99 protein-coding genes (2 of these 99 running past the window's edge) are annotated in these 115,343 nt (G+C 29.9%); 44 read left to right on the forward strand and 55 right to left on the reverse strand.

The window, feature by feature from the left end; genetic code table 11:
- The 3 genes from typA to P161_RS0116410 form a co-directional block, all read right to left on the reverse strand.
- Positions 1 to 173, reverse strand: partial view of a translational GTPase TypA gene (typA, locus tag P161_RS0116400; protein WP_026777979.1) — the start only. 1,600 nt of this gene lie to the left of the window's left edge; only the first 173 of its 1,773 coding nucleotides appear in the window; the start codon lies at positions 171 to 173; its stop codon lies beyond the left edge, outside the window.
- A gap of 291 nt (positions 174 to 464) precedes the next feature.
- Positions 465 to 764: an LETM1 domain-containing protein gene (locus P161_RS0116405; protein ID WP_026777980.1), complete on the reverse strand. Its 300-nt coding sequence runs from the start codon at positions 762 to 764 to the stop codon at positions 465 to 467.
- Positions 761 to 1,927: a proline dehydrogenase family protein gene (locus P161_RS0116410; protein ID WP_026777981.1), complete on the reverse strand. Its 1,167-nt coding sequence runs from the start codon at positions 1,925 to 1,927 to the stop codon at positions 761 to 763. Before P161_RS0116410 ends, P161_RS0116405 begins: the two co-directional genes overlap by 4 nt.
- 89 nt (positions 1,928 to 2,016) lie before the next feature.
- Between P161_RS0116410 and aroB the strand changes: the two genes are divergently transcribed.
- Complete coding sequence (aroB, locus tag P161_RS0116415) at positions 2,017 to 3,075, forward strand: 3-dehydroquinate synthase (protein WP_026777982.1); 1,059 nt, start codon at positions 2,017 to 2,019, stop codon at positions 3,073 to 3,075.
- Positions 3,076 to 3,174: 99 nt separating this feature from the next.
- Here aroB and P161_RS0116420 read toward each other — a convergent pair whose 3' ends face one another.
- Positions 3,175 to 3,627: a cold-shock protein gene (locus P161_RS0116420; protein WP_026777983.1), complete on the reverse strand. Its 453-nt coding sequence runs from the start codon at positions 3,625 to 3,627 to the stop codon at positions 3,175 to 3,177.
- Between the two features lie 291 nt (positions 3,628 to 3,918).
- On the opposite strand from P161_RS0116420, the gene P161_RS0116425 reads away from it, so the two are divergent.
- From P161_RS0116425 to P161_RS0116445, 5 genes are all read left to right on the forward strand, one after another.
- Positions 3,919 to 4,935, forward strand: a complete 1,017-nt coding sequence (locus tag P161_RS0116425; RefSeq protein WP_026777984.1) for a hypothetical protein — start codon at positions 3,919 to 3,921, stop codon at positions 4,933 to 4,935.
- A gap of 142 nt (positions 4,936 to 5,077) precedes the next feature.
- Positions 5,078 to 5,749, forward strand: coding sequence for a TetR/AcrR family transcriptional regulator (locus P161_RS0116430; RefSeq protein WP_026777985.1), 672 nt, complete (start codon positions 5,078 to 5,080; stop codon positions 5,747 to 5,749).
- Positions 5,750 to 5,752: 3 nt separating this feature from the next.
- On the forward strand, positions 5,753 to 7,417 hold the full coding sequence (locus P161_RS0116435) for a peptidase domain-containing ABC transporter (protein ID WP_026777986.1): 1,665 nt from the start codon (positions 5,753 to 5,755) through the stop codon (positions 7,415 to 7,417).
- Positions 7,418 to 7,424: 7 nt separating this feature from the next.
- Entirely contained in the window at positions 7,425 to 8,786 is a 1,362-nt protein-coding gene (locus P161_RS0116440; protein WP_026777987.1) for an HlyD family secretion protein, read from the forward strand.
- Between the two features lie 31 nt (positions 8,787 to 8,817).
- Positions 8,818 to 10,218 carry a TolC family protein gene (locus tag P161_RS0116445; protein ID WP_231494784.1) on the forward strand — a complete coding sequence of 467 codons (1,401 nt, stop codon included), beginning with the start codon at positions 8,818 to 8,820 and terminating at the stop codon, positions 10,216 to 10,218.
- Between the two features lie 82 nt (positions 10,219 to 10,300).
- Here P161_RS0116445 and P161_RS0116450 read toward each other — a convergent pair whose 3' ends face one another.
- Both P161_RS0116450 and P161_RS0116455 read right to left on the reverse strand, forming a co-directional pair.
- Positions 10,301 to 10,501 carry a helix-turn-helix transcriptional regulator gene (locus tag P161_RS0116450; RefSeq protein ID WP_026777989.1) on the reverse strand — a complete coding sequence of 67 codons (201 nt, stop codon included), beginning with the start codon at positions 10,499 to 10,501 and terminating at the stop codon, positions 10,301 to 10,303.
- Position 10,502: 1 nt separating this feature from the next.
- On the reverse strand, positions 10,503 to 10,946 hold the full coding sequence (locus tag P161_RS0116455) for a hypothetical protein (RefSeq protein WP_026777990.1): 444 nt from the start codon (positions 10,944 to 10,946) through the stop codon (positions 10,503 to 10,505).
- 110 nt (positions 10,947 to 11,056) lie between these two features.
- Between P161_RS0116455 and P161_RS0116460 the strand changes: the two genes are divergently transcribed.
- Complete coding sequence (locus tag P161_RS0116460) at positions 11,057 to 11,488, forward strand: hypothetical protein (RefSeq protein ID WP_155810488.1); 432 nt, start codon at positions 11,057 to 11,059, stop codon at positions 11,486 to 11,488.
- Positions 11,489 to 11,554: 66 nt separating this feature from the next.
- On the opposite strand, the gene P161_RS0116465 is transcribed toward P161_RS0116460, so the two are convergent.
- Positions 11,555 to 12,019: a MaoC family dehydratase gene (locus P161_RS0116465; protein ID WP_026777992.1), complete on the reverse strand. Its 465-nt coding sequence runs from the start codon at positions 12,017 to 12,019 to the stop codon at positions 11,555 to 11,557.
- Positions 12,020 to 12,084: 65 nt separating this feature from the next.
- Between P161_RS0116465 and P161_RS0116470 the strand changes: the two genes are divergently transcribed.
- Entirely contained in the window at positions 12,085 to 15,330 is a 3,246-nt protein-coding gene (locus P161_RS0116470; protein WP_026777993.1) for a S41 family peptidase, read from the forward strand.
- Between the two features lie 52 nt (positions 15,331 to 15,382).
- Here P161_RS0116470 and P161_RS0116475 read toward each other — a convergent pair whose 3' ends face one another.
- The 3 genes from P161_RS0116475 to P161_RS0116485 form a co-directional block, all read right to left on the reverse strand.
- Positions 15,383 to 16,006: a trimeric intracellular cation channel family protein gene (locus tag P161_RS0116475; RefSeq protein WP_026777994.1), complete on the reverse strand. Its 624-nt coding sequence runs from the start codon at positions 16,004 to 16,006 to the stop codon at positions 15,383 to 15,385.
- Positions 16,007 to 17,128 carry a DEAD/DEAH box helicase gene (locus tag P161_RS0116480; RefSeq protein WP_026777995.1) on the reverse strand — a complete coding sequence of 374 codons (1,122 nt, stop codon included), beginning with the start codon at positions 17,126 to 17,128 and terminating at the stop codon, positions 16,007 to 16,009. It abuts the gene before it with no gap.
- Between the two features lie 161 nt (positions 17,129 to 17,289).
- Entirely contained in the window at positions 17,290 to 17,685 is a 396-nt protein-coding gene (locus P161_RS0116485; protein WP_026777996.1) for a thioesterase family protein, read from the reverse strand.
- 103 nt (positions 17,686 to 17,788) lie between these two features.
- Here P161_RS0116485 and P161_RS0116490 point away from each other — a divergent pair, with 103 nt between their 5' ends.
- Entirely contained in the window at positions 17,789 to 19,132 is a 1,344-nt protein-coding gene (locus P161_RS0116490) for an MATE family efflux transporter (protein WP_026777997.1), read from the forward strand.
- 200 nt (positions 19,133 to 19,332) lie between these two features.
- Here P161_RS0116490 and P161_RS0116495 read toward each other — a convergent pair whose 3' ends face one another.
- Positions 19,333 to 20,007, reverse strand: coding sequence for a DUF2461 domain-containing protein (locus tag P161_RS0116495; RefSeq protein ID WP_026777998.1), 675 nt, complete (start codon positions 20,005 to 20,007; stop codon positions 19,333 to 19,335).
- 1,040 nt (positions 20,008 to 21,047) lie between these two features.
- On the opposite strand from P161_RS0116495, the gene P161_RS0116500 reads away from it, so the two are divergent.
- Positions 21,048 to 21,896: a DUF1853 family protein gene (locus tag P161_RS0116500; RefSeq protein ID WP_231494756.1), complete on the forward strand. Its 849-nt coding sequence runs from the start codon at positions 21,048 to 21,050 to the stop codon at positions 21,894 to 21,896.
- Positions 21,897 to 22,115: 219 nt separating this feature from the next.
- On the opposite strand, the gene P161_RS0116505 is transcribed toward P161_RS0116500, so the two are convergent.
- Genes P161_RS0116505 through P161_RS0116520 form a run of 4 tightly spaced genes read right to left on the reverse strand, consistent with a single transcriptional unit; the run spans position 22,116 to position 26,427 of the window.
- Complete coding sequence (locus P161_RS0116505; RefSeq protein WP_026778000.1) at positions 22,116 to 23,225, reverse strand: efflux RND transporter periplasmic adaptor subunit; 1,110 nt, start codon at positions 23,223 to 23,225, stop codon at positions 22,116 to 22,118.
- A 23-nt stretch (positions 23,226 to 23,248) separates the two neighbouring features.
- Complete coding sequence (locus P161_RS0116510) at positions 23,249 to 24,493, reverse strand: ABC transporter permease (RefSeq protein ID WP_026778001.1); 1,245 nt, start codon at positions 24,491 to 24,493, stop codon at positions 23,249 to 23,251.
- A gap of 2 nt (positions 24,494 to 24,495) precedes the next feature.
- Positions 24,496 to 25,731 carry an ABC transporter permease gene (locus P161_RS0116515; protein ID WP_026778002.1) on the reverse strand — a complete coding sequence of 412 codons (1,236 nt, stop codon included), beginning with the start codon at positions 25,729 to 25,731 and terminating at the stop codon, positions 24,496 to 24,498.
- A gap of 3 nt (positions 25,732 to 25,734) precedes the next feature.
- Positions 25,735 to 26,427 carry an ABC transporter ATP-binding protein gene (locus P161_RS0116520; protein ID WP_026778003.1) on the reverse strand — a complete coding sequence of 231 codons (693 nt, stop codon included), beginning with the start codon at positions 26,425 to 26,427 and terminating at the stop codon, positions 25,735 to 25,737.
- Positions 26,428 to 26,603: 176 nt separating this feature from the next.
- On the opposite strand from P161_RS0116520, the gene P161_RS0116525 reads away from it, so the two are divergent.
- From P161_RS0116525 to P161_RS0116535, 3 genes are read left to right on the forward strand one after another with little or no spacing between them, the layout of a single operon-like run.
- Positions 26,604 to 27,020 (forward strand): thiol-disulfide oxidoreductase DCC family protein, encoded by a 417-nt coding sequence (locus tag P161_RS0116525; RefSeq protein WP_026778004.1) that lies wholly within the window; start codon positions 26,604 to 26,606, stop codon positions 27,018 to 27,020.
- Positions 27,021 to 27,026: 6 nt separating this feature from the next.
- The gene (locus P161_RS0116530) at positions 27,027 to 27,308 is read left to right on the forward strand and encodes a hypothetical protein (protein ID WP_026778005.1); all 282 of its coding nucleotides are present in this window, start codon (positions 27,027 to 27,029) and stop codon (positions 27,306 to 27,308) included.
- Between the two features lie 3 nt (positions 27,309 to 27,311).
- Positions 27,312 to 27,968 (forward strand): HAD family phosphatase, encoded by a 657-nt coding sequence (locus P161_RS0116535; RefSeq protein ID WP_026778006.1) that lies wholly within the window; start codon positions 27,312 to 27,314, stop codon positions 27,966 to 27,968.
- A 74-nt stretch (positions 27,969 to 28,042) separates the two neighbouring features.
- Here the strand turns inward: P161_RS0116535 and P161_RS0116540 are convergent, their stop codons facing one another.
- Together P161_RS0116540 and P161_RS0116545 are read right to left on the reverse strand one after the other, a co-directional pair.
- Entirely contained in the window at positions 28,043 to 28,861 is an 819-nt protein-coding gene (locus tag P161_RS0116540) for a 1-acyl-sn-glycerol-3-phosphate acyltransferase (RefSeq protein ID WP_026778007.1), read from the reverse strand.
- Between the two features lie 56 nt (positions 28,862 to 28,917).
- Positions 28,918 to 29,544, reverse strand: coding sequence for a CoA pyrophosphatase (locus P161_RS0116545; RefSeq protein ID WP_026778008.1), 627 nt, complete (start codon positions 29,542 to 29,544; stop codon positions 28,918 to 28,920).
- Between the two features lie 83 nt (positions 29,545 to 29,627).
- Here P161_RS0116545 and P161_RS0116550 point away from each other — a divergent pair, with 83 nt between their 5' ends.
- Positions 29,628 to 29,909, forward strand: coding sequence for a hypothetical protein (locus tag P161_RS0116550; protein WP_026778009.1), 282 nt, complete (start codon positions 29,628 to 29,630; stop codon positions 29,907 to 29,909).
- On the opposite strand, the gene P161_RS0116555 is transcribed toward P161_RS0116550, so the two are convergent.
- The 4 genes from P161_RS0116555 to cysS all read right to left on the reverse strand — a co-directional run bounded on the left by P161_RS0116555 (position 29,906) and on the right by cysS (position 33,024).
- Positions 29,906 to 30,217, reverse strand: coding sequence for a DUF6787 family protein (locus P161_RS0116555; protein ID WP_026778010.1), 312 nt, complete (start codon positions 30,215 to 30,217; stop codon positions 29,906 to 29,908). The two genes, P161_RS0116550 and P161_RS0116555, sit on opposite strands and share 4 nt — an antisense overlap.
- Positions 30,217 to 31,083, reverse strand: coding sequence for a prolipoprotein diacylglyceryl transferase (gene lgt / locus P161_RS0116560; RefSeq protein ID WP_026778011.1), 867 nt, complete (start codon positions 31,081 to 31,083; stop codon positions 30,217 to 30,219). The genes P161_RS0116555 and lgt overlap by 1 nt, the downstream gene beginning before the upstream one ends.
- Positions 31,084 to 31,160: 77 nt before the next feature.
- Positions 31,161 to 31,394, reverse strand: a complete 234-nt coding sequence (gene yidD, locus P161_RS0116565) for a membrane protein insertion efficiency factor YidD (RefSeq protein WP_026778012.1) — start codon at positions 31,392 to 31,394, stop codon at positions 31,161 to 31,163.
- 151 nt (positions 31,395 to 31,545) lie between these two features.
- The gene (gene cysS, locus P161_RS0116570; protein WP_026778013.1) at positions 31,546 to 33,024 is read right to left on the reverse strand and encodes a cysteine--tRNA ligase; all 1,479 of its coding nucleotides are present in this window, start codon (positions 33,022 to 33,024) and stop codon (positions 31,546 to 31,548) included.
- Positions 33,025 to 33,248: 224 nt separating this feature from the next.
- Between cysS and P161_RS19595 the strand changes: the two genes are divergently transcribed.
- Together P161_RS19595 and P161_RS0116580 are read left to right on the forward strand one after the other, a co-directional pair.
- Positions 33,249 to 33,392: a hypothetical protein gene (locus tag P161_RS19595; RefSeq protein ID WP_155810489.1), complete on the forward strand. Its 144-nt coding sequence runs from the start codon at positions 33,249 to 33,251 to the stop codon at positions 33,390 to 33,392.
- Between the two features lie 294 nt (positions 33,393 to 33,686).
- Entirely contained in the window at positions 33,687 to 33,983 is a 297-nt protein-coding gene (locus tag P161_RS0116580; protein ID WP_155810490.1) for a hypothetical protein, read from the forward strand.
- 3 nt (positions 33,984 to 33,986) lie between these two features.
- Here P161_RS0116580 and P161_RS0116585 read toward each other — a convergent pair whose 3' ends face one another.
- Genes P161_RS0116585 through P161_RS0116595 form a run of 3 tightly spaced genes read right to left on the reverse strand, consistent with a single transcriptional unit; the run spans position 33,987 to position 36,442 of the window.
- Positions 33,987 to 35,336, reverse strand: a complete 1,350-nt coding sequence (locus P161_RS0116585; protein ID WP_026778015.1) for a hypothetical protein — start codon at positions 35,334 to 35,336, stop codon at positions 33,987 to 33,989.
- Positions 35,317 to 35,901, reverse strand: a complete 585-nt coding sequence (locus P161_RS0116590; protein WP_026778016.1) for a hypothetical protein — start codon at positions 35,899 to 35,901, stop codon at positions 35,317 to 35,319. The genes P161_RS0116585 and P161_RS0116590 overlap by 20 nt, the downstream gene beginning before the upstream one ends.
- Positions 35,885 to 36,442, reverse strand: a complete 558-nt coding sequence (locus tag P161_RS0116595; RefSeq protein ID WP_026778017.1) for an RNA polymerase sigma factor — start codon at positions 36,440 to 36,442, stop codon at positions 35,885 to 35,887. The genes P161_RS0116590 and P161_RS0116595 overlap by 17 nt, the downstream gene beginning before the upstream one ends.
- Before the next feature lie 216 nt (positions 36,443 to 36,658).
- On the opposite strand from P161_RS0116595, the gene meaB reads away from it, so the two are divergent.
- The 3 genes from meaB (at position 36,659) to P161_RS0116610 (ending at position 39,023) form a co-directional block, all read left to right on the forward strand.
- A complete protein-coding gene (meaB, locus tag P161_RS0116600; protein WP_026778018.1) occupies positions 36,659 to 37,726 on the forward strand; it encodes a methylmalonyl Co-A mutase-associated GTPase MeaB in 1,068 nt (355 codons plus the stop codon).
- 11 nt (positions 37,727 to 37,737) lie between these two features.
- Positions 37,738 to 38,160 (forward strand): hypothetical protein, encoded by a 423-nt coding sequence (locus P161_RS0116605; protein ID WP_026778019.1) that lies wholly within the window; start codon positions 37,738 to 37,740, stop codon positions 38,158 to 38,160.
- A 149-nt stretch (positions 38,161 to 38,309) separates the two neighbouring features.
- Entirely contained in the window at positions 38,310 to 39,023 is a 714-nt protein-coding gene (locus P161_RS0116610) for a class I SAM-dependent methyltransferase (RefSeq protein WP_026778020.1), read from the forward strand.
- 13 nt (positions 39,024 to 39,036) lie between these two features.
- Here the strand turns inward: P161_RS0116610 and P161_RS0116615 are convergent, their stop codons facing one another.
- The 3 genes from P161_RS0116615 to P161_RS0116625 form a co-directional block, all read right to left on the reverse strand.
- Positions 39,037 to 40,230 (reverse strand): serine hydrolase, encoded by a 1,194-nt coding sequence (locus tag P161_RS0116615; RefSeq protein WP_155810491.1) that lies wholly within the window; start codon positions 40,228 to 40,230, stop codon positions 39,037 to 39,039.
- 10 nt (positions 40,231 to 40,240) lie between these two features.
- Positions 40,241 to 42,790 carry a DUF559 domain-containing protein gene (locus tag P161_RS0116620; RefSeq protein WP_026778022.1) on the reverse strand — a complete coding sequence of 850 codons (2,550 nt, stop codon included), beginning with the start codon at positions 42,788 to 42,790 and terminating at the stop codon, positions 40,241 to 40,243.
- Between the two features lie 159 nt (positions 42,791 to 42,949).
- Positions 42,950 to 51,427 carry an SdrD B-like domain-containing protein gene (locus tag P161_RS0116625; protein ID WP_081817055.1) on the reverse strand — a complete coding sequence of 2,826 codons (8,478 nt, stop codon included), beginning with the start codon at positions 51,425 to 51,427 and terminating at the stop codon, positions 42,950 to 42,952.
- Positions 51,428 to 52,095: 668 nt separating this feature from the next.
- Here P161_RS0116625 and P161_RS0116630 point away from each other — a divergent pair.
- The 8 genes from P161_RS0116630 to P161_RS0116665 all read left to right on the forward strand — a co-directional run bounded on the left by P161_RS0116630 (position 52,096) and on the right by P161_RS0116665 (position 67,171).
- On the forward strand, positions 52,096 to 53,307 hold the full coding sequence (locus P161_RS0116630; protein ID WP_026778024.1) for an RsmB/NOP family class I SAM-dependent RNA methyltransferase: 1,212 nt from the start codon (positions 52,096 to 52,098) through the stop codon (positions 53,305 to 53,307).
- Between the two features lie 73 nt (positions 53,308 to 53,380).
- Positions 53,381 to 55,555 carry an endonuclease gene (locus P161_RS19205; protein WP_155810492.1) on the forward strand — a complete coding sequence of 725 codons (2,175 nt, stop codon included), beginning with the start codon at positions 53,381 to 53,383 and terminating at the stop codon, positions 55,553 to 55,555.
- Positions 55,556 to 55,558: 3 nt separating this feature from the next.
- Positions 55,559 to 57,751 (forward strand): endonuclease, encoded by a 2,193-nt coding sequence (locus P161_RS19210; RefSeq protein WP_081817056.1) that lies wholly within the window; start codon positions 55,559 to 55,561, stop codon positions 57,749 to 57,751.
- A 63-nt stretch (positions 57,752 to 57,814) separates the two neighbouring features.
- The gene (locus P161_RS19215; RefSeq protein WP_051605788.1) at positions 57,815 to 59,899 is read left to right on the forward strand and encodes an endonuclease; all 2,085 of its coding nucleotides are present in this window, start codon (positions 57,815 to 57,817) and stop codon (positions 59,897 to 59,899) included.
- 166 nt (positions 59,900 to 60,065) lie between these two features.
- Positions 60,066 to 63,758, forward strand: a complete 3,693-nt coding sequence (gene purL / locus P161_RS0116650) for a phosphoribosylformylglycinamidine synthase (RefSeq protein ID WP_026778025.1) — start codon at positions 60,066 to 60,068, stop codon at positions 63,756 to 63,758.
- A 124-nt stretch (positions 63,759 to 63,882) separates the two neighbouring features.
- Positions 63,883 to 64,686 (forward strand): AraC family transcriptional regulator, encoded by an 804-nt coding sequence (locus tag P161_RS0116655; RefSeq protein WP_026778026.1) that lies wholly within the window; start codon positions 63,883 to 63,885, stop codon positions 64,684 to 64,686.
- Between the two features lie 571 nt (positions 64,687 to 65,257).
- The gene (locus P161_RS0116660) at positions 65,258 to 66,139 is read left to right on the forward strand and encodes a hypothetical protein (RefSeq protein ID WP_051605789.1); all 882 of its coding nucleotides are present in this window, start codon (positions 65,258 to 65,260) and stop codon (positions 66,137 to 66,139) included.
- A gap of 27 nt (positions 66,140 to 66,166) precedes the next feature.
- Positions 66,167 to 67,171 carry a fasciclin domain-containing protein gene (locus tag P161_RS0116665; RefSeq protein WP_026778028.1) on the forward strand — a complete coding sequence of 335 codons (1,005 nt, stop codon included), beginning with the start codon at positions 66,167 to 66,169 and terminating at the stop codon, positions 67,169 to 67,171.
- Positions 67,172 to 67,312: 141 nt separating this feature from the next.
- Here P161_RS0116665 and P161_RS0116670 read toward each other — a convergent pair whose 3' ends face one another.
- Positions 67,313 to 68,263, reverse strand: coding sequence for an alpha-E domain-containing protein (locus P161_RS0116670; protein WP_026778029.1), 951 nt, complete (start codon positions 68,261 to 68,263; stop codon positions 67,313 to 67,315).
- A gap of 9 nt (positions 68,264 to 68,272) precedes the next feature.
- Positions 68,273 to 69,739 (reverse strand): circularly permuted type 2 ATP-grasp protein, encoded by a 1,467-nt coding sequence (locus P161_RS0116675; protein WP_026778030.1) that lies wholly within the window; start codon positions 69,737 to 69,739, stop codon positions 68,273 to 68,275.
- A gap of 245 nt (positions 69,740 to 69,984) precedes the next feature.
- Here P161_RS0116675 and P161_RS0116680 point away from each other — a divergent pair, with 245 nt between their 5' ends.
- From P161_RS0116680 to P161_RS0116690, 3 genes are read left to right on the forward strand one after another with little or no spacing between them, the layout of a single operon-like run.
- Positions 69,985 to 73,353, forward strand: a complete 3,369-nt coding sequence (locus tag P161_RS0116680) for a DUF2126 domain-containing protein (RefSeq protein ID WP_026778031.1) — start codon at positions 69,985 to 69,987, stop codon at positions 73,351 to 73,353.
- Between the two features lie 6 nt (positions 73,354 to 73,359).
- Positions 73,360 to 75,924 (forward strand): circularly permuted type 2 ATP-grasp protein, encoded by a 2,565-nt coding sequence (locus P161_RS0116685; protein WP_231494757.1) that lies wholly within the window; start codon positions 73,360 to 73,362, stop codon positions 75,922 to 75,924.
- A gap of 1 nt (position 75,925) precedes the next feature.
- Complete coding sequence (locus P161_RS0116690; protein WP_026778033.1) at positions 75,926 to 76,819, forward strand: transglutaminase family protein; 894 nt, start codon at positions 75,926 to 75,928, stop codon at positions 76,817 to 76,819.
- 66 nt (positions 76,820 to 76,885) lie between these two features.
- Here the strand turns inward: P161_RS0116690 and P161_RS0116695 are convergent, their stop codons facing one another.
- The 7 genes from P161_RS0116695 to P161_RS0116725 all read right to left on the reverse strand — a co-directional run bounded on the left by P161_RS0116695 (position 76,886) and on the right by P161_RS0116725 (position 81,621).
- On the reverse strand, positions 76,886 to 77,089 hold the full coding sequence (locus P161_RS0116695) for a hypothetical protein (protein ID WP_026778034.1): 204 nt from the start codon (positions 77,087 to 77,089) through the stop codon (positions 76,886 to 76,888).
- Positions 77,090 to 77,291: 202 nt separating this feature from the next.
- The gene (locus tag P161_RS0116700) at positions 77,292 to 77,495 is read right to left on the reverse strand and encodes a hypothetical protein (protein WP_026778035.1); all 204 of its coding nucleotides are present in this window, start codon (positions 77,493 to 77,495) and stop codon (positions 77,292 to 77,294) included.
- A 198-nt stretch (positions 77,496 to 77,693) separates the two neighbouring features.
- Complete coding sequence (locus P161_RS0116705; protein ID WP_026778036.1) at positions 77,694 to 78,563, reverse strand: YihY/virulence factor BrkB family protein; 870 nt, start codon at positions 78,561 to 78,563, stop codon at positions 77,694 to 77,696.
- Positions 78,564 to 78,628: 65 nt separating this feature from the next.
- Entirely contained in the window at positions 78,629 to 79,138 is a 510-nt protein-coding gene (locus P161_RS0116710; protein ID WP_026778037.1) for a peroxiredoxin-like family protein, read from the reverse strand.
- A gap of 11 nt (positions 79,139 to 79,149) precedes the next feature.
- On the reverse strand, positions 79,150 to 80,268 hold the full coding sequence (locus P161_RS0116715) for an alkene reductase (RefSeq protein WP_026778038.1): 1,119 nt from the start codon (positions 80,266 to 80,268) through the stop codon (positions 79,150 to 79,152).
- Between the two features lie 49 nt (positions 80,269 to 80,317).
- Entirely contained in the window at positions 80,318 to 80,620 is a 303-nt protein-coding gene (gene raiA / locus P161_RS0116720; protein ID WP_026778039.1) for a ribosome-associated translation inhibitor RaiA, read from the reverse strand.
- A 113-nt stretch (positions 80,621 to 80,733) separates the two neighbouring features.
- Entirely contained in the window at positions 80,734 to 81,621 is an 888-nt protein-coding gene (locus tag P161_RS0116725) for an EamA family transporter (protein ID WP_026778040.1), read from the reverse strand.
- Positions 81,622 to 81,747: 126 nt separating this feature from the next.
- Here P161_RS0116725 and P161_RS0116730 point away from each other — a divergent pair, with 126 nt between their 5' ends.
- Both P161_RS0116730 and P161_RS0116735 read left to right on the forward strand, forming a co-directional pair.
- Positions 81,748 to 82,545, forward strand: a complete 798-nt coding sequence (locus P161_RS0116730; protein ID WP_026778041.1) for a LytTR family DNA-binding domain-containing protein — start codon at positions 81,748 to 81,750, stop codon at positions 82,543 to 82,545.
- Positions 82,546 to 82,638: 93 nt separating this feature from the next.
- Positions 82,639 to 83,586, forward strand: a complete 948-nt coding sequence (locus P161_RS0116735) for a hypothetical protein (RefSeq protein WP_026778042.1) — start codon at positions 82,639 to 82,641, stop codon at positions 83,584 to 83,586.
- Positions 83,587 to 83,659: 73 nt separating this feature from the next.
- Here P161_RS0116735 and P161_RS19600 read toward each other — a convergent pair whose 3' ends face one another.
- Entirely contained in the window at positions 83,660 to 83,800 is a 141-nt protein-coding gene (locus tag P161_RS19600) for a hypothetical protein (RefSeq protein WP_155810493.1), read from the reverse strand.
- A gap of 180 nt (positions 83,801 to 83,980) precedes the next feature.
- Here P161_RS19600 and P161_RS0116745 point away from each other — a divergent pair, with 180 nt between their 5' ends.
- The 3 genes from P161_RS0116745 to P161_RS19605 are packed head-to-tail and all read left to right on the forward strand — an operon-like array spanning position 83,981 to position 84,580.
- Positions 83,981 to 84,136: a YqaE/Pmp3 family membrane protein gene (locus tag P161_RS0116745; protein ID WP_026778043.1), complete on the forward strand. Its 156-nt coding sequence runs from the start codon at positions 83,981 to 83,983 to the stop codon at positions 84,134 to 84,136.
- Between the two features lie 2 nt (positions 84,137 to 84,138).
- On the forward strand, positions 84,139 to 84,423 hold the full coding sequence (locus P161_RS0116750) for a hypothetical protein (protein WP_036841617.1): 285 nt from the start codon (positions 84,139 to 84,141) through the stop codon (positions 84,421 to 84,423).
- Position 84,424: 1 nt separating this feature from the next.
- A complete protein-coding gene (locus P161_RS19605; protein ID WP_155810494.1) occupies positions 84,425 to 84,580 on the forward strand; it encodes a hypothetical protein in 156 nt (51 codons plus the stop codon).
- Between the two features lie 65 nt (positions 84,581 to 84,645).
- On the opposite strand, the gene yiaA is transcribed toward P161_RS19605, so the two are convergent.
- Positions 84,646 to 85,128 (reverse strand): inner membrane protein YiaA, encoded by a 483-nt coding sequence (yiaA, locus tag P161_RS0116760; RefSeq protein WP_026778045.1) that lies wholly within the window; start codon positions 85,126 to 85,128, stop codon positions 84,646 to 84,648.
- A 151-nt stretch (positions 85,129 to 85,279) separates the two neighbouring features.
- Between yiaA and P161_RS0116765 the strand changes: the two genes are divergently transcribed.
- Positions 85,280 to 86,776 (forward strand): hypothetical protein, encoded by a 1,497-nt coding sequence (locus P161_RS0116765; RefSeq protein ID WP_026778046.1) that lies wholly within the window; start codon positions 85,280 to 85,282, stop codon positions 86,774 to 86,776.
- A gap of 101 nt (positions 86,777 to 86,877) precedes the next feature.
- Entirely contained in the window at positions 86,878 to 88,560 is a 1,683-nt protein-coding gene (locus P161_RS0116770; RefSeq protein WP_026778047.1) for a carboxypeptidase-like regulatory domain-containing protein, read from the forward strand.
- Positions 88,561 to 88,631: 71 nt separating this feature from the next.
- Here the strand turns inward: P161_RS0116770 and hisIE are convergent, their stop codons facing one another.
- The 8 genes from hisIE to hisG all read right to left on the reverse strand — a co-directional run bounded on the left by hisIE (position 88,632) and on the right by hisG (position 96,794).
- Complete coding sequence (gene hisIE, locus P161_RS0116775; RefSeq protein ID WP_231494758.1) at positions 88,632 to 89,261, reverse strand: bifunctional phosphoribosyl-AMP cyclohydrolase/phosphoribosyl-ATP diphosphatase HisIE; 630 nt, start codon at positions 89,259 to 89,261, stop codon at positions 88,632 to 88,634.
- A 120-nt stretch (positions 89,262 to 89,381) separates the two neighbouring features.
- Complete coding sequence (gene hisF / locus P161_RS0116780) at positions 89,382 to 90,137, reverse strand: imidazole glycerol phosphate synthase subunit HisF (protein ID WP_026778049.1); 756 nt, start codon at positions 90,135 to 90,137, stop codon at positions 89,382 to 89,384.
- 193 nt (positions 90,138 to 90,330) lie between these two features.
- Positions 90,331 to 91,068, reverse strand: a complete 738-nt coding sequence (gene hisA, locus P161_RS0116785) for a 1-(5-phosphoribosyl)-5-[(5-phosphoribosylamino)methylideneamino]imidazole-4-carboxamide isomerase (RefSeq protein ID WP_026778050.1) — start codon at positions 91,066 to 91,068, stop codon at positions 90,331 to 90,333.
- Between the two features lie 27 nt (positions 91,069 to 91,095).
- Positions 91,096 to 91,746: an imidazole glycerol phosphate synthase subunit HisH gene (gene hisH / locus P161_RS0116790; protein ID WP_231494759.1), complete on the reverse strand. Its 651-nt coding sequence runs from the start codon at positions 91,744 to 91,746 to the stop codon at positions 91,096 to 91,098.
- A gap of 63 nt (positions 91,747 to 91,809) precedes the next feature.
- Entirely contained in the window at positions 91,810 to 92,946 is a 1,137-nt protein-coding gene (hisB, locus tag P161_RS0116795; RefSeq protein ID WP_026778052.1) for a bifunctional histidinol-phosphatase/imidazoleglycerol-phosphate dehydratase HisB, read from the reverse strand.
- A gap of 168 nt (positions 92,947 to 93,114) precedes the next feature.
- A complete protein-coding gene (gene hisC / locus P161_RS0116800; protein ID WP_026778053.1) occupies positions 93,115 to 94,164 on the reverse strand; it encodes a histidinol-phosphate transaminase in 1,050 nt (349 codons plus the stop codon).
- 130 nt (positions 94,165 to 94,294) lie between these two features.
- Positions 94,295 to 95,578 carry a histidinol dehydrogenase gene (gene hisD, locus P161_RS0116805; protein ID WP_026778054.1) on the reverse strand — a complete coding sequence of 428 codons (1,284 nt, stop codon included), beginning with the start codon at positions 95,576 to 95,578 and terminating at the stop codon, positions 94,295 to 94,297.
- 358 nt (positions 95,579 to 95,936) lie between these two features.
- The gene (gene hisG / locus P161_RS0116810) at positions 95,937 to 96,794 is read right to left on the reverse strand and encodes an ATP phosphoribosyltransferase (RefSeq protein ID WP_026778055.1); all 858 of its coding nucleotides are present in this window, start codon (positions 96,792 to 96,794) and stop codon (positions 95,937 to 95,939) included.
- 452 nt (positions 96,795 to 97,246) lie between these two features.
- Between hisG and P161_RS0116815 the strand changes: the two genes are divergently transcribed.
- Both P161_RS0116815 and ttcA read left to right on the forward strand, forming a co-directional pair.
- Positions 97,247 to 97,636 carry a hypothetical protein gene (locus P161_RS0116815; protein WP_026778056.1) on the forward strand — a complete coding sequence of 130 codons (390 nt, stop codon included), beginning with the start codon at positions 97,247 to 97,249 and terminating at the stop codon, positions 97,634 to 97,636.
- 265 nt (positions 97,637 to 97,901) lie between these two features.
- The gene (gene ttcA, locus P161_RS18830; RefSeq protein ID WP_036841621.1) at positions 97,902 to 98,699 is read left to right on the forward strand and encodes a tRNA 2-thiocytidine(32) synthetase TtcA; all 798 of its coding nucleotides are present in this window, start codon (positions 97,902 to 97,904) and stop codon (positions 98,697 to 98,699) included.
- 24 nt (positions 98,700 to 98,723) lie between these two features.
- On the opposite strand, the gene P161_RS0116825 is transcribed toward ttcA, so the two are convergent.
- The 4 genes from P161_RS0116825 to pheT all read right to left on the reverse strand — a co-directional run bounded on the left by P161_RS0116825 (position 98,724) and on the right by pheT (position 104,073).
- The gene (locus P161_RS0116825) at positions 98,724 to 99,338 is read right to left on the reverse strand and encodes a LysE family translocator (protein ID WP_026778057.1); all 615 of its coding nucleotides are present in this window, start codon (positions 99,336 to 99,338) and stop codon (positions 98,724 to 98,726) included.
- 107 nt (positions 99,339 to 99,445) lie between these two features.
- A complete protein-coding gene (locus P161_RS0116830; protein ID WP_026778058.1) occupies positions 99,446 to 100,495 on the reverse strand; it encodes a quinone-dependent dihydroorotate dehydrogenase in 1,050 nt (349 codons plus the stop codon).
- Positions 100,496 to 100,500: 5 nt separating this feature from the next.
- Positions 100,501 to 101,643, reverse strand: coding sequence for a lipopolysaccharide assembly protein LapB (locus P161_RS19220; RefSeq protein ID WP_051605790.1), 1,143 nt, complete (start codon positions 101,641 to 101,643; stop codon positions 100,501 to 100,503).
- A gap of 3 nt (positions 101,644 to 101,646) precedes the next feature.
- Positions 101,647 to 104,073, reverse strand: coding sequence for a phenylalanine--tRNA ligase subunit beta (gene pheT, locus P161_RS0116840; protein ID WP_026778059.1), 2,427 nt, complete (start codon positions 104,071 to 104,073; stop codon positions 101,647 to 101,649).
- Positions 104,074 to 104,182: 109 nt separating this feature from the next.
- Between pheT and P161_RS0116845 the strand changes: the two genes are divergently transcribed.
- The gene (locus P161_RS0116845) at positions 104,183 to 105,397 is read left to right on the forward strand and encodes a TlpA disulfide reductase family protein (RefSeq protein ID WP_026778060.1); all 1,215 of its coding nucleotides are present in this window, start codon (positions 104,183 to 104,185) and stop codon (positions 105,395 to 105,397) included.
- 556 nt (positions 105,398 to 105,953) lie between these two features.
- Entirely contained in the window at positions 105,954 to 107,957 is a 2,004-nt protein-coding gene (locus P161_RS0116850) for an LTA synthase family protein (RefSeq protein WP_026778061.1), read from the forward strand.
- Here the strand turns inward: P161_RS0116850 and P161_RS0116855 are convergent.
- The 5 genes from P161_RS0116855 to P161_RS0116875 are packed head-to-tail and all read right to left on the reverse strand — an operon-like array spanning position 107,946 to position 111,964.
- Positions 107,946 to 108,518: a phosphatase PAP2 family protein gene (locus P161_RS0116855; RefSeq protein WP_026778062.1), complete on the reverse strand. Its 573-nt coding sequence runs from the start codon at positions 108,516 to 108,518 to the stop codon at positions 107,946 to 107,948. The genes P161_RS0116850 and P161_RS0116855 overlap by 12 nt on opposite strands.
- Before the next feature lies 1 nt (position 108,519).
- On the reverse strand, positions 108,520 to 109,677 hold the full coding sequence (locus tag P161_RS0116860) for a peptidylprolyl isomerase (protein WP_026778063.1): 1,158 nt from the start codon (positions 109,675 to 109,677) through the stop codon (positions 108,520 to 108,522).
- Positions 109,678 to 110,406: an FKBP-type peptidyl-prolyl cis-trans isomerase gene (locus P161_RS0116865; RefSeq protein ID WP_026778064.1), complete on the reverse strand. Its 729-nt coding sequence runs from the start codon at positions 110,404 to 110,406 to the stop codon at positions 109,678 to 109,680.
- A 9-nt stretch (positions 110,407 to 110,415) separates the two neighbouring features.
- Positions 110,416 to 110,946: a gliding motility-associated peptidyl-prolyl isomerase GldI gene (gene gldI / locus P161_RS0116870; protein ID WP_026778065.1), complete on the reverse strand. Its 531-nt coding sequence runs from the start codon at positions 110,944 to 110,946 to the stop codon at positions 110,416 to 110,418.
- Complete coding sequence (locus P161_RS0116875) at positions 110,936 to 111,964, reverse strand: bifunctional oligoribonuclease/PAP phosphatase NrnA (protein WP_026778066.1); 1,029 nt, start codon at positions 111,962 to 111,964, stop codon at positions 110,936 to 110,938. Before P161_RS0116875 ends, gldI begins: the two co-directional genes overlap by 11 nt.
- A 112-nt stretch (positions 111,965 to 112,076) precedes the next feature.
- On the opposite strand from P161_RS0116875, the gene P161_RS0116880 reads away from it, so the two are divergent.
- The 3 genes from P161_RS0116880 to P161_RS0116890 all read left to right on the forward strand — a co-directional run.
- Positions 112,077 to 112,496 carry a nucleoside-diphosphate kinase gene (locus P161_RS0116880; protein WP_026778067.1) on the forward strand — a complete coding sequence of 140 codons (420 nt, stop codon included), beginning with the start codon at positions 112,077 to 112,079 and terminating at the stop codon, positions 112,494 to 112,496.
- Positions 112,497 to 112,594: 98 nt separating this feature from the next.
- On the forward strand, positions 112,595 to 113,899 hold the full coding sequence (locus P161_RS0116885) for an Ig-like domain-containing protein (RefSeq protein WP_026778068.1): 1,305 nt from the start codon (positions 112,595 to 112,597) through the stop codon (positions 113,897 to 113,899).
- Between the two features lie 164 nt (positions 113,900 to 114,063).
- Positions 114,064 to 115,343, forward strand: partial view of a DUF4435 domain-containing protein gene (locus P161_RS0116890; protein WP_026778069.1) — the 5' portion only. Its footprint extends 331 nt past the window's final position; the window shows 1,280 of its 1,611 coding nt (coding positions 1-1,280); its start codon is at positions 114,064 to 114,066; its stop codon lies beyond the right edge, outside the window.

Here is a 115,343-nt window from a genome sequence, read left to right on the forward strand (position 1 = left end):
TTAGAAAGAATGGTAATTCCTCTTTCACGTTCTAAATCGTTATTATCTAACAATAAATCTGTACGCTCTTTACGTTCGTCTAAGATTTTTGCTTGGTCTATTATCTTGTCTACTAACGTTGTTTTTCCATGATCAACGTGAGCAATAATTGCGATGTTTCTAATTTCGTGCATTTGTACTTTCTTAAATTTCGTGCAAAAGTAGTTGTTTAGAAGTGAATTACACGATTTATAATGAATTATTTTATGTTCTAATTTTTCTTTTATTTGAAGGAAAAAACAGCTTAATCTCTATTTTTTTAAAAATTATTTTTGCTTTTAAGTGTAAAAAAAGCTCTTAAAAAAGTGCGTTAGCGATTGAATGGCATGTTTGAGCTCTTTTTGTTTTTCACAAAAAAGCGAGTAATGAAAGCGCGACTTGGTCCTGAATGTTTTCAGGATAAAGGAACGCCCAATAAAATATACTTATTTATTTTCTGGTTTTGGAAAATCTTCTCGAAATGCAGAAGGCAAAATATCTGGAATTAGCTTGATTAAAAGTGGTAATAATAATGCACCTCCAGGTAATAAAAAAACGGCTAATGCTGGGATAGATTTACAAATATCTAACAGCTGTAACTTTATTTTTATTTTTTCTTCTGGAGATAATTTTGAGTGTGTAGATTTTTTGATTAAATACATTGCCTCTTTACTTTCAGACAATTCTTTATATAATCTTAGTTTATTTCTTTGCAGTAAAATTTTAATTTCGTCTACAGTTTTCATGATAGTTTTCTGCGTTTACGTTCCGCTTTTAAAAGATTTAATTCCCTACTTGTTTGTCCAGCTACAGAGGTATTTTCTTCTGCTCTTCTAATTAAATAAGGCATTACATCTCTAACAGGACCAAAAGGTAAATATTTGGCAACATTATAACCTTCGTTTGCTAGGTTGTAACTAATATGATCGCTCATACCAAATAATTGACCAAACCAAAGTCTACGATCATCTTTTTGAACGTTATTTTGTTTTGCCAATTCCATAACTAAATAAGAACTATCTTCATTATGTGTGCCTACAAATAAAGTCATTTTTGGATTTTCCATCATGTATTTTGTGGCTGCATCATAATTTTCATCTGTGGCTTTTTTGTTGATGCAAATTGGTGATGGGTAGCCTTTCTCTTCTGCTCTTTCTCTTTCTTTTTCCATATAAGCACCTCTTACCACTTTCATACCCACATGAAAATCTTTTTCTTGTGCTTTTTTGTGCAAGTCTTTTAAATACTCAAATCTATCATGTCTATACATTTGTAATGTATTAAAAACAATGGCTTTTTTGGTGTTATAAGCTTCCATTAATTCTTCAATTAACTCATCTGCTGCTTTTTGCATCCAACTTTCTTCTGCATCAATTAACAAAGGTACATCTTTATCTAAAGCAGCTTTACACACTTTATGAAAACGTGCTTCTATTCTACTCCACTCATCTTGCTCTTTTTGAGTTAATTCTTTTCCTTCAGATTTTTTTTGATACAAAGCAAAGCGTCCAAAACCTGTTGGTTTAAAAACTGCAAAAGGAATCGATTTTTTCTCTTCACAAAAATTAAGAATTTTAAGAATTTTTTCTAAAGCGCCATCAAAACTTTGTTCTTGATCTTTCCCTTCTACAGAATAATCTAATACACTATGCACATTTCCGTTTTTGTGCATATTATCTATAATTGGTAAACAATCTTCCTCTGTTACTCCACCACAAAAATGATCAAATACAGTAGAACGAATTAAACCCTCAATAGGCAAGTGTGCTTTTAATGCAAAATTGGTTACAGCACTTCCAATTCTAACCATTGGCTGATTTTGTATCATTCTAAACAAAAAATAAGCGCGTTCTAATTGAGAATCTGTTTTTAAAGCAAAAGCAACTTGAGTATTGTCAAAAAGTTTCATACTATAACGTTTTAGTGGAAACAAAGATAGTTGATGAGGCTAGATATTTCAATAAATTCTATTTAATTTGCACTATTAATAATAATTCCATGAAAACAATTCAAGCAGTTTCTTATCCTGTTCATTTTCAAGAAGAAAGCTATAGAGAACTAAATACTCTAATTCATAAAAATAACTACTCTACTATTTTTATTTTAGTTGATGAGAATACAATGGAGCATTGTTACCCTAAATTCATTACTTTTTTAGACACCAAAAAAACAATTGAATTGATTGAAATTGAGTCTGGAGAAATTCATAAAAACCTAGAAACTTGTATTGGTGTTTGGAATGCCATTACAGAACTAGGTGGAGACCGTAAAAGTTTATTGATAACTTTAGGTGGTGGGGTTATTACAGATTTGGGTGGTTTTGTGGCTTCTTGTTTTAAACGTGGAATCGATTTTGTAAACATTCCAACTACTTTACTTTCTATGGTTGATGCTTCTGTTGGTGGAAAAACGGGTGTTGATTTGGGCGTTTTAAAAAACCAAATTGGGTTGTTTGCAAATCCGCAAATGGTACTTGTTGATCATGAATATTTAGAAACAGTTACAAAAAGAGAAATAAAATCTGGAACTGCAGAAATTTTGAAATATGGTTTAACGTATGATGTGAACTTATTTCATCAAATAAAAAATAATAAAGATTTAAAAATTAGTGATTTAATTTTTAGATCTGTAGAAATTAAAAACGAAGTTGTTTTGCAAGATCCAAAAGAGCAAAACTTACGTAAGATTTTAAATTTCGGCCATACTTTGGGGCATGCAATTGAGTCTTTTTATTTAGAATCTGAAGATAAAGAAAACTTAACGCATGGAGAAGCTATTGCTATTGGGATGGTTTGTGAGTGTTATATATCTCAAAAACTATTAAATTTTCCTGTTGATAAATTAAACGAAGTTAAAGAAGTTGTTTTATCAATTTATACTAAAACTAAACTTTTAAAAGAAGATTTTTCTGCGATTATCAATTTATTAAAACACGATAAGAAAAACGTAAACGGACAAGTAAATTTTGTGCTTTTAAATGATTTTGAAAATTTCAAAATCGATTGTAAAGTTGATGAAGATTTAATTGTGGGGAGTATGGAGTTTTATAATGATTAAAAAAAACGAAGATTTAAAAAATACAAAAGACAATATTAAAAAAATCCTATCATTTACATAACGATAGGATTTTTTTATAATTTAGAAAAGTGAGATTTTTTAAATTTTCTTCACTTTTACTGCGTTCATTCCACGCATTCCTTTTTCTAATTCAAAAGAAACTTTGTCGTTTTCTGCAATTTCATCGATTAAACCACTAACGTGAGTAAAATATTTTTCGCCATTATCAGAATCAATAATAAAACCAAAACCTTTTGAAGTATCAAAAAAGTTTACTTTTCCTTTTCTTACTGGGTCTTCTTCTGGTAAATCTTCTTTTTTAGTTACAGATATTTGAATATCTTCTAACTCATATTCTACTTTTAATTCTGGATCTGGTGGAGTATCAGTTAAATTTCCATTATGATCTACATAAGCAAACTGAATTCCTGTTGTTCCATTTTCTTCTTTTTCGGCTTTTCTAGCCTCCATTTTCTTCTTTTTATCCAAACGCTTTTTCATGCGTTTTTTTTCTTTTTCACTCTTACTAAATGTTTGTTGCGATTTTGCCATTAACTATATAAATGTATTTATTATGATTGTATTTGTTTGTACCAAAAGAATATACTGATTTTTATTATCAATAACAAATTAAAATCAATTTTTTAAAAGATGTGCAAAAAATTGACTTATAATTAAAATTTTAGTAAGCACAAAGATATTATAAAAAAAAATGTTTACAAAATCCAATCAAAAAATAATAACGATAGCAAAAGTCTCAAAAAAATGTTAAAATCAAAATTTTAAAAAACCAAACTTTTAGTTATCTCGTATATATTATGGAAAACTAAAAATAATATAATTATGAAAACAATTAAAACAATAGTATTTACGTGCGCAATCGCAATCGGTTTAATATCTTGTTCTGACGACAATAATTCGATAGCTCAAGTTGAAACAAAAATTTTATTCACATCTAATAATGCAGATGGAAATGTTAATATTTATAATGTTACCAATATTAATAGTGTATCAAAATCTACATTAACTACTACTGCAACTGCTGCAGATGGTGTTTATTATGATGGAGATGAAAATTTAGTTGTACAAGCATCAAGATCTAGTCTTGGTTTAGAAGGATATGCAGGGGTTTCTATTGCAACTTCTGCAATTAATGCAACAGTAACAGCAAACGTAATGAGTGGTTTAAATATGACAAGCCCAAGAGAAGTTGCTGTAAATGGAGATTTTTATGTTGTGGCCGATAACGCAGATGCAGATGGAAACAGTGCTACAAGTGATGGAAGATTATTTATTTACACAAAAAGTGGAAATAATTTTACATTAAGAAATACCATTACAACTGATATTAAATTATGGGGAATTATCTTTATTGGAAATGATTTATATGCTGTTGCTGACACAACTAATGAGTTAGCAGTATATTCTAATTTTTTAAATAACACCTCAACTACTACTTTAGCTGCAACAAAACAAATTGCTGTAGAGGGAATTGTAAGAACTCATGGTTTAACTTATGATGCTATGACAGATACTATGATTTTAACTGACATTGGTGATGCTGGTAGTGGAACTGATGGTGGATTCCATGTAATAGAAAACTTTAACTCTAAATTTAGTGGTACTGCAAATGGAGCAACTTTAGCTGTAAACCAGCAAACTAGAGTGGCTGGTTCTAATACTGTTTTAGGAAACCCAGTAGATGTTGCTTATGATGGTGCTACAAAAACTGTATTTATTGCAGAAGCAAAAAATGGAAAAATTTTAGCTTTTAACAATATAAGTAATGGAGGTAATATTGCCCCTGTTTATAGTACAGATTTAGCCTCTGCATCTGCTGTGTACTTTTACAGCGAATAATGAACTAGTGGGGGCTAGTTTAATTTTTGAAAGTCTTTCGTTAATTCGAAAGACTTTTTTATTTGTTAAAATATTATTAAAAAAATTGAAAATTGTTTTTTATAATAGTAACGCTATTATATTTGCAAATTAATCTAAGAGTATGAAAAGTTTATTATCAATCTTAAAAATATCTGTTCCAGATAAAATATACATAAAAGATCCTGAAACCTCAGACTTAGGAAAAAGAATCATAGAAAATAGTATTTTGTTAATTTACGAGATAGGTTTTGAAAGTTTTACTTTTAAAAAACTAGGTACTAAAATTGGCTCAAATGAAAGTTCTATATATAGGTATTTTGAAAGTAAACACAAGCTTTTATTATATTTATCTTCATGGTATTGGGCATGGTTGGAGTATCAATTAGTGATTGAAACTTTTAGTATTTCTGACAAAAATGAAAAATTAGACAAAGCCATAACTATTGTTACAAGAACTGTTGAAGAGGATAGTAATTTTTCTCATATTAACGAAACCTTATTATATAGAATAATTGTAAACGAGAGTTCTAAATCTTTTTTAACCAAAGAAGTAGATAAAGATAATAAAGAAGGCTATTTTGAAATTTATAAACGATTAATCTCTAGATTAGAGGTTATGATTAAAGAGGTAAATTCCACTTATCCATATCCTTTAAGTTTAGCCAGCACAATTTTAGAAGGAGGTTTGCATCAGCATTTTTTAAATGAGCATTTTCCATCAATTACCAACTGTTTAAACAAAACATCACCAACAGAGTTTCTTAAAAATATAGTAACTAAAACATTAAGTTAATTTATGGAACAACAAGAATTAACACCTTGGATGCGTTTTGTAAAAGCATTACAAATCGAAAGAAAAGATATTGTTCAAATTTTATATTACTCCGTATTTGGAGGATTTGTATCGTTAACTTTACCATTAGGTATTCAAGCAATTATCAATCTAATACAAGGAGCTCAAGTTTCTACTTCTTGGATTATTTTAGTAATTTTTGTAACAGTTGGTGTAATTTTTTCTGGTGCTTTACAAATTATGCAATTAAGAATCGTAGAAACTATACAACAACGTATTTTTACCAGAGCTGCCTTTGAACTTTGTTTTCGGTTTCCAAAAATAAAAATGACGGAATTAAGAAATTATTATCCACCAGAATTGGCAAATCGTTTTTTTGATACGCTAACCTTTCAAAAAGGAATTTCAAAAATTTTAATTGATGTACCTGCTGCAATTTTACAAATACTTTTTGCATTAATTTTACTATCATTTTATCATCCATTCTTTATTGTTTTTGGTATTTTCTTGTTGCTATTAATTTACATCGTTTTTAAATTTACCATTCAAAAAGGTTTACAAACCAGTTTATTAGAGTCTAAAATAAAATATAAAGTTGCACACTGGATTCAAGAAGTTGCAAGAACTATCATTAGTTTTAAACTTTCTGGAAAAACTAATTTAGCAATGACTAAAAATGATTATTTAGTTGATAAATATCTACAAGCAAGAGAAAATCACTTTAAAATATTAATTTTGCAGTTTACGCAAATGATTGGTTTTAAAGTTATTGTAACAGCTAGTTTATTGTTAATTGGTGGTATTTTAGTTTTAAATCAACAAATGAATATTGGGCAATTTGTTGCAGCAGAAATTGTAATTTTATTAGTAATTACGTCTGTAGAAAAATTAATTGTTGGTTTAGAATCTTTTTATGACGTTTTAACATCAATAGAAAAAATTGGGCAAGTTGTAGACAAAGAATTAGAATCTCAAGTGGGTGAAAGCCCTGTTTTTAAAGATGGATTATCTATAGAATTTGATAAAGTTTCTTATAGTGTAGAAAATAGAAACACACCAATAATAAATAATCTTTCTCTAAAGATTGAAGCAAAAAGTAGAATTTTAATTTCAGGTGAAAGTGGTTCAGGAAAGTCGAGTTTACTACGTTTAATTGCTGGAATTATAGAGCCTACAGATGGTAATGTTTACGTGAACAACCTATCTTTAAGAAGCTTACACTTAAATCATTACAGATCTCAATTAGGTTTATTATTATCTGAAGAAACTCCGTTTGAAGGTACTTTAAGAGAAAATCTTATTTTTAATAATGATAAATCTAAAGATGATATTATATTTAATGTATTAAGAGCTATTGGATTAACACAATTTTTACGAGAACAATCTAAAGGTTTAGACACTGTTTTATATCCTGAAGGAAAACAAATGTCTTACACAATCTCCAAAAAAATAATTTTAGCTAGAGCGATTATTAAAGAACCTAAAGTTTTAATTTTAGAAGATCCTTTAGATCAATTTAATCAAGATGAATCTAATAGAATCGTGGATTATTTAACAGATAATGAAAGACCTTGGGCACTTGTTGTTGTAAGTAACAAAGAATGTTGGATCAAAAAATGTAGCCAAATAGTTACTTTAGAAGAAGGAGAAATTAAATCCATAAATTAGAAATATCATGCTAAATATATCTAAAAACCCAGTAAGTAAAGAAATTGATTTAACTACTTACGCATCTGGAAAAAAAATATTTAATATTGAATATTACAAATACTTCAATAATTTTTTGAAAATTTTTGCAATCACTTTATTTGTAGCATTATTTTTACCTTGGACACAAAATATTACTGGTAATGGTTTAGTAACCACCTTAACTCCAGAACAAAGACCACAAACTATACAATCTCAAATTCCTGGTAGAATTGAACAGTGGTATGTAAGAGAAGGAGATTATATTCAAAAAGGAGATACAATTTTAAGAATATCCGAAATAAAAAGTGAGTATTTTGATGATCAATTAATTGAAAGAACAAACGATCAAATTAATGCAAAAATATCTTCTGTAGATAATTATCAATTTAAAGTTAATGCTTTAGGAAGGCAAATTACTGCATTAAAACAAGATAGAGCTTTAAAATTAGAAATTGCAAGAAATAAACTTTTACAAGCTAAACTAAAAGTAAAAAGCGATAGCATAAAGTTTGAAGCTGCCAAAACAAACATCAAAATTGCAGAAAGCCAATTTAATCGAATTGATATGCTACAGAATGAGGGCATTATGGCTGTAAAAGATGTAGAAGAAAAACGCTTAAAATTGCAAGAAACGCAAGCTAAATTGGTAGAACAAGAAAATAATTTACTGGCAGCCAAAAACGAAATTTTAAATGCTAAAGCAGAAATTGCTAGAGTAAATGCAACCTATGCAGACAAAATATCGAAAGCTCAAAGTGACCAATTTACGGCTGAATCTAGTGGTTTAGATGCACAAGTAGAAGTTTCTAAACTAGAAAATACAAACAGTAATTATAGAGTTAGAAATAGTCTATTATTTATAACTGCACCACAAAATGGCTATATAAATTTAGCTTTAAAAGGTGGAATTGGAGAAACTTTTAAAGAAGGAGAACAATTAGTAAGTATTATGCCTGCTCAAGTAGATTTAGCTGTAGAAACTTTTGTAAGACCTATAGATTTGCCTTTAATACACATAGGCGAAGAAGTTCGTGTAGAGTTTGATGGCTGGCCAGCAATTGTTTTTAGTGGTTGGCCAAATGTTTCTTACGGAACTTATGGTGCAAAAGTTGTTGCCATACAAAGAATAAATAGTGATAATGGAAAATACCGAGTTTTATTAGCGCCAGATGAAACTGACCACGAATGGCCAAGTGAAATAAGAGTAGGTTCTGGTGCAAGAACAATTGCTTTGTTAGAAGATGTACCTATTTGGTTCGAACTTTGGAGACAATTAAACAGTTTTCCACCTAATTACTATCAACCTGAACCAGGCTCTAAAGAAGGTTCAGATTCAAAAAAGAAATAAAATACTAGTCCATTTTTAGTTTTTTAAAATGATAAAAAAATCCATTTTTATAATATTTTTATTGATATGTACACAGCTTTTTTCGCAAGAAAAAGTAACATCTATTATGACTTTATCAGAATATTTGGGCTATGTAAAAACATATCACCCTATTGTAAAACAGGCAAATCTTGTCATTAACGATAGTGAAGCTAAGTTGTTAAAAGCAAGAGGTGCTTTCGACCCAAAAATTGAGGTAGATTTTGATAAAAAACAATTCAAAGAAAAAGAATATTACAACAAATTAAATGGAGCTTTTAAAATACCTACCTATTATGGTTTAGAGTTTAAAGCCAATTTTGAAAACAATGATGGCCTTTTTTTAAACCCAGAAAATAATGTACCAACAGATGGTTTGTATGCAGCTGGTGTTTCTGCTTCTTTATTAAAAGGTTTGCTAATTAATAAGAGAATGGCATCTTTAAAACAAGCCAAGTTTTTCTTAAATCAAGCAAAGGAAGACCAACAAATTTTAGTAAACGAAATTTTATATGAAGCCTCTTTGTCTTACTTTAATTGGCTAAAAACCTATAATGAAAAACTAATTTATGATTCCTTTTTAGAAAACGCTGTTATTCGTTTTGATGTTACTAAAAGAGCTTTTTTAGCTGGTGATAAACCTTCTATAGATACCTTAGAGGCTGGCATCACCCTAAAAAACAGAAAATTAAATTTAGAAAAAGCTCGCATTAAATTAGTAAAATCTTCTTTAGAATTGTCTAATTTTTTATGGTTGAATGATAATACACCTGTTGAATTACAAGACAATATTATTCCAGATACTACAACTATAACAAATGTTGATACAACCTTTAATATAGCTTTGTTTAACAATGCAAATTTTGACATTGAAAATCATCCAAAAATTAGATCTTTAGAATTTAAAATAAAAAGTTTAAATGTAGACAGGCAGTTAAAACTAAATAATTTACTACCTCAATTAGATGTGCAATATAACTTTTTAACAGAAACTCCAAGACAATCAAACTCTTTAACTGTAGATAATTATAAAGCAGGAATCACGTTTAAAGTTCCTATTTTTTTACGAAAAGAAAGAGCCGATTTAAGAATGGCTAAAATTAAATTACAAGATGCTGAATTAGAAAATGAAGCAACTAAAGTGGTGATTTCAAACAAAGTGAATGCCATACAACAAGAATTAGCTTCTTTTAGAGTTCAAAGTGATTTTATTACTAGCATCGTAAAAGATTATGGCACTCTTTTAAAAGCCGAAGAACGTAAGTTTTTCTTGGGAGAAAGTTCTTTGTTTTTGGTGAATTACAGAGAATCTAAATTAATAGAAACAAGATTAAAAGCAGTAGAATTAGAAAATAAATTCTTTGAAACAAAAGCAAACTTGTTTAAAACAGCTGTAATTAGAATTGCTGAATAAAAGAGTTGAAAGCAAAATTTGCAAAGCTTAATTTTAAAAATTTGCGAACTTTTCGAAAACTTATGTGTCTCTGCGTTTAAATTTAATCCTCTTCTTCCAAAGTAAAAAAATCGTTTACAGTAATATTAAAAACTGCCGATAATTTTAAGGCCAAAACTGTAGAAGGTACATACCTGTTTTTTTCAATGGAATTAATAGTTTGCCTAGAAACACCGATTTTTTTAGCTAAATCATCTTGTGTTAAATCTAAAATTGCACGTTGAACTTTTAATGTGTTTTTCATTTTATCTATTCATTCTTTTTAACTGCCAAAACATCATCAACTGAACTATCAACATAAAAAATAATACTTGAAAATAACTAAATCCCTTCAATTCATTATCTTGATTCAATAAAACTGCTACAGCATAATTTACTATTGGCTGCACTAAAGAATACACAATTGCCATAATAAAAGCCAATCTATAAGATTGAGAACGCAAACTATCTATAAATTCATCTTCTATTTTTTCTTTAGATAAAGAAATCACTAACAAACCAATAAGCAAAACTCCGTGTAAAATTGGTTTGATCCATTCCGAATTTTCAATAAATTTTCTTCCAAGCATCAATATAAATGCAGCAATAGCAATACTATACCCTACTTTTTTAAATTGATTCCCCAATTGAAATTTATTCATTTTTGATAACTGACTTCTTTCTCTTTCACAAATTGATTCTTTTGACATCTTTATTTACTTTACAATTAGACAAGTTTATTTTATATAATGACAAATATACTTTACATTTTGTTGTTATCCAATTTTTTTCAGTAATTTTAAAAAAAATTAAAAAATTTATGGCAACAAAAATAAAACCTAAAAGAAATTACTGGATTATTGGGGCATTTTCTTTTTTATGGTATTTCGTAGGAATTATTGTTTTATTCAGAGAAAATATAGTACCTGAATTTGTAATCAACGAAATTGCAGATATTCAGTTAGATTTTATAATCAATAAACCAGCTTGGGTAGTTTTTGCTTATGGGCTTTATGCTATTTTTGGTTTGTTAGGTTCTATAACACTTTTAGCACAAAGAAAAATCGCTTACTTTTTGTTTTTAATTTCCTTTATAGCCTCTATGGTTAGACTTGCCTATAATATTATCACCATAAATATTATTGATGTTTATGGTAAAGTTGGAGTTGCCTTAGTAATTGTAACTTTATTTATTAGTATTTTCTTGCTAATTTTCTCAAGAAGCGCAAAAAAAGTAGGTATTTTAAAATAACACCAAGGTAAAAATACCAAAAGGGTTTTGCTAAACTTATTATTTTAGCAAAACCTTTTATATGTTTTACTCATATAAAGCTGCCAAAAAATCTGCAACACAGGCAGGTTTTTCTTGTCCTTTAATCTCTATTGTACAAGCAAATGTAACTTTAATTCCATTATTTGCTAAATCCTCTATCTCTTTAACAATAGTATGCATTCTTAATTCGCTATCAACAGGAACTGGATTTGGAAAACGTACTTTGTTCAAACCATAATTCAAACCCATTTTTACAGATTTTATGGTAAATGCTTCTTCTAGTAATTTAGAAATCATAGCCACAGACATAAAACCATGAGCAACCGTTTTTTTAAACGGAGATTCTTTTGCAGCTCTTTGTTCATCAACATGAATCCATTGTTTATCTAAAGTTGCGTTGGCAAAATCGTTAATCATTTGTTGGGTAATTGTGTACCAATTTCCTGTTGGCAACTCCTTCCCCTTCGTCGTTTTAAATTCCAAAAAATCTTTAAAAACTATTGGTTTCATATTTTTATATTTAGTTGGTATTGTGTTATTATTTATTTGATTAAATTAGACAAAAAATTTAAACCATGAAACAACTAACCATCCTTTTTACATTATTTTCTATTGCATTGTTCTCACAAAACAATCCTCAATGGATGAGACATTCCTCAATTTCTCCTGATGGAACTCAAATTGCATTTACCTATAAAGGCGATTTATACAAAGTAAATACAAATGGAGGAACTGCAACACAACTTACCTATCATTCAGCTCACGATTACAAAGCCATTTGGAGTAAAGATGGTTCTAAAATCGCGTTTGCATCAAACAGATTTGGTAATTTCGATATTTATGTGATGAGCTGCAAAGGTGGAGCAGCAACTAGAGTAACCTTTCATTCTAATGATGAAACTCCCTATTCTTTTTCTGCTGATGACAAAAATATTGTATTTGGAGCATTAAGACAAGATGATGTAAATCACAGACAATATCCACATAGATCACAATCAGAATTGTATAGTGTTCCTGTAAATTCAGGAAGAATTTCTCAAATATTTACATTTCCTGCAGAAGATGTTCAGTTTTCCAAAGATGGAAAATCGATGTTATATCATGATAAAAAAGGAGGCGAAAATAAATGGAGAAAACACCATACATCTGCAATTGCTAGAGATATTTGGCATTACAATGCTACCACAAACACGCATAAAATGATAACTTCACACAAAGCTGAAGACAGACAACCTTATTTTAGTGAAGATGAAAAAAGCATGTATTTTTTAAGTGAAAGAAGTGGTTCTTTCAACATTCATAAAATGAATTTAGAAAACAATGCAACTGAAAAACTAACCAATTTTAATTTGCATCCTGTTCGTTTTTTAAGTGTTGCAAATGGCGTTATTTCTTTTGGTTATGATGGAGAATTGTACACTATGAAAGAAGGAGAATCTCCTAAAAAAATCAACGTAAACATTATTACACAAGATAAAGAAAACACAGAAAAATTTGTTTCTGTAAATGGTGGCATTAGTGAAATGGCTATTTCACCAAATGGAAAAGAGATTGCTTTTGTTGCAAGAGGCGAAGTTTTTGTAACATCAATCGATAAATCATTTACAAAAAGACTAACCAATACTCCAGAAAACGAACGTTTTGTTTCTTGGGACAATAAAGGTGAAGCCGTTATTTACAGCAGTGAAAGAAATGGAAAGTGGAGCGTTTTTAAAACTGAAAAAACAAGAGAAGAAGAACCTTTTTTCTATGCTGCTACACTTTTAAAAGAAACACCTTTAATCAACAACAAATTTGATAATTATTTAGCTGAATATTCGCCTGATGGAAAAAAAATTGCCTTTATAGAAGGTAGAAGAACGTTGAAAATTTTAGACATTGCTTCTAAAAAAGAAACCACTTTGCTAACACCAGAAGATTTATTCCATATGAGAGATGGAGATCAATATTTTACTTGGAGTCCTGATAGTAAATGGTTATTAGTTGATTGGGGAAAAACATTAAGTAATAGCGAAGTACTATTAATGGCTGCAGATGGTTCTAAAAAAATCAATTTAAACGAAAGTGGGTATTATGATTATAATCCTAAATGGATAAATGATGGAAAACAAATGCTGTGGTTTAGTAACAGAAATGGATTGAAATCGTATGCAACAAGTGGTCAATCTCAAGCTGACGTATATAGTATGTTTTTCACGCAAGATGCTTGGGACGAATTTAATTTAAGTGATGAAGATTACAAATTAATGGAGGCCATTAAAGAAGAAGAAAAAAAGCAGAAAGAAAAAGAAGAAAAGGAGAAAAAAGACGATAAAAAATCATCAAAAAAAGATAAAAAGAAAGCTGAAAAAGATTCTACAAAAAACCTAGAGTTTGATTGGGAAACCATGAAGGATAGAACCAAAAGATTAACTATTCACTCCTCTAACTTAGGAGATGCAGTTGTTTCTAAAAAAGGCGATTATTTATATTACTTATCGAGCTTTGAAGGAAAATCAAATCTTTGGAGTACTAATTTACGTACCAAAGAAACCAAAATGTTAATGCCATTAAACACCAATTCAGGAAGTTTACAATGGGATAAAGAGATGAAAAACTTATACCTTTTAAGTAGTGGAAAAATAACGCAATTAGATCCTGAAGCAAAAAAACAAAAAGGAGTTGCTATAGATGGAGAAATTTTATTAGATGAATATGCAGAAAGACAAGCAATGTTCGATCATGTTTGGATTAGAACAAATGCCGTTTTTTATGAACCAACTTTTCACGGAATTGATTGGAATAAAATGAGAGAAGAATATCAAAAATATTTACCACATATTTCTAACGGTTATGAATTTTCTGAAATGTTATCAGAAATGTTGGGCGAGTTAAATGTTTCTCATGCTGGAGCTGGATTTAGTGCAAGTAGTGTTTCCAATGAGGATGAAACTGCTTCTTTGGGTATTTTTTATGATTTCGATTTTAAAGAAGATGGTATTTTAATTGATGAAATAATAACTGGAGGTCCTTTAGACAAAGCTAAATTTAATATTGAAAAAGGTAATATCATCAAAAAAATAGATGGAATTACCATTGATAAAAATGAGGATTTAGCAAAATACTTCAACAGAAAATCTGGTGATTTTATGTTACTAGAAATTGAAAATCCGAAAACTAAAAAAACACAAACCATTACTGTAAAACCAATTTCTTTAGGAGAAGAAAACCGTTTACTATATGATAGATGGGTTAAAATAAACGAAAAAGAAGTTGAAAAAGAAAGTAATGGACAATTAGGTTATGTACATATTCCTGGTATGGGAGATGGTCCTTACAGAAGTATTTACCAAGATATGATGGGTAAATATGCTGATAAAAAAGCAGTTATTATCGATACTCGATTTAATGGTGGTGGAGATTTAGTAGCAGATTTAGCGATGTTTTTTACAGGTGTCCCTTTTATAACCTATGCAACTGAAGCTAAAGTTGTTGGTGGAGAACCAACAAGTAGATGGACAAAACCAACATTATCTATCTTTAATGAAAGTATGTATTCTGATGGACATTGTTATGCACAAGGTTACACAGATTTAAAAATCGGAAAAACAGTTGGAATGCCAGTTCCTGGGACTTGTAGTTTTGCTGGTTGGGAAGGTTTACAGAATGGTGGTTATTGGGGAGTTGTACCCATAAGTGCCAAAAACAAAGCTGGTGAGTGGATGGAAAACAACCAAACAGAACCAACCATTCAAGTTAAAAATATGCCTGGGCAAGTTGATAATGGAATTGACCAACAATTATTACGTTCTATTAGAGAATTGTTGAAAGATGTTGAGTAAGTAACTCCATAAATTTTATAAAAAAAAGCGAAACTTTTAAGTTTCGCTTTTTTTATGTCTTCCCAAACAAATCATCATTAATTTTAGGCAATTGTAAATGAAATTTTACAGCAATTAAACGAATTACGATAATTACACATGCAGAAATTATAAAGTTCAGATCTTTAGGAACATTAAAATAAGTCAAAGTTAAATAAGAGATTCCACCAGCTAAACAAGCAGAGGCGTAAATTTCTTTTTCAAAAATTAGCGGAACTTTATTAGTTAAAACATCTCTTAAAACACCTCCAAAAACAGCAGAAATCATTCCCATAATTAAAGCAACAATTGGATTCAGATCAAACAACAAACCTTTTTGCAAGCCTAATAGGGTAAAAACGCTCAACCCAACAGTATCAAACAAAAAAAGTGTTTTACTCAAAAAAGCAATTTTACTTTTGAATAAAAAAGTTAAGATAACAGCAGCCAAAATTGTAAACAAATAATTCAAATCGCCAATCCAATTTATTGGATGTGCGTTAATCAAAACATCACGTAACATTCCACCACCAACAGCAGTTACAAATGCAATAATAATCACGCCAAATAAATCAAATTTTTTATCAGAAGCCACTAAAGCACCACTAATGGCAAACGCGAATGTTCCAAGAATATCTAAAACATAAATAAACTCCATTTAAACTGTAACTTCTGTAAATTTTATGTTTAGTTCTTTCTGAATTTCATGCACTCTTTCTAATTCGTATGGCAAAACTAAGGCTAAAGAAATTCCAGTTTTTCCAGCTCTAGCAGTTCTACCACTTCTGTGTGTGTAATATTCTGTTTGTTCTGGTAATTGATGATGAATTACAAATTCTAAATCTCTTACATCAATTCCACGTGCAGAAACATCTGTAGAAATTAAATATTGTAGGCTTTCATTTTTAAAAGCACGCATTACTTTATCACGTTCTTTTTGTTGCATATCCCCTTCTAAAGCAGCTGCAGAAAAGCCTTCTTCTGATAATTGGTGTGCTAAATTTTGTGCACCAGCTTTGGTTCTACAAAATATAATACCTCTTTGTGCACCTCTTTTTTCGATAAATTTGATAATTAAACCTGTTTTTTCTTTAATGGTAGTTTTAATAAATTGATGACGGATGTTTTCATTTACCAAAGATTTTGGATTTATTTCCACTCTTGGAGCATTTGCATCCATATAGGTTTTTACGATTTTCTTGATTTCTTCTGGCATTGTTGCAGAAAATAACCAAGTCTTTCGATCGTTTTTAGTGGTGAATTTTAAAATTCTATTCAAATCTTGTTTAAAACCCATACTCAACATTTCATCAGCTTCATCTAAAATAACTGTATTTACGTGGCTAATATCAATATCTCCACGTTCAATTAAATCGATTAATCTTCCTGGAGTTGCTACAACAATATGTGTTGTTCTTTTTAAATTACTGATTTGTCTATCAATCTTTTCGCCACCAAAAACAGCTTCTAAAAATATTTTTTCATCAACAAACTTAGTAAACTTAAAAAGTTGTTTTTTAATTTGTTGCACCAATTCTCTTGTTGGTGATAAAATCAAAGCCTGAATATGAGGAGAATTTGCATCAATTTGATGCAAAACTGGCAAACCAAAAGCCGCCGTTTTTCCAGTTCCTGTTTGAGCTAAACCAATAAAATCGGTTTTTGAGTTCAATAAAATTGGAATCGCTTTTTCTTGAATTTCTGAGGGTTTAGAAATCCCTATTTCTTTAATTGATTGTATATATTCTTTACGAATTCCTAATGCAGCAAATGTTGACATTGTATTTAATTTTTTGCAAAGATACTTTTATTGATTTTAATAATTGCAAATGTAATTACATAACCAGTAAAAAAATCTGACACAGATTTCACAGATTTTCACGGATGAAAAATTCTCATATTCATCTCTGCAAATCCGTGAAATCTGTGTCAATCTTCAAATCATTTTTCAGGCAATAAAACCTTCAAAACATCTTCTCTAATTCTTGTTGGTTTAAAGGTTTCTGCATGTAACATTGCCCAAACCGTCTTTGCTTTTACTAACAAAATATCATCCTTATAAAATTCCATAAAACGTACAGATGTAATTCCTTTCGTTTCACCAACCCAAGTTTTTACAGTTATTTCATCACCTAATGTTGCTTGTTTTAAATAATCGATTTCATGCCTCATTACCACCCAAACATATTGTGGTAAAGGATTATCTTTCGTTAAAAAATCCCAATGTGTGGTTGCAATTTTATCCATCCACTTTACATACACTAAATTATTTACATGATGTAAAGTATCTATATCATCTGATGAAACTGTGATTTTTAACGTAAAAGCGTTGTTCATTTTTATCAATTTAAACAAATTTAAAAATTTTAATTTCCCTATAACTAATATTGATGGTAGAATTCAATAAAAACTTTATTAATGCTGATATTTGCAACATCTTATGGCAAAATTAGCAAACGAATTAGGCACCGAAAAAATTGGCAAATTATTGATAAAACAAGCAGTTCCTGCAACTATAGGAATTCTTGTAATGTCTTTAAATATGATTGTTGACACCATTTTTGTTGGCCAATGGATTGGTGTTTTGGCAATTGCTGCAATTACTGTGGTTTTACCAATTGCATTTTTAATATCCTCAATAGGAATGGGAATTGGAATTGGAGGAAGTTCCATAATATCTAGAGCTTTAGGTGCAGAAAACTCTGAAAAAGCCTTTTTAACCTTTGGAAACCAGATTTGTTTAACACTAATTTTAGCGATTGTTTTTGTTTTATTGGGCAACTTTTTTAGTGTGCCTATTTTAAATTTATTTGGAGCAAAAGGTGATATTTTACCAATTGCCTCCGATTATTTTGCTGTAGTGATTTATGGAGTTCCGTTTTTGGCATTTGCAATGATGGGAAATCCAGTAATTAGAGCAGAAGGAAAACCCAAATTTGCAATGTATGCAATGATGATTCCTGCTGTTTTAAACATTATTTTAGATGTAATTTTTATTAAATTTTTCGATTGGGGAATGACAGGTGCTGGTTTAGCTACTTCCATTTCCTTCGCAAGTTGTGGGTTATATATTTTATATTTCTTTTTATCGAGTAAAAGTGAACTTAAAATTTTACCAAAAAATTTTAAATTAAACTTTAAAATTGTTCGAGAAATTATTGAATTAGGTGGAGTTACGATTGTAAGACAAGGTGCCATTAGCATTTTAATGATTGTTTTAAATTACTCACTTTTTACCTATGGAGGAGAAATTTCAATTTCTATTTTCGGAATTATAAATCGAGTAATGATGTTTGCATTGTCGCCAGTTTTAGGCGTTTCACAAGGATTTTTACCTGTTGCTGGTTTTAATATTGGAGCAAATAAAAACGACCGAGTTAAAGAAACGATTAAGAAATCGATTTATTTTGGATCTATTTTAGGAACTATTATTTTTATAGGAATTGTAATTTTTAAAGAACAAATTATTTGGATTTTCACCAATGATGCAACTTTGTTAAACGAAACTCCAAACGCCATGCTAATTGTTTTTTTAGTAACACCCATTGTTACCATGCAATTAATTGGTTCTGCTTATTTTCAAGCAGCAGGAAAAGCATTTCCTGCTTTGATTTTAACGCTCTTAAAACAAGGGATTTTCTTGATTCCTCTGGCATATTTTTTACCTAAATACTATGGAGTTGCTGGAGTTTGGTGGTCTTTTCCTATTGCAGATACTTTGTCTACAATTGTTACAGTTATTGTTTTAAAACGTGAGGTTGATAAGAATTTAAAGCCCCTTTAATTCCCCAAAGGGGAAAATACTCATGCTTTTTAATAAACTACTATAACTAACACTAAAAGCATAAAAAATATGATTTTAACTAAATTTTGAAACCAAAAATTGATAATTTTTTTAAAAAAAAATCCTAATATTTAAATTTTTCTGAATCTAATAAACATATCCATCAGTGAAAATCCGTGAAATCCGTGTCAAAAAAAATCTTAAACCAGTTTCTCCCCATTTAAATTCGTCGTTAAAATATCACTGAATAAGTTGAAAAAAGGTCTTAAAACTTTGTAACTTTCATTAACTTGATCTACAAAATCTTCGGATAAAACTTCTTCATCTGTAAAGTTTTTTGTGGCGATAAATCCTTTTTTACGCAACAAATCTACATCTGGATGTTCTTTATCAAAACCTCTTGGTGCTGTTTTTAATTCGCTAAAACTTTCAAAAGTGCCTCCAAAATGTTTTTTATAATTTTTGTCTTTTAAAATTGATCGTATTTCTGATGCGTCTTGTTCAATTTCTTTTCTAATTCTGAATAAATCGTCTTTACTTGGTTCCCAAAATCCGCCAGCTAAAAAAGATTCTCCTGGTCTTATTCTTAAAAAATAACCTCCTCTTAATTCTTTTCCCAATCTCGAATATGAATTTGCAAAATGTGCTTTATAAGGAGTTTTATCATTCGAAAAACGGACGTCTCTATAAATTCTCATCATTTTAGATTTCTCTATTTCATCGTGATTTTGCAATTTATGATGAATAGCCGTAAACACTTCTTTTGCGTTTTTCTTTGCTTTTTCATAAGTTGATTTATGTTCTGCAAACCAATCTCTGTTGTTGTTTTCTTGTAAATCTTTTAGAAATTGAAATGTGGTTTTTTCGAATTGCATCTTGAATTATTTTAATGGTTCAATTTACGAATTATTGGGGAATAAAGGTTGCCACGAATTCACGAATTTTATAATAAAGTTGTCGGGGATTTCACGGATTTTCACAGATGTTTGTGATTGAGATTTTCACGGAGATTCACAGAGTTATATTTTTGGTGTGTGGAGGAGATTCTCAGAGAAATTTCATAATTCGAATTACATTTTGAGATATTTTAATAGTTCAATTTACGAATTATTGGGGAATAAAGGTTGCCACGAATTCACGAATTTTATAATAAAGTTGTCGGGGATTTCACGGATTTTCACGGAGATTCACAGAGTTATATTTTTGGTGTATGGAGGAGATTCTCAGAGAAATTTCATAATTCGAATTACATTTTGAGATATTTTAATGGTTCAATTTACGAATTATTGGGGAATAAAGGTTGCCACGAATTCACGGATTTTATTATAAAGTTGACACGGATTTTCACAGATGTTTGTGGTTGAGATTTTCACGGAGATTCACAGAATAATATTTTTGGTGTGTGGAGGAGATTCACAGAGAAATTTCTTAATTCGAATTGCCTCTTGAATTATTTTAATGGTTAAATTTACGAATTATTGGGGAATAAAGGTTGCCACGAATTCACGAATTTTATTTTAAAGTTGACGAGGATTTCACGGATGTTTGTGGTTGTGATTTTCACGGATATTCACATAGTTATATTTTAAATGTTTTGTTGAGATTCACAGAGGGTTTTCTTATTATTCGATACTTATAAATTCTAAATTACTTTTTCTGATTAAATTTCGCTCCTATGGAGCTTTATAACATTTTTGTGTTTTTTTATTAATATTACGCTCTTACAGAGCTAAAATTCCAGAGGGATGAAATATTAATAGAAAATTATTTCAAAATTTTGTTAAGCCCTAGAAGGGCGACATATTAAATATTTGGCTATTTAGTAAGCGTTTTGAAAGTTTATAAAGTTTTTTATCGGGCAACAATAATTCTAAATATTAAAACGATATTTTATTCGATAAAATAAATACGAAATATGTTAGATTATTTATGGAAATTAGTGCCTTTAAATATGCACCAAAAAACAAAAGATATTCAAAAAAGATATAATGGTTTTTTACAAACGAATTGTTTGTGGAAAAACGATGCTGTTTTTGATTTACATCAATTTGAAATTGCGCAGAAATCATCAAAAATAAATATTGATATTGATGAAAAGTTAAGACTAGGAAAATATATTGAACGTTTTGTTTCTTATCAATTAAAGGAAGAAAATGATACTGCTATTGTATGTGAAAATGTTCAAATTCAACAAGAAAAAATTACTTTGGGTGAGTTGGATTGCATTATTCTAAAAGATAAAAAACCAATTCATTTAGAAATCATTTATAAGTTTTATCTCTATGATGCATACATAGGTAATAATGAGATCGAACATTTTATTGGGCCTAATAGAAAGGATTCTTTACTTGAAAAACTCACAAAACTTAAAGAAAAACAGTTACCTCTTCTCTACACTAGTGAATGTAAAACTTATTTAAAAACCATCAATTTAGATATTAACAACATTGAGCAACAAGTATATTTTAAAGCACAATTATTTGTTCCATTTTCTAATTTAAGTATTGAATTATTAACTTTAAATCAAGATTGTATTGTTGGCTTTTTCATCAACAAAAAAGAATTAGAAAATTTAAGCAATTGTAAATTTTTTATTCCAATTAAGAAAGATTGGCTTATAATTCCGCATCAAAATGTAGATTGGTTGAATTATGTTGAATTTAAACAAAAATCTAACGAATCTTTAACCAGACAATTTTCTCCTCTTTGCTGGCTAAAAAAACCAAATGGACAAATTGAAAAGTTCTTTTTGGTTTGGTGGTAGAAAGTTCTAGGTTTGAGATTTAAAATTTTACTTTCTGTCCTTTTACCAACATTCTATTCAATTTGTAATTCTGGGTAAATCTTTTTTGGTTTGAATGGATCACAAGCTTTAAAATATTTATGTAAAATAAAAAAAAAGGAACTCAAAATTAATTGAATTCCCTTTCTTTTCTATAAAAACTACAAAATTTTTATTATTTTGTAAGATAATGCTTATGGATTATTCCACTTTAACATCTGTTTTTGATGCCTTATTCCAAATTTTAATTTGATCATCTTTTGTAATTCCTTCTAAAACTTCAACATTTACGCCATCTGAAGTTCCTAATTTTAGAGTTTTCTTTTCGAAAGTTCCATCTGCTTGTTTTACTTCTACATAAGGCTCTTCTGTATCTTTATCGAATCTTAAAACAGCTTCTTTTACAGATAATACACTATCTCTTTTTTCTAAAACGATATCTGCATTTGCACTATAACCAGCTCTAATAAAAAACTTATCATCTAAAGAAACATCTGCTTTTATTTTGAATTGTACTGCTCCTCCTTCTTCTGTTCCTTTTGGTGCAATAAAATTCAATTTTGCAGGAAATTTAACACCTTCAATAGCTCCAATTGAAACCTCGATATCTGAACCATTTACTAATCTACCAACTTCAGATTCATCTACTTTTCCTTCAAAAATCATTTTGCTCATATCTGCAATAGATGCAATTGTGGTTCCTGCATTAAAATTATTAGCCTGTATAACTTGATCTCCTTCTTTTACAGGAATCTCTAAAATAGTTCCAGACATTTGAGCCATAATATTGGTGTTGGCAGCACCTCCAGATGCAGCAGAACCTCTTTTAATAATTACGTAATCGTTTTGAGCGTTTTTTAAATCTTGCAAAGCAGAATTATATGTTAATTCAAAACGTTCAAATTCTTGTCTAGATATTACACCTTTATCAAGTAAGTTTTTATTTCTTTTGTAAGCAATTTCTGCGTTGTCTACATTCAATCTAATATTATCAACTCTACCTTTTGCGCTGATTAAAGATTGTTCATTTGGCACAACTCTTACCATTGCAATTAAATCTCCTTTGGTAACTTTAGCACCTTCAGTTAATAAAATTTTATCAATTATACCTGTTATTTGCGGCTTAATTTCAATTTCTTCTAAAGGTGTTACTTTACCAGTTGCCACTGTTTTTTTAACAATTGTGGTTTTAAAAGGTGTTTCAGTTTCGTATTCTACAATACTTTTTTTGTTCTTTTTTCCGAACCAAATTAATGCAACAAAAAATAATATTGCAATTATAATTAAAATAATTTTTGATCTTTTACTCATGATTTAGTTAATTGTGATTGATTTTATTCTTCTCTTAATGCTTCTATTGGTCTTACTACTGTTGCCATATGTGCAGGAATTAGTCCTATTAATGTTCCTAACACAATTAAAGTGGCAAATGCTATTATTATAATGGGTATATCTACAGTTGGGTTTATTAAAACTGCATCTTCACCAGAACCTAAAAAGGAATCAATTAACGCTAAAATAGAAGCCCCAAAGATAATTCCGATCATACCTGCTATGGTTGTTAAAAAAACAGATTCTAATATAATTTGTTGACGTACACTTTTTGGAGTTGCTCCTAAAGCTCTTCTTATTCCTATTTCTTGTGTTCTTTCTTTTACTGTAATTAATAAGATATTACCTATTGCAAAAACTCCTGCAATTAATGTTGCAATACCTACAAACCAAGTTAAAAATTGCATTCCTGTTAAAAATCCTGTAACCTTCCCTATTTCTTTTCCTAAATTAACGCTTCCAAAAGCTCTTTCATCATCTGGGTGAACTTTATGCAAACCTTTTAACGTTTGCAATACATCTGCTTCCATCTGCTCAATATCAGTACCTTCGTTTGCAGTTATCATCATCCAATCTACATTATTGGCTGTATTGTATACTTTTTTAAAAGTTGTAAAAGGTATGTATGCACAATCGCCATCAAAATCTATGGTGTTAGAGGGTTTATAAACACCAATTACCTGATAACCAATACTATTTATTTTAATATATTGCCCAATTGGCATTTCATCAATTTCAAATAATTGCTTGTACATATCTTCTGATATTACTGCAACTTTTGCTGTATTCATAATGTCATTTTCATTTAAAAAACGACCATATAATAATTGTTTTTTCTGAATTTGATCTAGTACAGGATAATCGCCACTAACTTGAAAGTTACCAGATTTAAAATCTTTTACAATTAAATTATTTGTTTGGTTTCTTGGTGCTAATAATTTAATTTCTTTCGTGTATTCTGATTTTAAAACCTCAATATCATTCATGTTTAAACGAAAACGTCTTCCTTCTTGAAAACCTTTAAAAGGTGTATCTGTAGATTGTGTCCAAACAAAAACACTATTTGTTGCAAAGTTTCCAAATAACTTATTAAAACTATTCTCTAAACCTCTTGCTGAGCCTAATAAAACGACCAACAAGAAAATTCCCCAAAGAACACCAATAATGGTAATTGCTGTTCTTACTTTATTTTTACGAATGCTTCCGTAAATTTCTTGCCAAGTATCTGAATCGAATAAAAACTTCATAATTAATCTGCTCTTAAGGCTTCTATAGGTTTAATGTTTGCTGCTCTTTTTGCGGGTAAATACCCTGCAATTAATCCAGACACAATTAAAACAATAGTTGCTCCAATTACTAGCCCAGAACTTACGCTTGGATCTTTAATAAAATAGTCTTCTAACAGTTCTCTCAACCATTCAATCTTTAAAATAAAAGTTCCTAAAGTTAAACCTGCATAGCCTGCAATTGTGGTTATTAAAACTGATTCTTGCACAACCATACTAACTATTGATGACGGTTTTGCTCCCAATGCTTTTCTAATTCCAAACTCTTTAGTTCTTTCTTTTATTACAAAAATCATAATATTAGAAATACCTATAATACCCGCTATTAAAGTTCCAGAACCAATAAAAACAATAATAAAAAATAATGCTAAAGATACTGTGCTTACAAATTTATTAGCTTCTGCCATGTTTCTTACAGAAAGTGCACTTTGGTCATCTGGATGTATATTTAATTTATTACGTAAATCACGTTCCAATTTATTTCCAAAAGCAATAGCTTCATCCGTATTTAAATTTGGATTATAACCTAAAGCTATTTGACTTATATAATCATTATTGCCATACATTGTTTGTGCTGTGCTTAATGGCATAAATGCTTTTCTTTCTTCATTATCTCCTCCATCATCAGAAAAAATTCCTATAATTAAAAAAGAACTTCCATTTAAAGTAACTCTTTTATTTAGCGCAGGTTTTTCTCCAAATAAATCTTTTTTTATAAGCCTACCAATAACAATTACTTTCGATTTTTCACGAATATCTCTTTCATTTAAATATCTACCTTCATCAATTATGGTTTTTTCTAAAAATTGATGATCTGGGTTTACAGCCATTACACTATACGAACTGGCTTCATTTTTATGTTTAATTATAAAATTCTTGTAGATTCTTGCAGATCGATATTCAATTTTATTTTCATATTCATCTGATACATAGTTATAATCTTCATTTTTTAGCTGAACATTTCTACCAGATTGTAAACCTTTATAAGGTATTGTAGTTCTCCATACCCTAACAAACATAGAGTTTTGAGCATCATCTGCAAAAGCGGTTTTAAAAAAGTTACCAAGTCCGTTAGAAATTCCAAACAATAAAGTGAAAAGTAAAATAGCAAAAGCCACAGTAAAACCAGACATTACAGAACGTAACCTGTTTTTATTAATACTTTGAAAAATTTCTCGCCAACGATCTATATCAAACATAATTTATACTGCTTTAGATGCTTTTGTGAATTCATCACTTATAATAACACCATCTTTTAAGCGCACAATTCGTTTGGTTTGTTCTGCTACTTCTTCTTCGTGTGTAATTACAAAAACAGTCATCCCTTCATCATTAATGTCTTTTAATAAATCCATTACATTATCTGTTGTTGTTGAATCTAAAGCCCCAGTTGGTTCATCTGCTAATACTACTTTTGGGTTGGTAACTAATGCTCTTGCAATTGCAACACGTTGTTTTTGTCCTCCAGAAAGTTCGTTTGGTAAATGGTGTGCCCATTCCTTTAAACCAACTTTTTCTAAGTAATCTAAAGCAACTTCCAAACGCTCTTTTCTAGCCATTCCTTTATAATACAAAGGAAGTGCAACATTTTCTACAGCTGTTTTGTAAGATATTAAATTAAAAGATTGAAAAATAAAGCCTAAAAATTTGTTTCTCAACAAAGCAGCTTTCTTCTCATTCATGTCTTTTATAAGTTGCCCATCTAAGAAATAATCACCTTCATCATGAATATCTAACAAGCCAACAATGTTTAATAAAGTAGATTTTCCTGATCCAGAAGAACCCATAATAGAAACAAATTCGCCTTCTTTTATGTGTAAATCAATTCCTTTTAATACGTGCAAAGAATCTTTCCCTATAGGATAAGATTTGTGAAGTTTTTCTATTCTAATCATTCGTTTGGTTAATTTTACTATAAAAGTATTGAATGCTACTGATAGCGATTATTAATTTTTTGTTAAAAGGAATTAATAAACCCAATTACAAACATAAGACGACCAAAAATTATATTTGTTACATCAATTTTAAAAAAAGATACATTAATTTTGTTTTTTATTGTTTAAGCCATAATATGATTGAGATTCCTGAAAATAAAAAATTAATTCTTTTTGATGGTGTTTGTAATTTATGCAATAATGCTGTTTTAAAAGTGATAAAATACGATCGAAAAAACACCTTTGTTTTTGCAGCATTACAATCTGAATCTGGTAAAAAAATTACAGACTATTTGCATATAAATACTGCTAAAGTAGACTCTATAATTTTGTACGAACCTGGAGTTGCGTACGATCTTAAATCAACTGCTGCTTTAAAAGTGATGAAAGATTTTGGTGGATTTTGGAATATTACTCAAATTGGCTTCTTGTTTCCAGAAAGTTTTAGAGATTTTGTCTACGATTTTATTGCAAAAAACAGGTATACATGGTTTGGTAAAAAAGAAAATTGTGTAATCCCTACTCCAGAATTAAAAGCTAAATTTTTAGATTGATATTTTATGAATAATTTTTCTTTTACACCTCTAAAACTTGCCTTTATTTCTTTTATTTTAACGATAATAATAGCTGTATTATCATTTAAAGTTGATGATGAAAATTCTTATCTATTACATACTTTAATTGGTATGATTCCTTTAATAATTATTATTTTATCAATTATGGGTATAATTAAATCTGCAAAAAAAATAAATAATATTAAAAAGATTAAAACAGTTGTTGAAATCACTACAAACATCTTATTTTTAAAACTTTATACTTATTTAATTATAATCAATATTTAAAACATGAAAATACCAAAAAATATAAAATGCGTAATTTTTGATATGGATGGTGTTATTATAGACTCTGAAGAAATCCATAAAAAAGCATATTACGAAACTTTTATTTCCATTGGTGTAGATGTTTCTGATGAACTCTACAAATCACTCACAGGTTCATCAACAATTAATGCTTTTCAGAAGTTAGTTTCACATTTTAGGTTGAATTTAGATCCTGAAGAACTTGTTTTAAATAAAAGAAAACGATACGTAAATTTCTTTGAAAACGACCCAACTTTACATTTGGTAGAAGGTGTTGAAGATTTGATAAAACATTGCTATCATAAAGGATTCACCTTAGTATTAGCTTCTTCTTCAGCGATGGTAAATATCAATAGAGTTTTTAATCGCTTTGATTTAAATCAATATTTTACAGCTAAAATTTCTGGCGCAGATTTAAAAGCTTCAAAACCACATCCTGAAATTTTTGAAAAAGCAGCATTGTTAGGAAAAACACCCAAAGAAAATTGTATCGTTATTGAAGATTCAGACAATGGAATTAAAGCTGCAAACGATGCTGGAATTTTTGTTTTCGGTTATAAAAACCCGATGGCTGCAGATCAAACTTTAGAAAATGCCAACCTTATTATTTATAATTTTAGTGAATTACAAAAAATAATATAACGCTTTTAATTTTGGTATTTTACATAAAAAAACATCCAAATTTGGATGTTTTTTTTGTTATTTATAAAGAGTATTTAAGAACTCCAAAACTCTCTTTTTTTGTTTAGTTCTTCTTCTTCTTTCAGATATTCTTCTGCTTCTTTTGGAGAAAGTACCTTTAAAAAAGATGGATGTTGTTCAATTGCATATTCTATTTTCGTTACAATATCTGCAATTTCTTCATTTTCATAATCAATTTCTAAGGGTTCTTTTATTACCATAGATTGCAAAACATTTTTTCTTTTTATACTTAACCCTTTTTTATCAAAAGAACGTCTAAAACCATCAATAACAATGGGTACAACAATTGGTTTATAGGTTTTAATAATATGCGCAGTTCCTCTTCTAATTGGTTTAAAAGGTGTTGTTGTTCCTTGAGGAAATGTTATAACCCAACCATCATTTATGGCTTTACCAATGTTAGATATATCAGAATTTTTAACCTGCCTTTTTACATCTTGACCAGCACTTCTCCAAGTTCTATCAATAGAAACAGCACCTGCATAAGCGAATATTTTTGGCAAAAGTCCAGAACGCATAGTTTCTCCTGCAGCAACAAAATAAAAATTTAATTTTGGTTGCCAGATATACCCTATATTTTTAATACTATCATCCCTGCCTTTTAAAGCTGCGTTAAATACGTGAAACATGGCTGCTACATCTGCAAAATACGTTTGGTGATTAGATATAAAAAGTACATTTCTTTCGGGTAAATTTCTTAATATTTGAGAACCTTCAATTTTAAGATTATTAAAATTCTGGTATCTACCATGAGAAACTACACCAAAAAAACGAATAATCCATTTTTTTAAAAATAAGTAATGGCCAAAAGGATTTTTCTTAAATAAAGGCATTAATAAATTATATTAATTAGTTGATTAACAAAATTACAAAACAATTTACGAACTTGCTATTTTAACAGTTCTTTAATTTCTGAAAGCATCATACCTGTTGCCCCCCAAATTATATGATCATCAATTTTAAAACAAGGTACATCTGCATTTTGCATGTATGAAGTTGTTAAATTGACTGTGGTCATATTATGTTCGTTTAATAAGTCGCTCACTAAAATTTCAATTGTATTTGCAACTTCATGATTTAAAATAAACGCTGGTTGTTTATCAACAAAACCTAAAAAAGGAGTTGCTAAAAAATTACTTGGAGGAATGTAAACATCGGTTAATTCTCTTATTATTTTTATGGATGCTGTTTGTACACCAACTTCTTCAAAAGTTTCTCTTAAAGCAGTTTCTTTTAAGTTTTTATCTGCTTTTTCTGCTTTACCTCCAGGAAAACTTATTTGAGCAGAGTGTGTGCCTTTATAACTTGGTCTTTGCGTTAAAAGTAACGTAGTTTCATTTTTTTTATTCGGATAAAATAATGCTAAAACTGCTGCTTTTCTTGGGTTACTTGCTGCAATTTTATCTTTATTGTATTGAAGTCGCAGTTTTGGTGCCATTTTAAATTGAGCATCCAATCCTCCTAATTCAACATTTTTAAAATCTTCTATTTTATCAGTAAAACTTTTAAAATTCATTTTTGATTTGTTACTTTTAACAAACTTACCATTTTCTGTGGTACAAAATTATTTTTTGGCAAGAATTTTGAACACCTAAAACCATGAATAAAAAATATAAAAAATTAGCCTTCAGTGTTGTTTTAGATCTTATTGGCTTTTTTACGATGTTCCCAATAGATTTAGCTTGGGCTCCAATTTCTGGTTATTTAATGACAAGAATGTACAAAGGTAATTTAGGAAAAGCAGCTGGTATTGTAAGTTTTATAGAAGAAATTGTTCCTTTTTCTGATGTTATACCAACTTTTACAATTATGTGGTTTTACACTTACGTAATTAAAAAAGAGGAAAAAAAGGATAAAGAAATTACAATCATCGATATTTAGGCATCGTTTTTAAATAAAAAACCAAAACCTAATCTACTTAAAAACTTTTTTTCGAAAGCCCAAAAGAATTTGAATTGACCAAAAAGCCAACCCACAATTGGGAGTGTTAATTGGTAAATTGGAAATATTAATATAATCCTTAAAGGGTAATAAAACCAAGGACTTAAAGTTTCTGTTGATAATCCTAAAAAAGCAGTTACAGGTTTTGCAACCCAAGCTGCAAATGATCCGTTAATTGCAAAGACAATAAAAATAGCAACAACAGCCCAATTGCTTTCTATGCCCCATCTTTCTTTTAATTTTTCCATTACCCTACTTTCTCTGTGTTTTTAGTTTTTCTGAACATTAACCACAAACCTATTAAAACTAAGGGAATACTTAAAACTTGACCTGTATTTAAAGGACTAAATAACCATTCTTCTCCTCTTTCTTGGACTTGTGGTTCTTTTAAAAACTCTATAACAAATCTTAAAGACCATAAAACTGCAAAAAACAAACCAAATAAGAAACCTGTTTGTTCTTTTTTATCAGTTTTCCAATACAAATGCCACATTACAAAAAATAAAATTAAGTAACTAATAGCTTCATAGATTTGCGTTGGATGTCTTGCAAAATTTTCTGCATTATTTTTAAAAATTACGCCAAAATCAGAACCTGTTGCCTTTCCAACAATTTCTGAATTCATAAAATTACCTGTTCTAATAAAAAAACCAGCTAAAGCAACCATAATTGCCAATCTATCTAAAATAAAAAGCCAAGGTTTGTGTAAATGTTTTTTTGCATAAAAGTACATGGCAATAGGAATTCCAATAGCTGCTCCATGACTTGCAAAACCAGTAAACCCAGTAAATTTATATCCTTTAATAAAACCAAATAAACTATCGTTTGCACTTTCTTTTATGGGTAAAAATATTTCTAATAAATGATCTTGATAATAATCCCAACTATAAAAGAAAACATCACCAAAACGCATTCCAATTAACATCGAAATAAAAACATACATAAATAATGTATCTAGTTTTTCTGCGGGAATTTTATCTTCTATATATATTTTTTTCATTAGGTGTAAACCCAATAAAAAAGCGGCTACAAACATCAAACTGTACCAACGAACTACAAAAAAACCTAAATCGATTCCTATTGATGGACTCCACTCTATTGCTAAAAAATTCATACTTATATGTTCAATGTTTAAAATTCAAGATTTAAAGTTCTAAGTTTTGCGTCTTTTTTATTTTCTCTTTACTCTATTTACTTATTTTTCTCTGGCACAGGATCATAACCACTTCCTCCCCAAGGATGACAACTAAAAATTCGCTTCAAAGATAACCAACCTCCAGAAAATAAACCGTGTTTTTGCAAAGCTTCTATAGTATAATGTGAACAAGTTGGGCTATATCTGCAAGTTGCTGGTGTATAAGGAGAAATTGCTGCTTGATAAAAACGCACAATTAAAATAAATGGATATGAAAGTATTTTTTTCAAAATTAAATTTTATGTTTTTAATTATGAGATTTCTCCTATCGTCGAAATGACAATTTTATTAAAAATAGAACAAAACATATTTTTGTAATTATTTTTGATAATTTCTATCAATTTTGGAACTCCTTCCCTTTGGGAAGATTGGGATGGGCTTTTAATTTATCGAAAAAGTTGTGCCTTCCTTACCATCTTTTAATTGAATTCCTAGTTCAATTAATTCGTCTCTAATTTGGTCTGACAAAGCCCAATCTTTATTTTCTCTTGCTTCTTTTCTTAGTTTGATAAGCAACTCCACTACTCCATTTACTTTTCCTGAATTGTCTTGAGCATTTTCGTTCATCAACCCTAAAACATCAAAAACAAAAGCGTTTAAAGTTTGTTTTACATCTTCTAAATCGTCTGAAGTTAAACTTGCTTTGCCTTCTTTAATTTGGTTGATGATTTTTACAACATCAAACAAATTCGAAATTAAAATTGGTGTATTAAAATCGTCATTCATTGCTGCATAACAAGCTGCTTTCCATTTTTGGACATCAAAAGTTGATGTTTCACCAGCTTCAATTTTAGCTACAAAAGAAACTGCTTCCATTAATTTAGAGTGTCCTTTTTCTGAGGCTTCTAAAGCTTCACCCGAAAAATCTAAAATGCTTCTGTAATTGGCTTGCATGTTAAAAAAGCGAACTACAGATGCAGAAAATGCTTTTGGTAAAATGTTATTTTCTCCTGATAAAATTTCATTTGGTAAAATAAAATTTCCTGAAGATTTTGCCATTTTTTGGCTATTTAACAACAACATATTAGTGTGCATCCAATAATTTACGGGTTTTACACCAGAGCAAGTTTGCGATTGTGCAATTTCACATTCATGATGTGGAAATTTTAAATCCAATCCTCCTCCATGAATATCAAATTGTTCGCCTAAATATTTTGTACTCATCACAGAACACTCCAAATGCCAACCAGGAAAACCATCACTCCAAGGTGAAGGCCATCTCATAATATGTCTTTCATCAGCTTTTTTCCAAAGTGCAAAATCTTGTGGATTTTTCTTATCAGATTGTCCATCTAAAGCTCTTGTATTATGGATTAAATCTTCCACTTTTCTACCAGAAAGAATTCCGTAATTTCCTTTTTTATTATATTCTAACACATCAAAATAAACAGAACCATTTACTTCATACGCAAAACCTTTTTCTATGATTTCTTTAATCATTTCTATCTGCTCAACAATATGACCTGTTGCAGTTGGCTCTATACTTGGAGGTAAAAAATTGTAGTTTTTTAATACGTTATGAAAATCTACAGTGTATTTTTGAACCACTTCCATAGGTTCAATTTTTTCTAAACGTGCTTTTTTAGCAATTTTATCTTCACTTTCATCATCTTCATTTTCTAGGTGCCCAGCATCTGTAATATTACGCACATAACGCACTTTGTAGCCCAAATGCAACAAATATCTGTACACAACATCAAAGAACATAAATGTTCTTACATTTCCTAAATGTGCATTGCTATATACTGTGGGCCCACAAACGTACATACCTACATATCCGTCTGTTATGGGTTTAAAATCTTCTTTCGTTTTAGAAAGAGAATTGTATATTTTAAGTTGATTTTCTTTATAGAGTTCCATTAAAAAAAGTAACGATTTACAAGCGATAAATATAGGTACTTTATAAGGAATGGCGAAATGGAAATTAAGGGAAGTTTTTAATTAAAATTCGAAAAAATCTATCGAATTTACTTTTTAAATACTTTTATAAAGTAGTGAGTTATTGTGAAAGGTTGTGAATAGTTTTGAATAGTTTTGAAAGGCTGGTACAAATTTTGTACATTTGTATCAACAACAACAAAATTATGGGAAAACTTATCTCAAAATATACTAAAATAAAAAAACAGCAAATTACAAATTCATCTGTAAAAGTTGCTCATACAGTTCGTGTTCTTACTCAAAAAGATATTGATGCAGAACGTTCTTCTGCATATTCTTATGTCTTATAAAAACCTTTTCTATTGGAAAGGCATATTTATAATTACACATACAAAGGTTCTAAAACTTTAGACAATTTAAAAATCGATTTATATACTTTTAAGTGCGAATTTAATCACACCTATATTGTTGAAATAGAAAAATTTGAACCTAATATTTATATTGTTCAATTTTATTTAAAATCTCATTAAAATTCTGATGATAGGCATTCATTAGTTGTTTCCGAAGGTTCTAAAGGGAACAAAAGTGGAGCAACAAATTTTTTAATCATTTTAAATACAATTCAAGATTTGATGTTTTCTTATTTGAGTAGAAACGATAAAGCATCTTTTGGTTTTATTGGAGCAAGATCTATAAACTCTAAAAAAGATAGAGTTCTAAAAACCAAAATTATAGAAAGTGAAAATGAAGATGGTACAATAATTAATAGCCAACGTTTTAGGATTTATAGAAAATATACAAAACGTTATTTTTCTTTAAATCACTTTAGCCATTTAGAAATGAGAAGTATAAGCTGTTATTTATTGTTAAACAAGAAAAATAATTTGACTCCAGATGAATCTCTAAATTTTTTCTTAAAATATATAAATGATGATTTCTAATTTTTATTCAATTAAAATACTACTATAATCACCCTTAAAAATAATTAAATTTTTTGTTGATGAATTTGTGTTCGATATTCCAGCTCGTTTATTTTCCAAATTAACTTTATTTACTTGATATTTTAATTTACTTGACACATCACCTAAATTAATGCTTGCATTAGATTGACTTAAATTCAACAAAAACTCGCCAAAATTAGAATTAAAACCATCAATACTTAATTCTCCAAATTTATCAGAAATCGTTACGTTTTCATTGATTTTATAAATTTTAACTCCAGATGAATTATTGCTCATTGTTGTATTTGTAAGAGATGCTATTTTAGCATCTCTTACGTTGTTTAAAAATAAAGTACAGGCATTTAAATCGTTGATGGTTACTGGTGAATAATCAATAGTTAATTCACCACCATTTAAATTATTCGCATTAAAAGTGCCATATTTTACGTTACCAAAAGCAACTGTGTTTGGTAGTTTTACTTTACAATGACGTGTATTTAAATCGAAAGTTGCCCCTTTTGGAACTTTAATTTCTAGTCTCTTTTTAATTTTAATTTTTTTTCCATTAATGATGATATCATCTGAATTAGAATTAAATTTTAATTTTTTGAGTTCTTCTTTTACTTTTTGTAATTGTTTTTTTATTTTATCGTAATCCACTTTTTTATATTCTTCTTGAGACTCTTTTATTTGCTTTTTCATTTTTTCTTTAGAATCAACAAAATCTTTTCTGAATTTTTCCTTATCAAAATTCATCTTCTTTTTTAATTCTTCGTACTTCTTAGACTTCTTGAATTCTTCCCATTCTTTTTTCGATTTAATATTAATATGAACATCATCATCAGAATATTGAAAAGAATAATTTCCGTTTTTACCAATATTATTCGCTAAATTTTCAAGATTATTAGGCAAATTTGTATAATCAAAATCAAAATTCATATCTGGTAAAACAATAGTTTCAAAACTTGAATAATCAATATCTGGCATTTTAAAATCGAAATTCATATCATCAAAAAAAACAAAATCATTCTTAAAATTAAAGGCATTATTTCCTTTTGATGTGATTTGAACTTTCTTAGAATTGCCCAAAGCTTCAAAATTCCAATCTTTAAAATATTTTTCGGCTTCTTCTTTAGTGATTCCTTCAATTTCTATAAAAGCCTCAACTTGCACTTCATTTTTATCCCAAATAGCAACATTAATATCTGTGTTTGATGCGTTAATAGCAACTTCCACATCTTTTTTTGTGGAGAAATTTTCTGTAAATTTTTTATCGAACTTTTGAGCAAAAACAGTTCCTAAAAAACTGATGGCAATAAAGGTGAAAATGTATTTATATGACTTGTGTTTCATGTTGTTTAGTATTTAAATTATTAAGTTCATTTAGTTGCTTTTTTAAACGTTGAAAAAGCTGTAAGCGTAATTGTAAATTACGAATTAGTGCATCTATAGTTGCATCATTAACCCCATTTGTATTGAGCTCTTTGGTTAACGATTTGTATTCTTTGGTGAGTTCTGCAATTTTTAATAAGTAACTATCCACAAGTTCCTTATTCCCTTCAGATAAATCTAATTGACTAATTTCTAATTTAATACTATTCAAATAATAGGTTTCTATGGTATTAAATTCAGGAGAAATAGTACCTAAAGTAATTTCATCTTGTGTTGAATTTATTTCAGCATCTTTTTTCTCAATGGGTTGTGCTACTATTTGTTCTGTTGGATACAATTTAATTGCTAAACTAACCAACAACACAACTGATGCTGCAACAGACAGCCATTTAAAAGATGTTTTTTTCTTTTTCTTTAAATGCAATTCAGACTTCAATAAGTTCTCAAATTTTGAAGTATGGTTTGCAGATAATTCTATATTTCCTTCTTTAAAATCCTTTAATTTTTCTCTAATATCTTGCTGCATAACTCGTGTCTTTTAACTGTTCTCTCAATAATTTTTTCCCTCTTAGCAAATTTGTTCTAGATGTATTTTCGGTAATGTTTAAAACTTGTGCAATTTCTTGATGATCATAACCTTCTATCAAATACAAACTTAAAACCAAGCGATATTTTTCCTTTAATAATTTAATTTTATCTACAATTTCATCTGCAGAAATTTCACAATCAATTTGCCAATTTTCATCTTCTGTAATAGTTATAATCTCATCATTTATCGAAACTAAATCCAACTTATTTTTCTTTAAATAATCAATACTTTGGTTGATGACAATCCGTTTTAACCAAGCTCCAAAAGCGACTTCATTCTTATAGGTATCAATATTTTTAAATGCCTTTATAAAAGCATCTTGCATTACATCTTCTGCTAAAAAACGATCTTTTACATATCTATAAGCAATTAAAAACATCGCTTTACAATACAAATTATACAATTGCATTTGCGCCTTTGCATCGTTGTTTTTGCATTGGTTAATTATAGTTTGATGTAATTGTTTGGTTGGTTTCATTAAATCATTCTTATCTTATAGACGATACATTTTTCGAGTTGTTGCAAAATTTTAAAAAAAATAATTCCACAGAGAAACACAGCGCATTTTCACAGAGCTTCACAGAGGTATTCTCAACTTTTCTCTGTGGAACTCTGTGAAACTTTGTGAATCTCCATGTAAAAACTCTTAATTTATTTGAAGTTAAATCCTTAAATTTACATATTAACTTTTACAATGGATAAAAATAAATCTGCTTTACAAGAAAATGAAGGTGTTTTAAAACCTAAAACAACCCATTTTTTAAGTGCGGAAAAAATAAAAAGAAATAGAGCAAAACAGCATACTGTTGAACAATTTGTATCCAAAATTTTGGAGGGTAATATTACTTTTTTAAGTAGAGCCATTACTTTGGTTGAAAGCACCAATGTAAATCATCAAAAAAAAGCAAACGAAATTCTAGAACGTTGTTTGCCTTTTGCAAATAAATCTGTTAGAATCGGAATTACTGGAGTTCCTGGCGTTGGCAAAAGTACCTTCATAGAATCTTTTGGAAAATACTTAACAAGTCAACATAAAAAAGTAGCTGTTCTGGCTGTTGATCCTAGTAGTTCTGTACATAAAGGTTCTATTTTAGGTGATAAAACTAGAATGGAAGAATTAGTAACTGATAAAAATGCGTTTATCAGACCTTCACCTTCTGGAACTTCTTTAGGTGGTGTTGCTCAAAAAACACGCGAATCTATAATTCTTTGTGAAGCTGCTGGTTTTGATACCATAATTATTGAAACTGTTGGAGTTGGGCAATCTGAAACTGTGGTGCATTCTATGGTTGATTTCTTTTTGTTGCTAAAACTAGCTGGTGCTGGAGATGAATTGCAAGGGATAAAACGTGGAATTATAGAAATGGCAGATGCAATTGTTATCAACAAAGCAGATGGTGAAAATGAAAAAAACGCAAAAATTGCCAAAGTTGAATTTAACAGAGCATTGCATTTATACCCAATTAAAGAAAGTAATTGGCAACCAAAAGTTTTAACGGCAAGTGCTTTGCATAATTTAGGTATCGAAAAAATCGACAACATGATTGTGGATTATATTACTTTGACAAAAGAGAATAATTATTTTGATAAAAAACGAAATCAGCAAAATAAATATTGGCTGTTATCTACCATTGAACAACAATTAAAGGCTAACTTTTATAATAATCCTTTGATAAAAAATGCGCTAACCCAAGAAATTACAGCTTTAGAAAATGGCAAAACAACGCCTTTTAATGCTGCTAAACGATTGTTGGAATTATAATCTTATAAATTATGAAAAAGCAAATAGTAACTTTTTTACTAATCAGTTTTTCTTACTTTGGTTTTAGTCAAAATTTCAGTTTAATTGAACCAAATATTTCAAAATTAAAAGAAGAAAATTCTAAAGGCAATAATACCGAACCAATTTTAATTTATTTAAAAAATAATTATAACACTAATTCTGAAAAGTTTGAAAAACAATTCTTAGAATGGGATACTACAAAGGAATGTGCCTTCAAACAGGAATTTAAAAACAATATTACTTACTCCGTTTTTAATTGTAAAGAATCTGGTGGCATGACTATAGAACTAGAAATGCCAAAAATAAAACGTAAAGAATTAATGTTATGGATTGAAAAAATCTATGAAGTTGATAAAATGGATGACGAAGAAAATATATGGAAAGAGAACAACTCTAAATTTGAGCCAAAATAGACAATTCCTGGTTGTTATTATAAAATTGATGAAAGAAAGAAAACTACATTTGTTAGTTTATACTGTGGTTGTTAAAGTGTTTTAACTTATTTTAAAATTTTATAATTTCTTTATCACCCTTAAAAACAAATGATTCTTACTTTTAAATTATGAAAAACATCTTCCTTCTATTTCTTATTTTTATTTCAACTTCTTGCATTTCATCCCAAGAAAAAAAACAACAAACAGCAACATATACTTTTAAAAAAGGGGATTACAATGGCATTGGGAAATGGTATTTAGGCAGAGAAATTGCTTATGTAATGGGCTATGAAGGTATTAATTGGTTGGAACGTTCTACTCGTGAAAAAGAGGAAGAAACGTCTAAATTGATTAAAAATATGGCAATAAAGACCACTGATGTTATTGCAGATATTGGTGCAGGTTCTGGCTATCACGTTTTTAAAATGGCACCAATTGCAAACAAAGGTAAAATATATGCTGTAGATATTCAACCAGAGATGCTAAATGCAATTTTAACCAATACTTATTTTGAGACTTATAAAAATGTTGAGTTGGTTCAAGGTGATGAGCAATCTGTAAACCTACCAGAAAATACCTTTGATAAAGTTTTAATGGTTGATGTGTATCACGAATTTAATTTCCCCAAAGAAATGATTTTATCTATCAAAAAATCTTTAAAGAAAAACGGAAAAATTTATTTAATAGAATACAGAATGGAAGATGAAACAGTGCCCATAAAAACAATTCATAAAATGAGCGAAAAACAAGCTGTAAAAGAACTAAAAGCTGCTGGTTTTAAACTTGAAAAAAATATGGATAATTTGCCTTGGCAACATTGTATGGTTTTTGTTAAAATTTAAGTCTTAAAACTACCTAAACATCCAAATTATTATTTACAATTTCTTTTACTTTTCGATTTAAATATCTTAAAGAATTATAACTTGTATGCTCTAAAATAATTACAATTACATCATCATTTATGTAATTTGTTAAAGCTGTACTAAAACCATTCCATTTGCCATAATGATAAACGTAATCTTCCTTTAGCTTATCCATTCTAAAACCAAAACCATAAGGCACTTTTCGTCCGTAAATAGTTTTTCCTGGAGTGTACATTAATGCTATAGATTCCTTATTAAGAAATTCGCCCGAATTTAAAGCCACAGTCCACTTGTATAAATCTTCGGCATTCGAGTATACATTTTTATCCCCAACAATAGCATCATTTACAGTGTTACCAATTTTTATGTGTTTCCAACCTCTGTAAAGTCGATAACCTATTAACTGATTTCTTCTTACAGTATCATTTTGATAACTGTAAACAAAAGAGTTTTGCATATCTAAAGGCTCAAAAATATTTTTGTGGAGATATTCTCCAAAAGATACCCCAGATACTTTTTCTACAATAGAAGCCAATACAAAATAACCCGTATTTGAATAATCGAAATTACGACCTGGCTTAAAAAATCGTTGTGCTTTAGAGAATGGTAAAATCTTCATCAAATCAGCATTTGAAGGCGCATTTTTTTCTTTCCATTCGTGTTCTGCTACCCAAAAATATTTTGGTAAACCTGAAGTATGATTCAATAAGTTTGCGATTGTAATGTTTTTATACGGAAAGTCAGGCAAATAAACATTTATTGTATCCGCAAGTTTAATTTTATGCTGTTCTTTTAACTGCATAATTGCAGCTGCTGTAAATTGTTTACTTACAGAAGCCAGTTGAAATATCGACTCATTTTTAAGTGGTATTTTTTTTCTAAAATCTGCAAAGCCAACTTGATTGGAATACACAATTTTACCTTTTTTTGCAACTAAAACAGCACCATGAAAATCGTGCCTTTTATTAATTCTTTTTAACAAAGAATCTAATTTAGAATTTACTTTTTTTACAACCGTTTCTGGAAAATATTCTAAAGAAATTGGTAGAATACTTTCTTCTTCCGCTATTGGTTTTTCTGGTTGTGGCTGTTCTTCTATTTCAGCATTAAAACTGATAAACGCAAAAAAGAGCGTGCTAAAAACTACTAAAGTTAAAAGTATTATTTTTTTTCGGGAATTAATCATCACTGCAAATTTAACTGATATTACTCCAAATTTTAGAAGATTTACTCATTTTAACAAAAGCTTTGTAAATTGGTTCGTTTTCTTTCTTTGATAAATTAGGATCTTCCTGCAAAACTTGAATAGCTGTATTTCTTGCAGCAGTTAAAATTTTAGAATCTTTTACAACATCCGCAATTTTTAAGTTTAAAACGCCACTTTGCTGTGTACCCATTAAGTTTCCTGGTCCACGTAATTTTAAATCTACTTCTGCAATTTTAAAACCATCAGTGGTTTCAACCATTGTTTTTAATCGTGTTTTTGCTTCCGCAGATAATTTAAAACTCGATAGTAAAATACAATAACTTTGGTCTGCTCCTCTACCAACTCTACCTCTTAATTGATGCAGTTGACTCAAGCCAAAACGCTCTGAACTCTCAATAATCATAACACTTGCATTCGGCACATTTACACCAACTTCAATAACAGTTGTTGCTACCATAATTTGAGTTTCGTGATTTACAAAACGCTGCATTTCATGTTCTTTATCTGCAGGTTTCATTTTTCCATGCACAATACTTATTTGATATTTTGGTAAGGGAAATTCGCGAGAGATACTTTCAAATCCGTCCATTAAATCTTTGTAATCCATGCTTTCAGATTCCTGAATTAACGGATAAACGATGTAAACTTGTCTGCCTTTTGCTATTTCATCTTTCATAAATTTAAAAACCGATAATCTGTTGCTATCAAATCTATGAACGGTTTTTACTTCTTTTCTTCCTGGAGGCAATTCGTCAATTACAGAAATATCTAAATCACCATAAACAGACATTGCCAAAGTTCTAGGAATTGGGGTTGCAGTCATTACTAAAATGTGGGGAGGAAGAATGGCCCCTCCAACCTCCCCAGAAGGGAGGCTTTTATCACTGATGTCTTTTAATTGTTGTGTTATCTTTATTATTGTGTTTTCTATATTTCCTATTACTTCTTCATTTGTAAATCTAATTACTTTGAAACCTAATTCTTGTAGAATTTTTGTTCTTAAATCATCTGCTTCTTGCTGTTCTTTTGTATTGTGATATTTGCCATCAACTTCAATTATTAAGTTTTTTTCGATACAAATAAAATCAACAATAAACTCATCAATAATATGTTGTCTTCTGAATTTAACATCTAACTTTTTCGTCTTTATTTGTTCCCAAAGAATTTGTTCAGCCTCTTTAGTTTTGTTTTTACGTTCCAATTGCAATTCCTTCATCAATTTATACACTGATGGACGAGAAGTCATATATTTTTTACGCAAAGTTTGGGCTCCTTCCCTTTGGGAAGGTTGGGATGGGCCTCCTTTTTTCCAAAGCTTTGCTCTTTGAGCTACTCCAAACCTATGTTGTTCATCGATTATAGCAATTCCCAAATTTTTGAATTTTACTTTATCTTCTAACAAGGCATGTGTACCTATTAAAATGTGTAAAGTTCCATCTTCTAAGTTAGCATGAATTTCTTTTCGTTTTTTAGTTCTTACAGAGCCTGTTAAAATATCAACTTTAATATCCATTCCTTGCAATAGTTCTGAAACAGCAATATAATGTTGATTTGCCAAAATTTCTGTAGGAGCCATTATTGCAGCTTGAAAACCATTGTCAATTGCCAACAACATCGATAATAAAGCCACAATTGTTTTTCCTGAGCCAACATCACCTTGCAAAAGTCGATTCATATGCGCTCCTGAAGCTACATCTTTTCTAATTTCTTTTAAAACTCTTTTTTGTGCATTGGTTAAATCGAAAGGTAACTTCTCACTATAAAACTCATTAAATATAGGACCAACATTTTCAAATACAAATCCTTTTATTTTTGTTTTGTTGATGAGTTTTTTTCGTAATAATTGCAATTGAATAAAAAATAATTCTTCGAACTTTAAGCGATTTTGCGCCTTCGCTAAACTTTCTTGACTTTTAGGAAAATGAACATTTACATAAGCGTCTCTTTTTGGCATCAACTTAAAATCATCAATAATTTCTTTTGATAAAGTTTCTTGAAGTGAATCGTAGATTTGTTGAAGTAATTTCTGAATATAGTTACGAATCAATTTATTTGATACACCTGCATTTGTTAATTTTTCTGTGGATGGATATACAGGTTGCATTTTAGATTGCAACTTTTTTTTGTATTCTGTAACCAGCTCCATTTCTGGATGTGGAATACTAAAAGATCCATTATAATGATTCAGTTTTCCGTAAACCACATAAGGTTCATTTACTTTTAAAGAATCTTTGATCCATTTTTGCCCTCGAAACCAAACCAATTCCATGGTTCCTGTTGCATCTTGAAAAGTAGCTACTAACCTGCTACCTCTTTTTTGTGCCACCGATTTTACATGGGTTATTTTACCTACAATTTGTACTTCAGAAGAATTGGGTTGTAAATCTTTAATGGCATAAAATTGAGTTTTATCAATATATCTAAAAGGAAAAAAATTAAGCAAATCATTACACGTTTTTATACCTAATTCTGTATAAAAAAGTGCAGCTCTTTGCGAACTTATTCCAGAAATATATGTAATGGGTCTGTTTAAAATCAATTTTAAAAATTATAAAGAACGAAAATACATAAATCCTTATAAATTTTGATTTCTAAAATAGTTAAAACAAAAAAAGAGAGCCGATTTACATCAGCTCTCTTGGGATCAATAGTTCTAATTAATACCCCTAAAAATTATTTAAACTATTGATGTACTTTCCTATCTAAATAGAACTTTTGTGGTTCCATAGTTAGTCTCTGGGCTTGTTACATTTAATAACATGACTCCAGTTTTTACTTTAAAGTTAAACTCTAACTCGTTTTTACCTGCGTTTAACGTCGCTTTTTGACTGTAGATAATCTTACCAGTAATATCTGATAAAGTTACTGTAGCTTCTGTAGCTGTTTCACTGAATAATAACAAGTTTACATTTCCTTGAGATGGGTTTGGATAAGCCATAAACTCATTGTTAAACTTCTCTATCTTGTTTACAATCTGCCCTTCTACTGCTGTTTTTGCAAAACGAACATCTGAGATCTTTAAATCTAATTCTGTTGTGTTTGCTTCTACTGGTAAAAACGTAAACGTTAGCGTTGTTAAATCTTCTGCTGTTAATTTATCTTGCGTTGCACTTGATGCAAAGATATCAAAAGGAACATAATATGTTTGCTCTTCTTCAGAAAAATCTACCATAACTCTATACTGTGCTTTCCAATCTTGTACAGATGATTTGATTAAACCTAATTCCATCAATCCTGATCCTTTTGCTGTAAAAGCTACATAGTTATACTCAGAGTAATCTGCTGAAATAGTTCCAGGTAATAATGATTTATATACGGTTAAGTAATCATAATCACTTGTTGCTTGTACTTCAACATCTCTGTTAATAGCATATTCATCATCTTTATACTCTCTATCAAAATTATTCCATACAAAGTAGTTTTTAATTTCTGTATAACGCTTATCAAAGTCTAAGCCCCAGTTTCCATCTGCATGATAAAAAGCATCTTCTACTTCATTTTCTACTTTTACCAATCCATCATATTCATAGCCATCTGCGATATCTAATCGTAAACTTTGTTGAATCTCTGTGCTTAAAGTATTATTTCTGTATTTGATATTGTTTGCTGTTTCAGAATACAATTCTACCATAGATACTTCTGCAGTTTGTCCTTCTTCTGTACTTCTTAACATTACTACTAATTCAGCTTTATCTCTATAGATTTTAGAAGCGTACGTTTCTGGAACTTTCTGAATTTCTGTTTGATTCACAGGAATAAAAGAATTTAAATTCTCTAAAATATCCGCTACTAACTTTTGAGTATCTGCCGGCTTTGTAGACCATACTTGGAAGTTATAAACATCGTTAAACTTGGTATAGTCATTAACATACCAGTTTGTTTGAATCGTATAGTTTGTATCGTTATTGTTTTTGGCTGTTGCAAAAGAAATTGCATATTCTACAACTCCATTTCTTTGTTTAATTCCTTGCATTAAGAAATTATAGCCATTTACTTGTACAGTCTGAATATTTAAAATTTCTGCTCCTCTTAAACGATCACAAGATGCTTTGGTATGGTTGTAAACCTTATCTGAAGTTTTAATACCTAAAACAACTCCTTTTGTTTCGCCATCTAAAGAGAAATCTACTGCTAACACTTCATCTGCTGTGGTGATATCTAAAATATCTGTTGGTGATGTTATATTGGCTACATTTCCTGGAACTAGTTCTGCTGGAAACATATCTAACATTGTTTGTCCTTTTCCTTGATAAGGTTGTACAGACTTCATTTTAGATTTGTTATACAAGTTAGCTGCTGATTTTACAAATTCTGTTGGTACTGAATTTTTCTTTCTACCTACATACAACTTCGTTAAAGCATCTCCTAAAGATTCTGACTCGATTCCTCCATCATTTCCTGTATTTACCCCTACTGAAGAAATACCATAACCAAAATCTTGATTTAAATTATTCATACCAGTTGGTAAAGAAATTGTACTTGTATTTGGTGTACCAACGCCATCTGCATCAAATATTGGAATTAAATCCGCTATTGTTTTTCCTGATGGAATCCCTGAAGTTACAGTACTTAAATCCACTGTAATTGTATAAACTCCTACTGGTAAATCATCAAATAAATAATTTCCATTTGCATCTGTAGTCGTTGTTACATCATCTGCTGGGTTTCCTGGTGTTCCTGGATCTAAAGTTACTGTTGCTCCTCCTAATCCGTTTTCCCCTGCATCTTTAATTCCATCTCCATCTGTATCAAACCAAACTGTATCACCAATACTTCCTAAAACTCTACCTCTATATCCAAAGTCTTGATCTAAATTATTTTCTCCAGATACTAACGTTAAATTACTTGTATTTGAAGTTCCAACTCCATCTGCATCATAAGTTTGCACTAAATCTGCTGGGGTAACACCTGCTGGAATTCCTGCAGTTACTGTACTTACATCTACAGTTATTGTATAGTTACCTGCTGTTAAATTATCGAATAAATACGTTCCATCTGGTGCAGTTATTTGGATGCTATCATCTGCTGGGTTTCCTGGGGTACCTGGGTCTAATGTTACTGTTACTCCTGGTAAACCATTTTCACCTATATCTTGCATTCCATTTCCATTTGTATCATACCAAACAGTATCTCCAATTGAACCTGGTGCATAATAGCTAAAGTCTTGGTCTAAATTATTTTCTCCTGATGCCAAAGTTACATCACTTGTACTTGGTGTACCAACTCCATCTGCATCGTAAGTTTGTTCTAAATCTGCAACTAATACACCTGCTGGCAAACCTCCTGTTACAGTGCTTATGTCTACAGTTACTGTATAGTTTCCAAGTAATAAATCATCAAACAAATAATTACCATTTACATCTGTGGTAGTTGTTATATCATCTGCAGGATTTCCTGGAGTTCCTGGATCTAATGTTACTGTTGCTCCCTCTAAACCAGCTTCTCCTGGGTCTTGAACGCCATCTTTATCAGTATCGTAAAATACTGTATCTCCAATACTTGCTGGTGCATAATAACTAAAGTCTTGAGCTAAATTATCTTCGCCTGAAGCTAATATTACATCACTTGTGTTTGCTGTTCCAACTCCATCTGCATCGTAAGTTTGTTCCAAATCTGTAACAGTAACGCCTGCTGGCAATCCATTTGTTACTGTATTTATATTTACTGTTACTGTGTAATTTCCAGCTGTTAAATTATCGAATAAATAATTACCATTAGCATCTGTTATTATTGTTATATCATCTGCAGGATCTGCTGGAGTTCCTGGATCTAATGTTACAGTTGCTCCTTCTAATCCATCTTCACCTGCATCTTGCACACCATCTTTGTCTGCATCGTAAAATACAGTATCTCCTATTGAACCTGATGCATAATAACTAAAATCTTGGTCTAAATTGTCTTCACCAGCTGCAATAGTTACGTCACTTGTATTTGCTGTTGCAATTCCGTCAGCGTCAAAAGTTTGTGATAAATCTGCGACTGTTACACCTACTGGTAAACCTCCTGTTACTGTAGAAACATCTACTGTTACTGTATAATTTCCTGCTGATAAAAAGTTGAACAAATAATTTCCGTTAACATCTGTGGTGGTTGTAAAATCATCAGAGGCATCTCCTGGAGTTCCTGGATCTAATGTTACTGTTGCTCCTTCTAAGCCATCTTCGTTTATGTCCTGAACACCATCTTTATCAACATCGTAAAACACAGTATCACCTATGGAACCTGTTAAAGGAAGTGGTGTTGATGTTGGAGTATCCTCATCTGGAGTATCATCACTATCTGTTCCATCAGGGTCAATACCATCTGTTGAACTATCTGTAGTTTCATTACCTGAAGGTGATGTTCCTTTTGCTGTAGCAGTATTATCTACATTCGTTATAGCACCAGGAGTAACTGTAAAACTAATTTTTACATTACCAGAAGCTCCAATAGCTAAAGATTGACTTGCAGATAAAATATTACTTACTGCAGTTCCATTCCAACTACTATTAGCAGTTAGAGAGCCATCTGTTGCAGAAAATCCTGTTGGATTTAACCCTGCAAATTGAGTAACGATATCATCAAAAATTTGGATGTTATTTAAGACATCGTCCCCAAAATTTTCTACTGTTAATAAATAGGTTACTGTATAAGTTCCATCATTATTATTCGTAATTGTATCTACATTTTTTGCTAATCCTATAGATGGATTTTCTAGCGTTAATGTTGCTGAACTGATTTCTTCTAAACAAACTTTGTCTAAATGTGTTAGTTTTACAAAATATGTATTACCATTTAATCCATTTGTAGGATTTATAGTTAAGGAAGCTGTATCAGTGCCAGAATATACTCCTGAATCATTTAAAATTGCACCACCATTATTAGGATCACCTAAATACCACTGATAAACTATTCTACTTGAAGCATTACCAGTTGAATCATAAACAGGATTCCCATTTAAATAATTTGTAGCCATTTCTGCTGAACCTACAACCGTAAATGTTGCAGAACCACCAGGTACTGAAACTACATTAGATGGAGGTGTTGTTATAGCCAATTGATGTGCAATTGTTTCTTTACCATCTGTGCCATTATAACCACCTGAACCACCTGTAACTAAACCATCTGAATCGAAACCTGTACCATCTAATATACCATCGAAATTAGCATCTACTCCTCCAGATTCTTCAACATCTAAACAACCATCACCATCAGAATCTAAATCTTGTGAATTTGGAATACCATCTCCATCTGTATCTAAACAAACTTGGTTACCAGATAAATCTACATTTAAAACTTTTGCGCCATCATTTGTACCTGAAGCTGGACCATTAGAAAAAACTGAAGCTGTTAAACCATTTCTTAATTCTAATAAATATAAAACTCCAGAACTATTATTGCCTAAATAAATTTTACCATCTAATGTGCTATAAACTGCGCCATAAACACCAGCAGCTAAATTGGCAACAGAACCTACTAAGCTTGTTTGTTTATTTAAAGTGTCAAATTTATATAAGTTTGTTGTATTATTTTCTATACCATAAAAATTACCATCAGCAGCATTGTAAGCTATATCTGATATATTTACACTAGCAGCAGCAAAACTACTAACTTGTGTTTTGTAAGTTGGTGAGTTAGGATCACCATCTATTACTTGTACAGTAGTTTGCGAATTAATTACATATTGCTTTCTAATAGGATCAAAAGCTCCAGAAAATAATGAACTCGTAATTGGAAGCGTTTCTGTAATATTAAAAGTAACAGGATCTATTAAAACAATTTTATTTGTTGTTCTATTTACAGCCCAAAACAAACCATCTGCTTCGTTAATTGCAACTGCATTTGCTTGAAATGTTAAGTTTTTATGAGGTGTAGCAACTCCAGTATTTAAATCTACTAGAAAAACTGTTGAAGGATTTCCTTGAAATAAATAACCTTTATCGGCATTTGGAAATGTAGAAACTGCGTTTCCACAACCTTCATCTTCATCTAAAATACCATCATTATCGTCATCTAAATCACAAACATTATTTATGCCATCTGCATCTGGATCATTTGCAGTTACTACACCAACTGTTGCACCATCTGTACAAATATCAACTGGGCCATACGCAAAATCTTGTTCTAAATTATCTTCTCCTAAAGCTAAACTTACGTTACTTGTATTTGCTGTTCCAACACCATCATCATCAAAGGTTTGAGTTAATGTAACTCCTGCTGGTACATTAGTAGCTGTAGAAGTATCTACAGTTATAGTATAGTTTCCTGCTGATAAATTATCAAAAAGATAATTTCCATTGGCATCTGTTGTTGTGGGTACATCATCAGAAGCATCTCCTGGAGTTCCTGGATCTAATGTTACTGTTGCTCCTGCTATTCCTCCTTCAGTTCCATCTTTTGTTCCATTTTTATTGATATCATACCAAACTAAATCACCAATACTACCTAAAGAAGGAGTTACAGTTAAAGTAGCAAAACTACTTTCTGATATACAAGTATTTTTAGTATGAGTTAGAACTACATAATATTTATTTCCGTTTAAACCAGTAACATCTGAAATAGACAAGTTAGCAGTATTTGTATTTGAATAAACCCCAGTATCTGTTAATAACGTTCCTCCATTATTTGGATCGCCTAAATACCATTTATAAATAATACTAGCATTTGCATTTCCTGCAGTAGTATATAGTGGTGTTCCATTATTATAGCCTGTAGCTTCTTCTGAAGAGCCAACTACACTAAAAGTAACAGGTAGTCCTTGAGAAACTGTTTGGTTTGCTGGAGCTGTTGTGATAGCCATTTGATGCGCAAATGTTTCTCTTCCATTTGCTCCATTATAGCCACCTGTTCCACCAGTAACTAATCCATCAGAATCAAAACCAGTTCCGTCTAAAACTCCATCATTATTTGCATCAACTCCACCAGATTCTTCAACATCTAGACAGCCATCTCCATCTGAATCTAGGTCTAAATTATTGTCAATTCCATCTCCATCTAAATCACAACTTATAAAAGTTCCATATACTCTACCATCAATATAAGTATTACCATTTACTAGTTGAGACACAATGAAGTTATTAGGTGTATTTGCATTCCAAGTAAAGGCGTTAAAAGAATTTCCATTAAACAACTCTAATTCAAATAAAGGACCATTTGCCACTTTACTACCATACATTTTAACATCTAAATTTTCATCAATTACAAATCTTAAAATTGGGGTAGATGAATTTATAGCATTTCCAAATCCATAAATTTGTGGAATTGAGCCTTGTCCCCACTTTGAACCATCTTTAAAACGAATGTTTTGACCAGTAGGTGTACTTGATTGCTGAAATTGAATCTCTTGTGAAGTTAATGAAGTTCCATTAATGGTTAAATTGAAACTATTATCCAATCTAGTAATATCTAAAACAAAACCATTACCTACAGGTGATAAACTAAAATTAACAGAGTTACCATTTGCTACAGCAAACGGAGTTTCTCCAATTAAAACCTCACATTCTTCCGTATCTAAAATACCATCATTATCATCATCTAAATCACAAACATTATTTATACCATCTGCATCTGGATCATTTGCGGTTACCATACCAACTGTTGCTCCATCTGTACAAACATCAACTGGACCATACGCAAAATCTTGATCTAAATTATCTTCTCCTAATGCTAAGCTTACGCTACTTGTGTTTGCTGTTCCAACACCATCATCATCAAAGGTTTGAGTTAATGTAACTCCTGCTGGTACATTAGTAGCTGTAGAAGTATCTACAGTTATAGTGTAGTTTCCTGCTGGTAAGTTATCAAAAAGATAATTTCCATTGGCATCTGTTGTTGTGGGTACATCATCAGAAGCATCTCCTGGAGTTCCTGGATCTAAAGTTACTGTTGCTCCTGCTATTCCTCCTTCAGTTCCATCTTTTGTTCCATCTTTATTGGTATCATACCAAACTAAATCACCAATAGAACCTGGATTAAATATTCCAAAATTTACATTTGTTTTTAAAGTAGTAGTTATAGAAACCCCTATTTTTCCATTTGTATTTCCATCATTGCCTGAATTTGTTCCGATATTTTCTCCAGTATTTATCCAACCTGTTGGTAAGTTTGCACTTGTGCTTCCTGTAGAAGTAGTGTGCAAAACTACTGTATAATTTGAATTTGGGTCTAAATTTAAAAATTCATAAGAACCATCTATATTTATAGGTTTGGTTGCAATAATAACGTTAGAATTATTAAGCAGACTTGCATAAAGTTGGGTTCCTGAAGGATTTGATATTCCATTACCATCAACAGTATTATCTTGTAAAAGATCTAAATCGTTAAATACATTACCTATAAGACCTGGAACTAGTGGATTGTTTGGGTTATCATCATAAGTATTATCTGAAAGTCCATAAAACTTTACATCTGCATTACCATTATTGTCAATTCTAAAACCATAAATAGGTTGCGTTGTATTAAACAACTCAACATCCACAACTGAAAAGTATTGAGGTTGACTTGCATTTCTACCTGCTGAACCATATCCTAAATTCCAATCATATTTTTTATTTCCATTAGGTGAGTTTACACCATCTTGAAAACCAAATCTTAATTCTCTTGCAGAAGTAATTACATTTCCTTGTGCGTTAAGTGGCACAATAATAAAGTTTGTATTCCCATCTCTTTCACTTACTACTAAATGATCATCATTTGTTAAAGCTTTGGCCCATAAAATATCAAAATCTGCACCTGTAGGAATACCTGAAGAACCATCATAAAATAAATAGTTTAGAGCATTTCTACTTTTTACCATAACCTGCATTGCGTCTTCCCAAGCTGGAATTCCATTTGATGTTAAAGTTTCAGTACCCTCATTATAAACTCCAACCCCATTTGCTGAACTTGTAAAGTTATTATTTGTAACAAACGCCCCAGCTGCATTAAAAAAACTTAACGTTTTAATAGTACCTCCATCATTAATTTTTGTATAATTCATTAATACTGGTAAAGTAGTTTGCCTAGAAGCTGGAGCTCCAGCAGAACCATATCCATTAGTTTGAGTTAAAGTATTACCATTAAACTCAATTTGAACTTCTGTAATTTTTTTGTTATCAGTCCCTAGCTTTACGTTATACAACGTTTGTGCAGAAATAAACCCTGCAAAAAGGGAAAACGCTAAGACTAATAATAGTTTTAAATGTAGTTTTGTTTTCATCGGTGATTCTTTTAGGAGTGGTTTGGTTATTTAGAGATTTTTATTTCAAGATCTAAAATTCAAAAACCATTGGTTAATTTTTTTATAATTGATTTTAAATAAGTATTGTAAAACAATGAACTTAAATACATCAACAAAATCAAATTTTATGTAAAAGATTTTTTTGTTGAAAAGCTCTTTGCATTGGGTTTTTACAAGTACTATTGCTTAAAAGGTTATTTTGTGAAATTCATAAAAAGATATTTAGGGTACTGGTAATTTAGCTATGCTATTGGGTTTTTTAAAATTCTAATTCTTTATTTTGAAATTATTTACGGGTTCAAAATTAGTGTTTTGCCGAGTTAAGAAAACTAATTTTTCGATGACTTGACAACATTTTACGATGTTTAGAATTAATAAATCAACATAGGTTGAAAGATGAACTAAACATAATAGTTAAAATTAAATTAATACAGGGGGTGGGTTTTCTTGGGGAAATCTAAATTATACTAAATAATTGGGGAAAGGTTAATTATACTTTTTTACTAAAAAAACATAATTTACTGAGTGCTAAAGTATAACAATTTTATCTAACTAAAAAAATAAATTTTAAAAAAATACAATTAAAACTTATTTTTCATTTTTAAGAATACCTAATTTGTATCTTTGCACCCCATTATTAAAGAAAAATGAGATTACACAGAAATTTAACATTTGCTGTTATAGACAGTATTAGAGATATATTTAACGAAGGTGTTTATGCTGATAAAGCTGTAGAAAAAGCATTAAAAAGAGATAAGCGTTGGGGAGCAAGAGATCGTAAATTTGTTGCAGAAACAATTTATGATATTGTTCGTTGGAACCGTTTATACGCAGAAATTGCCGAAGTTAAACTACCTTATGATAGAGATAACATTTGGAGACTGTTCTCTGTTTGGTGTATTTTAAGAGGTATAAAATTACCAGATTGGAATCAAATAGGAGATGTGCCAGAAAGACGTATTAAAGGACGTTTTGCAGAATTATCAAAAATTAGAAAATATAGAGAGTCTATTCCTGATTGGATGGACGAATTGTGTGTATCTGAATTAGGAGAAGAAATCTGGACCAAAGAAATTGCTGCTTTAAATGAGCAAGCTAAAGTTATTTTAAGAACAAATACCTTAAATATCTCTAAAGAAATTCTACAAAAGAAATTAAAAACCGAAAATGTAGATACTGAGTTTGTACCTCATCATCCAGATGCTTTACTTTTACCTGAAAGAGCCAATGTTTTTAAAACAGAAGCTTTTCATAATGGTTTTTTTGAAGTGCAAGATGCTTCATCTCAATTAGTTGCTGCATATTTAGATGTTAAACCAGGTATGAAAGTAATAGATACTTGTGCTGGAGCTGGAGGAAAAACCTTGCATTTAACTGCCTTAATGGAAAATAAAGGTCAAATAATTGCGATGGATATTTACGAAAGTAAACTTCGTAAACTAAAAGTAAGAGCTAAAAGAAACAAAGCACATAATATAGATATGCGTGTTATTGATTCTACAAAACCTATCAAAAAACTTTATGGCAAAGCAGATCGTGTTTTAATTGATGCTCCTTGTTCTGGTTTAGGTGTTATTCGCAGAAATCCAGATTCTAAATGGAAATTACAACCTGAGTTTATCGATAATATTAAAAAAGTTCAGCAAGATGTATTACAACAATATTCTAAAATGGTAAAATCAGGAGGAAAAATGGTGTATGCAACGTGTTCTATTTTACCATCAGAAAATCAACATCAAGTTAAAACTTTTTTAGCATCAGAAGCTGGGAAAGATTTTACTTTTGCTAGCGATAAAAAAGTACTTGCTCATGTTTCTGGATTTGATGGTTTTTATATGGCACTTTTAGAAAAGAAGTAAATTTTACATTGTTATTGCGTCTTGTAAAATTAATCTCCTGAAAAAGAAATTGTTTTATGTTAGAAACAATTTTATGATTAAAAAAAATATCCTTTTATTATGTATTTTGAGCTCAACATTTTCGTTTGCGCAACAAACGTACTATAATGATGTTAATTTAAATTTAACTGGTCTTACTTTAAAAGAGGAGTTAGCAACTAAAATTATTAGCACACATTCTCAATTTTTGTTTTACGACCAAATTTGGGGCGCTAGTAAAATTACAGATGTTAACCCAAGCAATAACCAACAAGTTTTATTAATCTATGGTTTTGAAAACGGTTCAGATGCTGATGTAACCAATGATCGAGTACGTGGAATTGATAACAACAGTGGAAATTCAGGAGATTGGAATCGAGAACATGTTTTTTCTCAATCGTTAGGCACGCCTCCATTATCGGATGCTGGTCCAGGTTCTGATGCGCATCATTTAAGACCTGCAGATGCACAAAGAAACTCATCTAGAAATAACAGAAAATTTACAACAGGTTCTGGGTTTTCTGGTATTCAACAAAACGGAGGTTGGTTTCCAGGTGATGAATGGAAAGGTGATGTTGCAAGAATGATGATGTATATGTATGTGCGTTACAATAATAGATGCTTACCAACAAATATCGGCATTGGAGACAACTCTACTACTCCAGATGATATGATAGATTTGTTTTTACAATGGAATGTAGATGATCCTGTTTCAGATTTTGAAAAGAAACGAAATACTTATCATGAAAATACTACAAATCAAAATGCACAAGGAAATAGAAATCCTTTTATAGACAATCCTATTTTAGCAACTAGAATTTGGGGTGGCACAAAAGCAGAAGATTCTTGGGGAATTTATACAAGTAATGATTCTCAAGCCCCTTCTACTCCAACAAATTTAACTATATCAAATAACACTACTTTTTCAATTGATTTATCTTGGGAAGCATCCACAGATAATGTAGCTGTTTCAAGCTATGATGTTTTTCTTGATGGCAATTTATTTATAAATACAACCAATACATCTGTAACAATAAATCAATTAAATTCTGACACAAATTACACGTTTACTGTTTTAGCAAAAGACATCGTTAATAATACATCAGCTCAAAGTGAAGCCATTAGTGAATCAACTTTAAAAGATACAGAAGCACCAAGTATTCCTTCAAATATTACAATTAGTAATGAAACAACAACTTCTTTCGTTGTTTCTTGGGATGCAGCAACAGATAATACTGCAGTCTTAGAATATGAAGTTTTTTTAGATGGAAACATAATCACTTCAGTTTCAGAAACCATGTTTACAGTTACTAATTTAGCAACTGCCACATCCTATTCAGTTCAAATTTTAGCAATAGACAAAGTCGGAAATAAATCTGATTTAAGTGATACAATAATTGCAACAACAAATAGTAACAATACTAATGCTACTGAAATTTTCTTTTCAGAATATCTGGAAGGGTCATCAAACAATAAAGCTTTAGAACTAGTAAATTTAACAGATGCTGATATTGATCTAAGTCCTTATAGTATAAAAAGACAAAGCAATGGAGGATTAAATGGTGCAGAATGGGAGTTCAATTTTCCGCTTTCAGGAAAAACAATCAAATCTCAAGATGTTTTTGTAATTGTAAATGAAGCTGCAGGAGAACACCCAGCAAGCAAATCTCAAAAAGGAAGAATTGCTGGAGATTTTTTAATTGCAATTGCAGATTCTATTCGAGTACATAATGGAGACACTAATTTTGGAGCACCACTAAATTTTAATGGAGATGACCCAATAGGCTTATTTAAAAACGATATTTTAATCGATATTATTGGTACTTATAACAGTGGTCAAATAGCATTTGGAATCGATAAAACGTTAAGAAGAAAAATAAATATCACACAACCAAACATTAATTTCGACTTATCAAACGAATGGGATGTTGTTGATAAAGACAATGCCGATGATTTTGGGCAACATAGTGCAATTGTTCTTTCAACTACTTCTTTTTCTAAAAACGATATACAATTTTATCCAAATCCTGTAAAGGACTTTATAAATATAACTAACAAAACAAATCGTGAAATAAAACACATTACGATTTATAATATGTTAGGAAAAAAAGTTTTTTTTCAAAAAAATCCTACTCATAATATTAACATTAAAAAAATATCAAAAGGAATCTATATGCTTACTTTTGAAGTCGAAAATAAAATGTATAAATCAAAAATAATTAAATATTAAAAAATGAAGAAACTATTACTTTTAGCACTAACTATGTTCTCATTTACTTTCTTTGCCCAGCAAAGTTATTATAATGATGTAGATTTAACGCTTTCTGGCATGCAACTTAAAGATGCTTTGGCTACCAAAACAATTGCTGCACATACTCGTTTTTTAGAATATACTAGTAGTGGACCAGATGTTTGGGATGCTACAATTGCAACTGATGACAATGTTAATTTTTCTGGTGATGTTGTTTTATTCTATGGCTGGGAAAATGGCACAGATAATGATGATACCAATGATTATTCGAGAGATAATCGTTATCAAGATAATGGTAGTGGAGATCCTTTTGCTTGGAATAGAGAACATGTTTTTCCTCAATCGTTATCAAATCCGCCAATGAATACAGAAATTCCAGGTGCCTCTACAGATGCGCATCATTTAAGAGCGGCAGATAGAGTTCGTAACTCAACTAGAAATAACAGAAAATTCGGAAGAGGTTCTGGTACTTCTAATTTTTCTAACTTAGATTTTCATGAAGGATTAGATGGTCCAAATACTGCTGCTTGGTATCCAGGAGACCAATGGAAAGGAGATACTGCAAGAATGATGATGTATATGTATTTAAGATATGGTAGTGTTTGTTTACCAACTGCAGTTGGTGTAGGAAGTAAAAAATTTACACCAGATGAAATGATTGATCTATTTTTAAAATGGAATGCAGAAGATCCTGTTTCTGATATAGAAATTGCTAGAAACACCTATCATGCAGACCTTTCTAATAGAGCTGCACAAGGAAATAGAAATCCATTTATAGACAATCCATATTTAGCAACAAGAATTTGGGGAGGTGAATCTGCTGAAGATATTTGGGGTATTTACAAAAGTACAGATACACAAGCACCTACAACACCAATAAACGTAACCTTAAGTAATATTTCTTTAAATTCTATTGATGTTTCTTGGGATGCCTCAACAGATAATATAGGAGTAACAGGTTACAATATTTTTGTAGATGGCGTTTTAACAGCACAAACTGCAAATACTAGCATTTCTATTACAGATTTAAACACAAATACTGCATATTCATTTACAATTGTAGCAAAAGATTTAATTAACAATATGTCTGCTGCAAGTACTCCTGTAAACGGAACAACGTTGCAAGATGCAAATCCACCATCAATACCAACTAATGTTGTAGTTAGTAATGAAACTGATACGTCTTTTAAAATTTCTTGGACAGCTTCTACAGATAACAATGCAGTTTCAGCGTATGAAATTTATATAGATAATATTTTAAATGGAACAACTTCAAATACTTTTTTCACAGTAAATGGTTTAACTAAATCAACAACTTATAGTGTAGAAGTTTTAGCTGTAGATACAGATAATAACAAATCTGACAAGACAACTGCAATCTCTGCAACTACATCTGCAGGCGCTTTTAACGGTGTTTCAGAATTGTTTATTTCTGAATATACAGAACCTGCTGCAGGTTCAGGGAATCAAAAAGCTATTGAAATTGTAAACCTTTCTGGTGCTACCATAAATTTATCTGCTTACTCCATACAAAAACAGTCTAATGGAGGTTCTTGGGTAGATGATTATCCTTTAGGAAATGGAAATATTATTCCTGGAGACGTATTTGTAATTGTGCATGCTGATGTATCTGAACAAATACTTATTGATGAAGCAGATTTATATGGACCACCTAATATAGATACTTTTCCTTATCAATTTGGATCACCTATGAACTTTAATGGAAACGACCCAATTGGTTTATATAAAAATGGTTTTTTGATTGATATTATTGGTGAAGAAGATAGAACTAGCGACCATATTCATAACAAAACTTGGCGAAGAAAAGCAACCATTATAGCTCCAAACACAAGATTTGACACAACTGAATGGGAAGTTTTACCTGCTGGAACTTTAGATAATTTTGGAAGTCATTCATCTACCTTAAATACAAATAACATTGTTTTAGATACTTTTAAAATGTATCCAAATCCTACAAATGGTAATAAAGTGTATTTTAACTTATCACAAGATACTCATATTCAAATTTACAATGTTTTAGGAAAACTAGTTTTGAACACAAAACTTTCTAGAGACCAAAACTCTATCAATGTTACTGATTTATCAAAAGGAGTTTACATGGTTAAAATAAAAACTGGTACTCAAGCAACTTTAAAGAAATTAATAAAAAACTAATTTTTAATTTTATAAACAAAAAACGATTCTTAATTGAATCGTTTTTTTTAATTTTTAAAATCAATGAAAAAAATATTACTCTTAACTTCTCTTTTCTTAACGTTTGTAGCTTCTGCTCAACAAGATTATTATAATGATGTAGATTTAACTGCAGAAGGTATCAACTTAAAAAACAATTTAGCAACAAAAACAATAAATGAACATACTAACTTTTTAAGTTACACTCCTGGTGTTTGGGAAGCACTTAAAGTTACTGATTTAAATCCTAGCAATACCTCAGAGGTTTTATTAGTCTATGGCTACTCAGCTTCTGGAAACACAGCACGTTCAAGAGGTAGAGATGAAAATGGTGGAGATCAAGGAGACTGGAATAGAGAGCACACCTACCCAAGATCTTTAGGAAACCCTAACTTAGGTAGTGTTGGTGCTGGTGCAGATGCACATCATTTAAGACCTTCGGATGTAAATTATAATGGACAACGTGGAAGTTTAAAATTTGCTGACGGTTCTGGAAATTCTGGAAATGTTTCTGGTGGATGGTATCCAGGTGATGAATGGAAAGGAGATATTGCAAGAATGATGATGTACATGTACATTCGTTACGATTCACAATGTTTGCCAAATGTTGTTGGTGTTGGCAGTTCTGCAAACACTCCAGATAATATGATTGATTTATTCCTAAAATGGAACGTAGAAGACCCTGTTTCTGATTTTGAAATACAAAGAAATACATATCACGATTCGAATGCAACTTACGCTCAAGGAAATAGAAATCCTTTTATAGATAATGCCTATTTAGCAACAAGAATTTGGGGTGGTGATGCTGCAATAGATTCTTGGGGTATTTACATCACAGCTGATGATGAAGCTCCAACAGTACCTACAAATGTTACTTTAAGTAATATTACAACAACAAGTATGGATGTTGCTTGGTCTGCTTCTTCAGATAATGAAGCAGTTACTAAATACGAAGTTTTTGTAAATGGTACTTTGAATGGAAATACAACAACCACAAATTATTCAATTACAAATTTAAATCCTAACACAACTTATAGCATTAGTGTTTTAGCAAAAGATATCGCGAATAATGCTTCAGCACAATCTACAGTTGTAAACGGAACAACATTAGCAGATTTAGAAGCACCTTCAATACCTACAAATATTACTATTAGCAACCAAACAGGTTCAAGTTTTAGAGTAAATTGGGAAGCTTCAACAGATAATTCTGGTGTAACTAGTTATGATATTTTTGTTGATGGTAGGCTTCATGGAACATCAACTAACACAAGCTATGATGTTACTGATTTAGCTGTTTCTACCACCTACAGCATAACTGTTTTAGCAAAAGATGCTGCCAACAATAGCTCTGCACAATCTAATCCTGTAAACGGAACAACTTCAGATGGAACTAGTGATGTTTCAGAATTATTTTTCTCCGAATATATTGAAGGAAATAGCTTTAATAAAGCGTTAGAAATTGTAAACTTAACAAGTAATGATATAAACTTAAATCCATATACTATAAAAAGACAATCTGGTGGCGTTTGGGAAGCTCCATTGCAATTATTAGGCACCATTTTTATAAATGATGTATATGTAATTATAAATTCTGATGCAACAAATGCAGATATACTTCGTGAACAGGATTTAGCAGTTGCAAACGTTACTCCAATGACTTTTAATGGAGATGACAGAATTGGTCTTTTTAAAAATGACGTACTAATAGATATCATAGGAGATTTAGATGGTACAGATACTTTTGCAGAAAACGTAACCTTAAGAAGAAATACAAATGTAAAAGGCCCTACAACAACTTTTAATGAACAAGCAGAATGGTCAGATTTTTTCTCTACAGAAGTGGTTTATAGTGATATTGGTAATTTTAATGGCACTTTAAGTATATTTAAGAATGATTTTTTAGATACTTTTAAAATGTATCCAAATCCGACCAATGGAAATTTTGTAAATATTGATAATTCATCAGACGCAAATATCACCATATATAATACTTTAGGAAAAGTTGTAAAATTAACGACGATAACTTCAGAAAAAAACAGCATTGATATTTCTGATTTATCAAAAGGAGTATATTTTATAAAGTTAGAAGTTGACAAAAAATCAATAACTAAAAAATTGATTAGAAATTAATCGAATTTTTGAAAAAATATTTTGAAAAAGGCTGTCTTAATAGATGGTCTTTTTTTTTGGTTGATAAACAATTAAATAACTCCATAACTTCAAAGAAATTAATTATTAGTATTCAATTGAAAAAAAGTAAATTTGCATTTTTCAACATTATACCAAAAACACGATAATGATTCATTTTTTCGGAGATTTAAAAAGTAAAATATTTGCAGTTCAAACCACTAAGAAACTAGCAAAAACTACCATTGATAAATTAACTTGGTTATTTGCCAATCAACCAAAAATAGAAGAACTATCTATTGATGCCAATTTTGTTGGACCAAGAGCTGCAATGATTACTCCTTGGAGTACAAATGCTGTAGAAATTACACAAAACATGGGGATCAAAGACATCATTAGAATTGAAGAATTTAAAGCTGTCTCTGAAGATTTTACAGATTTTGACCCAATGATTTCTGAAATGTATAAAGGTTTGCATCAAGATTCATTTGATATCAACATAAAACCAGAAGCTGTTTTAAATATTGATGATATTGCTGCTTATAATAACCAAGAAGGGTTGTCTTTAAGTGATGAAGAGGTTGAGTATCTAGAAAGTGTAGCAACTAAAATTGGAAGAAAATTAACAGATTCTGAAGTTTTTGGATTTAGCCAAGTAAACTCAGAACACTGCAGACACAAAATATTTAATGGAACTTTTGTAATTGATGGCGAAGAAATGCCAACATCATTATTTAAGTTGATCAAAGAAACTTCAAAACAATTTCCAAACGATATCGTTTCTGCCTATAAAGATAATGTGGCTTTTATAAAAGGTCCAAAAGTGGAACAGTTTGCTCCAAAAACAGCAGACAAACCCGATTTTTATCAAACAAAAGAATTTGAATCTGTAATTTCTTTAAAAGCAGAAACACACAATTTTCCTACAACAGTTGAGCCTTTTAATGGAGCTGCAACTGGTTCTGGAGGAGAAATTAGAGACAGATTGGCTGGAGGAAAAGGTTCTTTACCTTTAGCAGGAACAGCTGTGTACATGACATCGTATTCAAGATTAGAACAAAATAGATATTGGGAACATAAATTTGAAGCAAGAGATTGGTTGTACCAAACTCCAATGGATATTTTGATAAAAGCCTCAAATGGAGCTTCCGATTTTGGAAACAAATTTGGACAACCTTTAATTACAGGTTCTGTTTTAACTTTTGAGCACGAAGAAAATTCTTCTGTAAGTGATGCTCCTGCAAGAAAATTAGGGTTCGATAAAGTAATTATGCAAGCTGGAGGAATTGGTTATGGAAAAGCAGATCAAGCTTTAAAAGATACTCCAAAAAAAGGCGATAAAATTGTAATTCTTGGTGGTGAAAACTACAGAATTGGAATGGGTGGAGCTGCAGTTTCATCTGCAGATACAGGAGAATTTGCGTCAGGAATTGAATTAAATGCTGTGCAAAGATCAAACCCAGAAATGCAAAAACGTGCTGCAAATGCAGTTCGTGGAATGGTAGAAAGTGATGAGAATTTTCTTGTTTCTATTCATGATCATGGAGCTGGAGGTCATTTAAATTGTTTATCAGAATTGGTAGAAGATACAGGTGGAAAAATCGATTTAGACAAATTACCAGTTGGTGACCCAACTTTATCTGCCAAAGAAATTATTGGAAATGAATCTCAAGAAAGAATGGGATTGGTAATTGCTGAAAAACATCTAGAAACATTACACAAAATTGCAAATAGAGAACGCTCTCCTATTTACGATGTTGGCGAAGTTACTAATGATAACAGATTTACTTTTGAATCAAAATCTACAGGAGAAAAACCTATGGATTTAGCTTTGGAAGATATGTTTGGTTCCTCCCCAAAAACAATAATGACAGATAAAACTGTCATCAGAAATTATAAAAATTCAAGATATAAAATAAAGAATTTACAAGTCTATTTAGAGCAAGTTTTACAGTTAGAAGCTGTTGCTTGTAAAGATTGGTTAACAAACAAAGTTGATAGATGTGTGGGTGGTAAAGTTGCCAAACAACAATGTGTTGGACCATTGCAAATTCCATTGAATAATGTTGGAGTAATGGCTTTAGATTACAATGGTAAAGAAGGCGTTGCAACTTCAATTGGGCACTCCCCTATTTCTGGTTTAATTGATGCAGCTGCTGGAAGTAGAAATGCCATTACAGAATCTTTAACCAACATGATTTGGGCACCTTTAAAAGATAATTTAGATTCAGTTTCATTATCTGCAAATTGGATGTGGCCTTGTAAAAATGAAGGTGAAGACGCTCGTTTATACAAAGCTGTAAAAGCAGTTTCAGAATTTTCGATTGCTTTAGGAATTAATGTTCCAACTGGTAAAGATTCTTTATCAATGAAACAAAAATATGCAGATGGTGAAGTTATTGCTCCAGGAACTGTTATTATTTCTGCTGCAGGAAACTGTAACGCAATTAGTAAAGTTGTTGAGCCGGTTTTACACGTTGATGGAGGCAATATCTATTATATTAATATTTCTCAAGACGAATTTAAATTAGGAGGAAGTTCTTTCCATCAAGTTTTAAATACGATTGGTAATGAAGCTCCAGATGTTAAAAACGCTGCTTTTGTAAAGAACACATTTAATACAATTCAGAATTTAATTAAAGATGATAAAATTTCTGCTGGGCATGATGTAGCTTCTGGTGGTTTGATTACAACTCTTTTAGAAATGTGTTTTGCTGATGTAAATTTAGGAGCTAATTTTGATATTTCAGCTTTAAACGAAGAAGATTCAATTAAAGTTTTATTCTCAGAAAATTCAGGAATTGTTTTTCAAGCGGATGCTTCTGTAGAAACAATTTTATCAGTAAATAATATTGAATTTTTCAATATTGGAACTGCTAATAATTCAGGAAAAGTAAATATCAAAAATAACCAAGAAAGTTTTTCTTTTGAGGTTGCTAAAATGAGAGATGTTTGGTACAAAACTTCTTATTTATTAGATGATAAGCAAACTGCAAACGATTTGGCTAAAAACAGGTTTGATAATTATAAAAATCAACCTTTAACCTATAAATTTCCAGAAAATTTTACAGGAAAACTTCCTGTCATTTCGAACGCAGTCGAGAAATCTCGTCCAAAGGCAGCCATTCTTAGAGAAAAAGGTTCTAACTCAGAACGTGAAATGGCAAATGCAATGTATTTAGCTGGTTTTGATGTAAAAGATGTGCACATGACCGATTTAATTTCTGGGCGTGAAACATTAGAAGATATTCAATTTATTGGTGCTGTTGGTGGTTTTTCTAATTCTGATGTTTTAGGTTCTGCAAAAGGTTGGGCAGGTGCATTTCTATACAATGCAAAAGCCAATAAAGCCTTAAAAAACTTCTTTAAAAGAGACGATACTTTATCTGTTGGTATTTGTAATGGAGCGCAATTATGGATGGAATTAGATTTGATAAATCCAGAACACAAAGTTCATGGGAAATTAGTTCATAATGATTCTAAAAAACACGAAAGTTCTTTTACTTCTGTAAAAATTCAAGAAAATAATTCTGTAATGTTATCTAGTTTAGCTGGAACTGAATTAGGGGTTTGGATTAGTCATGGAGAAGGAAAATTCAATTTACCAGAAGCTGAAGAAAACTATAATGTTGTTGCAAAATATAGTTATGAAGGTTATCCAAATAACCCAAATGGCTCTGATTTTAACACAGCAATGCTGTGTGATAAAACTGGTAGACATTTAGTGACTATGCCACATATAGAGCGTTCTACTTTTCAATGGAATTGGGCAAATTATCCTGCAAACAGAAAAGACGAAGTTACACCTTGGTTAGAAGCTTTTGTAAATGCAAAAAATTGGATTGATGCTAAGAATTCTTAAAACTTAAACACTAAGTTTTACGAGAAATTTATTGATTATCATAATTATTTTAACATAATTTTAGTATTGTAGGATTCTTTTATCTATTTTTAAGATTCAATTAATTGCTGATTAGAAATAAATTATGGAATTCAACTACATTGCTACACAAGATAAAAATGGATTCGTAAAAAATTTATTTAAACTTTCATTTGTAAATGATGATACTCCTTTTAGTACTATAATAATACCTGTTGGTTTTACGTCTTTTGCCTATTTGTTTAACGATGGGCAAACTTCCTTTTTAGGTGATAAAGAAATAAAACTAAAAGGACTTATAATAACTGGACAATGTTATGGAGCTTATAATTATTTTGTAAACAAGAGTGGTTTAACCTATGGTATAGAACTGCATCCTACAGCACTTTATAAAATTTTTAATACTGATATTTCAAAATTCACAAACAAACACACACCTTTAAAAGAAATTAATAAAGATCTAGATTGTTCTTTCTCTAAAATATTTTTGAAAACTAAGAATGATGAAAAAGCTTTCGCCAGTAAAATTACAAGTTTTTTAGATAACATAAATCCTTTTATAGATAGTGATGTTATCCAAATTGATAAAGCAATCGATTATATTTTTGAAAAACAAGGGATGCTTCAAATTAGCGATTTGTTAAACTTAGTACCTTTTAGTCAAAAATCATTAGAAACAAAATTTAAAAAAATAATAGGGTTAACTCCAGGTAAATATATAAGAATGATTCGTTTTTCTGAATTAATGAGAAAGTATGAAAGTAAAAAAATAGATATGAATGATTTAATTGTTATGTATAATTATTATGATAAGTCTCATTTTTTTAAAGATTTTAAACTATTCTTGAGCCAAAACCCAAGAAATTACTTTAAAATGGAGTATCCTTTGCTAAAAAAATATTTAAAATAATTAATTTTACGATTATTTACAATTTAATTCATAATAATATGTTAAATTTACAATAATTAATTATATATAGTTTTGGGGGAAACTTTATTTAATAATTTTAGAGTACTAATTTTTATAATTAGTACTCTTTTTTTTGGACTAAATTTTAAATAAAACACCTCTTAATAAGTAAAATTACTTTTCTATAAGCCTTTCGTTTACTTTTCACTTACAAAATTCTGAAGGAATGATTCCTTGAAAAATTGAAAATGTATCAATCTATTCCTATTAATGTATCATAAATTTTAATGTGTGGTTTCGAATTTTAACAATGAAACCACTAAAATTCATTTTAAAAAAGTTTTTTAAAAAATAAATTTAAATATTATAAAAAAAACTTTTAGCAACAAACAAACATTCAACTAACTGATTTTTAGTGTTTTAATTTTTCATCTTCATACTTACTTGTAGTATTTATAGCATACAAACAACTTTTTTTTGCTTTTAATATCATTTTAATAAAACCAACCCTTAAGATTTCTCGTATATATTTTTGAAAACAATAATTATTAACTAAAATCAAATTAAAATTATGAAAATCAATTTAAAATTACTTGGAGGAATGCTTTTTATGCTTCCTTTAACAATGGCAGCTCAAAGTCCTATAAGTGGATTCATGAAAGCAAAAGGGGAAGGTAGTATAACAGTTACACAATCTAGAGAAGATTATAATGATGTTTTTTTAGTACCAAACAAAGTAAATTCAGTTCCTGTATTTAATGAGGTAACTACAAAAAGTGTTTCATTGTATGCAGAATACGGTTTTTCTGACCGTTTAAATTTTGTAGTAAGTTTACCTTATATACAAACAACAGGTGAAGCAACTCCTGCTACTTTAGCAAACAATGGCTTTGAAAATGAAAGAAGTGGATTTCAAGATGTAAGCATTTATGCTAAGTACAAAATTAAATCGTACGAAGTTATGAGTGGTAACTTAGACATTATTGGTGCTTTAGGTGTTGAAACGCCTTTAGGAAACTATAATGTAGATGAAGGTTTACAATCTATTATTGCTATTGGTAATCGCTCAACAGATATTACTGGACTTGCAATTGCTAATTACAAACACAACTCAGGAGTTTTTGCTATTGGTCAAGTGGGCTACAGCTTACGAAGCAATGAAGTACCAAACGCTCTTATTAGTCAGTTAAAAATAGGGTATGCAGCCTCAGTAATTTATGGTGATATTTATATTGCAAACCAATTATCTGGATCTGATGGAGTAGACATTTTAGGTGAAGGTTTTACTGGATTTTTCCCTGCAACTCGTGTAAATTACACAAGAATTGGCGCTAATATGTTTGTACCAGTTGTTAAAGGATTTGGTTTAACAGCAGGAATAAACACCTACATATCAGGACGAAATTTAGGAGATTCTACAGGAGCCTATAGTGGACTTTCTTTCTCATTTTAATCAAACATTAAACTAAAACAAATAATCATGAAAAATATATATAAAAAATTCGGTATTGCACTTGCTTTTTCAAGTGTACTTTTAACTGCAACTTCTTGCGAAACAACCTCTTCTTATGAAGATGAATTACCATCAATAGCAAATATTGCTGTATCAAATGACGCGTTTTCTACGCTAGAAGCAGCAGCTATTAATGGTGGAGTTGCAGGAGTTTTAAGTAATAGTAATCCTAATGATGCATCAGGAGATTACACAGTATTTGCACCAAACAATAGTGCTTTTGCACGTTTAGGTTTAAACGAATCTACGTTAGGTGTTTTACAAACTCCTTTTTTAACAAATACTTTATTATACCATGTTTCTAACGGAAATTTAACTAGTTCAGCAATTACTGCAAATGGAACTTCTGCATCTGCTTTAGGTGGATTAACTAGAAGATTTGTAAGTAGAGATGGATCACTTTTTATCAACGGATCTAAAATTATTGCTACAGATATTACTGCAGAAAATGGAACTGTACATGTAATTGATAAAGTGATGATTGCAACTGGAGGTAATGTTGTAGAATCTGCAATTGCACTACAAACAGCTTCAGTATTTAAAACCCCAGAATTAAGTTATTTAGTAGAAGCTGTAGTTTTTGCTGGTTTAGCAGATGCTTTGAGCAATCCTGCTGCAAAATTTACAGTATTTGCGCCAAATGATCAAGCTTTTATTGACCTAGGTGCAGCTTTAGGATTAACTTTTGATGAGCCTTCTGATGTTAGGATGATTGATAAAGATTTATTAACTGCGGTTTTATTGAATCACGTATTTGCAGATACAAGTAAAGATAGCTTTACTTCTGAATTAAATGCAGGTTCTTATAATGCTTTAGGAGATGATAACATTCAATTAGGAGCTTATAACAATGGTGTTTTAACTGTTAGTGGTTCAGGAAATGCAACTCCTGCAAACATGGTAATTCCAGATGTGCAAACTACAAATGGTATTGTACACGTAATTGACCAAGTATTGTTACCTGTATTATAAAATTATATTTCGTATAATTTTTAAAGGCAACTGTTTAAAACAGTTGCCTTTTTTTCTTCAAACTTTTAGAGTCGTTTCAGCATAAAAAAAATCCACAAAAAAATAATTTCTGTGGATTTTTGTACGTTTAAATATTTTTAGTTAATAGAGACTAAAATAATCTTTATCCATTTTTTCACCAACTAAAGACAAATCTTCAACTAATTTTTCTATACAAACCTTTAAATCTCCTTGCACATCTTCAATAGTTTTATATTGATGATCATATTTCAATTTCCCGATTAAAAATGCTGCAGAATCTTTGTGTGGAATCTCTTCTTTTGATAAATATCCAATATAATAATGAATACTATTTAAAGAGTTCATAATAGAACGTGGACAAGTAGGATTTAGAATTAAAAAATCTAAAACAGTATGGCTTGTTGGCACTTTTCTATAAAATCTACGCATCATGTCATAACTTTCTACACATTTTAATAAGGTAGTCCATTCATAACTGTTATTTACAGAAATATCTGAATTTACTTTTTCTACTAATGCATCATTATATTTAGAGTTTATAATACGAATTACTTGGTTTGCTCTTTCTATATAAATGCCTAACATAATAATAGCGTACACTTCATCATGTAGTAATGTTCCTCTTATTTTGGTTCTTAAAGAGGCTATATTTGCAGTTACCATTGTTGTAAAATCAAATAAACCATTTTTTACAAAAACATCTTTACTATAATTTTTTACAACTCTATTTAACGTGTTTATGGATTCGTACAATTCTGATGAAATTAAATCTCTTGCACCATTTGCATTTTGCTGTGCATTTTGAATTGATGACAAAATTGAGAATTGTTTATCCGGATTTAATCCAATGTCATATAGAACTTTTTGTTCATCTAATTCTTTAACGTCTTTTAATTCCTCTTCATCAGCAACAAAAAGCATTGATCGTAAAACAAATTGTCTTGATTGAGATAACTCGTTTGGAGCATCTAATGAAGAAAAATAATTTACATTCATATATCTTGCTATATGTTCTGAACGTTCTAAATAACGTCCCATCCAAAATAAATTATTGGCTACTCTTGCTAACATAAATTTGTTTTATTTTTTTAATACCCAAGTATCTTTAGACCCACCACCTTGGGATGAATTTACTACTAAATTTCCTCTTTTTAATGCAACTCTTGTCAAACCACCTTTTAACACAAAATCTTTGTCCTTACCTAATAATGTAAACGTTCTTAAATCTACATGTCTTGGTTCAAAAGAATTTTCATCTTCTATATATGTGGCGTGAGTAGAAAGCGACATAATTGGCTGTGCAATATACTTTCTTGGGCTTGCTTTTATGGTTTCTTTTACTTTTTCTATTTCTTCTTTCGTTAATTTATTTCCGATTGAAATTCCATATCCACCAGATTCATCAACGGGTTTTACCACCAATTTATCTACATTTTCTAAGACATATTTTAATTCATCTGGTCTGCTACAATGATACGTATGTACGTTATTTAAAATGGGTTCTTCATCTAAATAATATTTTATTATTTGTGGCATATACGTATAAATTGCCTTATCATCTGCAACCCCAGTTCCTGGTGCATTTACCAAGCAAACTTTACCTTTCATATAGCATTTAAACAATCCTGGCACACCTAATAAGGAATCTTTATTAAATTCTAAAGGATCTATAAATAAATCATCTACTCTTCTATAAATTACATCTACTCTAACCAAACCTTTAATGGTTTTCATGTACACAAAATCATTTTCTATAAACAAATCTCTACCCTCAACCAATTCCACTCCCATTTGTTTAGCTAAAAAAGAATGCTCATAATATGCTGAATTATAAACACCTGGTGTTAAGACCACGCATTTAGGAATGTCTACTCCTTTTGGTTTTACAGACTCTATAATTTCAAGCAAATTTTGTCCATAATCAGAAACATTATAAGATTGGTAATGATTAAAAACCCCAAATAAAGTTCTTTTTAAGGCTGCCCTATTCCCAACAACATAACTTACACCAGAAGGACAGCGAATATTATCTTCTAAAACATAATGATTCCCATCCGAATGTTTTATCAAATCTGTTCCAGAAACATGATTGTAAATTCCTCCAGGAGGATTAAAACCTTTCATCTGTTTTAAAAAATTAACAGAAGAATCGATCAAATCTATAGGGACAATTTTATCTTTGATTATTTTTTGATCATGATATAAATCCCATAAAAAAAGATTTAAAGCTTTACTTCTTTGTAAAGCGCCTTTTTCGATTTTTTGCCATTCTTCATATCCAATTATTCTTGGAAACAAATCAAAAGGAAAAATCTTTTCTTTGGTTTCTTTATCTCCATATACTTGAAATGTAATTCCTTGATTAAAAAACGCATCTTTTGCTTTGTCGTTAAGATTTGCAAAATCGTTCACAGAATACTCACTAAATAAGTTGAAAAGTGTTTCATACACTTCTCTTACTTCATTATTATCTGTAAAAATTTCATCATAAAAATTAGAATCATATTTGTAGGATGAAAAAATTGGTAAACTAGTTGGTGCTTTCAAATTGTGTACTTTTTTGTAAATTTAATAAAATAAATTATAAATATTAGTCTAAATTACTGAATTAAATTAAATAATTTACATCAAATCGCTAAAAAAACTAAATTTAATACACAAAAACTAAATTTTTATTAAAAATTCAATAATAAGCAATTAGTCGAATTTATTTTATGATATTTGTGTGTTAAATTGTATTTGCTTCATTATTTTAACAGAAGCTTAAAACCAAATTACTAAAAGACGCATTTATGGCATTAAAAATTGTAATATCACACAAAACTAAATATAAATACGATCGTGCTGTAAAGCTTTCTCCACATATCTTTAGGTTAAGACCTGCACCTCATAGTAGAACTCCAATAGAATCTTATTCATTAAAAATAAAGCCAGAAAATCATTTTTTTAACTGGCAACAGGATCCTTTTGGAAATTATTTAGCAAGAGTGGTTTTTCCTGATAAAACAACAGAACTTTCCATTGATGTAGAAATAATTGCAGATTTAAAAACTATTAATCCGTTTGATTTTTTCGTAGAAGAATCTGCAGAAGAATTTCCTTTTACCTATTCTGAAAACACAAAAAAAGAACTACTACCTTATTTAGAAGTTACTGAAAAAGGTCCTTTATTAAAAGATTTTGTAGCGTCTTTAGATATGACTCCAAGAAAAACTATTTATTTCTTGATTGATATCAATAGAAAAATATACGAATATTTAAGCTATAACATCAGAATGGAACCTGGTGTACAGAGTTGTGAACAAACTTTGAGTCAAAAAAATGGTTCTTGTAGAGATTATGCTTGGCTTTTTGTGCAAGCTTTGCGTCATTTAGGTTTTGGTGCACGTTTTGTTTCTGGCTATTTAGTACAATTAAAATCCGATGAACAGTCTTTAGATGGTCCTTCTGGTCCTGCTGAAGATTTTACAGATTTACATGCTTGGGCAGAAGTGTATTTGCCAGGTGCTGGTTGGATTGGTTTTGACGCAACTTCTGGTTTATTAGCTGGAGAAGGTCATATTCCTTTAGCTTGTACTCCAACTTTTGAAAGTGCTGCTCCTGTTTTTGGTTTGTCTGATGTTTGTGAAACTGAATTTGAATTTGAAAATTCTGTAACCCGAATTTTAGAATCGCCAAGAGTTACAAAACCATACACACAAGAACAATGGAAAGCCATTGATAAATTAGGGAATAAAGTTGAAAAAGAGCTGCAAAAAAATGATGTTCGTTTAACAATGGGTGGAGAACCTACGTTTGTTTCTGTGGATGATATGGAAGGTGCAGAATGGAACACAGATGCAGATGGAACACACAAAAGAACATTAGCAGCAGATTTATCCAAACGATTTTTAGATAAGTTTTCTGAAGGTGGATTTTTACATCATGCACAAGGAAAATGGTATCCAGGAGAACCTCTTCCAAGATGGTCTATTGAACTAGTTTGGAGAAAAGATGGCAGAAAAATATGGTTCAACCATGATTTATTAGCTGCTTTAGGACCTAAAACTAAAATTCCTGACAATGCTGATGTTTTATTTTTAGAAAAATTAACGAGTTATTTAGGTGTTTCTTCAAAGCATATTATGCCTACTTATGAAGATGCATTTTTAATGATGTATGAAAAAGGAAACTTACCAATTGATTATAATCCAGCCGAAGATAAAGACAGTACTTTGGCTGAGAAAAAGATTGCAGAAATACTAGAAAAAGGAACTTCAAAATCTGTAGGTTATGTTTTACCTTTAAACAAAACTGAAAATAAATGGTTTAGTAGTGAGTGGACTTTTAGAAGAAAACATATTTATTTAACACCAGGGAATTCGCCTGTTGGTTTGCGTTTGCCTTTAAATTCTTTAGAGCAAAAACCAGAACACGAAATGTTCCCCATTTACGAGCCTGATTTATTTTCTAAAAAGAAAAGATTACCAAGTTTTAGACAAGTAGCGTCTAAAAGATATGACGATTTTCAACAAAATGGTGTGCCAACAAATATGCCTAACTATTTTGTGAGAACAGCTATTTGCTCTGAAATTAGAGAGGATAAATTACATTTATTTTTACCACCTTTAGACAATGCTGAATTTTATCTAGATTTATTAGCATCCATAGAAGCCACTGCTAAAGAATTAAACATTCCTGTAATTTTAGAAGGTTATGGAATTCCACATGATAACAGAATAGAGTCCATGAAAATTACTCCAGATCCAGGAGTTATTGAAGTAAATGTGCATCCTTCTTTAGATTGGAATCAACTTAAAAACACCACTTTTACAATTTACGAAGAAGCAAAAAAATCGAGATTAGGTACAGAAAAATTTATGTTGGATGGCAAACATACTGGAACTGGAGGTGGAAATCATGTAACTTTAGGTGGAGTTTCGCCAAAAGATAGTCCGCTTTTGCGTAAACCAAGTTTGTTACGAAGTTTGTTAACTTTTTGGCAACATCATCCAGGATTATCGTATTTATTTTCGGGCTCTTTTATTGGTCCAACAAGTCAAGCTCCAAGAATTGATGAAGCAAGACATGATAGTTTGTACGAGTTAGAAATCGCTTTTAGCCAAATTCCAAAAGATGGTGAGGTTCCTTTTTGGTTAACTGACAGGTTATTTCGTCATTTATTAACAGATTTAACAGGAAACACGCACAGAGCAGAATTTTGTATCGATAAATTATATTCACCTGATTCATCAACAGGAAGATTGGGAATTTTAGAATTACGTGGTTTTGATATGCCACCTCATGCACAAATGAGTCTGGTACAAAACTTATTGGTAAGAACGTTGGTTTCTTGGTTTTGGAAAAAACCTTACGAACACAATTTAGTTAGATGGGGCACAGAATTACATGATAAATTCTTAATAGAACATTTTGTAAAAGAAGATCTTAATGACGTTGTAAATCAACTAAATAAAGCAGGTTATAAATTTAAATTAGATTGGTTTGATCCTTTTTTCGAATTTAGATTTCCTTTATATGGTATGGTTGATATCAATAATATTCATTTAGAATTACGTGCAGGAATTGAACCTTGGAATGTTTTAGGTGAAGAGATGACAAGTGGTGGTACTGCAAGATATGTAGATTCTTCTTTAGAAAGACTGCAAGTAAAAGTATCCGATTTTAATACAGAAAGATATACCTTAACTTGTAATGGTGTAAAAGTACAATTAAAAAGTACAGGAACGCATGGAGAATACGTTTCAGGAATTCGTTACAAAGCTTGGAATCCATACTCAGCTTTACACCCAACTATAAAAGAAGATACACCTTTAGTTTTTGATATTGTAGATAATTGGAACAAACGTTCCATTGGTGGTTGTACTTATTTTGTAGCACATCCAGGAGGAAGATCTTATGACACCTACCCTGTAAATAGTAATGAAGCTGAATCTCGAAGAATTAATCGTTTTTGGGATTTTGGCCATACGCAAGGAGAAATTAAAACGAAAGAGGAAGCTAAAAAAGATAAAGAAAGACAAGAAAAAGAAGCACAGGAAAATGATAAAGGAATAACCAGAGGAATTAAAAAACAAGAAAGTTCTAAAAAATTCAATTTTAAGGAAATTCCTATAAACCCAGAATATCCAAATACCTTAGATTTGCGACTTAAAAAATAATTCGTCTTGATAAAAAAACCAGTTACATCTTTCTTTAAAGATTATTTTAAAGATTTTGAAAACTATGATGAAGTTTTAAAGTCTGATATGAAGATAAACCCTACTTGGGAAAAATTATTATCGAATTTTTCTAAATTGGGTATTAAAGAAATTACAAAAAGACAAGAAAATTTAGATTGGTTATTGGCAGAAAATGGCGTAACCTATAATGTTTACAACGATCCCAAAGGGTTAAACAGACCTTGGAATTTAAATATAATTCCCTTTGTGATTGATCACAAAGAATGGAAAACTTTAGAAAGAGGTTTGCAACAACGTGCACACGTTTTAGACTTGATTCTAAAAGATATTTATGGAAAAAGAGAATTGATAAAAAATGGAATTATTCCTCATGAAATCATCTTTTCTCATCGAGGTTTTTTAAGACCTTGTGATCAAATACACTACAAAACAGCACAACAATTGTTAATGCATTCTGCAGATTTGGCAAGAGGTCCAGATGGACGAATGTGGGTTGTAAATGACAGGACTGAAGCACCCTCTGGAATTGGGTATGCTTTAGAAAATAGATTTTCTACAAGAGAAGTTGTACCTGATTTTTTTAATGAAATTAATGTAAAACAACCTTTTGGTTTTTTTCAGGATTTTAATCAGCTCTTAATAAATGCTGCAGTAAATAATAAAGAAAATCCGACGATTGTAATTTTAACACCAGGACCACATAATGAAACGTATTTTGAACATGCGTATTTATCTTCTTTTTTAGGGTATCCGCTAGTAAAAGGAAGCGATTTAGTTGTTAGAGATGAAAAAGTTTGGATCAAAACCTTAAAAGGATTAATTCAAGTGGATGTTATTTACAGACGTGTAGATGATGCTTATGTAGATCCATTAGAATTAAAAGGAGATTCCTTTTTAGGCGTTGCTGGTTTGTTAAATGTTGTGAGACAGCAAAACGTAGCGATTATGAATCCTATTGGAAGTGGTGTTTTAGAAAACCCAGGACTGATTCCGTTTATGAATTCTATTTGTAAATACTTCTTAAAAGAAGATTTACTGTTACCCCAAATTGCTTCTTGGTGGTGTGGACAAGAAAAAGAAAGAAAACATGTTTTAGAAAACATAAAAGATCTTGTTGTAAAACCTATTGATATTACCAACAGAGAGAATATTTATTTCTGTGAATTTTTAAGTGATGTTGAAATAGCAGCTTTAAAAAAGCAAATTTTAGCAAAACCCTATCGTTTTGTGGCACAAGAAAAAATATCTTTTTCTACAGCACCAAATCTTACCAAAGAACATTTAGAACCAAGAAAAGTTGTTTGTAGAACTTTTGCTATTGCTAAAAATGAAACTTATAGCATTATGCCTGGAGGTTTAGTTAGAGTTGCAGCAGAAAGAAAAGACATGAGAGTTTCCAATCAAAAAGGAGGCACAAGCAAAGATTTTTGGGTTACCAATAATCATAAAAAAATCAATAAAAAACTTCATAGATATCATTGGCATCACTCAACTTCTAACAATTTAACTGGTATTGAAAATTTACCAAGTAACACTGCTGAAAATTTATTTTGGTCTGGTAGATATTTAGCAAGAACGCTAATTACTGCAAGGTATATTAGAATGGTTTTAAACCAAATGAGCAATTCTGAATTTAATAAACGAGATTCAGATTCTGAAAGTTTACACATTTTATACAAATCAATAACACATTTAACATCTATTTTTCCTGGATTTACAGGTAAAAACGAAGAAAACGCATTAAAAGATCCTTTAAAGGAAATTGCTATTGTACTTTTTGATAAAACCAAAGTTGGTAGTTTAGCGCACGCACTTTCTTCTTTTAACAATTCTTATTATTCGTTAAGAAATTTATGGTCTAAAGATATGTGGCGTGTTTATGATATGTTGCAAAAAATTTGGCGCGATTTTGAAGAAAAAGATCATCAAAATGAAAAAAAGATCATTAAATTATTAGATACTGTTATCACAAAATTAATTGCCTTTATTGGTTTAATTGAAGAAAGCATTTTAGTAGATCAAGGATTGTTGCTATATTTTATTGGTTTACAAATGGAGTTAGCAACCATGTGTATTGATAAATCTCGAGCACTTTTAGCAATTAGTTATGAGGAAGATGTAGAATATGAAATTTTAGAATCGTTATTAAATAGCCACGAAAGTTTAAATATTTATAGATATAGTTTTAAATCTTATTTAAATGTAGAAAATGTAGTGAACCTTATTTTGTTAGATAAATCGTATTCAAGATCATTAAAATATCAATTAAACAGAATTAAAAGAGACGTATTTAAACTACCAAAAAGGAACGAAAATGCGTTGTTAACATCTGTACAAAAAGCAATTACAGAAGCTTGCGATTTAATTGAAAACGCAAAAGCAACAGGTTTAATTAAGGTTGATAAAAATGAGGTTACTAGAAAAAATCTAGAAAGTTTATTGGCTACTTTAAGTGATAAAATTCATGATACTTCTATGTCTTTAACAGATATGTATTTTAATCATTCTGATGAACAAAAACAGTTAGTTGATCAAAACTACACACTTTAAAATGATTTTTTCAATTATACATACAACAAGTTATAAATACGACAATAATGTAACATATTGTCACAATTTAGCCATCTTAAAACCAAAAGATTTTATTGGTCAAAAATTATTGAACTACGAATTAGAAATAACTCCAAAACCCAGTATTTTAAATGAAAATACAGATTTTTTTGGAAACGCCGTAACTCATTTTTCTATTGATAAACAACATAAAGAACTTATTGTAACTGCTAAAAGTACAGTAGAACGCTCTTATGAAGTTCAAGAACTAAATGAAAATTTAAAAGGAGATAAACATATTACTTTAGAAAAAGCTCTTGAAAAACTAAGTACGTTTTCACCAGAAAACATAGATGCGAAACAGTTTTTATTAGATTCTGCCTTCATTAACAAAATATCGACTACCATTAAAGAATATGCAGAAATTTCTTTTAAAAAAGAACGTTCAGTTTTTGAAGCTTCGAAAGAATTAATGAAACGTATTTTTACGGATTTTAAATTTGATGCCCATTTTAGTACAATTGCAACTCCTATTGACGAAGTAATGAAAGAAAAAAAGGGTGTTTGCCAAGATTTTGCCCAAATTGCTATTGCTTGTATTCGATCAATTGGTTTACCTGCCAGATACGTGAGTGGCTATATAGAAACTTTACCACCTCCTGGAAAAGAAAAATTAGTAGGAACAGATGCTTCTCATGCTTGGTTTTCTGTATTTATTCCCAATTTTGGTTGGGTAGATTTTGACCCCACAAACAATCAAGTTCCAAAAAACCAACATATTACAGTTGCATTTGGTAGAGATTATTATGATGTACCACCATTAAAAGGTGTTATTTATGGTTCAGGAAATAGCATTATGAAAGTTTCTGTAGATATTAGACCTGCAAAAAACTAAAAAAATGCTTTGAAATTTTTAAAATATAAAATTTCAAAGCATTTTTCTTTTAAATAAAGCAACAAATTAGCAGGCAATATGATATTTTACATTCTCTTTTATGTAACTCTCAATAGCTCCTTTACTTTTAAGTTGATCCATAATTGTGTACAAAGATAGTATCATAGAGATATTTTCTACTTTACTTAAAATTTGAAAACTTGTTAATGGATTTTCTTTAATTACATCTAACACAGACAGTTGTTGTGCTGTTAAATTATTATTTTTCATAGTATAATTTTTAGAAGTACAATATACTAATAATTATACAAACTATTAAAAAAAAACATAAAACGTTAATTTACAACTATATAATAATTTAAAAAACAACTACTTTAAAAATAGTAAAAGCATAAAAAAGTTGTTTAATTTACCTTTTTTATGTAAATCAAACAACTTTTTATAAAAAACAAAATAAATTTAAAATTAGCTTTTAAGCAGCATAATGATATTTTCTATCTTGTTTCATGTAGCTTTTTAGCACACCTTTGGTACTAAGTTTGTCTATAATATTATACAAAGATAATATCATAGAAATACTTTCTACTTTTTTTAAAATTTCGAAACTTGTTAAATGCTCAGTTTTTACAGCATTTAGTACTGACTGCTCTTCAGCAGATAGGGTAGTTTGGATCATAGGGATATAATTTAGATAGTAAATATAGTCTTTTTTTTAAAAAACTAAAAAAAAACACCATAAATTTTAATAAAATTTTAACAATTTATTTTTGAATCTTATAAATCACAAAAAACAAGTGCTATAAATTAAAAACCTATTACCAAAAAATTGATAAAAGAGAAGACTTTAAACCACAGTAGCAATTATTAAAATAATTTATTTTTTGTTTTCAATAAGGTACATATCAGAATATACTTTGGTAAAATGCGCTCCAAAAAATAAAATTAAACTCGAATAAGAAACCCAAAGCATAATTAAAATGATAGATCCAGCTGCTCCATAAGTAGAACCTGGATCCATTTCACTAAAATACCAAGCCATTAAATATTTACCAATTACAAATAAAATAGCTGTTAAAGCTGCACCAATTCTAACTGCTCGCCAACGAACACTCTTTGTAGGCAGATATTTAAACATTGTTGCAAAAAGTACATAAATAAAGAAAATAGAAATTGTAAAATCAATTAAATAAACATACTCAAATAAACTTGCTGGCACAAAGGCTTCTATTCTGTTACTAAACGCACTTATAATTGACGTAAAAATAAAACTGATTAATAACAAAAATCCTATAATTAAAATAAATCCAAAGCTTTTTAATCTACTTAAAAGCATTTTAACAAAACCATTTGTAATTTCACTTTCTTTAATTTTCCAAATTTTATCAAAAGCAGCTTGAAGTTGGTAAAAAACTCCTGTAGAACCATAAATTAAGGTTATAAAACCAATAATTGTGGTAAAAATAGAAACGGATTCATCTCCCCTATCCAACATCATTACTCTTATAGATTCTGCTGTTTGCACACCAACTGCAGCAGAAATTTCGTCTAACAATTCTCCTTGCACAATTTCTCTTCCCCAAACATTGCCTACTAAATTTAATATAATTACAATTAAAGCAGGTAAAGACAATATTGCATAATAGGCAACAATTGCACTCAGCTCAAATGGATTGCTGTTAAACCAATTATTAGCTGTTTTTATAAAAAGTTGTGGTAAATCTTTAAGTTTAAATTTTAATGTCAAGTTTTATAATGTTTAGATAAAAAATAATCCAAAGCACTAATAACTTTGGGTTATTTTATGATTTTTTAAGCTTCTCCTCTAGCAGGATAATCTTCTTTTAATATGTAATCAATTCCGTTTAAAACATCTTTAAACTCAGGTCTTCCAAAGGGCATAGATTGAATTGACTCCCAATAAATTTTCCCTTTTTTATCAATCAAAAACAAACCAGGCTCTGTAAAATGTTTTGGCTCTTTATCACTAATCCCTTCAGATATAAACAAGCCCCACTTACGAGCTTCATCTATTGAAAAATCATAACCAACTGGAATCCCTTCAATTGCCCACTCTTTATACGTTTCTTTAGCAATTTCTTCTGTATTTGCGCTAATTGCAATTAAATTAACGCCTCTTTTTGTAAAATCTGGAATCTTAGTTTGTAATTCTTCCAGTTGCTTTTTACAAACTGGGCAGTGTTTACCTCTATAAAATAAAATTAGTGTAAAATTTTCAGGATTTTGTTCTTGCAAATTCCACTGAGTATCGTTTACTAAATCAATGGTTAGTTCTGGTGCTTTATTTCTAGGTTTTATCATCTTTTAAGTTTTTATGCGTTTTCTGTTGTGTTTACTTCTAGTTTTGGATAATCTGTATATCCCTTAGCTCCTGTTGTATAAAATGTATCTTGATTCCAATCTGCTAATTCTTGGTTTCTTTCAAAACGTTCTACCAAATCAGGATTTGACACATACAATTTTCCAAAGGCAACTAAATCTGCAAATCCGTCTTCAATTACTTTATTTCCTGAAGCTTCATCAAAACCAGCATTGATCATTAAAGTTCCATTATATAAAGGTCTAAAATGTGCTGCAATATTTTGAACAGCAAATTTTACATCAGAAACATCATTGAAAGGTTCAGATAAATGAACGTATGCTAAGTTGTAATCATTCAATTTTTTAATGATATACTCAAAAGTAGGAATCGTTTCTTCGTCCATTTCCATCCCAAAAATTCCATGTAATGAAGGGTTGAATCTTGCTCCGATTTTTTGCTCGTGTAAAACTTCTTTTATCGCATCTAAAGTTTCAAAAAAGAAACGTGCTCTATTTTCGATACTTCCTCCATATTCATCTGTTCGTTTGTTGGAAGTTTTGTTAAAAAATTGATGAAATAAATACCCATTTGAAGAATGGATTTCTACGCCATCAAAACCAGCATCCACAGCATTTTGTGCAGCATTTTTAAAATCAGCTATTGTTCTTTTAATATCTTCTTTCGTCATTTCTTTAGGCGTAACTGTTTCTTTTTGTCCTTGAGGTGTATAAACAGTCTGATTTGCATTTAAAGCAGAAGGCGCTAAAGGCAATTCTCCATTATGAAAATCGGGATGCGAAATTCGCCCAACATGCCAAAGCTGAATAAATATTTTTCCTCCTTCATTATGCACTCTTTTGGTAACTTTTTTCCAACCTTCTACTTGCTCTTTGCTATAAATACCTGCTGTGTTTATATAACCCACAGCTTCTTTTGAAACTTGTGATCCTTCTGTAATAATTAAACCTGCAGAAGCTCTTTGCTCATAATATAAGCCATGCAAATCGCTGATTGGCACATTGCCCTCATTATCTGCTCTACTTCTTGTCATAGGAGCCATGACAACTCTATTTTTTAAGGGTAAGCCATCAATATTATTAAAATTTTGTAATAAAAATTCTTTCCTCATTATATTCTCTTCTTTTTGTTATTATTCAAATTATTATTGATGAAAATCTTTAGTAGGTAGATAGTTTTTCTTTTTTCTTAGTCAATTGTTTGTCCAAATCTTTTATAGATTCGTTAATAGAACTTATAAAATTATCGTGACTTGCTTCTGCAAAAATTCTAGGCCCAGGAACACTTACTCTAATATTACAAATCATTCCTGTTTTATCAGATGATGTGTTTTCTGTTTTAAAAAAAACATCTGCTCTTACTATCATTTGAAATTTATCGTATAATTTTTCTAGCTTTTCTTTTGCGTATGCTTCTAATCTATCACTAGCTTCCACATCATGGTATTCGAAATTAATATTCATAGTTGTATTATTTTAAATTAATAGACTATAAAATTATTTATAAACAGTAATGTAAGTTTGCTGAAATGCAATTAAGTTGAACTCAATTGAATTGTTAACACCTTTTTAAGAGATTATTTCCTTTTTCTTGAAGTGATAAAATAAACGCCCGTTAATAAAACACAAGAGGCAATAATTGATTGTGTTGTTAAGGTTTCTTCTAAAAAATACCATCCCATAAACAAAGCAATTACAGGATTTACATAAGCAGATGTTGATACTTTTTCTGGAGACACATTTTTTAGTAGATAATTAAAAGCTGTAAATGCTGTAATACCTCCAAAAACTATTAATAAAACCATAGAAATTTGAACATTTGCGCTCCAATTTAAAGGTGAAAGCCAAACTTCATTAAAACTTAAACTTGCTAATAGTAAAACAAAACCAGCCACCAACATTTGGTAACCTGTGGTAACCATAAAACTTTTTGGTAAATCTGCTTTGGATACAAATACGCTTCCATAACTCCAACTTAACACGCAGGTTAGCATCATAAAAATACCTAACAAAGTTCCTTCAGAAGTTATTAATGCTTTTTGACTGACTAATAAATACATGCCAAACATTCCTAAAATTACACCAATTATCGATTTTCTCTGAAAAGGTTTTCTATCAATTAATCGTAATAAAAAGAGCACAAAAAGTGGTTGAGTAGATGCTATTAAAGCTCCAAAACCACTATCTACATAACGTAAAGCCCACACAAAAACTCCATTTCCATAAATCAAAAAAAAGAATGAAGCAATCATGGAATTTAAAAATTGCTTTTTAGATATTTTTAAAGGTTGTTTTAAAATAAACGCTAAGAATATCATTAAAATACCTGCAACAGAAAAACGAATAGAAGCTAAAAAAAAAGGCGACAATTCTGTAACTGCTACTTTATTAAATAAATATGTTGAACCCCAAATTACATAAATTGCAAAAAAAGAAATAGCAATAAGAAATTTAGAATTTTTCATATGTATTAAATTTAGAATTCAAAAATACTACTATTAAGCATCTCATAAATTTTTATAATACAAAAAGTGTTTAAATGTTTATATTTGAGAATCAAAAAGAAAAATTCAATCTTAAACAAAAAATAATTGCATAAAAAATACCCTTTTGATCCTTCCATAAAACATCATATTATTATTGCAATTGGTTTAGCAATTTGGATTTTCGTTTTTTTATACTTTACAGAACCTTTAGATGTAAATCAATTATATGATGATGAAAAACTACTCTTTTTAGCTGGTTATGGTATTATTGGTGGCTGTTGTTATTTGTTGTTTTTGCCACTTCAATATATAATGCTGCATAAAAATGATAAAAGTTGGACGATTTTAAGCGAACTACTTTTTATAGGACTATTTTGTGTTTTTGCTATTACCATTTCTAGATTGTATTATTTATACATAATTATGGCGAATGAAGTAAATCCTTATGGTTTATGGTATATGCTTAAAAGTATTTTTTTACCTGCAATTGCCACCATTTTACCAATTATTATTTTTGGGCGATTTGCTTTTGGCAAATACAAAACCAAACAAATTGAAGCGAAGAAAATAGAAATTAAAGGTGAAGGAAATTATGAAGGCTTGCGTTTGTTTTTAAATGATATAATATCAATTCAATCTTCAGATAATTATGTAGAAGTTTTTTATGTGGTTGGCAAAGACTTGAAAAAGACTTTAATTAGAAATAAATTGTCTGTTATTGCAGATGAATTTCCTTTACTTTTAAGAACACATCGTTCTTATTTAATTAATCCCTATCACTTTTTACAATGGAAAACAGAAAATAGCAAACTGTTTGTGTTGTTATTTCACCACATAAAAGTGCCAGTTTCTAGAACCTATCAAAAAGAGGTAAAAGCAGCTTTGAATTCTACCACAGAATAAGTGCATTTCGCCCCAAACACCTATATATAATGACTTTATTGATTTTTACTTTCTAATTTTGTCTCAGAAAGTTTAATCAATAAAAACATCATTATGAAAACTCAAATCACTTTAATTAGCATTTTATTTTTATCAATCTTTAATTTGTTAGCGCAAAAACAACAACAAGAAGTTTTAATTGTAGGCACCATGCACACTGTGCCAAAAATTGTAAAAAAAAGTTACAAACCCATGTTGCGTTTTGCTAAAAAATACAATCCTGAAGCAATTTTTGTAGAATCGCCAATGGCAAATGACACTATTTCTTGGGAATATTTAAAAGAAGGTTGGTCTAAAAATTATCAGCGATTTTATAAATTATCTGATTCTTTGCAGAAAAACTTTAATTTTAATCAAACTAAATTTAATATTTTATCAACCAAAAATTTAAAAGATTTAAATGCTGATGAAATTAACTATCTAATTAATAGTTATGGCTACAAAAGAGATAATGGAAATTATGAGCTTTTATCATACATAAAAAAATACGGAATTGGTGGCGCTAAAAAACCAACAAGACACGAAGATGGAGATTTAACATACAAATTGTCCATCAACCAAAATTTGAAAGTTACCAATATGGATGATCAACAAACAAATGATTTATACCATAATGGATGGACAAAATGTAACAAAGAAGGTTCTAAAAATGGTAGTAATGCCATTGGTTCTGAGATCAACAGAAAACAATGTAATGCTGCTAAAATTCCTGCGATTTTAAGGAAATTAGGAAAACACACTAATAAAAGAGCATCTTTAGAAGGGTTGCATACAATGAGTTCATTCAGTTATGTTACAGAAGATACTGAAGGTTGTTTGGAAGGTAGAAAATATTGGAATGAACGAAATATGAGAATGGCTAAAAATATTGCAAGTCAGGTTTTAGAGTCTGGCAAAACAAAAAATATTGTTATGGTTGGTGCAGCTCACGTAATTGGTATAGAAAAGGAATTAAAAACAAATTATCCTACTTTAAAAGTAATCTTAATGAACGAGTATTAAACTTTCTAAAATACTTTCCATTAAAAAACCTTCACGAATTTCGTGAAGGTTTGTATTTCATAAACAATTAAATTTATTGATCTTTTTTCTTATCAGTAATTGTTTCTTTATCTAAACTAAAGTCTTTATTCTCTTTTAAATTTGGTGATGGATTTGTTGGATCGTTTTGTGTTTTTGATCTGTCAAATTTTTTATTGTCTTTTATAATTCCCATAATATTTTGTTTTTAAATTTTCTATAAAACTAAAAAATACTTTTAAAACAACTAGTTAAAGACTTGTTAACAAATAAATTACATTGTTAAAATAGTTTATGAGTTAACATTTACATCTTTTAAGACAACAACATTTTTAGTTATTTTATAATTTCGGAACTCAACTAAAAAACTGAACAAATGTCAATATTAACTATAATTTTAAGTGTCTTATTACCTCCAATAGCTGTGTTTTTAAAACATGGTTTAGGAACTCAATTTTTATTGAGTATTTTATTAACCATTTTAGGTTGGTTGCCAAGAGTTGTACATGCACTTTATGTAAACAGTAAATAATTATGAAGGAAAATACAAAAAAATACAATTCGGACATTACAAAAGAAGATTTACAAGCTTTAGGAGATAAAGCTGGAAATTTAAGAAATGATAATGGAGAAGATGAACTTTTAAAAAACAAAGTTACGAATGATTTCTCTGGAAAAGACTTAGATGTTCCTGGTAGGAAAGCTCGAAAAGAAGTGACTAAAAAAACTCTTAAAGACGAAGAAAATCAATTATATAGTATTGGAAGCGATGATAATGAGAATTTAGAAATTGATACTATTAACCATAAAGACAAATAAAATGGATTTGGATAATAAAGAAAAGAAAATAAAAATAAAAAAGAAAAATGCCGATGAAATTCTGGCAATTAATCATGATGCAGATGGCAATCACATTTCTAATGTTAGATCTGGAATAACTTATATTCCTGAGAAAAATGGAAAAAAAAGTAAATAAACTAATAATTTAAACCTCACAAATAATTAATTTGTGAGGTTTTGGTTTATAAAACCATTATCAAACTAACTCTCTTCTTTATTTTTAGTGTTGATAAAATCAATATCTCTTGTGTTTTTTTGAACGGTAATTGCACCAAAAAGACTCAATAAAAAGGAAATTCCATAGAAACCTTTTTCACTCAAAGCCAAATCTGCATTTCTTAAACCGATGATTAATAAAAGTATCGAGGCTATTGCAACCACCCAACTTATTCCATAATACATATCACTTACTTTTAAGTTTTCAGCCTTATCTCTAACTGCTTTTTGGAGGGAAATAACTGCATAAATGCCCATTAAAAGTATGGCAAAATAATAGCCTTTTTCATTTAATTCCATGCTTGCATTCCACAAACCAATACAATAAGAAAGCAACCCAATAATTACAATTCCCCAAGTTGCACCAATATATGCTGCTGTTGGTTTTTGGTCGTTTTCATTTTTAAATGTACTTTTTTTCTGTTTTTTAGTTTCTTCGTTTGACGAAACATTTGTTTGATAATTCATAATTTTTAGTTTAATAATTATGATACAAATTTGCGACAGTTTTAAAGTTCTGTAAATCCTACTTTTACAAATTACTGACGACTTAATTATAAATAAAAAGTATATTAAATTTATAATTCAGTATATTTATAAACTATTTACTGACGATATAATGATAAACTTAAATGAGGTTTTAAAAACTTTAAATGATGATAAACAACAAGAATTTATCAATTATTTAGATAAAAAGAATAAAAGAAAAGACGCTAAAAATATTCAATTAGTAAAATTATTGTTGATTGATAAGTATTCTTCTCAAGAAATATCAGAAAAAATCTATGGCAAACAAAACAAAGTGGCTTTGCATGCTTTAAGAAAGCGTTTGTTTCAATCTTTAATCGATTTTACTGCAAATACCTGCATTAAAGAAGAAAACTCTTTAGATGTAAAATTGATAAAATATATTATTGCTGCCAGAAGTTTTCTTCAAAAAGAGCAAATTGAAGTCGGTTATCAAATTTTAGACAAAGCCAAAATTATAGCTACTGAATATCAATTATTTTCGATTTTAAATGAAATTTATCATACTAAAATACAATATGTGCATCAGTATAAAACTTTAAATTTAGAGGAAACGATTTGTAATTTTAAAGAAAATCAGCAACAATTAATACAAGAAGACAATTTAAATATTGCCTATGCTAACATCAGAAAATCGCTAAATGAATATCAACAAAAGAAAACAATAATTGACATTAAAAAGCTCATTGAAAACACTCTGAAAACTCAAAACATTTCAGATTTAAGTTTACTGTCTTTCAAATCATTATATCAGCTTTTACAAATAACCACAATTTCTTCTTCACAAAAATTCGATTATTATAACCTAACAAGTTTCGCTACTGAAACATATAAAATTGTTGAAAATCATACATCTAAAAACAAGCAACTATATTATCATATCGAAATTCTATATTTAATTTCTAACATATTTTTCAGAAACAAAAAGTTCCATCAATCTTTAAAATATTTACAATTGATGAATTTTTACATGAACGAAAACAAGCAAAAATATTTGAAAGACTTTTCCTCAAAACACGATTTATTACTTGCCTTAAATTATAATTATATAGAAAAACAGGAAGAAGCAATTCAACTTTTAGAGAATTCTATCAACAAAAAAAGCAGCAACGTTATTCAGAATTTAGATATTTATTTAACTTTAATTGTATGTTATTTTCAGCATAAAAATTTAACAAAAGCACAAAATTTATTGTCTAAATTATATCATACAGATAAATGGTATCTCGAAAAAGCAGGTTTGGTTTGGACAATTAAAAAGAATTTAATTGATATTTTATTACAAATAGATTCTGGACATATAAATCTAGTTGAATCTCGTTTAAAAAGCTTCAAAAGAAACTATTTTAAACACTTAAAAGATATACATCAAGAAAATGTAATTGCCTATTTAAAACTGGTAGAAATCTATTATAAAAATCCGGAAAAAGCAAGTTCTAAAGAGTTTTATAACAGAGTAGAAACATCATTTAATTTTATTGACAACAAAAAAGAAGACATTTTTATGATGAGTTTCTTTGCTTGGTTAAAAGCAAAAATGACTAAACAAGATGTTTATTTGGTTACTTTAGAGTTGATAAATAGTTAACTTTAGCTTTGCGTTTTAATTAATTAATCTATTAATAAAAATATTTTATCTTTGGTTTCATTGCTTTGATTAAAAGAATATTTACCCTCTTATAAAAAATTATGCTAATTAAATTTAACGAATACAAACAAATCCTAAAATTATTTTTTTTCTTTTTTTGTGTTTCACATACAATTTGGGCTAGCTCTGAGACTAATAAAAAGCATATTTTAAATTTTAATCAAAGTAAACAATCAACCTATATTAAGGGAAAAATTTTAGATGCAAAAACAAAAAAACCGATTGCTTTTACTACAATCATATTAAAAAAAAGTAGTTTAGGTTATTACGCAAGTGAAGAAGGAGATTTTAGTATTAGAAACTCCGAGAAAAATGAGTCAGATGTACTTTTAATTTCTTCTATTGGCTATATAAGTAAATCTATTTTGTTTAGTACGTTAAAAAAAAGCGGAATTAATTACATCTATTTAGAAGAAGCAAATGAAAAGCTAAATGGGATTACTATTACTTCGAAAAGAAAAAGAAAAGTACGTAGGAAAAATTTAATCCGAGAAGCGATTAGGAAAATTCCAGATAATTATCCTGTTCAACCTTTTACGCATGTTTCATATTATAGAGAATATTTAAAAAGAAACGAAGAATATTCAAATTTAAATGAGGCCATTATTCAAACCATAGATACAGGATTTAATACCGCTTATAATTACAATAAATTTAGACTTTTAGACTATAAGAAAAATAAAGATTTCCCAAGAGAAACATTTATTCCAGATAAATACGACAGTGTTTGGCAAACTCCTGATTATCAGCAGCCAAATAAATATATTCCATATGGTAAAATTCCTAACCAAGGTGGAAACGAGTTTTTTATACTCTTGGCTCACGATCCAATTAGAAATTACGACACAAATTCTTTTGCTTTTATTTATAAATTTTCTAGAGATTTTTTAAGAAATCACTCTTTTGATAAACCAGTTAAAGTATATCAAGATAATATACTTCTATATAAAGTTAATTACAATAGTCGTAAGGTTATTATAGATAGAGGAACACTTTTAAATGCTAAGAATGATGCACCAGATTTTAAATCACATTATGTTTTAGATTCATCTGGTGAAGTTAAAACGGACGCTGTTCTTATTGACGGTGAAATTTTTATAAATCCAAAAGATTTTACGATTCATAAAATTAAATACAAAGGTGTTTTAGAATCTACAAAAAAGAAAATTTATGAATTATCATTAGAATATGGATATTCAGATCAAACTAAAAATCAAATGAAATTGAAATATATTTCGTTTAATAATGAATTTTTTACAATTGATCAAAATGACGAAGATTACTTTAAAGAAACGACTATAGATCAACCAAAAATATATAATAGGCGCGAAATATTAGTTCGAACAAACGCCATAATAGATGAAAAAACTGCCACCAGTAAATCTCATTATGATTTTTTTCAAAATGATAAAAAGTTAAAAATTGATAAAGTTGAAATTGAAGGTAAAAATATTAGAATCCTTTTTTCAAAACCATATGACATGGATATTAGGTTAACTTTTTGGATTAGAAATATAAGAGATATACAAGGAAGAGTTATAAATGAAAGGAAAGTTGTTCGTTTTTATCAATATCGAGAGCTATTTGTTCAAGAGTATAATGAGAAATTATTGTTTGATGAAAAATGTTACATGATAGATTCACCCTTGCACAAAAACTGTATATCTACAACTAACAACATCTATAAATACTTTATGAATAGCCCTCTAAAAAAAGATAATTAACTTTTATAAAATTAATTCGTTTTTCAGATTTATTTCAAAATTATGATCCCTTCTTGAATAATATCTTTTAACTACTTTTGTCTCTTCACTAATTCAGCTTCAATATCTTTTAAGGTAAAACCTTTTGCTTGTAACAACATTAAATAATGAAATAACAAATCTGCAGATTCGTATAAAAACAATTCATCATTGTTATCCATAGCTTCAATAACGGTTTCTACAGCTTCCTCTCCTACTTTCTGCGCAATTTTATTGATGCCTTTATCAAACAAACTTGCTACATAAGATTTTTGAGTTTCTTTATTGGCAACTCTTTCTGCTATCACATTTTCTAAAGTCGATAAAAACCCAAAATTAGAATTGTTTTCTTCAGCCCAACAAGTATCAGTTCCTTTATGGCAAGTTGGCCCTTTAGGATTTACGGAAATTAATAAAGTATCATTGTCACAATCTAGTTTTATATCCACTAAATTCAACACATTGCCACTTTCTTCGCCTTTGGTCCACAAACGTTTTTTTGTTCTACTAAAAAAAGTCACCAACTTGGTTTCATTCGTTTTTAAAAAGGCTTCTTCATTCATGTAACCCAACATCAACACATTTTTTGTGGTGGCATCTTGAATGATTGCTGGCACTAAAGCCCCTTTTAATTTCCCCAATGGGGAAAAAAGTAGACTCTTTTCAATATCTATAAAACTCATTATTTTTTATTTTATGTCAGTTCGAGTGATTTCGATTTTTCATCGAAATTGTATCGAGAACCGTTAATTACTAATTTACTCTCTTTTTTACTTTGACAATTACTAAAAGTAAAAATTGTATTATAAACGTATTTCAATATTATTTTTTTTCAATTCCTTTTTCAAATCCAAAATCGGGATTTCCCCAAAATGAAAAACACTTGCTGCTAGAGCTGCATCCGATTTTCCATCCACAAAAGTATCAATAAAATGTTGCACAGTTCCTGCTCCTCCAGAAGCTATAATTGGAATGTTTAATTCTGTTGATAATTTTGCTAAAGCCTCGTTTGCAAAACCTGCTTTTGTGCCATCATTATTCATAGAAGTAAACAAAATTTCTCCTGCTCCGCGTTTTTCAACTTCTTTTGCCCAATCAAATAAATTAAGTTCTGTTGGGATGGTTCCTCCAGCTAAATGCACAAACCATTCTCCATCAATTTGTTTAGCATCAATAGCAACCACCACACATTGACTCCCAAATTTATCTGCCAATTCGTTTACTAATTCTGGTCTTTTTACTGCTGATGAATTGATAGAAACCTTATCTGCTCCACATTTTAAAAGTAAATCTACATCTTCAACAGACGATATTCCTCCACCAACTGTAAATGGAATATTTACTTGTTCAGCAACTTTCAAAACCATTTCACGCATAGTTTTTCTACCTTCTAACGTTGCAGAAATATCTAAAAAAACCAATTCATCTGCTCCTAAATCTGCATATTGTTTTGCTAAAACCACAGGATCTCCAGCATCAATTAAATTCACGAAATTAACACCTTTTACAGTTCTTCCGTTTTTAATATCTAAACAAGGTATTATTCTTTTTGTTAACATAAGCCCATTCTAACCTTCCCATTTCGACTGCGCTCAATGCAGGCTTGGGAAGGAACTAATTCGTTAATATTTATATAATTATGAGTATTATTTTAAATATAATTATCCATAATGTCAGTTCGAGTGATTTCGATTTTTCATCGAAAATGTATCGAGAACTTTTTTATAATTCAGAGGTAAATCAAAATAACATTTAGTTATTTAAGATAAACTCTTCCAATTGTTTCAAGCTAATTTTATTTTCATAAATCGCTTTTCCAATAATTACGCCTTCACAACCATTTTTTGCTAATTTTGGCAATTCATCAAAGGTTGAAATTCCTCCAGAAGCAATTAGTTTTATATTTTTTACTTCGGATAAAATCTGTTGATATATCTCAAAACTTGGGCCTTGTAACATACCATCTTTAGAAATATCTGTACAAATTATATATTGAATTCCCTTTTGCTGATAATCTGCAATAAATGGAATTAACTCTAAAGAACTTTCTTCTTGCCAACCATTTGTAGCAATTTTTCCTCCTGAATTATCTGGATAAAAATCGGCTCCTAAAATTATTTTTTGGGATCCATATTTTTCAATCCAGCCTTCAAAAACTGCTGCATTTTTTACAGCAATACTTCCTCCTGTAATTTGGTTTGCGCCAGAATTAAAAGCAATTTCTAAATCTTTATCAGACTTTAAGCCACCACCAAAATCAATTTTTAAATTGGTTTTAGTTGCAATTTGCTCTAAAACTTTATAGTTGATAATTTGACTAGCTTTAGCCCCATCTAAATCTACAACATGCAAATATTCAATTCCTGCTGCCTCAAATTCTTTGGCAACTTCTAACGGATTTTCGTTATATATTTTTTTGGTATTGTAATCTCCTTTTGTTAGACGAACACATTTTCCGTCGATGATGTCTATTGCTGGTATAATTCTCAAAATAGTTGTTAGTTTTTAGTCGTTAGTTTATAGTTCCAAAAAATTCTTCAGAATCTGCTCTCCTGCTTTGGATGATTTCTCTGGATGAAATTGAACTCCATAAAAATTATCTTTTTGCAATGCTGACGCATATTCTATTTCATAATCTGTGGTTGCAATCATTTCAGCACATTTTTCGGCATAAAAACTATGTACCAAATACATAAATTCTTTATCTTTTATTCCTTTAAATAAGTCCGATTTTAAGTTAGAAATTACATTCCAACCCATTTGCGGAACTTTTACATTTTTAGAAAACTTTTTAACTTCAACATTAAAAATACCTAATCCTTTTGTATTCCCTTCTTCAGACGAATTACACATCAATTGCATTCCTAAACAAATACCTAAAACTGGCTGTGTTAAAGTCGGAATTACTGTATCCAAACCACTTTCTTGCAACATTTTCATGGCAGAACTTGCTTCTCCAACTCCAGGGAAAATAACTTTATCAGCGGATTTTATTTCATCGATATTATTTGACAGAACAGCATCAATTCCCAATCTTTTAAAAGCAAACTGAATACTTTTTATATTTCCTGCTCCGTAATTAATTATTACAACAGAAGCCCCATCTAACTTCCCCAAAGGGGAAGAACTCTCACTCGTACTTTTATTTTTTAGGATTTCTTTTTTCATTTTTTTAAATTATAAACTTGCTAACACAAGAGTGTTTCTTCCCTTGAGGAAGATTAAGATGGGCTACAACATTCCCTTTGTTGATGGCAAAAACATTTTATTTGCATCTCTTTTTACAGCCATTTTCATAGCTTTTGCAAATGCTTTAAAAATTCCTTCTATTTTATGATGCTCATTTGTGCCTTCTGCTTTGATATTCAAATTGCATTTTGCGCCATCAGTAAACGATTTAAATAAATGATAAAACATTTCTGTTGGCATATCTCCTATTTTTTCTCGTTTGAATTCTGCATCCCATTCCAACCAATTTCTACCTCCAAAATCAACAGCAACTTGTGCTAAACAATCGTCCATTGGTAAGCAAAAACCATAACGTTCAATACCTAATTTATTTCCTAAAGCTTTGTTGAACAATTCTCCAAAAGCAATCATTGTATCTTCGATTGTGTGATGTTCATCAACTTCTAAATCACCATCAACTTTTATGGTTAAATCCATATTTCCATGTCTCCCAATTTGATCTAACATGTGATCGAAAAAATGCAACCCTGTAGAAATATCATTTTTTCCTGAACCATCTAAATTTAATTTGATGTAAATTTTGGTTTCGTTTGTATTTCTTGTGATGTCTACAACTCTATCTTTCAACTTTAAAAATTGATAGATTTCTGACCAATCAGTAGAAGTTAAAGCAATACAATCTATGATTTCTTGTTTCGAAGTTTCAATTTCGTCAGCACCTAAATCTGGATTTTCTGACAGAAAAATTCCTTTTGCTCCTAGGTTTTTAGCCAATTCCATGTCTGTAATTCTATCACCTAAAACAAACGAATTTTCTAAATCATAGTCTTCAGAAAAATATTTTGTTAGCAAACCTGTTCTTGGTTTTCTGGTTTCTGCATTTTCATGAGGAAACGTCTTATCAATATGAACATCAGCAAAAACAACACCTTCTTTTTCGAAAGCAGTCATTACCTTATTTTGTGCTGGCCAAAAAGTATCTTCAGGAAAAGAATCAGTTCCCAAACCATCTTGATTGGTAACCATCACCAATTCGTAATCCAATTCAGTAGCAATTTTTGCCATGTATTGAAACACTTTTGGATAATATTCTAACTTTTCTAAACTATCTAATTGATAATCTACAGGTGGTTCTAAAACCAACGTTCCATCTCTATCTATAAATAAAACTTTTTTCATAAGCCCATCCTAACCTTCCCAAAGGGAAGGAACTCTCACTCGAATTTGTGAGAATTTATTTATTTTATTAATTAATAATTTTGTCATTTCGAAATGAGCCTTTTTGGCGATTGAGAAATCTCATAATCATAAGATTTCTAATTTTATTTAGAATGACATTTTAAACAACTATAAACTATTTAATGTTTTGATCAATCTTTCGTTCTCCAAATTCGTTCCCACAGTAAATCGTAAACAATTTTCACATAAAGGTTGAGTTGTTCTATTTCTGATTACAATACCTTTTGCAATTAATTGATTATACCTTTTAGTAGCATCATCAACTTTTACCAAAACAAAATTACAATCTGTTGGATAAATTTTTGTGATAAAAGAAATTTCTTTTAACTGATGAACTAAAGAAGTTCTTTCTTTTATAATTTCAGCAACTTCATTTTCAACTTCATCCATTTTTAATAAACGTTCCACAGCTTTTTGTTGCGTTAATTCGTTTACATTATATGGTGGTTTTATGTTGTTTAAAATTGCAATAATTTCTTGTGATGCATAACAAACTCCCAATCGAATTCCTGCTAAACCATATGCTTTTGATAAGGTTTGAGTGATGATTAAATTTGGAAATTCCTCTAATTTTTCTAACCAACTTTTCTCTTCTGAAAAATCAATATACGCTTCATCTATAACAACCAAGCCTTTAAACTTCAACAATAACTCCTCAACTATATCAACAGAAAAACTATTTCCTGATGGATTATTGGGCGAACATAAAAACAATATTTTAGTGTGATCATCAACATTTTCTAAAATTTGAGCAACTTTTGGCTGAAAATCTTCCGTTAATAAAACTTCTTTATTTTGGATATTGTTGATGTTTGCCAAAACCGAATACATTCCATACGTTGGTGGTAATGTAATGATATTGTCTTCTTTTGGTTCACAAAAAGCTCTAAAAATTAAATCTAACACTTCATCACTTCCATTTCCTAAAAGAATGTTTTTCTTGTGGATGTTTTTAATTCCTGACAACAATTCTTTTACGGAATTTTGTTGCGGATCTGGATAACGATTTACACCATTTTCAAAGGGATTTTCATTGGCATCCAAAAAAATCATATCGTCAGAAGTGGCATCTTTATACTCATCTCTTGCTGATGAATATGGTTTTAGAGATTTGATATTTTCTCTAACTAAATTGTTGATGTTAAAATTTGTTTTCATTTGTTTCATACTGAATTTACATCAGCATATTATTGTTTATTTCCAATCCCTCAAAGGGTTTAAAACCCTTTGAGGGTATACTTTTATTATAAATCGTTTAACTTTAGGTACTGAAACAAGTTAAACACGATTACTTTAAGGTTTCTAACCTTAAAGTAACCGCATTTTTATGTGCTTGTAAACCTTCTGCTTCTGCCATTAATTCTATAGATTTCCCAATTGTTTGAATACCTTCTTTTGATATTTTTTGAAATGTAATACTTTTCAAAAAACTATCTAAATTTACGCCTGAATATGCTTTTGTAAATCCGTTTGTTGGCAATGTGTGATTGGTTCCTGATGCATAATCTCCTGCACTTTCTGGTGTATAATTACCAATAAAAACAGAACCTGCGTTTGCAATATTATCTACATAATAATCATTGTTATTTGTACAAACTATAAAATGTTCTGGACCATATTCGTTGATTAAATCTAACGCAATTTCATCTGTTTCAACAAATATTGATTTTGAATTGGCAATTGCTTTTTGTGCAATTTCTACTCTTGGCAGGTCTAAAATTTGTTTGTTAATTTCGGCTTCTACAGCTGTAATTAGTTTTTTTGATGTTGATACCAAAATAACTTGACTGTCAATGCCATGTTCTGCTTGGCTCAATAAATCTGAAGCTACAAAGCTTGCATTTGCAGCATTGTCTGCAACTACTAATAATTCACTTGGTCCTGCAGGCATATCAATGGCAACTCCAAATTTGGTCGCCAATTGTTTTGCAACTGTTACATATTGATTTCCTGGTCCAAATATTTTATAGACTTGTGGAATTGATTCTGTTCCAAAAGTTAATCCAGCAATTGCTTGAATTCCGCCAACTTTTATAATTTTAGTAACACCACAAAGTTTTGCTGCAAATAAAATTGCTGGATGAATTTTTCCTTTCTTGTTTGGTGGCGAACACAATACAATTTCTTTACAACCTGCAATTTGTGCAGGAATTGCCAACATTAAAACCGTTGAAAAAAGTGGTGCTGTTCCTCCAGGAATGTACAAACCAACTTTTTGAATCGGTCTTTTTTCTTGCCAACACTCAACTCCATTTGTGGTTTCTACAAAAACCTTATCCGTTTTTTGTGCGTTATGAAAAACAGTAATATTTTCATTTGCTAAAATAATTGCTTCTTTCAATTCGTTTGAAACTGCAGCAATAGCTTCTTCAATTTCAGCTTCTGAAACTACATTATTTTCTAAAGATACTCCATCAAATAATTGCGTGTATTTCTGCACAGCTTTGTCTCCTTCTTTTTTTACTTCCGTAAAAATTTCAGTAACTGTTTGCTCAATATCATCAACTGTTTTTGTGGGTCTTTGTAAAATTTGAGACCAAGTTGATTTTGCTGGATTTATAATTGTTTTCATCTTTTTTATTTCTCCTGCAAGGTATTAAAGACCTTGTAATTATTTTAGATTTTTGATGTATACCTACAAGGTTTTAAAAACCTTGCAGAAGTCGCTATTCATTTTAAGAGGCGAGATTTGGTATAAACTAGCCATTTGCGTTAGGGATTGAAGCCTTTCGTCAAGCTCAAGACAAGCATTTGTTTGAGCTCTTTTTTCTTTTTCAGAAAAAAAGCGAGTGCTGAAAGCCCGTTAAAACGCCCAAAAAAATATACTTTTTATTTTGAAATCAATTAGATTTCAATGTACATTTTAAATTATTTTGAACAGATCCTGAAACAAGTTCAGGATTTTATAATTTTTGAACGTTGTTCAAAAACTATAAAACCATATTTTCAATAGGACACACTAAAATTCCTTGTGCACCATTGGCTTTTAGCTCATCAATAACATCCCAAAATTTATCTTTATCGATTACTGAGTGAATTGAGCTCCAACCTTTTTCTGCCAAAGGCAACACAGTTGGACTTTTCATTCCTGGTAAAATATCGATGATTTTTTCTACCTTATCATTTGGTGCGTTTAACAATACATATTTAGATGATTTTCCTTTTAAAACCGACTGAATTCTAAACTGAATTTTCTCTAAAATGGCTTTGTTTTCTTCGGATATTTTAGGCGAAACTGCCAAAACTGCTTCCGATTTAAACAACACCTCAATTTCTTTTAATCCGTTTTTAAACAAGGTACTTCCACTAGAAACGATATCGCAAATTCCATCTGCCAAGCCAATATTTGGGGCAATTTCCACAGAACCGTTAATAATGTGTAATTGCGCATCAATATTGTATTTTTTCAGGTATTTTTTTACGGTTTCTGGATACGAAGTTGCGATTCTTTTACCTGCTAAATCTTTTAATGAATTGGCTGTTGACTCTTTTGGAACCGCGATTGAAACCTTGCATTTCGAAAATCCTAAACGCTCTACAAAATCGATATCTGTTCCTTTTTCAATTAAAACATTTTCGCCAATAATGGCTGCATCTACTACTCCATCTCGTAAATATTGAGGAATATCGCCATTTCTTAAATAGAAAACTTCTACTGGAAAATTTCTTGCGGATGCTTTTAATTGATCGATTCCATTATCGATAGAAATACCTATGTCTTTTAAGATTCCCATTGAATCTTCATTTAGTCTTCCTGATTTTTGTACTGCAATTCTTAAATTACTCATTATATTATTTAATAAATTACTAATTCCTTTATTTGATCCTGATAATCATCAGGATTATTCTTATTGCTTTTTTTTAAAAGCATTAAAAATAAAAAACCTGTTTGATTTGCTCAAACAGGTTTATAAATATCTTGACTTTATTCAATACATTTTTAAATCGCTTGATGGCAATTGTAAAAATGATGATGATGATTTTGAATAAATTTCATGTCTTTTTTTAATTATACAAATATCCAAATTTTATTTTGATTATTCCAAATGATGAACCTAAAAATTTTGTTAAACTGAAATATTTATCAAAATTTGAGTTTTTGTTTAATTTTTATTGTTCGTAAAATAGAAAGAGTGTTTTTCCTGTTGATTATTTGGTAAGAAAACTCGAACTTAGCTGAGTCTCGATATAACGAATTAAAACTTGATATATACGTTAAGTTGGCAAACATTTACAAAAAATGAGAATACGATACAAAAAGAAACAAGTAAATCTGAATTTATATTTAGGCATAATATGGTTTGCGAATGGAATTGTGCAAACTGTATTTAATGAAAACTCAAGTTGGTTTGACTATTTCTGGTTTTTATTGTCAGGAACTTATTTGATAATTTACTTTTATCAGAAAAAGGAAAAATATCTGACTGTTGAAAACGGAATTATAAAGCAGAATTGGCCTTTAGGAAAGAAAATGAAACTTAATGAAATAAAACGAATTAAGCATTTTGCTGGAGAGTATATTCTTAAATCGGAATTAAAGAAAATGAAAATCAATATTAGTTTAATAGAAGAAGAATCTTTGTCTGAATTAAAATCGGAATTGAAAAAACTAAATGTTGAGTGGAATTAAAAAAAAGATTTGCCAACACCATATATAATTTATTGCTGGCTTCTTACCTACTTACGAAAATCCTATCGGATTTTCTATGTCAGTAATTATTTATTAAATTAGTTGCTTAAACCACGCAACAAACCATATATAAACACGTTAGCGAACCTATACAAAAACTAAAATCCAAGCAACAACCTAAACCAATTTTAACTAAAAACCAGTTAACTTATTTTCTTTTATTTTTTCTGAAATTATAGTTCTAAAAACTACTATTTTTGCATCCATGAAAGAAGTAAAACAAGTTACTAAAAAATTGCAGAAAGCAGTTGCAGAAGCTATTCAACAATTCACCATGATTGCTGAAGGTGATAAAATAATGGTGTGTTTATCTGGAGGAAAAGATAGTTACACCTTGTTAGATATGTTGCTGTATTTTCAAAAAGTGGCACCAATTTCTTTCGATTTAATTGCTGTAAATCTCGATCAAAAACAACCAGGTTTTCCTGAGGAAGTTTTACCAACCTATTTAACAAACTTACAAGTCGATTATAAAATTATAGAGAAAAACACCTATAAAATTGTGATGGACAAAACTCCTGAAGGTAAAACTACTTGCAGTTTGTGTTCGCGTTTGCGAAGAGGAACTTTGTATGAAGCTGCCAAAGATTTGGGTTGTAACAAACTTGCTTTAGGACATCATAGAAATGATATTTTAGAAACCTTTTTCTTGAACTTCTTTTTTTCTGGGAAACTAGAAACCATGCCTCCAAAATTTAAAAATGATGCTGGAGATTTAGAAGTTTTAAGACCTTTGGCTTTTTGTAAAGAAAGTGATATTGAGGAATATTCAGATTTTAAAGACTTCCCAATAATTCCTTGTAATTTGTGTGGTTCTCAAGAAAATTTGCAACGTCAGAATGTAAAACAACTGATTGCTGATTGGGAAAAAGAGTTCCCAAATAGAAACGCAATTATGATGAATGCTTTGCAGAATGTTTCTCCTTCGCATTTATTAGACACCAAATTGTATGATTTTGAAAATTTAGAAAGTAAGATTGCTGATGAAGTTTTGATCAATTAATTTTTTTGTTATAAAAACAAGAATTTATATCAAAATTAGAACAGCAATCACCACAAAAACAACAATTTGCATCCATTTTAAATAGACACCAATTTTATTATTTTCTTTAATTTGTTCTGAAATGGTACCCGCTAAAATGGCTATTGCAGAAAAAATAATGAGTGAGACTGCCATGAATATCAATCCCAACACATAAAATTGAAGGATTGTTGACATTTTATCAGAAAACAAAAATCCAGGAAATAACGCTAAAAAGAAAATAGAAACTTTTGGGTTTAAAACATTCATAATAAACCCTTGTTTGAATAATTGTGTCGTCGTTTTCTTTGCTACATTATCATTTGAAAGTATAATGTTTGCATCCGATTTATAAACTTTGTATGCTAAATACAATAAGTAAATTGCGCCAAATAGTTTAATCGCAAAAAATAAATTTTCTGAGTTTTTTATAATCGCTGAAACTCCAAATGCTAGTAAAGTAGTGTGCACTAAACAACCTGAAATCAGCCCAAAAACGGTTGCTAAACCAAACTTTTTACCATTTACAATACTTTGTGTCAACACGAAAATATTATCTGGTCCTGGAGACAATGCTAAAAGAGATGTTGCAAGTGCAAAAGAAAATAAGGTTTCTAACATGTGGACGAAATTAGTCTTTTTCCAAAACAAAACTGAGTGAGATTCTGAAACGAGTTCAGAGTGACAAAACTAGGTTAGATTCTGAAATAAATTCAGAATGACAAATTTTACAAATTCTTTAAAACAGCTTTATTTATTCTTTTTACCAAACTTGGGCCTTCATAAATAAAACCTGTATAAATCTGTACCAAATCTGCTCCTGCCTTGATTTTTTCTAAAGCATCTTGTTCAGAATGGATACCTCCTACTCCAATAATCGGAAAAGATTTGTTTGAATTGTCTGCCAAATATTGAATCACTTTTGTACTCTGATTTTTGATTGGCTGACCACTTACTCCTCCATTTCCAATTTCTTGCAAACGTTCTTTTGAGGCTTTTAAATTATCTCTACTGGTGGATGTGTTGGATGCAATCACACCATCAATCTTAGTTTCTGCAACCAATTCTATAATTTCATCTAATTGTTGGTTATTTAAATCTGGAGCAATTTTTAATAAAATAGGTCTCGACTGCGCTCGACCTGACATAGAAAGTTCTGTATTTAATTTTTGGCAAGCAGAAATCAACTCTATCAAATAATCTTTGTCATTTAATTTTGCATGACTTCCCACATTTGGGCAGCTAACATTTAGCACAAAATAATCTACATAAGGATGCAAACCTTCAAAACATTCTAAATAATCTGCTGTATAATTTTCTGGTAATGTTTGGGTATTTTTACCAATATTTCCACCAATTATTACATTGCCTTTGTTCTTTTTTAATTGCTGAATGGCAACTTCCAAACCTTCGTTGTTAAAGCCCATTCTATTGATAATTCCTTGATCGTCTTTTAAACGGAATAATCTTTTTTTAGGATTCCCAACTTGCCCTTTTGGGGTTACTGTACCTATTTCTATAAAACCAAAACCGAAATTTGCCAATTCGTTATACAAAACAGCATTTTTATCAAATCCAGCAGCCAAACCCACAGGATTTTTAAACGTTAAACCAAATAAAGTTCGTTCTAATTTTTTATCATTTACTTGATACAAACTTCTAAAAAATCCTGACATAAACGGAATTTTACACAAAAAGCGTATCAACGAAAAAGTAAAATAATGTACTTTTTCTGGATCAAAAAGAAAAAAAACGGGTCTTATCAGTAGTTTGTACATAGGTATTATTTTGAAAACCAGTTTTTAAATTCTTTCGTTTTTATAAATGCTGGCGCAAATTCAGATAAATTAAACTTTAATTCTTCTTTATCAATCTCAAATTTGTTCACGTATAATTCTAAAATTTCAATAACTTTTTCAGTATTATTTGTCTCCAAGTAAATACCTAAAGCACTGTCATAAGCATCTATAAAATCTGGATATTCAAGATTTATAATGGCATACTTCCCTAAAGCATTTTCATAGTCTTTTTCGAAATAATAAATATTACCTTTTATATAATTTAAAAATGGGTCTCCTCCTAAAAGTTCGTCTAGTTTATCAATCGATTTTATAGCCTTATCAAATTCTTTTTTATAAATTAAACCATCCAAAGAAACTAAATATAAACTAGGATCATTTGGGAATCTTTTTTCATAATCTTTAATGGCTTTATAATACAAATCTTCAGATAAATTGAAGGTTAGCATGATATTTACCAATTGAAATGCCTTTGTAACTTTTGAAGAATTACTAATGGATTTGTAAACTTTATGCGCTTCTTTAAATTTACCAGCTGCATTTAACTCTTTAACTTCAATCAGTTTTAGAGCATCTTGATACACTGTAATTTCTGTTAAATCTTTAGTTAAAACGTTCGATTTATCTAAAATAGATTTATAATAGGTTCTATAGGTATCACTCAAATATTCACCAGACATATAAATGTACATATCTACGATTTTGAGCTCGCCATTTATTTCTTTCACTAAATAATCATGATAATTTAAACCTTCTCCATAAAGCCTAAAAAGCAAATGAAAATTGTTTTTTTCATCTTCATAAGCTCTTATAAATTCATAGGAACCTCCTTCGCTTTTTTGTGCAACCAGCATTTCACCAAAGTTGAAATTTCTGGAAAAACCCATAAAAAACCCCGCGTTAAATTCATGCACTTCTTTATCAGCAGATTTTAAAAGAAAAATATCCGCAAAAGCTTTTACATCATAAAGCTCATTCATTGCAGGTATATCATCTCTATCTGACTTGTTTTGAAGACTAAAACCTAAATTCGTTACATCTTCTAAAGTAATTTTCGTTTTTTCTTTTTCTTTAACACAAGAAAAACTGATTGCTATAAAAAGAAAGTAAGTAATTTTTTTTATCATATTTTATCTTAAAACAGCTTCTAAATTTTTCTCAAAACTTTGTTGTAATTTTTGCATCACTTTATCTATCTGATTATCTTCTAGAGTTTTAGAATCATCTTGCAACACAAAGCTTACTGCATACGATTTTTTACCTTCTGGTAATTTATCACCTTCATACACATCAAATAAATCTACTTCTTTTAAAATATTTTTTTCTGATTGAAAAGCCATATTGTAAATCTCTTTAAACTGAGTTTTAGCATCTAATAGCAAAGCTAAATCTCTTTTAACAGATGGAAATTTAGAAATCTCAGAAACTTTTAACTGTTTTTTACTTGCTAATTTTAGAATATTATCCCAATTAAAATCTGCAAATAATACTTCTTGCTTAATTCCGAATTCTTTTAATATCGATTTTCTTACAACCCCAAACTCAGCTACTTTAATTTTTCCTAAACTTAAAGTAATTCCTTCAGAAAATACATCGTTTTTAGTTGGCGACGTTTTAAAATTACTAATTCCTAATCTTTCTAAAACTGATGCTATAATTCCTTTTACATAAAAGAAATCTGAAGTTGCTGATTTGCTATTCCAAGTATCTTTTGTTCTGTTTCCAGTTACAAATAATGTTAAGTGTTTATCTTCTTGATATTTGCTATTATAGTTATGGTATGTTTTACCAAATTCATAAAACTTTAACGAGTTATTTCTTCTATTTAAATTGTAAGAAACAGACTCTAAACCACTAAATAACAAAGACTGACGCATTACATCTAAATCGTTACTCAAAGGGTTTAACATGGCAACATTTGCTTCTTCATTTATATTTTCTGACAATTTTGTATAATCAGATTTTGTTAAAGAATTCGCCATGGTTTCATTAAAACCTAAAGCACTTAATTGATCTGCAATAATGTTTTCAATTTTAGTTTCTTTGTTAGAATCAAAAGAAATTGACGTGTTTAACTTGTGAGAAAACTCAATATTATTGTAGCCATATACTCGTAAAATTTCCTCAATAATATCAGCTTCTCTTTGCACATCTGTTCTATAAGATGGAATTGTTAAGCCTAAACCACCTTCAGTTTCGCTATTAATTTTAATTTCTAAAGAAGCTAAGATATTTTTAATTTTCTCTTTCGGAATTTCTTGTCCTATTAATCTGTATGCATTTTGATAAGAGAAAAACACTTGAAAATCTTCCACTTTTACTGGGTAAAAATCAGAAATATCAGATGCTAATTTTCCACCTGCATATTCTTCAATTAACAATGCTGCTCTTTTTAAAGCATACTCTGTCATATTAATATCAATTCCTCTTTCAAATCTAAAAGAAGCATCCGTATTTAAAGCGTGTCTTTTTGCTGTTTTCCTGATAGAAACAGGGTTAAAATAAGCACTTTCTAAAAATATTGATGTGGTATGTTCTGTAACTCCAGATTGTAAACCTCCAAAAACACCTCCTAAACAAAGTGGATTTTCATCAGCATCACAAATCATAATATCATCAGCAGAAAGTGTTCTTTCAATTCCATCTAAAGTTACAAATTTGGTTCCCTCTTTTAAAGTTTTCACTTTAATTTTAGTTCCCTTAATTTTCTGAACGTCAAAAGCATGTAAAGGCTGCCCAAGCTCATGCAACACATAATTTGTAATATCTACAATATTATTTTTGGGTGCAATTCCGATTGCTTTTAAATGATTCTGAATAAATTCTGGTGAATCTTTTACTGTAATATCTGTAATTGTAATTCCACAATAACGAGGTACCAATTCTTTATCTTCCACTTCCACATCAAAACGAAAAGTTCTTTCATCTACGTGAAAATTACTAACAGAAGGCGAAATTAATTCCTTCTGAACATCTTTTTGCATTAAACCTGCTCTTAAATCTCTAGCAACTCCATAATGACTCATGGCATCAGATCTGTTGGGTGTTAAACCAATTTCAAAAACATAGTCTGTTTTGATGTTAAAAACATCCGAAGCTAAAGTTCCTTCTTTTAATTTTTCATCTAAAACTAGAATTCCATCATGATCACTTCCTAGACCTAATTCGTCTTCAGCGCAAATCATCCCATGACTTTCTTCGCCTCTAATTTTCCCTTTTTTTATTTTGAAACCTTCCCCTTTGTCATCGTACAACATGGTTCCAATAGTAGCAACAGGTACTTTTTGCCCAGCAGCAACATTAGGTGCTCCACAAACAATTTGTACAGGTTTTCCATCTCCTAAATCTACAGTAGTTATTTTTAATCTGTCTGCATTTGGATGCTGCACACAGGTTAAAACTTTACCAACAACAATGCCTTTTAAGCTTCCTTTTATAGATTCTTTGGTTTCAATTCCTTCTACCTCCAAACCTAAATCAGTTAACAACTCCCCTGTTTTAGTTGCATCCCAGTCAATTTTTACAAATTGTTGTAACCAATTATAAGATATTTTCATGTTTTTTCTTCAAATTTTTCAGCGGCTAAATTAACCAATTTTAAGGGTTTTATTAAATATTGATGTAAGTATTTTATTGTAAATTTGAGCTTTATTTTAAATATTATCGATGCGTTTTTTATTATTGACTCTCAGTTTTTTACTTTTTATTTCTTGTGATACAGAAACTACTAAAACTTTAGATTCTGGCACATACAGAGCCGTTTTACAAGTTCAAGACAACCAAGAATTGCCCTTTATTTTTGAAGTTAAAAACGATTCTCTCTTCACTATTTTTAATGCTGATGAAATTATTACTGTTGATGAAGTTACGTATAAGAATGATTCTATAGTGATTCAAACACCCGTTTTTGAAGGATACATCATTGCAAAAATCGAAGAAAACTCCTTAAAAGGTAATTTTATAAAACCAAGTTTAGATCAGATTGTGCCATTTAAAGCGACTAAAAGTAACAATCGGTTTTCATCTAAAAAAGAGGCAGCTATAAATGTTTCTGGAAACTGGGAAACCATTTTTAGTGCAGATCATAAAGTTGACACTTATCTTGCGAAAGGAATTTTTACACAAAAAGATAATAAAGTTACAGGAACTTTTAGAACCACAACTGGCGATTACAGATATTTGGAAGGTATTGTTGATGGCGATTCTTTAAAGCTTTCTACTTTTGATGGTTCTCACGCATTCTTATTTACAGCAAAAGCAACAGATTCTACTTTAAATGGATATTTTTATTCTGGCAATCATTGGAAAGAACCTTTTACAGCAAAACTAAATAATGAGTACGAATTGCCTAATGAAGAGAATTTAACATACATTAAAAAAGGTTACGAATATTTTGATTTTTCTTTTCCTGATACAAGAGGAAGAGTGGTTTCTTTGAGTGATCCTGAATTTAATGATAAAGTGATTATTTTACAAATTATGGGAACTTGGTGCCCAAATTGTTTGGATGAAAGCAAGTTTTTGGTCAATTATGTAAAGGAAAATCCAAATAAAAATTTGCAAATTATTGCATTGGCGTTTGAAGAAGCAAAAACAAGAGAAATTGCTTATGAGAGAATTAAGCGTTTTAAAAACCGAATAGGAATTGAATATCCTGTATTGTTAGCGCAATTTGGTAATTTGGCGAATAAAACTTTAGCACAACAAAAATTACCAATGTTAAATCATATCATTTCTTATCCAACAACCATTTTTATGGATAAATCAGGTAAGGTTAGGAAAATTCACACTGGTTTTAATGGCCCAGCAACTGGCGAAAAATATACAGAATTCACAAAAGAATTTGAGGTTTTTGTTGACGAATTGCTGAATGAAGATTAATTTCTTTGCCACGAATTCTTGAATTTTTTTCTCGGTAAAATGTCGCTCCTAAGGAGCTAAATAATTTTTGATAAATTAAAAGTCAATCAGATACAAATTAAAAAAAAAATTTGAAAATGTCACTTTTTAATTCGTGAATTCGTGACATTTTTTTTAAAATTTTGATTGATAAAACTCTAAAAAATCTTACTCAATAAACAAATATTTTATATATCGCCTTTCTAAGGCTTAGCGTAATTTTAAATTATTTTTTATTATTAATATTTCATCCCTATGGGATTTTCAGCTCTGTAAGAGCTAAATGTTAATAAAAAATTTACAAAAACATTTTTAAGCTCCTTAGGAGCGAAATTTAATAAGATAACAGTAATACTTAATCATAAATAAATTCAAATAAAATTTAAAAACTTCAACTTTTTTAATTCGTGAATTCGTGGCATTTTTTTTAAAAATTTCTATTGATATCATTTAAAAAACTATATAAATTCGAAGCAAATAAAACTTAATTCGATTTATCAAATTCAAAATAAATATCTTTGCTTTTTAATTGAAAATAATGCTCCAAAAAATTCCCAATTACATAAAATACATTTTTAGCAATTTCATTTTGTTAATTGTTTTTAATTTCATTTTTAGAATCCTCTTTTACTCCTTTTTTGCAGAATTAGAAACTGCAACTTCCACCGAAATTCAAAAAGCATTTTGGCTAGGTTTGCGTTTCGATATAAAATTAGCTTCGATTGTTCTTTTTCCATTAGCACTTTTAGTTTTAATTTTCAATAGACGTTTTTTTAGCAATTCATTTTATAAAAAATTCGCAACTTTTTATTTGATTCTTGCCTACATTATTTTAACCATATTTTACTTAATCGATTTTGGTTATTATGATTATTTATCTATTAGATTAGATGCTGCTTCGCTTCGTTTTTTGGAAGATTTAAAAATATCTACACAAGTTTTATTTGAAAGTTATCCTGTTTTTAAAGGTTTACTCGGGTTTTTAATTCTCGGTTTTGTAATTTATAAACTTTCTCGATTTTTATATGTCAAATTTAAAAATCATCAAATTAATCGCTCTAAAAAAGTAAAAACCGTATATTTTATAGTTACTTTTTTATTGTTGTCTTTTAGTATTTACAATAGTTTTTCTCATTATCCTTTAAGATGGAGTGAAGCTTTTTTCTCTAAAAATAGCAAAGTAAATCAATTTGCATTAAATCCTGTTTTATACTTTTTCGATAGCTTTAAATTTAGAAGTGAAGGTGTTAATATGGCCGAATTCAAAAAATATTACCCTGTAATTGCCGAACATTTAGGGTTACCAAAAGATTCTGTTTCCTTTGAAAGAAAAGTAGTTTTTGAAGATTCTTTAAAAACAAAACCAAACGTTGTTTTTGTGATGTTAGAATCTGTGGGCGTAAAACCTTTAAGTTACTATGGAAACCCAATCAACAGTTCACCAAAAATAGATTCTTTAATTCCTAAAAGTTTAAATTTCTCTAATTTTTTCGTGCATAAATCAGGAACTGCAGCCAGCGTTTTTGCGAGTGTTACTGGGTTGCCAGATATAGATGACGTAAACACAGCTTCTAGAAACCCGATGATTATAGATCAGCGTATTTTATTTGATCAATTTGAAGGTTATGAAAAATTGTACTTTTTAGGAGGAAGTGCAAATTGGGCAAACATCCGTGGAATTTTTCAAGCAAACATAAAAGGTTTAAAAATCTTTGAAGAAGGTAGTTATGAAACTGAAAACAGAGCTGATGTTTGGGGAATTGATGATTACGAATTGTTTAAAGAATCTGATAAGGAGTTGCAAAAATTGCATCAACAAAACAAACCATTTGTAGCGTATATTCAAACTGCCAGTAACCACATTCCATTTACAGTTCCTGATCAAAAAGAAAGTTTTACTCCGCTTGCTGAAACCGATATTTCTGACGATTTATTAGAAAAATCTGGTTTTAAATCGGTTGCTCAATTAAATGCCATGCGTTATATAGATTTTAATATTGGTCGTTTTTTAGAAAGAGCAAAAACTGCTGGGTATTATGAAAATACTGTGTTTGTATTTTTTGGCGATCATAACACAATGATGAACAGAAATCATCAATATACAAATGAGCACGATTTAAACATCAACCTACAACACGCACTTTTCTTTGTACATGCTCCAAAATTTGTAGAATCAAAAGAAATTACTAAAAATGCAAAATTAATTGATTTATTTCCAACAGTAATGAGTTTGATAAAAATGGATTATACCAATTACACTTTAGGAAGCAATCTTTTGGATAGTTCTAGCACAAGAAAACCTTCTTCTTTTGTGTATCTTAAAATGAATGGAGAACCTACTGTTGGCCTACTACAAGACAGTTTGTATTATTCCAAAACTAACATCAGCAAAACAAAAGGTTTGTATAATTTAAATGCTGAAAATTTGATAGATTTAAAAGCAGAATATCCAAAGAAAGCATTAGAAATGGATAGCCTTTTAAATGCGTATTATCACGCAACTAAATATTTATATTTCAATAATAAAAAGTTAGAGAAATAATTTTTTATCGAGTTTTTTAAAGAAGAAATAATAGATATTAGCCAATAAAATTCCGGTTAAAATTCCGACAAAAACATCCGAAGGAAAATGAACTCCTAAATACAACCTACTGTACGCAAAAAATAGTGGGAAAATTAAAATAAAGTAAATCTGCTTATATCTTTCTCTCAATAAAAAGATTGTAAATAAAGAGAAAAAAGTGGATGTTGTTGCATGTCCAGACATAAAACTATGACTCTGTGGATTCGTAAACTCTCTTAAAGAAGTTCGCAGAGAATTCATAATTTCTGGATCGTTATTGGGTCTTAATCTAAAGGTGTTATCTTTTATAAAAACGGTTAATTGGTCTGAAATTGTAACCAATAAAATCATGGCTAAAATCATAACTCCACCACGTTTCCAACCAAATGTTTTTACAACTAATATTAAAATAAAAAGGAACAATGGAGCCCAGTAAAATTGGTTTGTAATTCCCAACCAAAATGAGTCCCATTGTTCACTTCCTAAATTGTTTAAGAAAACGGATAGTTCTTTGTCTTTTTGTATAATTGAATCGAACAAATTATTTTCCTATTTCTAAAATTTCTATTTCAAAAACCAAATCTGACTTTGCAGGAAATGGTCCGTATTTTGCTTCACCAAAGCCAATGTAATAAGGTACGAATAAGCGCGCTTTTTCACCAACTCTCATATTTATAACACCTTCCTTAAAACCAGTAATCATTGGTTTTTCTGCATCATCTAACTGAAACACAAATGGCTGACCACCATCTTTTGTAGATTGAATTTGAGTACCATCTGCAGTGTACAAAGTAAAATGAGATTTTACAGGCTTGTTGGTTGCTATTTTTTTTCCTGTAGGATTTTCCTTTAACATTAAAATACCTAAACCAGAGGTTGTTTTTGTTGCTTTTTCTTCATCCATTTTGGCAAAAAAATCAGCTTTATTTTCTAAATATTTAGCATATCTAGCTGCTTCTGCTGTGGCTTCTTGCTCTTTTCTTGTTTTCTTATTTTCAGCATATAAAGCCATCTCATTATCAAAAACTTCGCCTGCTTTATAAGAATCAGCTTTATCACCAATTCTTATAATATTAATAGTGAAAATTGTATCGAACTGAACAATATCATTTAAAACAACATTTCTTAAAGAATCTATGGCATTTTTAAGTTTTGTATCGTCTTTAATGTTCTTTTTTAAAGTAGCTAATTGAGTGGAGTTTACAATAGTTTTTCCAAAAACGGAATGTTTACCATCTAAATGTGGAATTTCTCTATGCGTTATAAAAAACTGACTCCCATTAGATTCTGGACCTCCATTTGCCATGGATAGCATTCCAGCATCATCATGTTTATACAATAAAGCACCATTTTCATCTTTAGGAAACTCGTCTCCAAAACGATAACCAGCAGTTCCTCTTCCAGTTTCTGTAGGATCTCCAGCTTGCACAATAAAGTTGTTGACAACTCTATGAAAACGAATGCCATCGTAAAACTTTTTCCCTTTTAAAGAATCAGTAACATTATTATTAGTGCCTTCTGCTAGAGAAACAAAATTAGCAACAGTCATTGGCACATCATCTGCATATAACTCTAAAAATATGTCACCTTTGTTCGTTTGTATTTCTGCATACAAGCCATCTTCTAAACTTTTATATTTAGAAGATTGGCAAGCTGTTATAGTTAAAAAAACAACAAATATATAAGCTATATTTCTCATTTATTGTTCTAAAATATCTAAAATCTCTACATCAAAAATTAAGGTAGAAAAAGGTAAGATTAAAGCACCTCTTTGTTGAGCTCCGTAAGCAATTTCTTGAGGAATAAAAAATCTGTATTTAGCACCTTCATTCATCAATAATAAACCTTCTGTAAAACCAGGAATAAATTGATTTGGACTTGCTTCATAAGGCTCATTTCTATCTACAGAGCTATCAAAAACTTCTCCATTTATGGTAGTTCCATGATAATGTAATTTAATTTTAGAAGTAGCTACTGGCTTTTCTCCTGTACCTTCTTCTAAAACCATATATTGTAATCCACTATCTGTAGTCATTACATTTTCTTTCACTTTATTTTCAGCTAAAAAATCTTCACCAGCTTTTTTATTATCACCAAACTTTACTTCTGCATCTTTGGCTGCTTTTTCTTGTTGTTCTTTCATTTTTTCAGCTTGTTGCTTTTGAAAAAATGAAGCCAAAAAAGCATTTAAGTCTTCTTGAGCAATCAACATATTTGTTGAATCCATTCCATTTCTATACCCTTGTAAAAATAAATCGGTATTTGCTTTTTCAAAATTAGCTTTTACTTTAACAGCCATATCCATCCCTAAAGCATAACTTGCAGAATCTATTTCAGTTTCTAAAGACTTTGCGTCTGGTTTTTGATTTCCACAAGAAACCATCATTGTTAAAACTGCTACAATTGCTAAACTTTTTAATACTCTCATTTTTCTATTTTATTTAATGTTTATTAATGTTACTGTACTTTTTATTGATTGGTTTATTCCAATTTTATTGTTATCTCCTGTAATGCCAAAAGCACTATAAGAAGGAATGACAAAGGTAATAGTTTCTCCTATTTTCATCAACTTTATTCCTTTTTGTAAAGCAGAAATAAAATCTTCTTCATCTACTCTATAATTTTTTACTCCTAATGCATCTTTACTATAAATTATGCTGTCATTTAAAGCTGTAATATTGTATTCTAAAACAACCTCATTTCCTTTTTCTGGAGTTGGTAAATCTTCTTCAATTTTATGAATGTATGTGTACCAAAAACCATTTGAAGACTGCAAATACACATTTGTACTATCGTTTTCTATCAAACTTAGAATTTTTTCATCTTCCAATTTATTTAAAATTTTATTTTGTTTCATGGTTTCAAAATAAAAAGTAGTCGATGGTTTTGGGTTGATAGGTTTTCTAGGTGTTACTTTAGAACAAGAAACACACAAGATTATCAATAAAAATAAAAAACTATATTTCATAAGAATTTTCTAATGCTGATTGATATTGCTCTAATAATCCTGAAAATTTAGTGACAGTTTCTGTCATTGACATATTCGATTTTCCACCAGCAGCGTTATCATGTCCTCCACCTTCAAAATGATTTCTTGCAAACTGATTTACCGAAAATTTTCCTTTAGATCTAAAAGATATTTTAACAAGATTTTGCTCACTATCTTCAATAAAAATAGCAGCAAAAACAATTCCTTTTAAAGAAAGTGCATAATTTACAACACCTTCTGTATCTCCTTTTTGAAAATCAAAACGTTTTTTTTCTTCGTCTGTTAAAGTGATGTATGCTGTTTTATAGGCTGGTAAAATTTGCAAGTTACTCAGTGCTTTTCCTAACAATAACAATCTATTATAAGAATTTGCATCATATACATTATTATGTATACGATCGTTTTCTGCTCCTTTATCAATTAAGTCAGCAATAATTCTGTGCGTTTTACTTGTGGTAGATCTAAATCTGAAAGAACCAGTATCTGTCATAATACCTGTATACAAGCAAGTTGCAATAGCAGCATCAATTAAATCTACATCATTATTCATTTCTATAAATTGATACACCATTTGGCAAGTAGAACAAATTTCGGTATCAGAATACATATAGGTTACATCATCTGGTTGTTGATGATGATCGATCATTGCAAAATCATTTGGATATTTCTCCAACGTATTTTGCATGTCATACCCTACTCTATGCAACGTATTAAAGTCTAAAAGAAAGATAATGTCTGAATTGCTAATCGCTTTTTGCGACTGTTTGTTTTGCCAGTCAAATCTGTAAACTGTTTCAGAACCTGGCAGCCAATGTAAAAAATCTGGATATTCATTTGGCATTACAACAGTTGCTGAATGCCCTTTTTTATCCAAATAATGTTTTAAGGCTAAAGTAGACCCTACAGCATCTCCATCTGGGTTTCTATGCCCAATGATTACAATATTTTTAGGTTTTTCTAAAAACCTTTTTAAATCTTCAAATCCTTTTAAAATCATAAGATGCGAATATACAATTTAATTAAAAATTTTATGTAATTTTGCACCCGTTTTTATGATATGTTTAAATGTCGTAAATTTAATATAAAAGCTTAACTAAAAGTAAAGAAAAATGGCAACAAATAGAACATTTACAATGCTAAAACCAGATGCTGTAGAAAACGGACATACTGGAGCAATCTTAGAAAAAATGAATGCTGCAGGGTTTAGAATTGTAGCGTTAAAGAAAACTCAAATGACCAAAGCAGATGCAGAAACTTTTTATGCAGTGCATAATGAGCGTCCGTTTTTTGGTGAGTTAGTAGAGTTTATGACAAGAGGACCAATTGTAGCTGCAATTTTAGAAAAAGAAAATGCAGTAGAAGATTTTAGAACCTTAATTGGTGCTACAAATCCTGCTGATGCTGCAGAAGGTACTATCAGAAAATTATACGCAACTTCTATGGGAGAAAATGCTGTACATGGTTCTGATTCTGACGAAAATGCAGAAATTGAAGGAAACTTTCATTTTTCTGGAAGAGAGCAGTTTTAAGACTCAATTCTTCTAAAAATTTATAAAACTCGTAACTTTATTGTTGCGAGTTTTTTTATGCAATATAATTTTAGATATCTTTGATAAAATTCAAATTAATGAAACATTTCCTTATACTTTTCTTCTCATCGCTTTTATTTTTTAATTGTGATAAAACACCTGAAGCTCAGCAAAAAATTATCAATACAGATATTAAAAATTTCTGGAAAGCTTACGACCATATTTTGGCTGTAAATGATAGCACTTTGCAACTTAAATATTTAGAAGAATACTTTTTAGACAAAGCTACAGAAGGCCAACAAGGAATGATAAGAGCCAGAAACTATGCCCCTAAAGAATACTTGAACGCCATTAAAAGCTATCCTAGATTTTGGAATTCTATAAGAAAAAACACTTTAAATACAGCACAATTTGATGTGCAAATAAGAGCTGGAATTGAAAATTTGAAAGAATTATATCCTGATTTAAAACCTGCAACCATTTATTATACGATGGGTGTTTTTAGATCTCCAGGAACTGGTTTTAACGACTTGGCTTTAATTGGTTCTGAGTTTGCTTTGGGTGATAAATATACTGTTACAGAGGAGTTTCCTGAAAACCTGAACTATGTTAAGAATTATTATACTATAAATCCGCCAGCATTTCTAGATTTTTTGAATATTCACGAATATGTGCACACACAACAAAACCCAGCTTTAGACAATACCTTATCGCAAAGTTTATATGAGGGAATTGCAGATTTTATTGCCACAAACGTAACCAACAAAAAACCTCCTTTTAAATATCATAACTTCGGATTAAAAAATGAAGCTAAACTAAAAACAGCTTTTGAAAACGAACTGTTTAACATCCGAAAAATGGGTGATTGGATGTGGAACGAAAACAATCAATTTAAAACAAGAGATTTAATTTATTTTATAGGCGCAAGAATTGCAGAAGCCAATTTTAACAAAGCTTCTGATAAAAATGCAGCGATTAAAGAAATGATTGAATTGGATTATAATAATGATACTGAGATTGAGGAATATGTAAATAGTTCAGGTTATTTCTCTAAAACTTTAAAAGATTTAGAACAACAATTTGAAGAAAGCAGACCCACTGTAACAGCGATCAATCAGTTTGAAAATGGAAGCCAAAATGTGCCTGCTGCTTTAACTGAAATTACACTTTCTTTCTCTGAAAAAATGGATAGCAATATAAAATCGACTGGTTTTGGAACCTTAGGCAAAAATGGTTTTCCTGAAGTTTCAAGCATCGATTTTGCAGAAGATGGACTTTCTATTACCTATAAAGTAAGCTTAAAACCGAATAAAAGATACCAAATTTTATTAGAAAATGGCTACAGAACAGAAAATGAAATCCCTTTACAACCTTTTTTAATTGATTTTAAAACTGGGAAATAGTTTAGTTTGTTTTTCACATCATTAAAACGTACATTTAAAATTATTTATATTAATTATCTTTAAATTGATAACAGTAACTAAAAATATTTTATCACGTTAAATTTACGGGATATGTGTAATAAAAGTTACTATATAACGAGTTATGTGGCATTTGAACAAAAACTATGAAAATAACATTACCAACTAAAAAGGGAAATCCAAATACTAACCCTGAAATTGAATTTGAACAAATTGTAGTCATTGGTGCAAACGGTTCAGGAAAGACAAGATTTGGTTCAAATATTGAAGAAAGATATAATAACAAAACACACAGAATATCAGCTCAAAAATCTTTATCACTACCCAATTATGTTGGTACCAAATCTAAAGAAGTTGCTTATTCCGAATTCAGATATGGAGGTTGGAATGCAGACAATCCAGAATGGAACCGAAATCACGGTTGGAAAAACCAACGATGGAGTAATAATTTAAATACATCTTTATTAAATGATTACGATAAGCTTATGGTTCTATTACATACCGAAGAATATGAGCAATCGTTACTTTATAAGGAAACTGGAGGTGTAAAACCAAACACTAAACTTGATAGAATTCAATCAATTTTTGAAGCTGTCCTACCTCATAGGAAAATCATAAAAAAAGCTGGTGTAATAGAAACTTATCCAACAAACGGACAAATATCAGATGCTTATAACGCTTCCGAAATGAGTGACGGAGAAAGAGTAATTTTTTATATGGTTGGAGAAGTAATATGTTCAATAGAAAATGCCATTATCGTAATAGACGAACCCGAAATGCATATTCACAAGTCTTTAATTAAAAAATTATTTGATTTAATTGAAAACGAAAGACAAGATTGCGTATTTGTTTATTTAACACACGATATAGATTTTGCTTTTACAAGACAAAATGCTACTAAAATTTGGGCAAAATCCTACGAAGGAAATTCTATTTGGGATTATGAATTATTAGACGAGAATATGCCTATTCCAGAACAACTATACTTGGATGTTTTGGGAAGTAGAAAACCCGTAATTTTTATCGAAGGTGACCAAAGTAGTATTGATTATCAGTTATATGAGCAAGTTTTTTATGAAAACACACTAAAACCATTAGGAAGCTGTGACAAAGTAATACAAACAGTTAAGGCATTTAACGAACAAAATAGTTTTCATCATATTGAATCTAATGGTATTATTGACAGAGATAGACGGCAAAACGATGATATTATTAGATTAAATTCTAAACAAGTTTGGGTACTTGACGTTGCAGAAGCGGAAAACCTACTCTTGATTGAAACAGTTGTCAAATCAATAGCATCACATATGGGAGAAAATCCTGTACAAGTTTTTGACCAAGTAAAACAAAACGTAATAGATTTTTTTTCATCTCAAATAGAAAATCAGATTCTTATCCATTTTCAAGAACAATTGAGACGAGAGAT

It is taken from the genome of Polaribacter sp. Hel_I_88 (assembly GCF_000687935.1).
Lineage (GTDB): Bacteria > Bacteroidota > Bacteroidia > Flavobacteriales > Flavobacteriaceae > Polaribacter.

Coding starts and splice junctions, on each gene's coding strand:
- P161_RS19220 (WP_051605790.1), bottom strand. CDS start 101,643: ATGATAAAAAAAATTACTTACTTTCTTTTTATAGCAATCAGTTTTTCT.
- P161_RS0116530 (WP_026778005.1), top strand. CDS start 27,027: ATGAATAATTTTTCTTTTACACCTCTAAAACTTGCCTTTATTTCTTTT.
- cysS (WP_026778013.1), bottom strand. CDS start 33,024: ATGGAACTCTATAAAGAAAATCAACTTAAAATATACAATTCTCTTTCT.
- P161_RS0116865 (WP_026778064.1), bottom strand. CDS start 110,406: ATGAGAGTATTAAAAAGTTTAGCAATTGTAGCAGTTTTAACAATGATG.
- hisIE (WP_231494758.1), bottom strand. CDS start 89,261: ATGAGTTTTATAGATATTGAAAAGAGTCTACTTTTTTCCCCATTGGGG.
- P161_RS0116420 (WP_026777983.1), bottom strand. CDS start 3,627: ATGGCAAAATCGCAACAAACATTTAGTAAGAGTGAAAAAGAAAAAAAA.
- P161_RS0116505 (WP_026778000.1), bottom strand. CDS start 23,225: ATGAGTAAAAGATCAAAAATTATTTTAATTATAATTGCAATATTATTT.
- P161_RS0116535 (WP_026778006.1), top strand. CDS start 27,312: ATGAAAATACCAAAAAATATAAAATGCGTAATTTTTGATATGGATGGT.
- P161_RS0116550 (WP_026778009.1), top strand. CDS start 29,628: ATGAATAAAAAATATAAAAAATTAGCCTTCAGTGTTGTTTTAGATCTT.
- P161_RS0116610 (WP_026778020.1), top strand. CDS start 38,310: ATGAAAAACATCTTCCTTCTATTTCTTATTTTTATTTCAACTTCTTGC.
- P161_RS0116430 (WP_026777985.1), top strand. CDS start 5,078: ATGAAAAGTTTATTATCAATCTTAAAAATATCTGTTCCAGATAAAATA.
- P161_RS0116605 (WP_026778019.1), top strand. CDS start 37,738: ATGAAAAAGCAAATAGTAACTTTTTTACTAATCAGTTTTTCTTACTTT.
- P161_RS0116860 (WP_026778063.1), bottom strand. CDS start 109,677: ATGAGAAATATAGCTTATATATTTGTTGTTTTTTTAACTATAACAGCT.
- P161_RS0116425 (WP_026777984.1), top strand. CDS start 3,919: ATGAAAACAATTAAAACAATAGTATTTACGTGCGCAATCGCAATCGGT.
- P161_RS0116665 (WP_026778028.1), top strand. CDS start 66,167: ATGAAAAATATATATAAAAAATTCGGTATTGCACTTGCTTTTTCAAGT.
- P161_RS0116595 (WP_026778017.1), bottom strand. CDS start 36,442: ATGAAACCAACCAAACAATTACATCAAACTATAATTAACCAATGCAAA.
- P161_RS0116545 (WP_026778008.1), bottom strand. CDS start 29,544: ATGAATTTTAAAAGTTTTACTGATAAAATAGAAGATTTTAAAAATGTT.
- P161_RS0116735 (WP_026778042.1), top strand. CDS start 82,639: ATGAAAACTCAAATCACTTTAATTAGCATTTTATTTTTATCAATCTTT.
- P161_RS0116590 (WP_026778016.1), bottom strand. CDS start 35,901: ATGCAGCAAGATATTAGAGAAAAATTAAAGGATTTTAAAGAAGGAAAT.
- P161_RS0116825 (WP_026778057.1), bottom strand. CDS start 99,338: ATGTTAGAAACCTTATTTTCTTTTGCACTTGCAACATCTCTTTTAGCA.
- P161_RS0116695 (WP_026778034.1), bottom strand. CDS start 77,089: ATGAAAAATAATAATTTAACAGCACAACAACTGTCTGTGTTAGATGTA.
- hisB (WP_026778052.1), bottom strand. CDS start 92,946: ATGAAAAAAGTTTTATTTATAGATAGAGATGGAACGTTGGTTTTAGAA.
- hisD (WP_026778054.1), bottom strand. CDS start 95,578: ATGAAAACAATTATAAATCCAGCAAAATCAACTTGGTCTCAAATTTTA.
- P161_RS0116410 (WP_026777981.1), bottom strand. CDS start 1,927: ATGAAACTTTTTGACAATACTCAAGTTGCTTTTGCTTTAAAAACAGAT.
- purL (WP_026778025.1), top strand. CDS start 60,066: ATGATTCATTTTTTCGGAGATTTAAAAAGTAAAATATTTGCAGTTCAA.
- P161_RS0116460 (WP_155810488.1), top strand. CDS start 11,057: ATGGCAACAAAAATAAAACCTAAAAGAAATTACTGGATTATTGGGGCA.
- P161_RS0116475 (WP_026777994.1), bottom strand. CDS start 16,006: ATGGAGTTTATTTATGTTTTAGATATTCTTGGAACATTCGCGTTTGCC.
- P161_RS0116880 (WP_026778067.1), top strand. CDS start 112,077: ATGGCAACAAATAGAACATTTACAATGCTAAAACCAGATGCTGTAGAA.
- P161_RS0116470 (WP_026777993.1), top strand. CDS start 12,085: ATGAAACAACTAACCATCCTTTTTACATTATTTTCTATTGCATTGTTC.
- P161_RS0116485 (WP_026777996.1), bottom strand. CDS start 17,685: ATGAACAACGCTTTTACGTTAAAAATCACAGTTTCATCAGATGATATA.
- hisC (WP_026778053.1), bottom strand. CDS start 94,164: ATGAAAACAAATTTTAACATCAACAATTTAGTTAGAGAAAATATCAAA.
- P161_RS19595 (WP_155810489.1), top strand. CDS start 33,249: ATGGGAAAACTTATCTCAAAATATACTAAAATAAAAAAACAGCAAATT.
- P161_RS0116450 (WP_026777989.1), bottom strand. CDS start 10,501: ATGAAAAACACATTAAAAGTTCAACGTGCAATTTTAGATTTAACACAA.
- P161_RS0116500 (WP_231494756.1), top strand. CDS start 21,048: ATGTTAGATTATTTATGGAAATTAGTGCCTTTAAATATGCACCAAAAA.
- P161_RS0116585 (WP_026778015.1), bottom strand. CDS start 35,336: ATGAAACACAAGTCATATAAATACATTTTCACCTTTATTGCCATCAGT.
- P161_RS0116480 (WP_026777995.1), bottom strand. CDS start 17,128: ATGTCAACATTTGCTGCATTAGGAATTCGTAAAGAATATATACAATCA.
- P161_RS0116850 (WP_026778061.1), top strand. CDS start 105,954: ATGCTCCAAAAAATTCCCAATTACATAAAATACATTTTTAGCAATTTC.
- aroB (WP_026777982.1), top strand. CDS start 2,017: ATGAAAACAATTCAAGCAGTTTCTTATCCTGTTCATTTTCAAGAAGAA.
- P161_RS0116700 (WP_026778035.1), bottom strand. CDS start 77,495: ATGATCCAAACTACCCTATCTGCTGAAGAGCAGTCAGTACTAAATGCT.
- P161_RS0116655 (WP_026778026.1), top strand. CDS start 63,883: ATGGAATTCAACTACATTGCTACACAAGATAAAAATGGATTCGTAAAA.
- P161_RS0116680 (WP_026778031.1), top strand. CDS start 69,985: ATGGCATTAAAAATTGTAATATCACACAAAACTAAATATAAATACGAT.
- ttcA (WP_036841621.1), top strand. CDS start 97,902: ATGAAAGAAGTAAAACAAGTTACTAAAAAATTGCAGAAAGCAGTTGCA.
- P161_RS0116455 (WP_026777990.1), bottom strand. CDS start 10,946: ATGTCAAAAGAATCAATTTGTGAAAGAGAAAGAAGTCAGTTATCAAAA.
- P161_RS0116435 (WP_026777986.1), top strand. CDS start 5,753: ATGGAACAACAAGAATTAACACCTTGGATGCGTTTTGTAAAAGCATTA.
- P161_RS19605 (WP_155810494.1), top strand. CDS start 84,425: ATGGATTTGGATAATAAAGAAAAGAAAATAAAAATAAAAAAGAAAAAT.
- P161_RS0116465 (WP_026777992.1), bottom strand. CDS start 12,019: ATGAAACCAATAGTTTTTAAAGATTTTTTGGAATTTAAAACGACGAAG.
- P161_RS0116875 (WP_026778066.1), bottom strand. CDS start 111,964: ATGATTTTAAAAGGATTTGAAGATTTAAAAAGGTTTTTAGAAAAACCT.
- P161_RS0116885 (WP_026778068.1), top strand. CDS start 112,595: ATGAAACATTTCCTTATACTTTTCTTCTCATCGCTTTTATTTTTTAAT.
- P161_RS0116495 (WP_026777998.1), bottom strand. CDS start 20,007: ATGCAATTCGAAAAAACCACATTTCAATTTCTAAAAGATTTACAAGAA.
- P161_RS0116670 (WP_026778029.1), bottom strand. CDS start 68,263: ATGTTAGCAAGAGTAGCCAATAATTTATTTTGGATGGGACGTTATTTA.
- P161_RS0116815 (WP_026778056.1), top strand. CDS start 97,247: ATGAGAATACGATACAAAAAGAAACAAGTAAATCTGAATTTATATTTA.
- meaB (WP_026778018.1), top strand. CDS start 36,659: ATGGATAAAAATAAATCTGCTTTACAAGAAAATGAAGGTGTTTTAAAA.
- P161_RS0116540 (WP_026778007.1), bottom strand. CDS start 28,861: ATGCCTTTATTTAAGAAAAATCCTTTTGGCCATTACTTATTTTTAAAA.
- raiA (WP_026778039.1), bottom strand. CDS start 80,620: ATGAATATTAATTTCGAATACCATGATGTGGAAGCTAGTGATAGATTA.
- P161_RS19215 (WP_051605788.1), top strand. CDS start 57,815: ATGAAAAAAATATTACTCTTAACTTCTCTTTTCTTAACGTTTGTAGCT.
- P161_RS0116750 (WP_036841617.1), top strand. CDS start 84,139: ATGAAGGAAAATACAAAAAAATACAATTCGGACATTACAAAAGAAGAT.
- P161_RS0116630 (WP_026778024.1), top strand. CDS start 52,096: ATGAGATTACACAGAAATTTAACATTTGCTGTTATAGACAGTATTAGA.
- P161_RS0116405 (WP_026777980.1), bottom strand. CDS start 764: ATGAAAACTGTAGACGAAATTAAAATTTTACTGCAAAGAAATAAACTA.
- P161_RS19600 (WP_155810493.1), bottom strand. CDS start 83,800: ATGGGAATTATAAAAGACAATAAAAAATTTGACAGATCAAAAACACAA.
- hisF (WP_026778049.1), bottom strand. CDS start 90,137: ATGTTAACAAAAAGAATAATACCTTGTTTAGATATTAAAAACGGAAGA.
- P161_RS0116615 (WP_155810491.1), bottom strand. CDS start 40,230: ATGATTAATTCCCGAAAAAAAATAATACTTTTAACTTTAGTAGTTTTT.
- P161_RS0116525 (WP_026778004.1), top strand. CDS start 26,604: ATGATTGAGATTCCTGAAAATAAAAAATTAATTCTTTTTGATGGTGTT.
- P161_RS0116690 (WP_026778033.1), top strand. CDS start 75,926: ATGATTTTTTCAATTATACATACAACAAGTTATAAATACGACAATAAT.
- P161_RS19205 (WP_155810492.1), top strand. CDS start 53,381: ATGATTAAAAAAAATATCCTTTTATTATGTATTTTGAGCTCAACATTT.
- P161_RS0116710 (WP_026778037.1), bottom strand. CDS start 79,138: ATGATAAAACCTAGAAATAAAGCACCAGAACTAACCATTGATTTAGTA.
- P161_RS0116715 (WP_026778038.1), bottom strand. CDS start 80,268: ATGAGGAAAGAATTTTTATTACAAAATTTTAATAATATTGATGGCTTA.
- hisH (WP_231494759.1), bottom strand. CDS start 91,746: ATGAAAAAAGAAATCCTAAAAAATAAAAGTACGAGTGAGAGTTCTTCC.
- P161_RS0116745 (WP_026778043.1), top strand. CDS start 83,981: ATGTCAATATTAACTATAATTTTAAGTGTCTTATTACCTCCAATAGCT.
- lgt (WP_026778011.1), bottom strand. CDS start 31,083: ATGAATTTTTTAGCAATAGAGTGGAGTCCATCAATAGGAATCGATTTA.
- P161_RS0116830 (WP_026778058.1), bottom strand. CDS start 100,495: ATGTACAAACTACTGATAAGACCCGTTTTTTTTCTTTTTGATCCAGAA.
- P161_RS0116510 (WP_026778001.1), bottom strand. CDS start 24,493: ATGAAGTTTTTATTCGATTCAGATACTTGGCAAGAAATTTACGGAAGC.
- P161_RS0116725 (WP_026778040.1), bottom strand. CDS start 81,621: ATGAAAAATTCTAAATTTCTTATTGCTATTTCTTTTTTTGCAATTTAT.
- P161_RS0116515 (WP_026778002.1), bottom strand. CDS start 25,731: ATGTTTGATATAGATCGTTGGCGAGAAATTTTTCAAAGTATTAATAAA.
- hisG (WP_026778055.1), bottom strand. CDS start 96,794: ATGAGTAATTTAAGAATTGCAGTACAAAAATCAGGAAGACTAAATGAA.
- P161_RS19210 (WP_081817056.1), top strand. CDS start 55,559: ATGAAGAAACTATTACTTTTAGCACTAACTATGTTCTCATTTACTTTC.
- P161_RS0116520 (WP_026778003.1), bottom strand. CDS start 26,427: ATGATTAGAATAGAAAAACTTCACAAATCTTATCCTATAGGGAAAGAT.
- pheT (WP_026778059.1), bottom strand. CDS start 104,073: ATGAAAATATCTTATAATTGGTTACAACAATTTGTAAAAATTGACTGG.
- yiaA (WP_026778045.1), bottom strand. CDS start 85,128: ATGAATTATCAAACAAATGTTTCGTCAAACGAAGAAACTAAAAAACAG.
- P161_RS0116770 (WP_026778047.1), top strand. CDS start 86,878: ATGCTAATTAAATTTAACGAATACAAACAAATCCTAAAATTATTTTTT.
- P161_RS0116625 (WP_081817055.1), bottom strand. CDS start 51,427: ATGAAAACAAAACTACATTTAAAACTATTATTAGTCTTAGCGTTTTCC.
- gldI (WP_026778065.1), bottom strand. CDS start 110,946: ATGAAATATAGTTTTTTATTTTTATTGATAATCTTGTGTGTTTCTTGT.
- P161_RS0116765 (WP_026778046.1), top strand. CDS start 85,280: ATGATAAACTTAAATGAGGTTTTAAAAACTTTAAATGATGATAAACAA.
- P161_RS0116845 (WP_026778060.1), top strand. CDS start 104,183: ATGCGTTTTTTATTATTGACTCTCAGTTTTTTACTTTTTATTTCTTGT.
- P161_RS0116490 (WP_026777997.1), top strand. CDS start 17,789: ATGGCAAAATTAGCAAACGAATTAGGCACCGAAAAAATTGGCAAATTA.
- P161_RS0116440 (WP_026777987.1), top strand. CDS start 7,425: ATGCTAAATATATCTAAAAACCCAGTAAGTAAAGAAATTGATTTAACT.
- P161_RS0116660 (WP_051605789.1), top strand. CDS start 65,258: ATGAAAATCAATTTAAAATTACTTGGAGGAATGCTTTTTATGCTTCCT.
- P161_RS0116555 (WP_026778010.1), bottom strand. CDS start 30,217: ATGGAAAAATTAAAAGAAAGATGGGGCATAGAAAGCAATTGGGCTGTT.